We start from the raw sequence: 112,402 nt of genomic DNA, 5'->3' as shown, positions 1-112,402 counted from the left end.
TGGAAAAACTGCGCCCGGTCCTGCAAAAGCATGCGCGTGAGCAGGGCATGGACTGGTTGAACCTGGCGGCGCTGGCGTTCAAGGAGTCGGCGCTGCAACCCACTGCCAGAAGCGGCAGCGGTCCCAGTGGCTTGATGCAGATCACGCCGTCGGCGGCGCAACGGGTCGGCGTCAACAATATCCAGTCGCTGGACAGCAATGTGCAGGCCGGGGCCAAGTACCTGGCGCTGATCCGCCGCAAGTTTTTCGCCAGCCCCAAGCTCAACGAGCGTGAGCGCATGGCGTTTGTCCTGGCCGCTTACAACATGGGGCCCGAGCGGGTGCAGGGGATGCGCACCGAAGCCAGGCGACGTGGCTTGAACCCCAATCAATGGTTCTTCCAGGTCGAGCGAATTGCCATGGAGCAGGTCGGGATGGGGGCCGTCAGCTATGTTAATAGTGTGAACAAATACTATTTGGCATTCGACCGGGAACGGGAGTCGTTGGAGCCATCGACGCCGAAGGTTGTCTCACGCAAATGATCGATTAAGTTGATTGTTATGGCGGGGTTTTTGCGCTTTAAACATGATATTTATTGATTAATATAGCGACCAATCCCCACACACTTTCAACGGACGACACGGCATGAACACTCTGATCAACAAAGTACTTTTCACTCGCGCCGGTTACGGCCTGACGGTTTTGCGGATTTTTGTCGGCCTCATCTTCGCGGCCCACGGTTCGCAGAAGCTCTTCGGTCTGTTCGGTGGTTACGGGTTGGCTGGCACGGCTCAATACATGGAAAGTATTGGTCTGGCACCGGGTCACCTGATGGCCATGCTGGCCGGTGGCACTGAGTTCTTCGGCGGTCTGGCGCTGATCATCGGCCTGCTGGTGCGCCCGGCGGCACTGGGGCTGGCCTTCCTTTCCCTGGTCGCAATCTTCTCGGTGCACATCGGCAACGGTCTGTTCATGGCCAACAACGGTTATGAATTCGCCCTGGCCTTGCTCGGCGGTACGGTGGCCGTACTGATCGAGGGGGCCGGCAAATTGTCGGCGGATCGGGCCATCGCCGGTTAAGCGCTCTGGATCAAGCCAAAGGCCCGCATTGTGCGGGCCTTTTTCGTTGCGCGAGATTCTTGACACTGCCCTGTCGGCTTCTCTAGGATGCTGCTCATGCGCCGATTTAAACAGCTACTTGCGGGGCGCCAGGTGACTCATCGAGTTGCCGATAGAAGCCTGAAACAGGCTTCGAAATACCGCTAAAGCGCTGGTTCGGTGTTGCCTCTCACCTGCCATGCAGACTTTTGAGGCAGAGACACGACACGATGAATGCACTACGCCCCCCAGTACGCCCGGCGCCGATCACGGCCCACCTCACCCAGCGCAATCCAAAAATCCTGCTTGGCGGTAAACATCAGCCGACGCTTCTGCGTTACCTCGATGGCTGGCCACGTCGCACAGGCGGCCCCGCAGCTTTCCTGATTCAGTTTGTCGAAGATGGCGAATCACTGGCGCGCTTTGCCAGCGACAGTTTCGATCTGGCGGTCATTCAGGCGCCCAGCGCCGAGGACGCGGTCGAGGTCATCCGGCAACTTACCCGTGTTGCTCGCCAAGGCTTGATTACCCGCCGCTGAGGCTTGGCCGAGGCTCAGGGATAGTCGATTGCGACGATGTACACGAACTGTTCGCCGGTGGGCGTCTGGACCCGAACTTCGGCGTCCAGCGTCTTGCCGATGAGGGCGCGGGCGAGCGGTGAGTCGATGCTGATCAGGCCCAGCTTGAGGTCCAGTTCATCCGGGCCGACGATGCGATAGCGTGACTCTTTGCCATCCTCGTCTTCAATCGTCACCCAGGCACCGAAGTAGACCTTGTTCGGGTCGCTGGGTTTTTCGCTGACGACCTTCAGTGCTTCCAGCCGTTTGGTCAGGAACCGCACGCGGCTGTCGATCTCGCGCAGCATCTTTTTGCCGTAGGTGTACTCGGCGTTTTCCGAGCGGTCGCCCTGCGCCGCAGCTTCGCTGACCGACTGTGTGACTTGCGGGCGGCGCACATGCCAGAGTTCATGGAACTCGGCACGCATCCGCGCTTCGCCTTCAGGCGTGATGAGGGCGGTGCCAGCGGTGCGGGGAGGGCGATAGCGGCTCATTGCTGCTTCTTCTGGTTGAGAGAATGTGAGTCTATCAACCCTCGCGCAACACTGTCAGTGGGCTGGCATTCAGCGCCCGGCGAGTGCCGAACACACCGGCGCCACCAATCAGCAGCGCACCGATGACCGGCAGCACCAGCAGCCACGGATGTGGGTGCCAGGTCAGGTCGAATGCGTAGCGGTAAAGCACCAGGCTGATCAGCTCCGTCCCGAGGGCCGCGAGGAGGCCGCTGACAGCACCCAGCAAACCGAATTCGATCCTTCGTGCCTTCACCAGCAATCGCCGTTCCGCGCCCAGGGCCCGCAGCAATGCCCCTTGGCGAATCCGCTCGTCCAGGGTGGCCTGCAAGCCGGAAAACAACACCGCCATGCCGGCGGCCAAAACAAACAACAACACATACTCCACGGCCAGGGTGACCTGGGCGAGGATGCTGCGCAGTTGCTCCAGCAAGGCGTCGATCTGCAGGATGGTCACTGCCGGGAATGCCCGGGACAACTCGACAATCTGCTGATCGTGACCGGCCGCCAGATAGAAGCTGGTCAGGTACGTCGCCGGCAGGTCCTTGAGGGTGCCGGGCTGGAAAATCATGAAGAAGTTTGGCTGGAAGTTATCCCAGTTGATGTCCCGCAGGCTGGTGACTCGTGCTTCACGGTTGGCACCGCCGACAGTGAAGACCAAGTGATCGCCGAGCTTGAGTTTCAGGCTTTGCGCAACCTTGGCTTCAACCGAAACCCCTGGAATGTCGCCGCTTGGCTGCTGCGTCCACCAGGCACCCGCCGTGAGTGTATTGCCGGACGGCAAGTCGGCGGCCCAGGTCAGGCTCAAGTCGCGCTGAACCGCGCGATCACCGCTGGAGTCCTTGCTGACGATACCTTGCACCGGTTCGCCATTGATGCTGACCAGCCGTCCCGGTACGACCGGGTACAAGGGCGCCGATTGGGCGGAGAGGCTGATCAGGTGATCAGTGAAGGCTTGTTTGTCGGCTGGCAGGATGTTGAGCGCGAAGTAATTGGGTGCATCTTTCGGTAACTGGTTTTTCCAGGTGTCGAGCAACTCGCCGCGCAGCAGGGCGATCAGGGCCATCGACAGCAGAATCAACCCGAACGCCAGGGACTGGCCCGCCGCAGCCAGCGGGTGGCGCAACAGTTGGCCCAGGCCCAGGCGCCATGGCAACGAGGCGCGTGCCAATAAGCGACGCAGGCTTTGCAGCGCCAGCAGCAACAGGCCGCCAAGGACCACGGCGGCAATCACACCGCCGCCGAGCAGGGCGAAGGTCAGCACCAGGTCCAGGCTCAAGCGCCACATGATCAGCCCGAGTGCGGCCAACGCGGCGCCATAGATCAGCCAACTGCTGGACGGGATGGGCAGCATGTCACGACGCAGCACGCGCAGGGGCGGAACCCGCCCCAGAGCAGCCAGCGGCGGCAGGGCGAAACCTGCCAGTGCGACCAGCCCGGTGCCGATCCCGGCGATGGCAGGCAGCAGGCCACCGGGTGGCACCGCAGTCGGCAGCAGGTCGTGCAGCAGGGCAAACAATCCAAGCTGCGCCAGCCAGCCGAGAAGGGCGCCGCTTAAACTCGCCATCAGGCCCAGCGCGGCAAGTTGCAGACTGAACAGCAGCATGGTTTCCCGTCGGGACAAACCCAGGCAGCGCAACAGGGCGCTGGCGTCGAAGCGTCGCGTTGCAAAGCGGTTGGCCGAGAGTGCCACTGCCACGCCGCTCAACAGCACGGCGACCAGGCTGGCCATGTTCAGGTAGCGCTCGGCCTTGCCCAGTGCGCCACCGATCTGTCGGTTGCCGTCGCGCGAGTCTTGCAGTCGCTGGTTGGCCGCGAGGCCCGGCTTGATCAGCTCGCGATAGGTTTCCAGCGCAGGGGCTGCGCCGCGCCACAGTTCGCGGTAGCTGACCCGGCTGCCGGGCTGCACGACGCCTGTCGCTGAAAGGTCTGACAGGTTGATCAGTACCCGGGGTGTGAGGCTGTAGAAGTTGCCGGCGCGATCCGGTTCATAGGTCAGCACCCGTGCCAGTCGCAAGGTTTTCATGCCGACGTCGATGCTGTCGCCGATCTTCAGGTTCAGCGCCGTCAGCAGACGCGCCTCGGCCCAGGCTTCGCCGGGCTGGGGGCCGCCGCCGGATACTTCTGGCGCAAAGGGTGCGGCGGCGCTTTTCAATTCGCCGCGCAGTGGATACACCTCGTCAGCGGCCTTGATGCTCGACAACTGGATACCGTTGTCGGTGGCAATGACGCTGGAGAATTCGACGACCTGGGCATGTTCAAGCCCCAGTTCGGTGCCGCTTCTGATCTGCTCCGGGCGTGCGGGTGAGCTGCCTTCGAGTTGCAGGTCGGCGCCGAGAAACTCGGTGGCGCGCAACAGCATGGCGCCATTGAGGCGGGCACCGAAGTAGCCGATGGCGGTGCTTGCCGCCACCGCCACCAGCAAGGCGAAGAACAACACCCGCAACTCACCGGCGCGGGCATCGCGCAGCAATTGACGCAGGGCAAGACTGAACAGACGCAACAGCGGCAACCGTGCCATCAAGGCTCCAGGGGGGCGACCAACAGGCCGGCTTCAAGGCGGATCAGGCGCCGGCAGCGATGTGCCAGGCGTTCGTCGTGAGTGACCAGCACCAGGGTCGTGCCGCTTTCCTGATTGAGTTCGAACAGCAGGTCGCTGATGTGCTCGCCGGTATGGGTGTCGAGGTTGCCGGTGGGTTCGTCGGCAAACAGCACATCGGGTTCGGCGGCAAAGGCCCGGGCAATTGCGACCCGCTGTTGTTCACCGCCAGAGAGCTGGCGCGGTGAGTGGCTCAGGCGTTGGCCCAGGCCGACGCGGCGCAGCAATTCAGTGGCACGTTCGCGGGCGTCTTTGCGGCCATCGAGTTCCAGCGGCAGCATGACGTTTTCCAGTGCATTGAGGCTGTCCAGCAATTGGAAAGACTGAAAGACAAAGCCGACATGCTCGGCGCGGATGCGCGCCCGCTGGTCTTCATCCAGTGTGCTCAGGGCCTGGCCCGCGAGGACGACTTCGCCGCTGCTCGGCAGGTCGAGACCGGCCAACAGGCCCAGCAAGGTGGATTTGCCGGAACCGGAAGCGCCAATAATGGCCAGGCTGTCGCCCTTGTTCAGTTCCAGGCTGAGTTGGTGCAGGATGGTCAGTTCACCTTCCGCGCTGGGAACCACTTTGCTAAGGTTCCGCGCAGTGAGAATGCTTGCGCCCATGGAGAGTCCGATGCGTGTGTGGTTTTTGAGTGCTGGCCTGGCCTTGATGTGTATGGCCCAGAGCGCAGCGGCGGGTACAGTCCTGATCGTTGGCGATAGTATCAGCGCGGGTTTCGGGCTGGATACCCGCTTGGGGTGGGTATCGTTGCTTGAGCAACGGCTCAAGCACGAGGGATTCACCGATCAGGTGGTCAACGCGTCCATCAGCGGCGACACCAGCGCAGGCGGTCAGGCGCGGCTGCCGGCGCTGCTTGTGGAGCATAAGCCAGCGCTGGTTATCCTTGAGCTGGGAGGCAACGACGGGTTGCGCGGTCAGTTGCCAACGCAATTGCAACAAAATCTTGCATCGATGATCGACAACTCCCGCGCCAGTGGGGCGAAGGTGCTGTTGCTGGGCATGCAGTTGCCGCCCAACTACGGGGTTCGTTACACCAAGGCATTTGCCGAGGTTTACAGCACTCTGGCCGAGCAGAAAAACGTGCCGCTGGTGCCGTTTTTTCTTGAGGGTATTGGCGGCCATCCCGAGTTGATGCAGGCCGACGGGCTGCACCCGACCGCTGCCGCTCAGGGCCAGTTGCTGGAAAATGTCTGGCCGACACTAAAACCGCTGCTTTGACGCTTTTCTAGTGGCAGTCTTTCGGCTAAGGTGGCGCCCCCCCGATTTGGAGCCCCCGATGCCGCGTTCTGCCTGGTCCCTGTTTGCCTATCAACTGATCGAGCCTGACGAGCAGCTGGATCTGTTCGCCTGCCAGGAAGTCCGGGTGCATCTGGTGACGCGTCAACTGGAGCTCGGCGGTTCGGCCGACCGTACGTTGTGTGGCACCTTGCTGCCGGCTCAGCCGCGCTGGTCGAGTGTCGACCGGACGATCTTCCAGGACCAACGCCTGTGTTCGCTGTGTCGTGCGATCCTTGAATCGCAAAAGCGCGGCACCTCGCCGATCTGGCCGGAACTGCGCTTCGAGCTTTGACAGCGGGCGCGCGCGTCCATCTGCTGCCTCCCCGATTCCGCAGGCGGCGGTGTACAATCGCGTTTTTTACCCGTTAATCATGCGAAGGATTTTCCGGATGTTGCCGCGTTTTCCTGCCGTCACCCGCTGCCTGTCTCTTGCTGCCTTGTGCGTGGCAGGTCCCGTTGCCGCACTGGAGTTGCCTCTACCGCCACCAGGCGAAGACATTGTCGGTCAGGTGCAAGTGATCAAAGCCAAGTACGAAGACACCTTCGCTGACCTGGGCACCACTTACGATCTGGGCTATCTGGAAATGGTCGCGGCCAACCCCGGTGTCGATCCGTGGCTGCCGGGTGCTGGCACTGAAGTGGTGTTGCCGACCCGCTTCATTCTGCCGCCGGGCCCGCGCGAAGGCATCGTGATCAACCTGGCCGAGTATCGTTTGTATTACTACCCAAAAGGCCGGAGCGTGGTGTACACCTTCCCGCTGGGTATCGGTCGTGAGGGCTGGGGGTCGCCCATTGCGCACACCAGCATCGTCGCCAAAACCCCGAACCCGACGTGGACGCCTCCGGCTTCGATCAAGGCCGAGCACGCCGCCGATGGCGATCCGCTGCCGAACGTTGTGCCGGCAGGCCCGGACAATCCCCTGGGGCCGTTCAAGTTCACCCTGGGGACGCCGGGTTACCTGATACACGGTTCGAACAAAAAATTTGGCATCGGCATGCGCACCAGCCATGGCTGCTTCCGTATGTTCAACAACAACGTGCTGGAAATGGCGGGCATGGTGCCGGTGGGCACGTCGGTGCGCATCCTTAACGACCCGTACAAATTCGGCGTCAGCGGTGGCAAGGTTTACCTTGAGGCGCATACGCCGCTGGACGACAAGGGCAACCCGTCGGTGGTCGACAAACACACTGCTGTCATCAACGCCATGCTCAAGCGCGAAGACATCACCAGCAACTTGCGCATGAACTGGGATGTGGTGCGCGATGTGGTCGCCGCAGAAGATGGCCTGCCGGTAGAAATCGCCGTGCCGGGTACGGCGCCAGTGGTTTCGGCGGCACCCGTAGAACTGCAGTAGTCACCGCTCAAAAAATACCGCCGAGGCAGTCATGCCCCGGCGGTTTTTTTTGACCGACAGAAACGCCGGGCAAAAAAAAGCCGACCCAAGTAATGGATCGGCTTGATAACAATCCCGAAGGACTATTACTTGCGGCTAGCTTTTTCCAGCATGCGCAGAGCACGCTCGTTAGCTTCGTCAGCAGTCTGCTGTGCTTTTTGAGCAGCAGCCAGAGCTTCATCAGCTTTACGGTACGCTTCGTCTGCACGAGCTTGGGAGCGAGCTGCTGCGTCTTCAGTTGCAGTCAGACGAGCTTCGGTTTCTTTGGAGGCGCTGCTGCAACCGGTAGCCAGAACTGCGGCCAAGGCCAGAGCAGAGAATTTCAGAACGTTGTTCATCGTGTTCCCCTTCAAGGACTTTCTATTAATGGCTATCTCTTCAGAGTGAGGAAATAGCCGGCGTACATACTACCCATTACTTGTAGTAAGTAAACTGACGTAGCGCAAGATGCAAAAAAAATTGTAGGCGTTGAATCTTTTCCGGGCAACTTTTCAGTGTGCTGTCTAAAAAATATTCAGTTGTGAACCCCGTTCTGAGTGCGCTGCCGGATACCCGAGGCTAGTTGCTGATAGTGCCTGAAGTCGATCTATATTGATTCGTCTACACTTTTGTTCAGATTCTGCGTAGCGCTTCACGTATCTTTGTCGAAGCAGAGGTGACTTTAACAAAGGGCGCTCGTCTTAAGTCTCAACATCCGGCAATGTTCAGGCTATCGACCGAGGGGAAAGTTCGGTCGGGCCACCTCCGTGTGACCCCGGGCTGCATCGGCATGACGAGCGCGTCTTGAGCATTTGCGCCAATGGCGCCTACTATTTGATACGTGCTCGGGTTACGCGAGATCAGTGCGGCTCTTCTCGGTGTCCAGTCAGGCACGGGGTGGCGTAGAGGTTCCTTCGCCGGAAAAACATCGGTAAGGTAGGGGTCAATTCAAGACCCGCGAGGAGTAGTGATGAGCGAGGCGTTGTCCATCCACCATGACCAGGCTGGTCATCAGTTCGAGACCAATGTGGACGGTCATCGTGCCTACCTGACCTATATGGACCTGGGTAAGCAAACCCTGGACATCTATCGCACGTTCGTGCCCAACGCGTTGCGTGGTCGAGGCATTGCCGCTGCGTTGACCGAGCAGGCGCTCGAGTACGCGGAGCAGATGGGGTACACCGTCATCCCTTCATGTTCCTACGTGGAGCGTTACATGGAGCGCCATCAGCGCCACGCCGCAAAGCTCTGATCAGGGTTACCGAACACAGTAAAACGCCGGGCTAAGCCCGGCGTTTTTGTGTGCGCTGAATGCGATCAGGTGCGATCACGTTTAGGCAGCACATCCTTGAGCTTGGCATGCATGCTGCGCAAGGTATTTTCAGTCGCCGACCAGTCGATGCAGGCATCCGTGATCGATACGCCGTATTGCAGCTCGGCGAGGTCTTTGGGGATGGCCTGGCAGCCCCAGTTCAGATGACTTTCGACCATCAGGCCGATGATCGACTGATTGCCTTCGAGGATCTGGTTGGCAACGTTCTCCATCACCAGCGGTTGCAGTGCCGGGTCCTTGTTGGAGTTGGCGTGGCTGCAATCGACCATGATGTTGGGCTTGATCTTCGCCTTGTTCAGCGCTTGCTCGCAGAGCGCGACGCTGACCGAATCGTAGTTCGGCTTGCCGTTGCCACCGCGCAGCACCACGTGACCGTAAGCGTTGCCCTTGGTGGTGACGATCGAGACGCCACCTTCCTGGTTGATGCCCAGAAAACGGTGAGGGCTGGAAACCGATTGCAGGGCGTTGATGGCAACCGTCAGGCCACCGTCGGTGCCGTTCTTGAAGCCGACGGCCGAGGACAGGCCCGAAGCCATTTCACGGTGGGTCTGGGATTCGGTGGTGCGTGCGCCAATGGCCGACCAGCTGATCAGGTCCTGCAAGTATTGCGGGGAGATCGGGTCCAGCGCTTCGGTGGCGGTTGGCAGGCCCATTTCCGCCAGGTCCAGCAGCAACTGACGACCGATGTGCAGACCGTCCTGGATCTTGAAGGAGTCGTCCAGGTACGGGTCGTTGATCAGGCCTTTCCAGCCGACGGTGGTACGCGGCTTCTCGAAATACACCCGCATGACCAGGTACAAGGTGTCGGACACTTCAGCGGCGAGGACCTTGAGGCGCTCGGCATATTCGTGTGCGGCCTTGATGTCGTGGATCGAGCAGGGCCCGATAACGACGAACAGGCGGTGGTCGGTGCCGTCCAGAATATTGCGAATCACTTCGCGACCCTTGGTCACGGTGCGCAGGGCGGCATCGCTCAGGGGAATATCACGCTTGAGCTGATCGGGAGTGATCAGGGTTTCGTTGGAGGCGACGTTTAGGTCATTGATCGGTAAATCAGCCATCGTGTTACTCGTCAGGTCACGGGTGCCGGCCGCCAGCGATCCCCGCGCGGCGGAGCACAGCAGATTTTAAGCGCGTCGGGGAGCAGAACCTTAGCGCGTTACCCTGTTGCTCGACAATGGGCAGGCGCGGGTTTAATCCAGCATGGGCTGCGTAAAAGCCTTGCTGACTGTGTCGTGGGAGAATTCGTCGGCGTGCTGCTGGACCCATTCGAGGGCCAGGACCTGGGCATCTTGCTGTTCAGCCTGGGGCTCGTGCAGGCGGCAGTAACGTTCGATCTGGCAGACCTGCTCGCCCATCCGGGCACTGAACAGGGTTTGCTCATCGATGAACGCGATGCCGACCAGATAGCTGTGCTTTCGTCGCAGGCACCAGGCCACATAGCCCAGATAACACACCGTTTCACTGAGGGTCGGCATGCGCACTTCCAGTGCCGTTCCCCTTCGCCAGGCGCGGTGGTAATTGCATGCCACGCCGCCGAGGCTGATAGTGTGCAGCCGTTGTCGAGAAATACATTGATGCTTGAGCAGCGTTAACTCGACGGGCACATCGTCAGGATGAGGAAGAAAGCGTCCCATGAATGCGGACTCCGGGTGTCGGTCAATCGACATTGTTTCCCCCAGTATAGTGGCCGAAATGCAACTGACCGATTTCGACGCCGATCAACGGTTGTTGGCGATGAGCGGTGTGTCACTGGTGATCTTCACGGGTGACGGTTGCGCCAGTTGCCGTTGGGCGCACCAGCACTTGCCGGGGCTGGACCTGGCAGTCGACCGTTTGTGCTGGATCGATGCCGGGCACAACGGTGGCGTGGTTGCGCGTTATGACGTGTTCCACTTGCCGGCACTGTTCGTGGTGCGCGACGGCGAATTTTATGGCGCCCTGCAAACACGCCTGACTCAATCCCGACTTAATGAAGCCGTCGCGCAAGCGCTTGCCCGACCCGCAGAGGAGTTGCCATGAACGATGCCGTTGTTTCCAGACCCACCATTGGCATGATCGGCACCGGGGCCATCGGCGGCTTTTACGGTGTGATGTTGGCGCGTGCCGGATTCGATGTGCACTTTCTGTTGCGCAGCGAGTTTTCTGCGGTCGCCGAGCGCGGCCTGAAACTCGAGAGTGCCGTGCACGGCTCGTTGAACCTGAACCCGGTGCAGGCGTACGCGTCGGCCCAGGACATGCCGCCCTGCGATTGGCTGCTGGTGGGCGCCAAAACCACCAGCAATGCCGAACTGGCACCGGCCATCATTCAGACAGCGGCCCGGGGCGCCAAAGTGCTGGTGCTGCAAAACGGCCTGGATGTCGAAGACAGCCTGCGCGCCTTGCTCCCCGACTCGCTGCACCTGCTGGGTGGCTTGTGTTTTATCTGTGTGCATCGCGCCGGTCCCGGCGTGATCGAGCACCAGGCATTGGGGGCGGTGAACGTCGGTTATCACAGTGGCCCGGCCCAGCATGATGAGTCGGCACGTCAGGCAATTGTCGAAGAAGGCGCGCAGTTGTTTCGCACCGCTGGTCTGGAGTCCCAGGCCATGGCCAACCTGCAGCAGGCGCGCTGGCAAAAACTGGTCTGGAATGTTCCCTACAACGGGTTGTCGGTGTTGCTCGGTGCGAGTACCACGCCGTTGATGGCAGATACCGACAGCCGCGCGTTGATTCAGGCGTTGATGGCTGAAGTGGTGCAGGGCGCTCAGGCCTGTGGTTATGAGTTACCCGTCGGGTACGCCGAGCACCTGTTCAAGATGACCGAACGCATGCCCGATTACTGGCCGAGCATGTACCACGACTTCGTGCACAAACGGCCGCTGGAACTGACGGCGATCTACGCCCGTCCCCTGGCTGCGGCCAAGACCCACGGTTGCGAGTTACCAAAAATTGAAGCTTTGTATCAGGCGTTGAGCTTTATTGATCGGCGCAACGCCTGAGTCGATCTGTCGAGGGAGTATGAAATGGCAAAGGCGTTGACCGACAAACTGGTGCTGGCGATTTCGTCGCGGGCGCTGTTTGATTTGAGCGAGAGCCACAAGGTGTATCTGGCGAGCGGTGTCGAAGCCTATCGGCAGTATCAGATCGAACACGAGGACGAGGTTCTTGCGCCGGGTGACGCGTTTCCCTTGGTGCAAAAACTCCTGAACCTGAATGCCAGCCTCGGGCGAGCGAGGGTTGAAGTGGTGCTGGTTTCGCGCAACAGCGCCGACACCGGCCTGCGGGTTTTCAACTCGATTCACCATTATGGGCTGGCTATTTCCCGGGCGGCGTTTGTGGGTGGGCGCAGTCCGTATCCGTATCTGAAAGCCTTCGATTGTGACCTGTTTCTCTCCACTCACGCCGACGATGTGCGCAGTGCACTGGACGCAGGGTTTGCGGCCGCGACCATTTTGTCGGGGGGCGCGAGCCGTGCGGCCAGCGAAGAGTTGCGCATTGCCTTCGACGGTGACGCGGTGCTGTTCTCCGATGAGTCGGAGCGCATTTATCAGTCGGGAGGCCTTGAGGCTTTTCAGGCCAGTGAACGTGAGTCGGCCCGTGAGCCGTTGCGCGGCGGACCGTTCAGGGGCTTTCTGGAAGCCCTCAATTTGTTGCAACGCGAGTTCCCCGAGGATGCCTGTCCCATCCGCACGGCCCTGGTGACGGCCCGTTCGGCGCCGGCACATGAGCGGGTCATTCGCACATTGCGCAAGTGGGATATTCGTCTGGACGAGTCTCTTTTTCTCGGTGGTCTGCAGAAGTCGGCGTTCCTCGAAGCTTTCGCGGCCGACGTGTTTTTCGACGACCAGACCGGGCACTGCGAGCTCGCTCGCGAGGTGGTCGCGACCGGCCACGTCCCCCATGGCATCAGCAATGAACTGAAGGTTTAAGCCCCGTGGCGCGGGACGCCGAACTCGTCACGGCACTGCTAAGCTGAATCAATCTCCGCCATCTTGGCACCCGAGGAGGTCACATGATTCGTTCGATGTTGTACGCCACTGACCTCGGCCTGTACGCGCCTTATGTGATGCAGCATGCCTTGGCATTGGCGCGAACGTTCAAAGCCGACTTGTATGTGGTGCATGCCGTCGAACCCATGGGCTTGTTTGCCGAGTCGGTGCTGCAAAGCTACCTCGACGAACAAGCCTTGAGCGAGTTTCACAGTGAGGGGTTGAACACCGTGATGGCCAATATCGAGCAGCGGGTGCTCGACAGTTTTCGTGAAGAGTTGGGGGAGGGGCAGCAGGACCTGGCGCTGATTCAGTCGGTGAGGGTGTTCCAGGGCGATCCCTCGCAAGTGATTCTCGAGCAGGCGCAGAAACTCTCGGTGGATTTGTTGATCGTAGGAAGTCACAGCCATGGGGTGGGTGGGGAAACCCCGTTGGGGCGTACCGCGTCGCGGGTGCTGCAATTGGCCCAGGTACCGGTCTATCTGGTCCCGTTGGTGCAGCGTCGGCGTTACGGAGACAGTTGATGCATGAATACTGGCCTTTTGACAAAAAAGTTCTAGATTTATTATTCAAACCATTAATATAGTTATATACCGTCGCTGATGCCCGTGGCGTCTATCTGCTTTGAGGGATTCATATGAAGCTTCAACAATTGCGCTACATCTGGGAAGTGGCGCACCACGACCTCAACGTTTCGGCTACAGCCCAAAGCCTGTACACCTCGCAGCCGGGCATCAGCAAACAGATCCGTCTGCTGGAAGACGAGTTGGGGGTCGAGGTTTTTGCGCGCAGCGGCAAGCACCTGACCCGTGTTACCCCGGCCGGTGAGCGCATCATCACCACCGCGGGCGAGATTCTGCGCAAGGTTGAAAGCATCAAGCAAATCGCACAGGAATTCTCCAACGAGAAAAAAGGCACCCTGTCGATTGCCACCACGCACACCCAGGCACGTTATGCATTGCCGCCGGTGATCAGCAGCTTCATCAAGCAATACCCGGACGTTGCCTTGCACATGCACCAAGGCTCGCCGATGCAGATCGCCGAAATGGCCGCTGACGGCACCGTGGATTTCGCCATCGCCACCGAAGCGCTGGAACTGTTTGGCGACCTGGTGATGATGCCGTGCTATCGCTGGAACCGCTGCGTGGTCGTGCCTCAAGGTCACCCACTGACCAAGCTGCCGAAGCTGACCCTTGAAGCGCTCGCGGAATACCCGATCGTGACATACGTGTTCGGTTTTACCGGGCGTTCAAAACTCGACGAAGCGTTCAGCCACCGTGGCCTGACCCCGAAAGTGGTGTTCACCGCGGCCGACGCCGACGTCATCAAGACCTACGTGCGCTTGGGCCTGGGCGTGGGCATCGTGGCGAAAATGGCGGTGGACACCAAGCTCGATAACGACCTGGTGGTGCTCGACGCCAGTGAATTGTTCGAGTCCAGCGTGACCAAGATCGGTTTCCGTCGCGGCACTTTCCTGCGTGGCTTCATGTGCGACTTCATTGAGAAGTTTGCGCCGCACCTGACTCGCGAAGTCATGGCCAAAGCCATCCAGTGCCACAACAAGCAAGAGCTGGAAGAACTGTTCGACGGCGTTGAACTACCGGTTCACTAAACCACCTCGGTGACAGCGAACTGTTGCCGGGTGCCTGCCACGACAATCTCTACCTCGTCCCCCTCGAACTTGCCCAGCAGGCTTTTGCCCAGCGGAGAGCGAGGGGTGATGACGGTAATCAGTTGCCCCACCAGATACACCTTCAGCCCGGCCGCATCCGGCCCTAGAAACAGCCACTGCTGACGACCTTCATCGTCTTCCAGGCCCAGCAGCGTGCCGACCTGAATTCCCTGTTGCTCGTCGTAAGGTCGCAGGCTGAGGTTCTGGCACAGCGCCAGCGCTTGCCTGATTTCCTCCACGCGTTTGGCCTGGCCGGCCGCCAGGTACGAGGCCTCGAGGCCCAGGGTGTCGTACTTGTTTTCGGCGATGTTTTCTTCGTGGGTCGCGGTTTCGTAAGCGGTTTGGGCCGCTCGCTGAGCGACCTCCAGATCGGCCTGGAGTTTTTCGAGAATCAGTTGGTGGACGCTGTGCTTGTTCATGATCAATCGCAAAATTGCAGGACGTTGGCGCGGGATTTTTCGCTGGGGGCGGTCTGGTCCTGTTGCAGCCAGAACTGGCACTTGGCGTTGGACAGATTGCGCGGGTTGCTACGAGCCTGATCGAGGGTTTGCTGCTGCTCGTTCTTGCGCAGGTTTTCCTGGTACTGCTCGAACATCGGGTTGGGCACGACGGGCTCCACGACCGGGGGCTTGGCCAACTGCTGAACGGCTTCGGCTACGGGCGCCAGTTGCGGGGCGAACACAAAGCGGGCAGCCAGCCAGCAGGTCAGGGCGATGGCCAGGAATCCCAACCACAAACCCAAGGCAATGCTGACAGTCAACTGGACGGCATTGACGTTGATACGCAACGGGCGGCGTGGAGTCGAGCGGTACGGCATGGCGGCATCCTGCTGGAATGTGGGCAAGCGGCGATTGTCGCATGAAGATTAATCGGCGTCGGCCCTTCTGCACGCAACGATTTATGCGGACAATTGCAGCCTTTGTCTCATGGAGCCCGGAATGAAAGTCACCTGGGATATTTTCTGCACGGTTGTCGACAACTATGGCGACATCGGCGTGACGTGGCGCCTGGCCCGCCAATTGGTGGCCGAGCACTCGTATGGGGTTCGGTTGTGGGTCGACGATTTGCGGGCGTTCGAACGTCTGTGCCCTGAAATCGACATCGCGGCCAGCCAGCAATGGCAGCAGGGCGTTGAAGTACGTCAATGGCCGGCCGACTGGCAGCCGACGCCTGCGGCCGATGTGGTGATTGCGGCGTTCGCCTGCCAATTGCCCGCCGCCTATATGGAGGCGATGGCCGAACGCCCATGCGTTCCGCTGTGGCTGAACCTTGACTACCTGAGCGCCGAAGACTGGATCGTCGGCTGTCATGGCCTGCCCTCGGTGAAGTACAAACAGGTCCAGAAGTACTTTTTCTTCCCAGGCTTTCAGGCCGGTACCGGCGGCTTGTTGCGTGAGGGCGGATTGCTGGAACAGCGTAAGGCGTTTCAGCAGAGCCCTGCGCAGCAACAGGCGTTCCTGCAAGGGTTGGGGGTTGCTCCGGTAGCGGGCGCGCGGCTGATCTCGCTGTTTGCCTACGAGAATGCCGGGCTGGCCAGTTGGCTGGAGGTGCTGGCCGCAGAAGCGCGACCCACGCATTTGTTGGTGCCGGAGGGCAGGGTGTTGGGTGATGTCCAGGCCTGGCTCGGGTCCGAACCCTTGACCGTCGGCACCGTGCATGTGCGTAACAGCCTGACCGTGCAAGTGCTGCCGTTCGTCCGGCAAGACCAGTACGACCGCTTGTTGTGGTGCTGCGATTTCAACGCGGTACGCGGCGAAGACTCGTTCGTCCGGGCGCAATGGGCCGCTCGCCCCTTGCTGTGGCATATTTATCAGCAGGACGATGACGTCCATCTGGAGAAGCTCGACGCCTTTCTCGTGCTCTACACCCAAGGGCTTTCAGCTGCGGCCAGCGAGGCGTTGTGCGGTCTGTGGCGAGCGTGGAATACCGGCGGCGACATGGCCGAACACTGGCTGGAGGCGCAGGAACATTGGCCGGAACTGCAAAAACACGCCCAGGCATGGTGTCTGGAACAAGCCTTGCAGGCGGATCTTGCCGCAGCGCTGGTGCAGTTTTACCTAAATTGGATATGATACGCGGCCTAGATTTTTGTAAATCCCATCCAAATTCGGATATTCGCAATGAAAACTGGTAAAGAACTGAAACCCGGTACGGTGATCCGTCTCGAAAACGACCCTTGGCTGGTTCAGAAAGCTGAATTCACCAAGTCCGGTCGTAACAGCGCGATCATGAAGACCAAGCTGAAAAACCTGCTGACCGGTTACAAGACCGAGATCGTTTACAGCGCCGACGACAAACTGGACGACGTAATCCTCGACCGCAAAGAAGCGACCCTGTCCTTCATCAGCGGCGACACCTACACGTTCATGGACACCACTGACTACACCATGTACGAGCTGAACGCTGAGGACATCGAGTCTGTTCTGCCTTTCGTTGAAGAAGGCATGACCGATGTGTGCGAAGCGATCTTCTTCGAAGAGCGTCTGGTTTCCGTAGAACTGCCGACCACCATTGTGCGTCAGGTTGACTACACCGAAGGTTCCGCTCGCGGTGACACTTCCGGCAAGGTGATGAAGCCTGCCAAACTGAAGAACGGTACCGAGCTGTCGGTTGCTGACTTCATCGAAATCGGCGACATGATCGAGATCGATACCCGCGAAGGCGGCTCTTACAAAGGCCGTGCTAAATAAGCGCAGTTTTTGCAGGAAAGAGAAAGCCCGACCTTTGAGTCGGGCTTTTTTATGCGCGTCTGGAAAGTGCGGGCACTCAGACGGTGACGTGCAGGCGAACGTCCACGTTGCCGCGTGTGGCGTTGGAGTACGGGCAGACCTGGTGCGCGGCGTCGACCAGGGTTTGTGCGTCGTCCTGTTCCAGGCCTGGCAAGCTGACGTGCAGGTCGATGTCCAGACCAAAGCCGCCAGGAACCTGACCGATGCCGACATGGGCAGTGATCGCGGCGTCATCCGGGATTTTGCGTTTGGTCTGGCTGGCGACGAATTTCAGTGCGCCGATGAAGCAGGCCGAATAACCGGCTGCGAACAATTGCTCGGGATTGGTCGCAGCGCCGCCCGCACCGCCCAGTTCTTTGGGGGTAGCGAGTTTGACGTCGAGGATGTTGTCACTGGAAACGGCGCGGCCATCGCGGCCACCGGTGGCGGTTGCAACAGCGGTATAGAGAGTTTGCATGGTGTGAGCCTCATTCGCGGTTTATTTTTGCGCTAAAAGTTTGCGCGCTAAGTAAGTGCGAAATAAATGTAGTCTCGTAATATATTGCGCGCAAGATAAATTTTGAAAAAATTGGCGAAAGGCCGGCTGTCTGGTGAACACATGTGGCTGCAAGTACTGATCTAGAGCTGTTGCAGTGGGGGGTAATGGCAACAGATTTTTCGAGGCGGTGGAACTGACAAGCAAACAGGATCAGGGCACACATAGAAAATGTGGGAGCAAGCTCCCACGGGGGATTTCTGAGGGGGGCGATTAGAGGCTGTCTTGCAGGTGGCTGCGCAACACCAGCAGATCGGCTTGCAGCTTTTGCAGTTGCTCCAGGGTTTGGCCGCTGGCGCCGAGGATGCACTGCGGAATGTCACGGGCCTGGTCACGCAGGGCGCGGCCCTGTTCGGTGAGTTCGACGATGACCACGCGTTCGTCTTCACGGCTACGGGTGCGACTCAACAGGCCTTCGGCTTCCAGGCGTTTGAGCAGCGGCGTCAGAGAACCGGGATCAGTCAGCAGGCGCGTGCTGATTTCACCGACGGTCAACCCGTCCCGCTCCCACAGCACCATCATCGCCAGGTACTGCGGATACGTCAGGCCCAGCGCTTGCAATAGCGGTTTATAGACCTTGGTCATCAGCAGCGAGGTGGAGTGCAGGGCAAAGCACACCTGGTTGTCCAGCAGCAGGTGGTCGCAGGTGTCCGGGGGAGTGCTTTGGGTGGTCATATTCAGGCCTTGAACGGTGATCGTCATGAATCTAGGTTCTGTACGAAAACTGCCTGCGTGTCGATCATGCTGCGTTAAAAACAGGCTCGGAATGCTCATTTACAACCCGTAAACTCCGCTTCCTCGCCTGTTTTTGCCTTGCCTGATCGCCACTCGGCGACTTTTCGTACAGACCCTAGCGGGCGAGTGTTTAATGCGCCAGATAATTTTCGGTTATTGCCGAGCCAGGTCGCTTTGCAGCGCCAGGTCCCAGGGCGGTATCGGGCTGAAGCGGCTCTTGAGGTACTCCAGCAGCAAACGGCTGCGCGAGTTGATCTGTTGTTCGAGGCGCAGGGCGTAGATGCCGGTGGTTTCCGGTTTGGGCAGGCCGTTGTCGCAAAACAAGGGCAACAACTCGCCGCGCAGCAGGTATTCGCTGCACAGCCAGGTCGGCAGGTGGGCGATGCCCAGGCCGGCGAGGGCGCCGTAGAGCAAGGCTTCGGCATTGTTGGCGCTGAGGCGGATCCGTTGGGGGCGATGCAACTGCATCTGGCCGTCCAGCTCGAAACGCCAGGCGAAGGGCGGGGCCAGGCCATCCCAGTCGAGGCCGTCATGATGGTTCAGTTCGCTCGGTTGGCTCGGCACCCCTCGGCGCTTGAGGTAGGCGGGGCTGGCACACGCAATGCGCACCATGCTGGCCAGCGGCGTGGCCACCAGCCGGGTGTCGGCCATTTGCCCGGCGCGCAGTACCAGGTCGACCTTGCCCAGGTTCGACCCCTGCATGTCGACAAAACTGTCGATCAGGTGCAATTGCACGTCCAACCCTGGATAGGCCACCAGAAAGTCGGCAATCACCGGCGCCAGATGTCGCCGGCCGAACGCGGCCGGGGCGTCGATGCGAATCAGCCCTTCCGGGGCGCTGCTCAGGGACACGGCTTCGGCACGGGCCAGGCGCAACTCGGCAACGATGCGCCGCGCCCGTTCGGCAAATGCCAGGCCGGCCGGCGTGGCGCGCACTGCGTGAGTGCTGCGGATAAACAACTGGCTGCCGACAGCGCCTTCCAGGCTGTCGATGCGCCGGGCAACGGCCGAAGGCGTCAGCGGATGACGGCGGGAGGTCGCCGAGAAGCTACCGGTTTCCAGGACATCGAGGAACAGCCCCAACTGATCAGTGAGTACGTCTGGGTTCATGAGTGTCTGCTTATGCGAAAGGCGCACAGCCATTGTGCGGTGCTGTGCGTTTCCCCGCCAGTGTCGACTGCGTAGGATGCGGGGCTTGGCTGATGAGGAAATGTCTGTGATTGAGTTAGTCATGTATCTGGCGCTGGGCGCTGCGTTGGGCACGGTCGGTGGGTTGTTCGGGATTGGCGGCGGCTTGATCGCGATTCCGGTGCTCGGCGTGTTGTTCGGTCTGGATCAGCAAATCGCCCAAGGCACTGCATTGGTGATGGTGGTGCCGAACGTGATGCTGGCGCTGTGGCGTTATCACCAGCGCAACCGCATTGAACTGCGACACGCCTTGCCGCTGGCTTCGATGGGGTTCTGTTTTGCGTGGATCGGTTCGATCTGGGCGGTGGGCATTGATGCACGGGTGATGCGCATCGGCTTCGTGGCATTTTTGATCGCCTTGTCGGCCTACAACCTGGTGCGGATGTTCATGGCCAGTGCACCGGCTTCGGCGCAGATGCGTTATTCCTGGCCGTGGCTGGGTGTGCTCGGCGCGGCATCGGGCGCCATGGGCGGGCTGTTTGGTGTGGGCGGCGCGGTGGTTGCGACGCCGGTGCTGACCAGTTTGTTCGGCACCACGCAGGTGGTCGCTCAAGGCTTGTCGCTGGCGCTGGCGCTGCCGAGTACGGGCGTCACCCTGGTGACTTACGCGGCGCACCAGCAAGTGAGCTGGGGCATCGCACTGCCCCTGGCACTGGGTGGGCTGCTGAGTATCAGCTGGGGCGTGAAGATTGCCCACGCCCTGCCGGAACGCCTGCTGCGCGGTTTGTTCTGTGGTTTTCTGGTGCTTTGCGCAGTGATGCTCGCCTTTAAAGTTTGAAGCCGTCGACGATGTGCTCGGCCAGACACTCGGTGATCGGCGACGGGGCGTTCACGTTACGCACCAGCATGATGCTGGCTTCGGGCAGCACGGGCAGGCCCTCGGCTTCGCCCAGAATGCGCATGTCCGCAGGGATCAGGCTTTCCAGCTGTGCGGTGACGGCCAACCCGGCGCTGACCACGGCCATCAGTGCCGACAAACTCGAACTGTTGTAGGCAATGCGGTAGTCGCGGCCCAAGGCGTCCAGTGCGTTGCAGGCCCAGATCCGGCAGAAGCAATCGCCGTTGAACATCGCCAGGGGGATCGGCGATTGTTCAATTGGATTGAAGCACTGAGCCTGAGCCCAGACAAAACGCTCTTTGCGCAGCAACTGGCCGACTTCGCTGCCGGGTTCCCGGGTGACGATGGACAGGTCCAGGTCGCGGCGCAGTAGCAGTTGCTTTGATGGCTCGCAATGAACCTCGATCTGGATCAACGGGTACGCCTGAGCGAAGCGCGAGAGGATGCCCGGCAGGAAGCGCATCACGTAATCATCCGGTGTGCCGATGCGCACGATGCCGACCATGTGTGGCTCGCGCAGGGTGTTGAACACCTCGCTGTGCAGTTTCAGAATTCGCCGGGCATAACCGAGCAGCACCTGGCCCTCGGCGGTCAGCCGAACCTGGCGACCGTCTCGCTGAAACAGCTGGCGTTGCAGCACGTCTTCTTCCAGGCGTTTCATCTGCATGCTCACCGCCGACTGAGTGCGGTTCACCAGTTCGCCTGCACGGGTAAACCCGCCCTGGTCCGCGATAGCGACGAAGGTACGCAGCACTTCGGTATCGATACTCGGGTAGCTGCTCAATTCATCAATCTCCGAGATGTATTGCATAAGAAACATTCGTTGGATTGATCTTAGTCCCCGCGTGAGACTTGAGCCATCCACAACGGAGGGCAAGACGATGAAAGGTCAAAAAGGTTATGCACTGGCGCCCCGGTTTTTGTTTCGCGGTTTCTCACTGCGTCACGGGTGGGAGAAAATCAGCGGCTGGTACGAGGTTCATCGTGAGCGTGAGCTGCTGGCCAGTCTGAGCGACGAAGCCCTGAAGGACATGGGACTGAGCCGTGCCGATGTCGAGCATGAAGTCGTGCGCCCCTTCTGGGATGACCCGATGCACAAATGAGTACCGAGCCGCTACACAAGACGCTTCACACTGAGGTAGTTTGCGAGCAGACAAGGAGAAGCTCATGCCCGCACAACTGTCCTTATCCCTCAAACAGGCTCGGCGTCTGGCGCTGGCGGCCCAGGGTTTTTCCGGGCGCCAGCCGCCAGCGATGATCAAGCCCGCTCAGCTCAACCGCTTGATTGAACGCCTGGGCATTCTGCAAATCGATTCGGTCAACGCTCTGGTGCGCTCGCACTATTTGCCGTTGTTCTCTCGCCTCGGTCACTACTCCGCCGGTTTGCTCGATCAGGCCGCCTGGAGCCAGGGCCGGCAGCGCACGTTGTTCGAATATTGGGGGCATGAGGCGTCGCTGTTACCGTTGTCGATGTACCCGTTGATGCGCTGGCGCATGCAGCGAGCGGCGCAGGGCGACGGGATTTATCAGCAGTTGGCACGCTTCGGTCGTGAGCAGCCGGACACGATCCGTCGCGTATTGTCTTCGGTCGAGGAGCTAGGTGCGCTGGGCGCTGGCAGTTTATCGACCCGCCAGGAGCGTGCCGGCCCCTGGTGGGACTGGAGCGCGGAAAAGCATGCGCTGGAATGGTTATTCGCCGCGGGTGAAGTGACAGTGGCGGGGCGGCGCGGTTTCGAGCGTCTGTATGACTTGCCGGAGCGGGTGATTCCCGAATCGATTCTCCAGCAACCGCTGCTCGACGAGGCTGAGGCGCAACGCGGTTTACTGTTGCATACGGCGGGTGCGCTGGGCGTTGCTACCGAAAAGGATTTGCGCGACTACTTTCGTTTGAGCCTGGCGGAGTGCCGCAACGGACTGGCCGGGCTGGTGGAAAATGGCCAGTTGCTGACGTGCGAGGTGCAGGGCTGGAAATCGCCTGCGTACTGCCTGCCAAACCCCAAAGTGCCGCGCAAGGTCGAGGCCAGCGCGTTGCTGTCACCGTTTGATTCATTGATCTGGGAGCGCAGTCGGACCGAGCGGTTGTTCGACTTTCGCTATCGACTGGAAATCTACACGCCGCCCGACAAGCGGGTGTACGGCTATTACGTGTTGCCATTTTTGCACCACGAGCGAATTGCCGCGCGTGTTGATCTGCGGGCAGAGCGGGCGCTGGGAAGGTTGGCGGTGCATGCAGTGCATGAAGAAGAGCCGGGGCTGGATGAGGCGGGAATGATGGCCTTGGCAGTGAATTTGCGGCAGATGGCAGATTGGCTGGGGCTGGAACAGATTCAGCTCAATTGCCCAAGGGCCAGTGCGGCGCGGTTGCGGGTGGCATTGACGCAGATTGGCGGTGCCTGATCTGACGCCATCGCGAGCAAGCTCGCGATGGCGGTGTGTCAGTCAATCAAAGATTTAATGACTCAGCGCCGAACCTGCTTCAGGGTTTCAGCAATCAAAAACGCCAGTTCCAGCGACTGATCGGCATTCATCCGTGGGTCGCAGTGCGTGTGATAACGATCCGACAAGCCGTCTTCGGTAATCGGTCGTGCGCCGCCAATGCATTCAGTGACGTTCTGCCCGGTCATCTCGATGTGAATACCACCGGCATACGTGCCTTCGGCTTCGTGGACCTGGAAGAACTGCTTTACCTCGCCGAGGATCTGCGCAAAGTCGCGGGTCTTGTAGCCGCTGCTGGCCTTGATGGTGTTGCCGTGCATCGGGTCGGAACTCCAGAGCACCTTCTTGCCTTCGCGCTCCACGGCGCGGATCAGTTGCGGCAAATGGTCGCCGACCTTGTTGGCGCCCATGCGCGCGATCAGGTTCAGGCGGCCCGGGTCGTTGTCCGGGTTGAGCACGTCGATCAGGCGGATCAGGTCGTCGGGGTTCATGGTCGGGCCGACCTTGACCCCGATCGGGTTGTTCACCCCGCGCAGGAACTCGACGTGAGCCCCGTCCAGTTGACGGGTTCGGTCGCCGATCCACAGCATGTGGGCCGAGCAATCGTAGTAATCGTTGGTCAGGCTGTCGCGGCGCACGAAGGCTTCTTCGTAATTGAGCAGCAGCGCTTCGTGGGCGGTAAAGAATGTGGTTTCGCGCAATTGCGGCGAACTGTCCATGCCGCAGGCACGCATGAACGCCAGGGTTTCATCGATACGGTTGGCCAGGTGGCTGTACTTCTCGGCCAGGGCCGAGTTGGCGATGAAGTCCAGGTTCCACTTGTGCACTTGGTGCAGGTCGGCAAAGCCGCCCTGGGCAAAGGCGCGCAACAGGTTCAGGGTGGCGGTGGACTGGTGGTAGGACTGGAGCAGGCGTTCCGGGTCCGGTACGCGGCTCTTTTCGTCGAAGCCGATGCCGTTGACGATGTCGCCACGGTAGGCCGGCAGCGTCACGCCGTTGATGGTTTCGTCATTGGACGAGCGCGGCTTGGCGAATTGCCCGGCCATGCGCCCGACTTTGACCACCGGGCAAGCAGCGGCGAAGGTCATCACGATTGCCATTTGCAGCAGCACCTTGAAGGTGTCACGGATTTTCGCTGCCGAGAACTCGGCGAAGCTTTCCGCGCAATCGCCGCCCTGAAGCAAAAATGCCCGGCCCTGAGTCACCTCGGCAAACTGACGACGCAACTCCCGGGCTTCACCGGCAAATACCAGCGGCGGATAACTGGCCAGGCTTTGCTCGACAGCGTGCAGATGCGCCGCGTCAGGGTAGTGGGGTTGTTGCTGGATCGGCAGGGCGCGCCAGCTGTCAGGGCTCCAGGGTTGGTTCATCATGGACTCTAGTGTTTAACGGTCGGATAGGCATGTTAGCAGTAATTAATGCGTGACCTGTTCCCGTCGCTTCGCGGACAATCGCGCCTTTGCCGCACTGAGCGCCACGAATGATTGCGTTGCCGGGGATCGGCCCGACAACGACCAGGAGACGAAATGACTGAGGAGCGCGTCGAGCATCTGCTCGCCGAGGTGCACGATGAATTCGGCATGATTCGGGTGTTTGAAGTGGCGGATTACCGCTTTCTCGAATTTGGCGACGCCATCGAGCAAAGTTGCGTGTTCACCGCCGACCCGAGCTGGCTGGAGTACGACTACACCCGGGCCATGCTGATTGGCGCGCTGTGCCATGAGCAGCCTGAAAGTGCGCTGTTCCTCGGGCTGGGTGCCGGCACCCTGACCCAGGCGTGCCTCAAGTTCCTGCCGCTGGAAGACGTCGAAGCCATTGAGCTGCGCCCGGACGTTCCGCGCCTGGCCATCGAGTACCTGGGGCTGGACGACGATCCGCGTTTGTACATCCGCGTCGGCGATGCCCTGGAGTTGCTGGAGACAGCCGAACCGGCGGACCTGATCTTTGTCGACCTCTATACTGATGTGGGGCCGGGTGTAGGGCATCTGGCTTGGGGTTTCCTGGAAAACTGTCAGAAGCGCCTGAATCCGGGTGGCTGGCTGGTGATCAACCAGTGGGCGACCGATGATGGCAAGCCGCTGGGGGCAGCGTTGTTGCGCGGTCTTTACCACCGGCATTACTGGGAGCTGCCGGTGAAGGAGGGCAACGTGATTCTGATCGTGCCTTCCGAGCTCGATCAGGAACTGGACATGCAGGCATTGACTGCGCGAGCCGAAGCGTTGGCGCCGCGATTGGGTTACTCGTTGCAAGCGCTGATCAAGGCGATTCGCCCGGCGACATAAAGTCTGGCGGGCTTCTGTGGCGAGGGCGCTTGCTCCCGCTTGAGTGCTAAGCACTCACAAAATCTGCATGGATTGCCTGGATTTTGGGGTTGCTGCGCAGCCCAGCGGGAGCAAGCTCCCTCGCCACAAAAGCACAGCGGTCAGCAGCCTTTAAAGATTCCGGGGCGTTTCTCGATCATCGACCGCACGCCTTCCTTGGCATCTTCACTGGCCAGCAATTTCTTCACCAGCGGCGGCAGCTCTTGCGCTGCCACTGTTTCACCTTCAAGCCGCGCCTGGCGAGCGGACTGCAACGTCGCCTGAACCCCCAGCGGCGCCTGTTGGGCAATGCGCTCGGCCAGTTCGATTGCTCGCGGCAACAGGTCTTCACTGGCCATGACTTCCTGCACCAGCCCCAGGCGTAACGCTTCATGGGCGTCGAACTCATCACCGGTCAGCAACCAGCGCATGGCATTGCCCCAACCGGCAATCTGATGCAGACGCAGGGTGGCGCCGCCGAACGGAAAGATCCCGCGCTGGACTTCCATCTGGGCGAAGCGGGTGTTGCTGGCGCACAGGTTGATGTCGGCGGCGAGCATCAGTTCGATGCCGATGGTCAGGCAATAGCCCTGAGCCGCGACAATCACCGGTTTACTCACCCTGGGGCCGGCAAAGACACCCCACGGGTCGCAACCGCCAATCGGGGCTTGCCAGCCCTCGGCCAATGCGTCACTTACGTTCAACAGGTCCAGCCCGGCGGTGAAATGCTCACCATGGCCGAATACCACGGCCACACGGGCCTCGCTGTCGGCTTCGAATTCGCCATACGCCAGGCTCAGTTGATTGAGCAGGTCAAGGTCGAAAGCGTTGCGCTTGGCCACCCGGTCCAGGCCAATCAACAGGACATGTCCGCGCCGTTCGCGGCTGACTCGGCTGGAATCTGGCTGATTCATGGGGCATTTCCTCGTGGGCAAAGGAAGTCTCGGACCGAAGGTCGGCGCCTGAAAGGTGAACCGTTTAAGCCTGATGACCAACAGGGCCGGGCTTTTGAAAAATAGACGGCCGCACGATTATCCGCAAAACCTGTGACGCTCCTGTGTACACAGGTGTTTTCCGATAAAAAAAGCTCCCTTTTTTGGCGAATTCCGGTATAGTGCGCGCCGGTCTTTAGCCAGGCCGCGTTCAGGTAGCGCAATTCCCCGAAGTCAGCTTCGGCTGCACGTCCGCACAGCGGGCTCTTCCTAGACGATTCTTTTCATTCATTCGTTTTCGCAAATCCCCGCCGACAAAGCAGCCAGGGCGACTCTTGAGTCTTACACGGCATGCGCAGCTTTGGAGCATGGGTCTTTGCGGATGCACTTAGAGGCAGACCCATGACCCAGGAAACCGGCGGCTTCGCCGCTTTTAATCTTAATCCGAATATTCTTGCAGCCGTCATTGCGACTGGCTACGAAGAGCCTTCGGCTATTCAGCAGCAATCGATCCCGATCATTATGGCCGGTCACGACATGATTGGTCAGGCGCAAACCGGTACGGGTAAAACCGCTGCGTTCGCCCTGCCGATCCTGCATCGCATCGATCCTGCTAAGCGCGAACCGCAAGCCCTGATCCTGGCGCCAACCCGTGAGTTGGCGCTGCAAGTAGCAACCGCTTTTGAAACCTACGCCAAGCAAATGCCGGGCGTTACCGTTGTGGCCGTTTACGGCGGCGCGCCTATGGGCCCACAACTGAAAGCAATCCGTAATGGCGCACAGATCGTTGTCGCCACTCCGGGCCGTCTGTGCGACCACCTGCGTCGTGACGAAAAAGTATTGGCGACCGTGAACCACCTGGTTCTCGACGAAGCTGACGAAATGCTCAAGCTGGGCTTCATGGACGACCTGGAAGTTATCTTCAAGGCTCTGCCAGCAACCCGTCAGACCGTATTGTTCTCGGCGACCCTGCCGCAGTCGATCCGTGCCATTGCCGAGCGCCATCTGCGCGATCCGCAACACGTGAAGATCCAGACCAAGACTCAGACCGTTACCGCGATCGAACAGGCTCACCTGTTGGTTCACGCTGACCAGAAGACCTCGGCTGTATTGAGCCTGCTGGAAGTTGAAGATTTCGACGCCCTGATCATGTTCGTGCGCACCAAGCAAGCGACCCTGGACCTGGCCAGTGCCCTGGAAGCCAAAGGCTACAAAGCCGCTGCGCTGAACGGTGACATTGCCCAGAACCAGCGCGAGCGCGTGATCGACTCCCTCAAGGATGGCCGTCTGGACATCGTTGTGGCGACCGACGTTGCTGCTCGTGGTCTGGACGTTCCGCGCATCACTCACGTGTTCAACGTTGATATGCCGTACGATCCGGAATCCTACGTTCACCGTATCGGCCGTACTGGCCGTGCCGGTCGCGAAGGTCGTGCACTGCTGCTGGTGACTCCACGTGAGCGCCGCATGCTGCAAGTGATCGAGCGTGTAACCGGTCAGAAAGTCGCTGAAGTTCGCCTGCCGGACGCTCAAGCTGTTCTCGATGCGCGCATCAAGAAACTGACCAACAGCCTGTCGCCGCTGGTGGCTGATGCCGAATCGACTCACGGTGATCTGCTGGACCGCCTGACTGCCGACATCGGTTGCACCCCGCGTGCACTGGCTGCTGCGCTGCTGCGCAAAGCAACCAACGGTCAGGCACTGACCCTGGCTGCGATCGAGAAAGAACGTCCACTGGTGCCGAACAACGCTCCGCGCGGTGATCGTCCAGAGCGTTCCGGTGATCGTCCGGACCGTGGTGATCGTGAGCGTCGTGCGCCGATCCCATTGGCCGAAGGCCGTGCTCGTTGCCGTACCGCGCTGGGTGCGCGTGATGGTATCGCGGCCAAGAACCTGCTGGGCGCTATCCTCAATGAGGGTGGCCTGGCGCGTGAAGCGATCGGTCGTATCCAGGTGCGTGACAGCTTCAGCCTGGTCGAGTTGCCGGAAGATGGTCTTGAGAAACTGCTGACCAAACTGAAGGACACTCGTGTTGCCGGTAAGCAGCTGAAACTGCGTCGCTATCGCGAAGATTGATCCGCCCTTGGGCTGATTGATCGCACATAAAAAATCCCCGACTGGTTCGGGGATTTTTTTTGCCTGCGGTTTGTGCCTGACTGGAGATCGGTGTCGCGCCCTTCGCGAGCAAGCCCGTTCCCACACTGGGATGCGCGTTTCCCCTGTGGGAGCGGGCTTGCTCGCGAAGGGCGCGGCTCGGTCTATCTGTCAGCCGAAACGATAAATATCCATCCCCAGCGCACCCATGGTGAACCCCTGATGGGCGATGCTGAACTCACCCCCGGCGCCCCGCGCAAAGTACAGCGGCAACAAATGCTCATCGCTGGGATGGCTGCGCACGGCGTTTGGGGCTTGTTGGCGGTAGTCGTGCAAGGCGGCTTCGTCGTTTGCGGCGAGTTTCCCGATCATCCAGTCGCGAAACGCCTTGGCCCAGGGCTCGACGCTTTCCGGGCCGGCATGCCAGTCCAGTTCGCGCAGGTTGTGGGTGATGCTGCCGGAACCGATCAGCAACACGCCTTGCTCACGCAAGCTGCTCAAGGCATGGCCGACACGGGTCTGCAGCGCCGGGCCGAAGCGGCTGGGCAGCGAAACCTGGATCACCGCAATGTTGGCCTGCGGGTACATCAACGACAAGGGCACCCAGACGCCGTGATCGAATGGCCGTTGGTCATCGATGCGTGCGCTCAGGTCATCGGCTTGCAGTAACCCGACTACCTTGGCAGCGAGTTGGGGATCGCCGGGGGCCGGGTACTGCACAGCGAATAGCGCCGCGGGGAAGCCGCCAAAGTCATGCCAGGTATCGGGATGGGCGTTGCCACTGACCAGCAGTTCCTGGCTTTCCCAGTGCGCCGACACCACGACAATGGCTTTGGGTGTTGGCAGCTCGGATGCCAGGCGTGCCAGCGCCGGTCCGCTGGCACCCGGTTCCAGTGCGAGCATGGGTGAGCCGTGAGAAATGAACAGGCTAGGGAGCATGAAGAAGGTCCTGAGCGTTAAGATGGCCCCATCTTCAGTCAGATCAATGATCTAAATCTAATATAAGTTTTAGCCCATATTGATCGAATTTTCAGGGTGAATCATGCAGCCGGAATTTTGGGAAAAACGCTGGGAGCTAAACCAGATCGGGTTTCATCAGTCCCAGGTGAACCCTTATCTGCTGCGGTACTGGCCCGCGCTGGGTTTTTCGAACGGCGCGCGGGTGCTGGTGCCGTTGTGCGGCAAAAGCCTGGACCTCGTATGGTTGGCCGGGCAGGGGCATCAGGTGCTGGGCGTTGAGTTGTCCGAGAAAGCTGTGGAGGACTTCTTCCATGAACAACAGCTCACGCCGCATGTGAGTGAGCAAGGGGCCTTCAAGGTCTATCAGGCTGGCCCAATCGCGTTGTGGTGTGGTGATTTCTTTGCCTTGAGCGCCGCGGACGTCGTCGATTGCGTGGCGCTCTATGATCGAGCGGCGCTGATTGCCTTGCCGCCCTCGATGCGCGAGCAGTATGCCGCGCATCTGCTGCAGATCCTGCCCGAGCCGTGTGAGGGATTGCTGATTACCATGGACTACGATCAGTCGCAGTTGCCGGGGCCGCCGTTTGCCGTGCCGGATGATCAAGTCCAGGCGCTACTGGGGGCTCGCTGGCGACTGGAAGTCCAGGAGGCGCGGGATATTCTGGGTGAAAGCTGGAAGTTCCTTCAGGGCGGCGTTACGCGTCTTGATGAGCGTGTGTATCGTCTGCGCAAACGCTGATCGATTTTCTTGCGGATGCAAAAAGGGCGACTTGCGTCGCCCTTTTTGGGTGTTTCATCGAGTGTTACTGGCCGAGGCGGCGCAGCGCATCGATACGTTCTTCCAGGGGTGGGTGGCTCATGAACAGGCGAGCCAGCCCTTGTTTCATACCGCCGTTGATGCCGAAGGCGCTCAGCGTGCTCGGCATGTGCACCGGCAAGCCCTGCTCCGAGCGCAGGCGCTGCAGGGCGCCAATCATTGCGCTGGTGCCTGCCAGGCGTGCGCCGGCTTCATCGGCACGGAATTCGCGTTTGCGCGAGAACCACATGACGATCGCACTGGCCAGGAACCCCAGCACCAGTTCCGCGAAAATGGTCGCCACGTAGTAGGCGATGCCCCGGCCTTCTTCGTTCTTGAAGATCACCTTGTCGACAAAGTTGCCGATGATCCGTGCAAAGAACATCACGAAGGTGTTCACCACGCCTTGTACCAAGGCCAGGGTGACCATGTCGCCATTGGCCACGTGGCCGATTTCGTGAGCGAGCACGGCTTTTACTTCATCGGGCGAAAAACGTTCCAGCAAGCCCTGGCTGACTGCAACCAATGCGTCGTTCTTGTTCCAGCCGGTGGCGAATGCGTTGGCCTCGTATGCCGGGAAAATCCCGACTTCAGGCATTTTGATCCCGGCTTCGCGGGACAGTTGCTCGACGGTCTGCATCAACCATTGCTCATGGCGAGTGCGCGGCTGGCTGATGATCTGGGTGCCGGTGCTCATCTTCGCCATCCACTTGGAGATGAACAGCGAGAACAGCGAACCGACGAAACCGAACACCGCACAGAAAATCAGCAGCTGCTTGAGGTCAAGGTCAACCCCGTTGGCCGCCATGAACCCGTCGACGCCAAAAAGGCTCAGGGTGATGCTGGCAATCAGCACGACCGCCAGGTTAGTGGCCAAAAACAGCAGGATGCGCATCATGGTGGTAGAAGTCTCCTCAAGCTAAATATGTAGCGTACTGCGGGGTATATAAGGTGCGGCACCGGGCTATTCAACCGGGTGACTATTTCAAACTGTGTCCTACAGCGGGTTTTCAGGTGCTTGCAGGGGATTTCCGACAATTGTCAGGCTGATTCTGGGCAGGCCTGGCAGCGTATGGCCCCCGCGAACATTGGCTGAGCCGATCAATGGCCGACACAAATGAGCGCTGAGAGCCTGAGCACAGGTGAGGGGAGAAGATGTGTTGCTGAATTGATCGCTGTGGGATTCTTTGCGAATCCCACAGGGTTCGGTGCTTACTGCCGATAGGATTTCAGGAAGTTACCGATGCGGCCGATGGCCATGTCCAGTTCGTCGACGCGTGGCAGCGTCACGACACGGAAATGGTCAGGCCATGGCCAGTTGAAGGCCGTGCCTTGTACCACCAGCAGTTTTTCCGAGAGCAGCAGGTCGAGTACGAACTTCTCATCGTTGTGGATCGGGCAGATTTTCGGGTCGATCTTCGGGAAGGCGTACAGCGCGCCCATCGGTTTGACGCAGCTGACGCCCGGGATGTCGTTGAGCAGTTCCCAGGTGCGGTTGCGCTGTTCCAGCAGGCGACCTTGCGGCAGCACCAGGTCATTGATGCTCTGGTAGCCACCGAGTGCGGTCTGGATGGCGTGCTGGCTCGGCACGTTGGCGCACAGGCGCATATTGGCCAGCATGTCGATGCCTTCGATGTAGCTTTGGGCGTGATGCTTGGGGCCGGAAATGGCGATCCAGCCGGAGCGGAAACCTGCCACTCGGTAGGACTTGGACAGGCCGTTGAAGGTCAGGCACAGCAGGTCCGGTGCCAGCGAGGCGGTGCAAATGTGCACGGCATCGTCGTACAGAATCTTGTCGTAGATCTCATCGGAAAACACCACCAGATTGTGCTGGCGCGCCAGTTCGAGCATGCCCAGCAGCACTTCACGCGAATACACCGCGCCCGTCGGGTTGTTCGGGTTGATGATCACCAGGGCCTTGGTGTTCGGGGTGATCTTGGCCTTGATGTCGGCCAGGTCCGGGAACCAGTTGGCTTGCTCGTCGCACAGGTAATGCACCGGATTACCGCCGGCCAGGCTGACGGCGGCCGTCCACAGCGGGTAGTCAGGGGCCGGGACCAGCACTTCATCGCCGTTGTTGAGCAGGGCCTGCATGGACATCACGATCAGTTCGGAAACGCCGTTGCCCAGGTAGATGTCTTCGATGCCGACGCCTTCGACCTGTTTCTGCTGGTAGTACTGCATCACGGCCTTGCGGGCGCTGAACAGACCTTTGGAGTCGCTGTAGCCTTGCGCGGTCGGCAGGTTGCGGATCACGTCCTGGAGGATTTCATCGGGTGCCTCGAAACCAAACGGTGCCGGGTTGCCGATGTTCAGCTTGAGGATGCGATGACCTTCCTCTTCCAGGCGTTTGGCGTGCTTGAGCACTGGGCCGCGAATGTCGTAGCAGACGTTGGCGAGCTTGTTCGATTTGCTGACCTGCATGGCGATGTGTTCCCGAAAATGAACGATCCAGACGGCGCATGAACTACCGTACTGGGAATCCTGCGTTCTCACGTCGGCCTGAAGCTTGGGTCACAGCGCTGAAAATCCGTTTGAATGCGTGTAACGCGGCTGCCAGACTGGCGTCTAACGAGGCGCAATCATACGTGCCGCCTGATCCGTGGAAAAGGTACAGATCGGGCTTTTTCAGTTGCAGAGGTATGACGATGGAAAAGTTGGAAAAAACCCTGGAAGAATGGCGGGCCATGCTCGACCCGGAGCAGTACAACGTTTGCCGCCTCAAGGGCACCGAGCGGCCGTTCTCGGGCAAGTACAACGGCACCAAGACCGATGGCGTCTATCACTGTATCTGCTGCAACGAGCCGCTGTTTGATTCAAAGGCCAAGTTTGATTCCGGTTGCGGCTGGCCGAGCTTCTACGAACCGATTGGCGAGAGTGCGATGGTCGAGATCCGTGATGTCAGCCACGGCATGATTCGCACCGAAGTGGTTTGCGCCAAGTGCGACGCGCATCTGGGCCACGTGTTCCCGGACGGCCCGCCACCTACTGGCCTGCGTTATTGCATCAACTCGGTGTGCCTGGACCTGGTGCCGCGCGACTGAGCAACGAATGAGCGACCTGCGAACGGGTCGCTTTTTTTCGGTTGTTAAATTGCGTGCAATTCAATTGCGCACTATGTTTAGTCATTCCCGACCCTTCGAATGGAGTTCGCCTCATGACCGATAACCTGCTGAGTATTCCCTGCACCACCATCAAGGGTGAGCAAAAGACCCTGGCCGATTTCGCCGGTAAAGCGGTGCTGGTGGTCAATACCGCGAGCAAGTGCGGCTTCACCCCGCAATACAAGGGGCTTGAGGAGCTGTGGCAGAGCTACAAGGATCGGGGGTTGGTGGTGCTGGGCTTTCCTTGCAACCAGTTTGGCAAGCAGGAGCCGGGTAACGAGGAAGCAATCTCCGAGTTTTGCGAATTGAATTTCGGCGTCAGCTTCCCGTTGTTCAAGAAAATCGACGTGAATGGCAGTGATGCCCATCCGTTGTTTGTTCAACTGAAAAAGCGCGCACCGGGTGTGCTGGGGTCCCAGGGCATCAAGTGGAACTTCACCAAGTTCCTGATCGGCAAGGACGGCAAAGTGGTCAAGCGCTTTGCACCCGCGACCAAGCCGCAAGACTTGACCCGTGAGATCGAAGCGTTGCTGAAATGACGCTGTCGTCAGCCGATTCCCTGAGGCTCGACAGTCAGCTTTGCTTCAAGCTGTACGCCACCTCCCGGGCGGTGATCCGCGCCTACAAGCCGATGCTCGATCAGTTGGGCCTGACTTACCCGCAATACCTGGCCATGCTGGTGTTGTGGGAGTGGCAGGACTGCTTGCCTGAGCAGCCAACCGTCAAAGCGCTGGGTGAACGCCTGTCCCTGGATTCAGGGACGCTCACGCCGCTGCTCAAACGTCTGGAGCAAATGCAATTGGTGCAGCGCCAGCGTTCTATGCGTGACGAGCGGGAGGTGCACCTGTGCGTTTCCCCGGCCGGGTTGGCGCTGCGTGAGCAGGTGGTGCCGCTCAAGGCGAGCCTGTTATGCGACAGCGGTGTCGACCTGGATCGCCTGGATGTCCTGCGTCAGGGACTTGATCAACTGCTCGGACACATCAAAGCACAGTTGTAGTCGGCACCCACTGGTCGAGCAGGGCAGCCAGCTCTTCGCGGCGAAACGGCTTGGCCAGGTAATCGCTCATGCCCGCTGCGCGGCAACGCTCGCGCTCTTCGGGCATGGCATTAGCGGTCAGGGCGACGATGGGCAAGTCTGGCCAACGGCCGCTGCGGCGGATTTGCCGGCTCGCTTCGTAGCCATCCATGACCGGCATGTTGCAGTCCATCAGCACCAGGTCGAAGGTGCTGTGTTCCAGCTGATCCAGCGCCTCGCCACCATGGGACGCCACGCGCACGTCACAGCCCAGTTTGCCGAGCATGCCTTTGGCCACCAGTTGGTTGACCGGATTGTCCTCGACCAGCAGGATCCGTCCGCGACGCACTGGCGCGATGCTTTCCAGTTGGGCGTTGTTGATCGTGGTCACTTCCGCCTGCAAGGCGCGACGCAAGGTCTGGTACAACGCGTTGCGGGCCAGCGGGCGTGCCTGTTGCTGCAACGGCGCCAAGGCGCTGGCTTGCTCGCTGGGCATGAAGCTGCCGTAAGCGGTGACCAGCAGAATCGGTGCGTCCAGCGTCGGGCGCAGAGCAAACAGGCACTCTGGACAGTCAGTGATCAGCACATCGGGATTGAGGCCAAGCAACGACTCATCGACGCTTCGCTGTTGATAATCCAGCCCCCAGCCAGGCAATACGGTGCTCAAAAGTTCGGCCAGACCGCTGCTGGCACCGGTGATCGCCAGGACCTTGCCGCGCAGCGGTGCCGGTGCAATGGCGGGCGTGTGGCACGGCAGCGGGAGGTCGGCGCAGAACTGGCTGCCGAAACCGGCCTCGGAGCTGATGGTCAGGCGCCCTTGCATGGCTTCACAGAGGTTGTAGGTCAAGGCCAAGCCCAGCCCGGTGCCGCCGAATTGACGGGTAATACCGGCACCTGCCTGGGTAAATGGCTGGAAGATTTTGACCTGGGCGTCTTGTGCGATGCCGATGCCGGTGTCGCAGACTTCGATTCTGACTCCGTCCTCGTGGGTGTGCAGGCGAACGTCAACCCGCCCGAAACGGGTGAATTTGAGCGCGTTGGACAGCAAGTTGCTGACAATCTGCCGGACTCGTGTCGGATCGCCCAGCACCAGCGCCGGGAACTGTGGATCGATCAGGCAGGCCAGTTCAACGCTCGGTGCGGCGTTCTGCGACAGCAGGTTGGCGGTGTCTTCGATCAGTGAACCGAGATCAAAGGGAATGCGTTCGAGCTCCAACTGGCCGGCGTCGAACTTCGACAGGTCGAGAATATCGTTGAGCAGTTCCACCAGCACCTTGCCCGAGTCATGGGCAATCGACAGTTGTTGCTGCTGTTCGGCGTTCAGCGGGCCGTCCAGTGACAGCGCGATCATCCCCAGCAAGCCGTTGAGCGGGGTGCGGATCTCATGGCTCATGTTGGCCAGAAACACCGAACGTGCCTGGGCCATGTCGAGGGCGGTCTGGCGGGCGACTTCCAGCTCTTCGTTGGATTGGGTCAAGCGGTTGTTGATCGCCTTGAGTTCGGCGGTGCGGGCCGAAACGATGTTTTCCAGCTGCCCGAGGTAGTCAGTCAGGCGGTTTTCGGCATTGCGCCGCTGCTGGATTTCGGTGGCCATGTTTTCGAACTGCTGGTTGGCGACCTTCACCAGTACACCGATCTCGTCGTGTTCATGCCCGGCAGGAAACTCCAGGGGCGCCTGCTCGGCGCTGCGTGGGTCGCGGCTGCTGAGTTCGCGGATCACCCGCACCAGCGGCTTGGTCAGCATCACGTAAAACAGTGCCAGCAGAATCCCGGTCAGGATCAGGCTGCGGGCGAAGCCGTTGAGCAGCGTGACTTCGGCCCGGCGCAGGAAGCGGCTGCCGAACGCATAGGTGTCGACATCCAGTATCAGGGTCCCCAGGGACTCTTCGGGCAGGTGGTCGAGGTAGAGCCGGTCCTTGAACTGGCGGTTGGAGCCAAACAGAAAGTCACTGATGATCCGGTAGCCGCTTTGCAGTTCCGGGCGCTTGACGCTGGCCAGGACCGAATTGTTGTTGTCGATCAGTTGGGCACTGATCACGACGGGCGAACGCAGCAGGCCGAGCGTCAGCTCCTGGGCGAGTTCGGCATCGATGTTGTAGGCGATGCGTGAAGCGGGGTTGTGGCTGATTTCCAGCAGCGAGAGTATTTCCCGGTTGATGGAGGCGTCTTCGCTGGCATAATCGATGCCGATTTGCAGGAGGCTGAGCAGGGTTCCCAGAATGAAACCGACCAGCACAGTAAGCCTGGCTTGTTTGTAAGACAGGCGATTGGTGAACTTGATATCCATGAGGTGCTGAACCACTTCCGTTTCCCTTCCCGGCGAAGCATAGCTGAACATGAGTGGATTTCGGCACGTTCTGGTGGCCGTCCTGGGGTGGGCTCACCGAGTATGGCGTCCTGCGTTCTGTCGTTTACCCTCCCATCATTACCGTGAACCTGCCTGAGGAGAAGTCGTGGATTCTCGATTGAATGCTTTTCTTGAACGTGCCGATGCTGTTCTGGCACGTATCGAGCCTCTTTTGCCGGCCCCGCGCCAGGTTATCGACTGGACGCAATGCCTGGCGGCACGCTGGCAGCGTGAGGGGCGCAGCGGTTTTCTCCTGCCGCTGGAGGTCAACCTCAGCATGCGCCTGAGCGACCTGATCGGGGTCGATCGGCAACTTGAGCAACTGGGCCGTAACACCCGACAGTTTCTGGATGGCATGCCGGCCAACCATGCCTTGCTCTGGGGCTCGCGCGGCACCGGCAAGTCATCGCTGGTGCGGGCATTGCTGGCCGAACATGCCAAGGGCGGTTTGCGACTGATCGAAATCGAGCGCGATCACCTCGCGGACCTGCCGCGAGTCGTCGAACAGATCGCGAAGTTGCCGCAGCGCTTTGTACTGTTCTGCGACGACCTGTCGTTCGAGGCGGGCGAGGGCGACTACCGGGTGCTTAAAAGCGTGCTTGACGGCTCGCTGGAACAGGCGCCGGACAACGTGCTGTTGTACGCGACCTCCAACCGGCGTCACCTGGTCCCGGAAAAAGAGAGCGACAACGAAAACTGGAAACGGGTCGATGGCGAACTTCATCCAAGCGAAGCGGTGGAAGACAAGATTGCGCTGTCGGACCGCTTCGGGCTGTGGTTGTCGTTCTATCCGTTCACTCAGGAACACTTTCTCGATGTGGTCGAGCATTGGGTAGGCCAGCTCGCGGGCAAGGCCGGTCTTCAATGGCAGCGTGACGAAGCGCTGGAGATCCAGGCAGTACGCTGGGCCACCGGACGCGGGAACCGCAACGGCCGTTGCGCGTATCAATTCGCCCGTTATTGGGTAGGACTTAAATTGCTGGAGCACAAGGCATGATCGATTTGAAGATGAGCGGCACAGGCCTGGACGGTTACGGCTTGCTCTGTGCGCAACTGGAGTCGCTGCTGGCCGATGAGCGTGATTTCATCGCCAACGCGGCGCAGTTTTCAGCCTTTGTGTTCAGCCAGTTGGACGATTTGAACTGGGCGGGCTTCTACCTCAATCGTAATGAGGAACTGGTCCTTGGGCCGTTCCAGGGGCAGATCGCCTGTGTGCGAATTCCGTTCGGGCGCGGCGTGTGCGGTGCGGCGGCGGCGAGCCGGCAAACCCTGCGGGTTGAGGATGTGCATGCGTTCGCCGGGCATATCGCCTGCGACAGTGCTTCCAACAGCGAGCTGGTGGTGCCCTTGATCAAGGACGGCCGATTGATTGGCGTGCTGGACCTGGACAGCCCGTCGCTGGCGCGCTTTAGTGCAGAGGATCAGGCCGGGATCGAACAGTTGGCGGCGATTTTCCTGCGTTTGAGCGATTGCTGATCAGTCCCTTGATCCGGCTTTTTCAAATCGGGTGTCAGGGGGCCGTCAGTTGCTTTTGCCTGGTGTGCAGGCGCTGGCTTTCGATGCACAGCGCCGCCGCGCCGCAAACAGCCTGGATGAAGGCGATCCGGTCGGGTCGCAGCTTTTCAAGGTCTGCCAGGTTGCCACTGTCGGCCAGCAGCAAGGTGAGGATGCCGACGGTTTCGTTGTGGCGATTGCGCAGGCGAATGCCGATCAGGTGCACGCTGGGGCACTTCAGCGCGAGCAATACGCTTTGCAGGTCTGCCGTTTGTTCGAAGCCCAGGGTGGTCACGACGCTGTCGCCGTTTGCCACTTGCTGAAGCCATTGCGGGCTTTGGACGCCTTCGGGGTCATGGGGCTGAATGTGGAAGGACGACAAGGCCTGAGATTGACCGTTGATGATCAACCCGTGAGGTATGAGGTGGCTGCTGTCGGTGTCGTGCAGGTAAATCAGCCCGGCCTCGGCCTGGCCGATCTTGACGGTTTCGAACAGCACACGCTGCAGCAAGGACTCGAATCGGGTCTCGGCAGAGAGGCTGGCGCTGATCTCGAAAAAGCTCGCCAGGGTGTCTTTCATGCGTGCCATGGAAACGCTTAACTGGTCGACTTCAAGCACCTGGGAGCGGCGCGTGACCGGGTAGCAGAAGTCGAAGCTGCGTATTGCATCGGCTTCCTGCACCAGCGCGCGCAAGGGCCTGACCAGAATGCGTGATGTGAGCCAGCCAAGGGGCAAGCACAGCAACAGTGTGGTCAAGGTGATCAGCGCACCCTGCCAGCGCATTCGATAGGCATCCACCAATAACTCGTCCTCAGGCACCAGCAGTGCCAACTGCAAGCCCCGTGGGCCACCCTCCTGAATACTGCTCTGGGCGACGATCCACTGGCGGTTGCCCACTTGCAGGCGATTGCCGCCCGAGGGGCGCTTGAGCAGGGCATCGAAGGCGGGGTTCAAGTCCCTGGCCTTGATCAGGCGTGCGGTCTGGTCATCGACGATCAGCCGGTTGTTGTCAGGGTAGGCCACCGCATTGCCGTCGCCATCCATCAGCGCGATTTCAGTGCCGGGTGTGACTAGGTGCTTGGCCAGGGTCGCGGACAATTCGGCCAGGGTCAGGTCTGCTCCCAGGATGGCGTCATGGCTGCTGCGCCGCGCCAGTGTGGTGCCGACGTTGTGGGTGGAGAAGAAGATGTAAGGTTCGGTGGTGATCTGGCCTGCGTTGTTGCGAGCGGCTTGGTACCAGGGGCGCGCGCGTGGGTCGTAAGCCTCACCAGGGAGGTCCGCGCGGCTGACAAGCGTCAGGGTCGGGTCGTAAAACAGTGATTGGGAGTGCGTTTGCAGGGCGTTGCTGTCGCGCTCGATGCTCCAGACCTGATAGGCCGCGTTGTCGGGGGCGCCGAGGGCGTGTTTCAGGGCCGCGGTGCGCAACGGCCGGACCATGAAAAAATCACCGTCGGGGTAACCCAGGTACAGCGAGGCGAGGTTGGGGTTGTCTTGAAGCGACTGGCTAAACGGCTTGAGCAACGCCAGTCGATGTTCAAGGTCTGGTGCCTGGGTGGCCGGGTTGTCCACCAAGAGGTTGAGCAGGTGTCGTATCGGTTCATAGGTGGTGTGCAGGTCGAGCCGTACGTCCTGCTCGATCCGCTCGAACAGTTTTTCGCTGCTGGAGAAAATGATCTGAGTGGTTTGCCGATAATTGAAAATGCCCAGCACCACGCCGGTCAGCAGCAGCAAGAAGGTAAACATCACGCTGATGTGGACGTGCAGCGCAAACCGACGTTTGTCCTGGCGCAGTGGGCTGGGCATGGCAGGTCACTCCTTGGTTGCGTACGCACTGCTCGGCGATCAAGCATAGCTAAGGCTTGATCGGGCTGCCTCGGATCATCGGCGGACGTGCGGATTGACCTTCAAAGGGTCGCATTGTTTTTGTGTTGTCCAATGATGGCCCTTTGATGTGAATGTGTCAGCCAGGTTGATGTGAATGTTGTCTGCCGTTACCGTCATACCTCCAAAGTCGTGTGCTGCGGCTCGATGACGTATCGGCTCAGCGCCTGTTCCAGTTCGAGCAGGGCACTCTCGATTTCCAGGCAGCAGGCCTCGATGTCTTTCTTGGCAAAACCTTCATGACTCGCACGCTCAAGGGTTTCACAACTTTCAATCAGCCGGGATGCCTGAGCGATTCGGGCTGCGCCCTTGATCTTGTGTGCGACATCGATAAACTCCTGGCGTCCGTGGTCGTGCGACAGGGCGAGCAGTTCCTGGCGGTCCAACCGATTGCTGCTCAGTAACTGCGCGTACAAGCGCTGGATCAACAGCGGGTCACCGCCCGTCAACATCGCCAGGCCCTCCAGGTTGAAGACCTCCCTGCGAGGTGTAGGCACCAACGCCTCCAGGCGTTGATTCAATGCACCGAGGCTGAGGGGTTTGAACAGGCAGTCGTCCATGCCGGCCTGTTTGCAGCGCGTCTTCTCTTCGGGTTGAGCATTGGCGGTAAACCCGATGATTGTGCAGGGTGTCAGTTGTGCCAGTTGTTCATGGTCGCGGATAGCACGGGTCAATTCGTAGCCATTCATGACCGGCATGTTGCAGTCGGCGAGCACCACGTCGAACGAATTGCTTTTCCAGGCCTTCAAGCCTTCCTCACCGTTGTTGGCGGTGACGAATGAGTGCCCGAGATAACTCAACTGCTGGCACATCAGCATGCGGTTGGCGGGGTGATCGTCAACGACCAATACGTTCAAGCGCACCGATGCCACGGGCAGCGTGGTCTCTGCGATGCTGGTGGTCGGGGCTTGAGGGAGAGAGGGTATCGGCAAGGATACGTTGACTTGAGTGCCGATCCCCGGCTTGCTGCTGAGCGTGAGCTGGCCGCCCATCATTTCACACAAGCTGCGGCTGATGACCAGCCCCAGCCCAGCGCCACTTCTGGCCAGTTGCCCTGAATTGTCGGCTTGCGCAAAAGGCTGGAACAGTCGTTGCAAATCCACCTCACTGATGCCGACACCGCTGTCATGGACCTGGACTTCCATCCGCAACTTGTTGGGTTCGTCCGTCGGGGTCAGGCGGGCCTTGATGTGGATCTGGCCATGTTCGGTGAACTTGATGGCGTTGCTGATCAGGTTCGAGAAGATCTGTTTGAAGCGCAGCGGGTCTGTCAGTACATCGGTGTGAGGGCTGTCAGGGCTGAACTCGAGCGTCAGGTCGAGGTTTTTTTGCCGGGCCAGCCCCTCGAAAACGCGAACCACGGTCTGCAGGGTCTCGCGCAGGTTGACGCGCTCAGGAGCCAGGCTCATGTGACCGGACTCGATCCGGGCAATGTCGAGGATGTCGCCAATCAGCCCCAGCATGTCCTTGGCCGAGTGATACGCGACTTCGATGGCAGGGCGATCCAGAAGCCCCTGGTCAGCCCCGATGAGTGACAGCTCAAGCATGCCGATCACCGCGTTCATGGGGGTGCGGATTTCATGGCTCATGGTGGCCAGGAACGTACTCTTGGCACGGTTGGCATCGTCGGCTCGTTCTTTGGCCGTTCGCAGTTCATCGAACAATCGTCGTCGTTCGCTGATATCGATCCACCCGCCGATGATGCCTTGCACCTCGCCGGTGGAGTCCCGGTAAGGGAGGATCCAGTGGTAGATCGTCAGTGCCTTGCCGGCAATGTGCAGCGGCCGATCCACAATCAGTGGCGTACCTTCTGCCATCACGCGTTGATAATCGGCCTGATAATCCAGGGCTTCGGATTCATTGTTCATGGCACCTTGCACGACGGTTTTGCCAATGACGTTTTCGCGTTCGGTCGAGAAGGCTTGCAGGTAGCTGTCGTTACAGCTTTGCAGCAACCCCTCACGGTTACGCACGTAAATGGGGTGAGGGGTGCCATTGACCAGCGCACGCATGAATTCGAACTGATCGTTCAGCGCACGTTCGGCCATCTGGCGCTGCTTGATCTGCCGGCGCATGTAGGTGTTCCAGCTCAACAACACCGCCAGTATCAGCGTCGCGCCGATCACGATCTGGTAAATCAGGCGACGGTAGTTGCGCCACGGGCTGTCGGATACGGCGCTGTAGCCTCGCCAGCGGCTGTTGATAATGCCCAGTTCGTCCGGCGCAATGCTTAACAACGCCTTGTCGAGGATCGAGTTCAACTCCGTTGCACTACGGGAGGTGGCCAGGGAAAACGCAGCCTGGCGGGTGCCGATGGTCGCGCTGATCTGCAACTTGTCCCGGAACACTTGGGAGGCCGTGAAATAGTTGGCGATCACCAGTGAGTTCACAGCACCTTCTGCTTCGCCCTGGGCCAGGAGTTCCACTGCACTGAACGTATCGGCGGTTTCAATCAGGCGAATCCCTGGATACTCGGTGCGCAAGAAGGGTACCAGCGGATTGCCTTGGGCTATTGCGAGGCGTTGGTCTTGAAGCTGTTCAAGGCTGGTCGCGCTGGCCGGGGATTTGCGCGTCAGCAGGACGTAGGAGTTCTCAAGGTAAGGGCGACTGAAGTTCAGTTGAGCTTCACGTTCCGTACTGGGCAGCATCGCGGCGATGATATCGGCCTGGTGTTGCGTCACCTGATCAATCATCTTGCTGTCGTTGCGGCTGCGCTGAATCTCGAAGCGCAAGCCCGTACGCAGACGGATCAGCTCCAGCAAATCTGCTGTAATGCCTCGGAAGTTGTCATCGGCATCGAAGAATGTCAGTGGCGCATAGGCTTCGTTGACGATCACGCGCACCACTGGGTGTTGTGCCAACCAGCGTTCTTCGCGCGTGCTCAATTGCAGTTTGTGATCGGTGAGCAGGATGTCGCTGCCGGCACTCCAGCGCTTGGCAATCTTTTCCTTTTCGAGGCTGCTCACCCGTTTCAGGGTGGCATTGATGATGTCCAGCAACTGTGGGTTGTCCTTGCTGACCGCGAAGCTGAATCCGTAGGCTTCGTGCTTGCCAAAGTTGGCCATGCGTATGTTGTTCAGGTAACCCTTGTTGATCATGTAGTGGGTGGAAATGGTGTCGCCGAGGAACACATCGGCCTGATCGAAGGCCACCGCGTTGAGTGCGTTTTGATAGGAGGGGTAGGACGTGATGATTGCCTTGGGGTAAAGCGTCTTGACTTCGTCCAGTGGCAGGTAGTGATACACCATGCTCAAGCGCAGCCCCGCAAGCCCGTCGCTCAAGGACCGGGTTTCTCCTTCACGCGTGACCAGCACCGGCTGGTCTACCGCGTAAGGCGTGGAAAGCAGAATGTGGGGGTTGCGTGCTTCAAAACCGTTGGCAGTCCCCAGCAGGTCGACATCGCCGTTTTCCAGTGCCTGTATGGCTGTATCGCGGGTCGCGAAGCGTTGGACCTTGATCGGCAGGCCGATCCTTTGTGCGAGGATGCCGGCGTAATCGGCGGTCAGCCCTTCGTAGTCCCGACCGCTGAGGGTCAAGTCGAACGGTGGATAATCCGGGGCGGAGGTGCCCAGTTTCAACACCTGTTGGGTATCGACCCACTGTTGTTGACTCGGGTCCAGGTGAGTGTCCATGGGGCCTGGGGCGGAACGGCTAAGCAGGGAGTAGTTCTCGATTCCGGATTCTGCTGCGTTCAGGGCGGTGCTCAGGCATAAACCTGCGCTCAAAATTATCAGATAGTCCTTTAAACGCCTGGGCATCCTGTCTCTCACACTAGCGCGTTGCGTTTGGCCATCTCGATAAGTTCTACCAGGGATTGGGCCTTGAGTTTCTGCATGAGTCTTTTTTTGTAGGTGCTCACGGTTTTGTTGCTCAGAAACATGCCTTTGGCAATTTCCTTGTTGGTGCGACCCTGGGCAAATAGTTGCAATACCATCAGCTCTCTGTCATTCACCGATTTGAACAGGTCCAGTTCAATAGAGCGTTCATCATCCCCACGTACCGGGTTCAATGCTTCGCTCGGGAAATAGTTGTAACCAGACAGTACGGCTTTAATGGCGCTGATCAACTCGCTGAGGTCTTCCTGTTTGCAGACATACCCCGAGGCACCGGATTGCATGCAGCGAATACCAAACAGTGTCGGACACTGAGCGGTTAACACCAGTGTTTTGAGTGGGGCGTTCATGGCGTTGAAACGGGCGAGAACCTCCAGCCCGTCCAGCTTGGGAATGCTGATGTCGAGAATGATCAGGTCGGGCATGCATTCGCGGACCATCTGCATTGCATCGACCCCGTTATCGGTTTCGCCAACAACTTTATACCCTTCATGTTCTAACAACATGCGGACTGCCAGGCGGATGACGGGGTGATCGTCGACAATAAAAACTGAGTTCATAATCAAATCCCATGCGTGTGCAAATAAAGCGCGCACCTTAGCTCAGTTAGGTGGGGTGGGCATGGACTGACCGGGCGATAGCTGCAATATAGGATTGTTCCTACAATTAATAAGGCAGTGGATTACGTTTGAATCAGGTTTGTGTAAAGAAAGTTAGTGAGTTTAGGGGGGTGTTTTGGATGGGAAGTTTATGTTTTTTGGCTTGTTTGTGCGCGAGGTTTTTAAAGGGGTGACTGTTTAAGGTGTTTTGTAGTGTGTGCGGTGTTGGCCTGTTTAAAGAGTGTCTTTCTGGTAGCGGGTCAACAGGTTTTTGAGCTCTAATTGTTTCGGAGGTTTGGCCAGGTAGCCCAGTAGTGGTAATCGAAGTTTGGTTGCGGCCACTTTCAACGTATCCAGTTCGACCGTCGTAAGGCTGCTCAATATAATGGCTTGTTTGATTAACCCCTGCCGGGCGGCGAGCCCGATCAATTCAAGACCGTGTAGATCAGGCAGGCATTGATCGCATAATAATATATCGAAAGGTTGACGCGCCTGGGTCATCAGTTGCAGCGCGTTTTCAGCATTGTTTGTGGTTGTCAGTTGGCCGAACCCAAAGCTCTCAAGCAGGTATTGCGTGGCTATTAGCTGAAAAGGGTGGTCTTCCACCAACAAAATGCGCAGGTCGTGTTCGTGCATAGGGGCCTTCCATATAAACCGGGTGTCCAGGCCCAGATTATTTCGTGTGATTGCAGCGCCGACGATCAGTCTGCTCTGTGAGGGATGTAGGGGGATTCTGCGGGCGTCAAACAGACCCGAGTATTGAGGTTTTTCGACCCGCCACAGCAGAGCTTGTTGCCGTGGCGGGTCTGCTTTCGCTACCGGCTGGAGCGTCCGGTCAATTCCAGCGCCATTTCACTGGCATAGCTGTCGGTCATGCCGGCGATAAAGTCGATCATCCGTAAAAACGAGTTGTGTAACGAACCTTGTGGGTCGGGTGCGTTGTTGCCCAACAGGTCCAGGATACGTCGGTTCTTGAACGATGGCGTTGCACCGCCGTGTTGCTCCAGCGCTGCGCCGCAGAAGGCATTCAGGAGGATTTCCAGGGTGGTATAAGCGCCGATTTCATGCAGCGTCTTGCGCTTGTCCTGGAAGATTTTCTTGCGGGCAATGTCCTTGGCGTTCAGCACGCAGCGCTTGGCCGGACCGTGCATATGTTCGACCAGGTCGCCTTGCAGGGTCCCGGCCAGCAGTGCGTCCTGCTGTTCGACGAAGGCACGGGCAGCGGCGTTGGTCAGGTGCTCGATGGCTTTGCCTCGCAGGATCGCCAGTTTGCGTCGCCGTGAATCACTTGGGCCCAGCAAGCGATAGGTTTCCGGGAGATCATCGCCTACCAGCCCCAGCAACAACGACTCCACTTCGGCGTAGTCGAGCAGGTCCATTTCCAGGCCGTCTTCGAGGTCGATCAGCGCATAGCAGATGTCGTCGGCGGCTTCCATCAGGTAGACCAGTGGATGACGCGCCCAGCGCTGTTCCTCAAGCTGGGGAAGACCCAGTTTGTGGGCGATTTGCTCCAGCAGCGGCAGCTCGCTTTGATAGCAGCCGAACTTGTGCTTTTTGTAACCCAGCGAGTCCGCGTGGCGTGCTGTCCATGGGTACTTCAAATACGTGCCCAGGGTCGCGTAGGTCAGGCGGGTGCCGCCGTCGAACTGGTGATATTCCAGTTGCGTGAGGACCCGGAAACCCTGCGCATTGCCTTCGAAGTTCAGAAAGTCATGACGCTCGACGTCACTCATCCCGTCCAGCCAGCCGCGGCCGGCAGCCTGCTGGAACCAGTGGCGAATGGCGTCTTCACCCGAGTGGCCAAACGGTGGGTTACCAATGTCGTGGGCCAGGCAGGCCGATTGCACGACCATGCCCAGATCGCTCGGTTCACACCAGTCGGGCAGGGCGCTGCGAATGGTTTCGCCCACGCGCATGCCCAGCGAGCGGCCCACACAACTGACTTCCAGCGAGTGGGTCAGCCGGGTGTGAATATGGTCGTTGCTGGTGACTGGATGCACTTGGGTTTTACGCCCCAGGCGGCGGAAGGCACCGGAAAAAATGATGCGGTCATGATCTTTGTGGAAAGGGCTGCGGCCAAGTTCTTGTGGGCTGTGCAGCGCTTTTCCAAGGCGTTCGCGAGTAAGCAGGGTTTGCCAATCCAAGGCTGGTTCCTCTCCGTCAGGTGACTGATGCCCTAGCTTCCCGGTTCGCGCCACCGGCTGCAAGCTTCACCACAACCCTGGTGCATCAATATCGATCAGCAGCCGGTTCAACTGTCCGGCAGCCAGGCAATACTGGCTGCCGGGCAAGATCGAACCCCTCGATAAAGAGGTTCGTTGCTTGAGGCTCAGCAAGCATGCATCCCGTTCGACGTCGGTCAGTCCTTGCGCGATGAGCCTTGCATCGCCAGCTTGATCAGTGGCAACAGGCTGGTGCCCAGGCGAATCAGGCGAGAAAGGCCGCTGATGCCGCCGCCCTTGGCGCCCTTGCCGGTGAGAAAGCCCAGCAAGGTTACTGCGGCGACACCCCAGAGCGGCGCGTGCTTGATGCCGAAACCTTCCTGCCAGCTTTGGCCCAGGCCACGCACGCGTTCCAGCGGTTGCAGCAGTTGTCGGGACTCATGACGAATTTCCTGGCGGTGCATCTCCATGCGCAAGCGAATCAACGCCTTGCGCATGTCCCGTCGGGAGCTGTTTGGGGGGATCTCGGGCAGGTTCATGGCAGCAGGCGCTCCCGATCGTTGGCCAGCTCTTGCAGGGTGCCATGGAAGGGCGATGAGTCATCGAAGATCGCGGCCTTCAAGCGCAGGGCGCAGAACAACGCCGCCAGGGCATAGAAGGCGCACAAGCCAACAATGCCCGCCAGCCGATAGGTGTCCCACAGCAGAATCAACACCAGCGCCGACAAACCCACCAGCAACAGCAGGGCAAACACCAGCGCCAGGCCTGCAAACAGCAACAGGCTTACGGTGCGGGCCTTTTGCTCCTGCAATTCGATACCGAACAATTCCACATGGCTGTGCAGCAAGCCCAGGAAAGCAGCCCCCAGACGCCGCGCCGATGCGCTTGAACCGCCGGCTTCGGATTCACCGATCGCCATATTAGCGCCGCGTCGCCAGCAGGCCGATCAAAAAGCCGACGCCAGCTGCGATCCCGACAGACTGCCAAGGATTGGCCTGGACATAGTCTTCGGTGGCGGTGACGGCCGCCTTCCCGCGTTCGCGCAGGGAGTCTTCGGTCAGTCGCAGGGTCTCGCGGGCGCGCACCAGGCTTTCGTGGATCTCGTTGCGCAACTCATCGGCCTGATCACCCGCCAGTGTGGCGGTGTGTTCCAGCAGCCGTTCGGTGTCACTGACCAGTGTCTGAAAATCTTCCATCAGGATTTCTTGAGCAGTCTTTGCCGTTTTGCTGGCCATGGTGATCTCCGTATTGGCTAGGTGAAACGTTCGAGTATGAGCCTTGCGCGAAGGTTCAGTGAAATTGACTGGTACAGCTTTTGCTATGCCGTGGTGCGTCCGTGAATGTGGTTGCGCTGAAGTCGGGCGTGTAGCGCGAAACCTTAACCCAAAACCCTCAAACCTGCGGAATTCTGCGTGCGGTTATTTGCCTCGCAGCGGGTTCTGCGCCAAAGCGGTTCATCGACAGGCAGGCCGTTGATGCGGCGGGCGCCAAGCTGGTGCGCCCATAAGGCTTGCGAACTGCTTTGGTGCTTTTTACTGCCATAAGGGCTGCCCTCTCCATGGAAAATTTGCAAAGTGCTGTGGACACACTGGTTCATGGTTCCAACACCCTGTTTATTCTTATCGGTGCCGTCATGGTGTTGGCCATGCACGCCGGTTTTGCCTTTCTGGAGGTGGGAACCGTCCGACAAAAAAATCAGGTCAACGCCTTGTCGAAAATCCTCAGCGACTTCGCTGTTTCGACCCTGGCCTATTTCTTTATAGGCTATTGGATTTCCTATGGGGTGAGCTTTCTGCAACCCGCGGCGGTCATCAGCGCCGACCATGGTTATGGGCTGGTCAAATTCTTCTTCTTGCTGACCTTCGCCGCGGCCATTCCGGCCATCATTTCCGGCGGTATCGCCGAGCGCGCCCGCTTTGTGCCCCAGCTGTGCGCGACGGTGTTGATTGTGGCGTTCATCTACCCGTTTTTTGAAGGGATGATCTGGAACGGCAACTTCGGCCTGCAAGCCTGGCTTCTGGCCAGTTTTGGCGCCGGTTTCCATGACTTTGCAGGTTCTGTGGTGGTGCATGCCATGGGCGGTTGGCTGGCGTTGGCGGCGGTGCTGTTGCTTGGCCCGCGCAATGGTCGTTATCGAGAGGGGCGGCTGGTGGCGTTTGCGCCTTCGAGCATTCCGTTTCTGGCGCTGGGGTCATGGATCCTGATCGTCGGCTGGTTTGGCTTCAACGTGATGAGCGCGCAAACGCTGCAAGGCGTCAGCGGGCTGGTAGCGGTCAACTCGTTGATGGCAATGGTGGGTGGCACCGTGGCGGCGTTGATTGTCGGTCGCAACGATCCGGGTTTTCTGCATAACGGTCCGCTGGCCGGGTTGGTGGCGATCTGCGCGGGTTCCGATCTGATGCATCCGGTCGGCGCGCTGGTGACGGGGGCGATTGCCGGTGCCTTGTTCGTGTGGTGTTTTATTGCCGCCCAGAGCCAATGGAAGATCGACGATGTGCTGGGTGTCTGGCCGTTGCACGGCATTTGCGGTGTGTGGGGTGGGATTGCCTGCGGGATTTTCGGCCAGAGTGCATTGGGTGGGCTCGGTGGCGTCAGCCTGATCAGCCAGTTGATTGGCACGGCGCTGGGTGTCGTCGTGGCCCTGGCTGGCGGATTTGGGGTGTATGGCGCGATCAAGTACTTCCATGGCCTGCGCCTGAGCCAGGAAGAGGAGTATTACGGTGCCGACTTGTCCATTCACAAGATCGGTGCGGTCAGTCAGGATTGATGATCGGCGACCGTCGGCTCTCACAAGACATCGCCTTGGGAGCCTGCGGTCGCGATGGGGTTACTGCCCGGCCAGCAACCGTGCCTCGCAGGCCTCGATCGCGGACAGGGTGCCGGACATCAGCACCTTGTCGCCGACTTGCAACAGGCCGGGCTTGTCCATCGGCAGGTCGGTGCCGTTGCGCTGAATCGACTGAACGTCGCCACCCAGTTGCTCCAGCCCCAGATCACTGAGGTGCAGACCACAGGCATGGGCGTCTGCCGCCAGGTTGACGGCGTGCATCAGCACTTTCGGCTGACCCCGGTTGTCCAGCAAATTGGCTTGAGCGCCGTGATAAAAACCGTGCAGCAGGCGATAGCGATTGTGCCGGACTTCGTTGACGCGTTCCTGAACCTGGGGTTCAGGCAAGCCGAGCATGATCAGCGCATGGGAGGCGAGCATCAGGCTCGACTCCAGCAACTCGGGCACCACCTCATTGGCCCCGGCCGCTTTCAGTTCGGCCAATTGGCTGTCGTCGCGGGTGCGCACCAGAATCGGCACGTGAGGGTTGATCCGCCGTGCCTCCTTGAGCACGATCATGGCGATGTCGGTCTTGTCCACGGCGATGACCAGCAACCGCGCACGTTCAAGGCCTACGGCAGCAAGGAGTTCACCACGCCGGGAGTCACCGTAGTGCACGCAGCTCTCGCCAGCCGCCGCTTCCTGGACCCGCACCGGGTCGTCGTCCAGGGCAATGAAACCTTGTGCTTCGCGGCGCAAAAAACGCCCGATGGACTGACCCACCCGACCATAGCCACAGATCACCACATGCCCTTGCAACTCGGCATTTTGTGCAGTGATTTCGTCAAGTTTCGCCTCTTCGTTGGGTTTGCGATGCAGGTGTGCGGCAATGCGTGGCGCGGCGCGCAGCAACAACGGCGTCACCAGCATCGAGCAGAATGTTGCGGCCAGCAGCAGGCCGCTCAACTCGGTGGGCATCAACTGGCTCTGCTGCATCTGGGCCATCAGCGCGAAGCAGAATTCCCCGCCTTGAGCCAGTGCCAGGCCGCTGCGCCAGGCGGTTTCACCATCGCTGCCACGCCATTTGACCAGCGCCGCCACCACGCAGCCCTTGACCAGCAGCAGTGTCAGCGTCAAGCCGAGGATCAGCAGGCCGTGGCTGGCAAACAATTGCAGGTCGATCAACATGCCGATGCTGACGAAAAACAGCCCGAGCAGAATGTCGCGGAACGGGCGGATATCGGCTTCGATCTGATGCCGATAATGGCTTTCACCCAACAACATGCCCGCCAGGAATGCACCGAGTGCAGGAGAAAGCCCGAGCAGGTGAGTCAGCCACGCAGTCAGCAGGACAATCACCAGTGCCAGCAGGACAAACAATTCGGCGGAATGGGAAGCCGCGACTTCATGGAACAGTCGTGGCAACAACCAGCGACTGGCCAGCAGCAAGCCGACGAACAGCACCAGTGTCTTGCCCAGCGTGATGGGCAATGCCCAATACCAGGCCTGGTCGCTGTTGCCGGCGAACACCGGCACCAGGGTCAGCAGCAACACGGCAACGACGTCCTGGAACAACAGCACCCCAATCGCGTTCTGACCGTGGCTGCTGAAAATCTCGCCAAGGCTGGTCAGCTCCTTGCTGACAATCGCCGTGGACGACAACGCCAACCCCGCCCCGAGCAATAATGCAGCGGTGACCGGCATGCCAAACGCCATCAGCAGGCTGCCCAGCAACACACTGGAACACAACACTTGCAGGCTGCCGAGGCCGAACACGACACGGCGTAAGGCGAGCATCTTCGACAGGGAAAACTCCAGCCCCAGTGAAAACAGCAGGAACACCACGCCCAGTTCGGCGAGGTCCGGCAAGTCTTCGCTGTCGTTCACCCAGTCGAACGCGGTCGGCCCCACCAGCAGGCCGACACACAGATAGCCCAGCACGGGGGGTAATTTGAGGCGCCGAAACAGCGCAATCACCACCAGGGATGAGGCGAGGATGATCAACAGATTGGCAAACACGGAACACTCCATTTCGGGGTTTGAGACAAGCAAGCGTAGAGGCAAAAAAAGCCGCGAGCATCGCTCAAATGGCTCGTGTGCAGAATGATGTGCGTCAGGGTTTTGCGTAACAGGCTGGAATCGTCCTTTGCCATGGGCCTCAAGGGCTAACGGCCTTTGGCTCGACGGTTTTTCATGACGGGCCTAGAATAATCACCCCCTCTTTACTGGTTTGATTGTCATGCCTCCTGAATGCCAATTGTTCGGCACCCTTGGTTGCCACCTCTGTGAACTCGCCGAAGCGGAAGTCATGCCGCTGGTCGAGCACGGCTTGTTGGTGGAACTGGTCGACATTGCAGACAGTGAAGCGATGTTTGAGGCCTATGGCCTGCGCATTCCGGTCTTGCGCCGTGTCGATACCGGGGCGGAGCTAGGCTGGCCGTTTGATACCGAGCAGGTCGTGGCGTTCTTGCGCTGAGGGCTGCCGTTGCGCCCGTCGTGTTTCCCTTGTTCTGCGTTGGCGTGATTGCAATTATTCGGTTACTGTACGCATATACAGCTATTGCGTGCGTTTGCTTGGCCCTGAATGGAGGGCGACTTTTCAGGGCTGGACGTCCACCTGCTTTACTCATGCTGGCGATGAGCGTGAGTCGAGACGATCTGGACGTCGACAAGGCAGGTATTGCTGAAAGGCATCAAACGGACGATACAACGAGAGGGATGCAACATGGTCAATGTCGAACAACTGAAAAACAGCGTGAACCGGATGTCTATTGAGGTGGTGCGCGAGGCTGTCCTCGAGTTACGTCTCGATGGTCTGGTCACGGAAGGGAAAACGCCCTTCAACAAATTGCATTTCAATACCTGCTTTGCCGAAATCGAAGCGTTGTTCCAGCGCGCAGGCTATCACCGGCAACTGGACGTGGTGGGTTATCAGGGCTTGCTCTATGCGCTTTATGATCCGGGTCGCTGGGAGGCTGTCGATGTGCTGCGCTGGTTGAAAGAGTTTACCGAGGCCGCCTCGCAACGGGCGTTGGAGACGGCATGACTCGTGGGAATCTGTCCTAGGTTCACTTCGCCCCATGCGGGATAATGCGGGCCTGCTTTTTTCGTCAGAGTTTTCGTATGTCTTCTTCCCCTTTTTCTGCCGCACAGAACCAGGCCAGTACGCTTTATCTGCCGCCGGGTTCGTGGTCGACCGTGCTTGATTGCCTATGTGCCCACTTCAGTGCCATCAGCCGGGCACAATGGCTGGACCGTATCGCCAGGGGGCGCGTTCTTGATGGTCAAGGTCATGCCATAGCGCTTGATCTGCCTTACAAGGAAGGGCTGCGCATTCACTACTTTCGTGAAGTGCCCGACGAAAAAGCCATTCCCGTGCTCGAAACGATCCTCTACGCCGATGAACATCTGGTGGTGGCGGACAAACCCCATTTTCTGCCGGTCACACCCGCCGGTGAATATGTGGAGCAGACCTTACTGCGCCGCTTGATTCGGCGTCTGGACAACCCGCATCTGGTGCCTTTGCACCGTATTGACCGGCACACTGCAGGGCTTGTGTTGTTCTCTGCCAACCCGCAAAGCCGTTCGGCTTATCAGTCACTGTTCCCGACCCGGCAAATTGAAAAGCGCTATGAAGCCATCGCCCGCGCCTTGCCGCAGCTGTCCTTTCCTCTGGTGCATAAAAGCCGATTGATCGATGGCGAACCGTTTTTTCGCATGCAGGAAGGTCCTGGCGTCAGCAACACCGAGACCGCTGTCGAGGTCAGGGAAAAGAACGGTGACTTGTGGCGCTATGGGTTGTATCCCGTGACCGGGAAGAAGCATCAGTTGCGGGTGCACATGACGGCATTGGGGGCGAGTATCTGCAATGATCCGTTTTATCCCGAAGTTGTGAAGGACGCCGAGGATGATTACGCCAACCCTCTGAAGTTGCTGGCTCAGGGGTTGCGTTTTGTCGACCCGGTCACTGGGCAGGAACGCGAGTTCAAGAGTGAAATCACCTTGCAGTGGTGATCTAAACGATAAAGCCCGCACGAGGCGGGCTTTATATGTGTAGCCGTGGCTTACATATCTTTAACGGTACGAACCTGATCTTTGTTGATGCGGGTGTGTTTGCCATCCAACTGTTCGAATTCATAGAAACCCGACTCGGAATCGAATTTTGGGGTGTCGACAGACTGGATTTCGCGACCGTCATTCAGAGTGATCACCGTTGGCGAAGCGCAACCAGCGAGGGTGGCTAGGCCCAAGGCAAGCATGAAAGTGGCGAGGGTCCGTTGAGTCATGGTGTGTCTCCGAAAATGATTACTTTTGGTTACTGACCTTGAGACGTATACATCGCGTGCAAGTTCCTTGGCTAGTGTCAATCTGACACGCTGTTATGCAGGCGTAACAGTTCCGGGGTGTTCAGATTGGCCAGCCGGGGATCATTTTCGGGAAGTTGCAGGGCGCTAGCGCCAAGGTCTCGCATGACCCGTCCAGGGCTGCGCTCGCCCTCGGCCCAGGCTTTCTCAAAGGCACTGGCCAGTGCCACAGGGATGACACAGAGCAAAGGCTCCCAATGTTCACCGTGACGCAGCATGAGCGGTTTTTCCGGTTGTCGGTCAGCGGTCTCGCGCATGGCGGCGAGCAGGTCGGCATCTATGCGCGGAACGTCGCAGGGGAGCACCAGCAAATGCCCGTGCTGGGCGGCTTTCAGGCCTGCACGGATTCCGGCCAAAGGGCCCGGGAAATCACCGTCGTCATCGTGAACCAACTGGTCGGCATAGGGCGCGTAGCGTTCCGGGTTGCGGTTGCAGGAGATAATCAGGTCGTTGGTCAAGCCCCGGGTCAACCGATGCAGGTGTGCGATCAGTGGCAGGCCTTGCCACTCCAGCAGGCCTTTATCCTGACCGCCCATGCGTTGGCCGCGCCCGCCAGCCAGAAGCAGAATGGAACACGGTGCAAGAAGGGTGTCGCAGGTCATTAGGCTTCTCCCGGAGGGCGGCGAAAAAAGGGGGCGCTGTGATATAACACCGGGCTGTTTCCCCTACAACTGGACGAGCCTATGAAAGCCAAGGCTGATGTACCTTTCGCACCGCTCAATATTGCGGTTCTGACGGTCAGCGATACGCGCACGCTGGAAACCGATACCTCGGGGCAGGTATTCGTCGACCGCTTGAGCGCTGCTGGCCATAACCTGGCAGCTCGGGTGCTGCTTAAAGATGATCTCTACAAAATCCGGGCGCAAGTCGCGACCTGGATTGCCGATGATGTCGTGCAGGTTGTGTTGATTACCGGTGGCACAGGGTTTACCGGTCGGGACAGCACGCCAGAAGCGGTCAGTTGCCTGCTGGACAAGCAGGTCGACGGTTTTGGTGAGTTGTTCAGACAGATTTCAGTTGTGGATATCGGGACCTCGACCGTGCAGTCCAGAGCCTTGGCCGGGCTGGCCAATGGCACGCTGGTGTGCTGCCTGCCAGGTTCAACCAATGCCGTGCGCACCGGTTGGGACGGGATTCTGGCTGAACAACTGGATTCACGGCATCGTCCGTGCAATTTCGTGGCCCATCTGAAACAGGCGGCACTTTGTGAATCCCGCAGGTAAGCCAGGCAAAGCGGATGCGCTGATGCCGGTCGAGGCGGCCCTGCAACGGCTGCTGGAAATGGCCGAAGCCACGCCGATTGTCGAGCGCGAGTGCTTGCCGCTGGCTGCAACAGCCGGTCGGGTGCTGGCCGAGGACCTGGTATCAACCCTGGATCTACCGCCCTGGCCAAACAGTGCGATGGACGGTTATGCGTTGTGCCTGGCTGACTGGGCAGGTGAGCCGCTGGTGGTCAGTCAGAAAATTTTCGCCGGGCAAGCGCCCGAGCCGCTGACGCCAGGTACCTGCGCCAGGATCTTCACCGGTGCGCCAGTGCCTGCGGGTGCCGACTGTGTCCAAATGCAAGAAAACGCTGAGTTGCAGGCCGATCAGCGAGTGCGTTTCACCGAAGTGATGCACGCTGGGCAGAACATACGCCCTCAAGGCCAGGAAACGACCGTCGGTGAGACGGTATTATCGGCCGGTACGCGCCTGGGTCCCATTGAACAAGGGTTGGCGGCGTCTTTGGGCTGCGCAGACCTGACGGTGGTGCGCAGGGTGCGGGTGGCGGTGCTGTCGACTGGCGATGAGTTGATCGAGCCGGGTCAGGCGCTGGGCCCGGGCCAAATCTACAACAGCAATCGTGTCCTACTGTGTAGCTGGTTACAGCGTCTGGGGTGCGAAGTCATTGATGCTGGAATCTTGCCGGATGATTTACCGACGACTCGCAGCCGTCTAGCAGGGCTGGGGGATGTGGATCTGATTCTGTCCACGGGCGGTGTATCGGTCGGTGAGGCAGATTTTCTTGGCATCGCCTTGCGCGAAGAAGGTGAGCTGGCGCTCTGGAAATTGGCTATCAAACCTGGGAAACCTCTGACGTTTGGGCATTTTCGCGGTGTGCCGGTGATCGGTTTGCCGGGCAATCCTGCGTCAACGCTGGTGACGTTCGCGTTGCTGGCGCGCCCTTATCTGCTGCGGCGCCAAGGTGTGAAAGACGTCGAGCCGCTGAAGTTTCAGGTACCAGCAGGATTTGTCTGGTCCAAGGCGGGTAATCGCCGGGAATACTTGCGTGGGCGTCTGGATCAGGGGCGGGCAGTTATCTATAGGAACCAGAGTTCAGGCGTGCTGCGCAGCGCCGCCTGGGCCGAGGGGCTGGTTGAGGTGATGGAGGCGTGCACGCTGAGTGAGGGGGACTTGGTGAGTTTCATTCCGTTGAGCGAAGTCCTGGGCTAGGACCCATTCACGGTTGTGCCGGGCCCGGCGTCACCGTCGGGCTTGCGTGTTTGTTGATCGTGTTCAGCGAGTCAATAACTGCACCAGTTGGTCGAACCGACTGTTGGCGATCCAGCCCGCCACCCCGATGATCACCACCGCCGCGCCTGTTGAGTAGGCGTTCCTGTGTTTGATGGACTTGAGGTCATTGCGCACTTCGTCCATGTCTCTTCGCAGGTATTTGAGGTGGGTTTCCAGTTCAGAGACGTGATGTTCAATACCTCGTGCCCCACAGGGTTTTTCTCGTGGGTTGCGTTCGGCCTGATGAAGGGCGTCATCGCTAACCAGTCGTGTGGATGGCGCGGATGACAGCTTTAACTCAGGGCTGGGCATGATGTGTACCGCTTCTTTTTTTGATGCCGGTGGACAATGGCACCCCGATGCTGATCGTGCGTGATGAGGCAGTCCAGGTGTTTCCATACATGGGTTTGCACTTCCTTGTGTCGTGTGTGGTGACCGCGTTCACAAAGGTCTATGAATCACCCATACCCGTCAATTGAGGGGATTCGTCTTCACCTGTAAGAAAAGTAACCGTGCGTAAATCGTTTGTAGGATCTATGGCGCCTGGCTGTAATGAGTTCCACTGTGTTTGGCTCTTTCTGGTGCCTGTGAGGTCACATACCCCACAGGCATTCAAATGGACGGAGTGACACCATGAGCGAGCGCAAGGCACTGTTGATTTTGCACGGCAAGCAAGCACTCAACGAGGATGTACGGGCGGCTGTCGAGAGTCGACGTGAGCAAGGTTGGGAGTTGGCGGTTCGACTGACATGGGAGGCAGGCGATGCCCAGCGACTGGTCGGTGAAGCGCTGGCGGCGGGGTATACGCAACTGATTGCCGGAGGCGGCGACGGCACATTGCGTGACATCGCCGAGGCCATGGCGCGGTGCGCCACCGATGCCAGTCTGGTGCTCCTGCCGTTGGGCACGGCCAACGACTTTTCCCGTGCCGCGGGCATTCCGTTGACTGTGGCAGAGGCGTTAGACCTGCTGGACGCACCGGCTCATGCGATTGATCTTGGGGAAGTCGACGGCCAGATGTTCTTGAATATGGCCACGGGCGGGTTTGGTAGCCAGGTGACGGCCAACACCTCGGAAGACTTGAAGAAAGTGCTCGGCGGTGCGGCGTATTTGTTTACCGGGTTGTCACGTTTCAACGAGCTGCACGCCGCGTATGGGGAGTTGCAGGGGCCGGGCTTTCATTGGCGTGGCGAACTGCTCGCCCTGGGTATCGGCAATGGCCGGCAGGCCGGAGGAGGTCACGTGTTGTGCCCGCAGGCTCTGGCGGACGACGGTTTGCTGGACATCAGCATTTTGCCCGCGCCGCAGGAATTGGTCGGGACATTGAGGGACCTGTTGGCCGATGGTTGGGGCATCGACAACATGTTTGTGCGAGCACGCTTGCCGTGGGTCGAAATCAAGGTGTCGGAAGGTTTGTATATCAACCTGGATGGCGAGCCGCTGCAAGGTGAGAACTTGCGTTTTTCCATACGCCCGGCGGCGCTGCGGGTACACCTTCCGCAGGATTCACCCTTGCTGGGCGGCTCGATAAAACTCAGTCATCCAGGCTGATGATTTGCTCGCGCACGGCAAACAACACCAGGCCCGCGACGTCGTAGATCTGCAAGCGCTTCATGATTTGCGATCGATGGGTTTCAACGGTCTTGATACTCAAGCCCAGGCCGTTGGCAATTTCCCGCGTGGATTTGCCGCGTACGATCAGGCGCAGGATTTCCAGCTGACGTGCTGTCAGGTTGTGGGTGTCTGCCGGTTCCGGCTGGTTTTTCTGAGTGCGGGTCAAGGCCTGGTTGATCACCGTGTGGGCAATGGCCGGGCTCAGGTAACGCTCATTGTTGCGTAAGGCTTCGAGCGCGTGTTCAAGCTCGGTGGCGGTGGTGTCCTTCAGCAGGTAGCCATGGGCACCGGATTCGAGGGCCTGCATGATCAGCGCCGGGTCCGTGTGCATCGACAAGATCAGCACCTTGCTCTGCGGGCGGATGGCCTTGAGTTTTTCCAACGCCTCCAGGCCGCTGGTTTCCTTCATGGAAATATCCAGCAGCACAATGTCCGGGCTGAGCGCTTCGACCATGCCAAGCAGTTGGGAGCCGTCGTTGGCTTCACCGATCACGGCATAGCCTGGAATGTCCATGACCAGCGCACGTACGCCAGCCCTGATGAGGGAGTGGTCATCCACCAGAAGCAAATTACAAGTCAATGTAAAACCTTATTCGTACTGGCCCGCTCACGAGCCCGGGGCGCCCAGGGGAAGAGTGCTTCGATTTGTGTACCTTTGCCGGGTTCGCTGGTCACGGTCAAGGTCCCGCCCAGTTGATCGATCCGTTCTGACATGCCTGCCATGCCCCGTTGACCTTCCTGGCCGGGATTGGCCGCCGGGGAAAACCCCTGGCCGTCGTCGCTGATGAACAACGTCAATCCCTGAGGCAGGCGCTGGAGCTGGACCAGCAGATTCTGTGCCTGGGCGTGGCGAAGGATGTTGGTGATGGCTTCCTGCGTGATACGAAATGCCGCCACTGCCATCTCTTCGGGAATCCCGGCCAGCCGCTGCTTGCACTCCAGGCTCCAGTGCACCGGCGTATTGGCCAGCGTCTTGAGCATGTGCGCGCGCAAACTGGCTTCAAGCCCCAGGCTCGCCAACTGTCGGGGATTGAGAATGGCCGACACATCGCGAACTTTGGTGAGTGTTTCTTCGAGGGTTTCGCACAGAACGGAACACTGGCCCTGCAAGTCTTCGGGCAAGCGCCGTTTCAGCCATTCACTTTGAAGTTTGGCGGCGGTCAGCAGTTGACCGATGTCGTCGTGTAGCTCGCGGCTGAGGCGATGACGTTCGTTCTCCTGGACTTCAAGCAAACGATCGGCCAGTTCCTGAGGCTGGAACTTGATGGATTTGCCCGAGCGTAAATATTGAATCCAGACGCAGATCATTGCCGCCAGATTCACCAACACAAGCCCCAACGGTAATTGACGGGTCATGCAATAGGCCAGCAAGCAACCGAGTGCCGAAAGGGTGCACAGCAACAGCGTGAACTGACGTGCTTTTTTTCGGGAGGGTGGCCAGGTGGCGAAGGACTTGAGGCTGGCGTACATAGCGGATGGAGCCAATGGGTGTTCGCTGCGGGTAGACCGGTCTGGCAACTGACAGGTCTCTGTCTGGAAAACGGTTACTTGAATAGTTGGCCTGAGTCACGTGCAGATTTTTACCGGAATCGAATGCCTGGGATGTGCAATCTGAAATCACGGTGCCACTAAGTGCATCAACTAACAGGCGGCATACTACCACTTAAGATACCGTTGGTCGCGTTCGGTATATATGTCCTAAGCGTCAGGAAATGAGTAGCAGTTTGGACGATGGTTCCAGTTTTTCGGGTTCTATGTTTATCGTCATCATGCACAAAGTGTTTTTGGAAAATATCCCTTTTTTGCAATGCATCATTTGCCGGGCACTGAGGGGGAATTATTAGTTACCAGTTAATTCAAAGCTGTCGTTGTTGGATATGGGGTATTCAATTACGACCGATTTGATGCAAGGCCCATCGTCCTGATGATTGCATTCGATCTTGGCTGTCGAGTTGCACCACTCAAGCTTGTCGCAATGAGAAGCTATGCCGGGTGAATGATCTTGAGGGGGACGGCAGCCGGGGCTGGTTCAGCCCGACCTGAGAAGCAAAGGCTTCGATCAGCGAGGTTTGCTCGCTTTCGTCCAGGCTCAGTTGACCGGTAGTGGGGTCAATCAGCTCAAGTTGCCAGGCTATCAGTGTGAAGCAGTCTTTCAAGGCACCCAGCGCTTCTTCATGCAGATCCATCTGGGGCGGCGCATGGCTCAGCAGACCATGAATATGCCGCGAGAATTCGGATACGGCCCGCAATGCCAGTGCATCTGCCTTGCTGGCAAGTTTGAGTAACGTACTCAGCAGGCAATCGACGGCGTCCTTGTCGTTGCTGATGAGTTGCAGATGACACAGGCATTCCTCGGATTTGGCCAATAATGTTTCGGCCTCGAGCAGAAACCCGGGAAGTCTATGCTGCCAGTCATTACCGTCTTTCAGCATGCTTTTCTCCGCAACGTCATGTCGGGTGAGGGAATGTCGCGTGTGGCGAGTGACCCTGAGGCAGCGCCGAGGGTTGACCGGATGGAGTCGCAGGAATTCGCGAGGGTCAAAGAGGCGTGATGCAGTTTGTTTGCAGTGCGCGCAGGGCCGGAAGTGGCGAGCGAGTGTGCGCAGCCTGTATCGAGCAAGCCGTGAATGGCCAGCCGCAAGGCTTGAATTGCGGAGGCTGGTAGGCTTGATAAGGCGCCTGGCCACGATCCTGCGAGTACAAACAAAAGCCTGACTCCATTCATGCAATGAGAATGGCGTCACATTAATGGCTATTGGATATTGCGAACATCAGGTTAGACCTGATTGTGGGTAGGGGAATCCCTTACACAGAGGAACCTTGTGCAGCGACAGAGGTCGCGCAACGAGGGGATGCAGCTGATGAAATGGCGTGGCCAGTAAACCATGATGTTAATGTGACATCAATGCCTTTGCATGGCATTTTGTATCAGGGTCAAGGTCCGGCGATCACCGCCGATAACTTCTTTTAGTGAATTCATCAGAACAAGCCCAGGAGTCATTAATGGCCGGCATTCTCGACACGGTAGATCAACGCACGCAGCTGGTGGGTGAGAATCGCCTGGAAATTCTCATGTTTCGCCTGGCGGGACGGCAGCTGTTCGCGATCAACGTATTCAAGGTGCAGGAAGTCCTGCAACTGCCGAAGTTGACCCTGATGCCGCAGCGTCACCCGTTCGTGTGCGGCGTGGTGAACCTGCGCGGCCAGACCTTGCCGGTAATCGACCTGTCCCAGGCCATCGGCATGCGCCCGTTGGTGCCCAGCCCTACCAGTACCATCATCGTGACCGAGTACAACCGTTCGGTTCAGGCGTTCCTGGTGGGCGGCGTCGACCGCATCGTCAACATGAACTGGGAAGCGATTCTGCCGCCACCGACCAGCGCCGGTCGCCAGCATTACCTGACGGCTATCAGCAAGGTCGACGATCAACTGGTGGAAATCATCGACGTCGAGAAGGTCCTGGCCGAGATCGTTCCGTACAACGCCAAGGTGTCCCGCGACAAACTCGACGATCCGGTGCTGGAACGCGCCCGTGGTCGTGAAGTGCTGTTGGTGGATGACTCCAATGTGGCCCTGTCCCAACTGCGCGACACCCTGGGCCAGCTCGGGGTGAAAATGCACATCGCCAGTGACGGTTTGAAGGCACTGAACATGCTCAAGGCCTGGGCCGATACCGGCGTGGTGATGACCGACAAGCTGCTGATGATCTTCACCGATGCGGAAATGCCTGAGATGGACGGCTACCGCCTGACCACCGAAATCCGCAACGACCCACGCCTGCGCGGGCTGTATGTGGTGCTGCACACCTCGCTGTCCGGCAGCTTCAACGACTCGATGGTGAAGAAGGTCGGCTGTGACAACTTCCTCTCCAAATTCCAGCCGGACAAACTGGTGGACGTGGTACGCCAGCGTTTGATGCTCGACGAAGTCCCGGCCTGAGGGGGCGCCTGAGGCCGGTATCAGACCTGCCCATCAGGTGCTTCTTTGTTTCGTCGGCCGGCTCGTATATCGTGGCGTTTTTTGCCCACCAGGGAGCTGGCCATGTTGCGTCTGAGCGCGCTGTATCGATACCCGTTGAAGTCGGGCAAGGGTGAAACCTTGCAGCAGGTCAATCTTGACCGGCTGGGGCTGGACGGGGATCGACGCTGGATGCTGGTGGATGAGGCCAGCGGGCGTTTCCTGACGCAGCGTGCGGTGGCGCAGATGAGTCAATTGTCGGCGCTGTGGAACGCCGCAGGCGGCCTGACGCTCAGCGCGCCGGGCCACGGGCCGATTGACGTGGCGTTGCCCGCCGCCGATGCGCAACTGCGTGGCGTGACCATCTGGCGTGACACCTTGCGCGTACCCGACGCGGGCGACGCGGCCGGGGCGTGGGTCAGTCAGTTCATTGGCAAACCGACCCGTCTGGTGCAAGTGCCCGAGGCGCTGGCCCGCACCACTCAGGCCGGTTATGGAAAAGACGACGATAAAGTCGCGTTTGCCGACGGTTTTCCATTGCTGCTGATCGGTCAGGCGTCCCTTGAAGACTTGTCGCAGCGAGTGGGCCGTGAGTTGGAAATGCTGCGGTTTCGGCCCAATCTGGTCATTGAAGGCAGCGCTGCGTTTGCCGAGGATGGCTGGAAGCGGGTGCGGATCGGCGATGTCGAATTTCGCGTCGTCAAGCCGTGCTCACGCTGCATTCTGACCACCATCGACCCGCAGACCGGCGAACGCAGTGAAGACCGTGAGCCCTTGGCCACGTTGCAGCAATACCGAGCGCAAGAGGATGGCGCGATGTTTGGCCAGAACCTGGTCAACGACAGCAATGGCCGCCTCGAAGTCGGCATGCCGGTGACCGTTCTCGAATGACGGTGTTGTCGGCCTGAACGAAAAATGCCCGTGTCCATGGACACGGGCATTTTTTTGCATAGGTGAAACCCTTAGCCGCGGTACTCGCACAGGTAAGCGGTATCGACGGCAACCTTGAGCTGAAACTTGCTGTTGGCAGGCACATTGAACTGGCTACCGGCGGCGAATGTTTCCCAGTCGCTGCTGTCAGGCAGTTTGACGGTCAGGGCGCCGGAAACCACGTGCATGATTTCGCGCTGGCTGGTGCCGAATTCGTATTCGCCCGGTGCCATGACACCAATCGTGGCCGGACCTTCAGCGGTGCCGAAGGCAATCGATTTGACGGTGCCGTCGAAGTACTCGTTGACTTTAAACATGGGCGATTCCTCGAAATGGGCTAAAAAGGGCCGGCCAGTATGCACAAGGGTCTTTCAGTCGTCACCTCTGTGAGCCGGAAGAATCAGCGGCAACAGGCGCGCGGTATTGCGGGCGTCTTCGAGGGCCCGGTGCTGTTGGCCGTTGAACTGCATGCCAGCCAATTGCAGCGCGCCATTGAGCCCCAGCGGCCGCTCCAGTCGGCGGGCCTTGGCGAAGCGTTGCTTGAGGTTCATGTGCGGGACGTGGTTCAAGGCACTGTGCAGGGCATGACGTTGCCATTCCTGTTCCAGCTGCTTGCGGTCGTAATCTCCCCAGCTCGCCCAGCCTTCAAGGCGTGGCTGATGTTGCGCGAGCCAGCGCTCGAACGACGCCCAGACATCGGTCAACGGCTGGGCCGCGTCGATACTGGCCTGGGTAATACGCGTCAATTCCCGACAAAACGGTGTCAGCAGCGGCCGTCGCAGGGGCCGTACGAAGCGCTGAAAATGGTCCTGTTCGCGGCCTTCACGGTTGACCAGTGTGGCGCCGATTTCGATGATTTCCATCTCGGCCACTGGCCAGCCGCCTTCATCGGTTGTGGCTTCCAGATCAATTACCAGCCAGTGGGGCATCGCCGCTTTCCTGATTTACAGCTCTCAATGAGGCTGAGCGTAGCCAAACCCGGCGAATCCGCCTAGCGGCTTATTCAACCTCCAAGAGAATCTGGCGGTTTTTCACCTGATCGCCGGTGCCCACCTGCAACCGTTTGATCACGCCGTCGATACCGGCCTTGAGCGGATGCTCCATTTTCATCGCTTCGAGCACCACCAGCAGTTGGCCTTTACTGACCTGGCTGCCTTCGTGGATCAGTACCTGGACAATGGCGCCATCCATTGGCGCTTTGAGGGTGCCGCCGTGCAGGCTGGCCTGGGCGGCGACTGGCGCCTGGGTCTGGTCCTCCAGCAGCAGACCGCCGGGACGGGTGAACAGCCACAGTTGCCCGGCATTGAGGTGGTAGGCGTAACGTCGGCAGATACCGTTGATCTCCAGCGTGGCGTGGCGGTCGTCGAGTTGCAGTGGTTTGAGTTGCAGGGTTTGCCCGGCCACTTCAACCCGCAGGTGCCCATCGGGTTGGGCGGTCAGCTCGCTGGTCCAGCGGTCATCGCCTCGGCCAATACGCTGGCGCAGCGGCACGCTGGCGTTGTTACGCCAGCCGGCCAGCGTCGGCGGGTGGGCGTGGGCCGCCTGCTGATAGAAGAGGGTGGCGGCAATGGCCAGTTCGGTAGGCGTGGGTGTTTGCGGGTGCAGGCTGGGGTGATCGGCAAAGTACTGGGCAATGAACCCGGTGCTGAAATCGCCGGCCATGAATTGCGGGTGCTCAAGCAGGCCTGCCAGCAGCCGTTGATTGCTCTGCAAACCCAGCAACACGCTGTCTTCGACGGCTCGCAGTAACTTGCGCCGGGCCTCTTCGCGCGTGGCGCCGTGGGCAATGATTTTGCCGAGCATCGGGTCATAAAACGGGCTGACCGATTGGCCTTCCAGCAGTCCGTGGTCGATCCGCACACCGTCCTGCAAGGCCGGTTCCCAGCGAGTCACGCGGCCGGTCTGGGGCAAAAAGCCTTGCGCCGGGTCTTCGGCGTACAAACGCACTTCGATGGCATGCCCGTTGAGCTGGACCTGCTCCTGACGCAACGGCAGCGGCAACCCGGCCGCGACGTCCAGTTGCCAGGCCACCAGGTCCAGGCCAGTAATCAGTTCGGTGACCGGGTGCTCGACCTGCAAGCGGGTGTTCATCTCCAGAAAGTAGAATTGTCCCCGTGAATCGAGCAGGAACTCCACGGTCCCCGCACCCACATAGTTGACCGCACGACCCGCCTTCAAGGCCGCGTCACCCATGGCTTGGCGCAATTGGGCGGTCATCACCGGGCAGGGCGCTTCTTCGATGACTTTTTGGTGGCGACGCTGGATCGAACAGTCGCGCTCGCCGAGGTAGATCAGGTGGCCGTGCTGGTCGCCGAACAGCTGGATTTCGACGTGGCGCGGGTCGATCAGCGCTTGCTCGAGAATCAGCTCGTCGCTGCCAAAGGCGTGCAAGGCTTCGGAGCGGGCGGTGCGGAGCTGTTCAGGCAACTCGCCGGCGTTGTGCACCAGCCGCATGCCGCGTCCACCGCCACCGGCGCTGGCCTTGATCATCAGGGGATAGCCGAGGCGTTCGGCCTCGCGGCTCAGGGTGGCATCGTCCTGTTCGGCGCCCTGGTAACCGCCAATGCACGGCACACCGGCCGCGAGCATGGCGATTTTCGACAAGCGTTTGCTGCCCATCAATTCAATGGCTTCGGGGCTTGGGCCGATGAAGGTCAGGCCGGCCCGGGCGCAGGCTGTGGCGAATTCGGCGTTTTCCGAGAGAAAACCATAACCGGGATGGATGGCATCGGCCCCGGTGCGCAACGCTGCGTCGATGATTGCGGCGCTGTTGAGGTAGGACTGTTGAACCGCAGCCGGGCCGATGTTGACTGCCTCATCGGCCATGCGCACATGCAAGGCGCCGACGTCGGCGTCGCTGAACACCGCCACGGTGCGGTAGCCCAGGGCCTGAGCGGTACGCTGGATGCGGCAGGCGATTTCACCGCGGTTGGCGATGAGGATTTTGCGCAGGGTGGGCATGATGTGATCCTTTGTCTTGTGCGGTGTTTTTGAGGGCCTCTTCGCGAGCAAGCCCGCTCCCACATTGGATTGCATTTCAACTCTGGGGGAGGGCCGGTCGACGCTCGATTGCTCGCGATGCTTTTAAGGCGCCCATCCCGGTTTGCGTTTTTGCACAAAGGCCATTGTCCCTTCGACACCTTCGGCCCCTGTCACGGCTTCGCTGAACCATTCGGCTGCCTGGTCCAGCAGCGGTCCCAGAGGCTGTTCGGCACTGGCCAGCAACAAGGCTTTGGTCGCGGCATTGGCGCCGGGAGCGCAACACATGACATGGGCGAGCACTCCATCCAGGCGTTCGGCCAGGGCTTGTGGATCATGTTCGACAAAATGCACCAGCCCCAGGCGCCGCGCTTCATGCCCGTCAAAACGCGCCGCAGTCAGGGCCAGGCGCCGGGCCTGAGTCAGGCCAATGCGCTGGACCACGAACGGCGCGATTTGCGCCGGCAACACGCCGAGGCTGGTTTCCGGCAAACCGAACTGAGCGTTGTGTTCTGCCAGGGCAATATCACTGACACAGGCCAAACCCAATCCGCCACCGAGCACCGCGCCTTGCAGCACCGTGATCAGTACTTGCGGTGCATGTTGGGCTTCTTCGAGCAGGGCGCCGAAGGTGCGGTTCAGTTCGCGGTAAGCCTCGGGTCCTTGAGCGCGGGCATTGGCCATGTCTTTCACATCACCGCCCGCGCAGAAATGCCCACCGGCACCGCCGAGTACCAACGCACGAATGCCCCGGTCATCGCGCACGGCCGCCAGCACGGCGCGCAACTCGGCAACCATCTGCAAACTCATGGCGTTGCGGCTGTCCGGACGGTTCAGGGTGATGTGCAATACGCCGTTGTGGGTTTCCAGCAACAGGGTTTCGCAAGTGGGCAGGGTGTTCATTTCTTTTTCCCCGGCAGGATGCCCATCAGTTTGCAGATGATCCCCAGCATGATTTCGTCGGCGCCGCCGCCAATCGACACCAGTCGCACATCGCGGTAGGCGCGGGCCACCGGGTTGTCCCACATGAAGCCCATGCCGCCCCAATATTGCAGGCAACTGTCGCTGACTTCCCGACCCAGCCGTCCGGCCTTGAGTTTGGCCATGGACGCCAGGCGCGTGACGTCCTGGCCTTTGACGTACTGCTCGGTGGCCTGGTAGACCAGCGCCCGCAGGCATTCGATCTCGGTGGCAAGCTCCGCGAGGCGGAAGTGGATCACCTGATTGTCGATCAGTGCGTTGCCGAAGGTCTGGCGCTCCTTGCAGTACTCGATGGTGCTGTCGACGCAGTACTCCAGGCCCTTGATCATGTTCGCCGCGCCGAACAACCGCTCTTCCTGAAATTGCAGCATTTGCATCATGAAACCGGCGCCTTCATGGCCGATGCGGTTGCGCTGCGGCACGCGTACGTTATCGAAAAATACCTGGGCGGTTTCCGAGCTGCGCATGCCGAGTTTGTCCAGGTGCGAGCCGAGGCTGATGCCGGGGCTGTTCATCGGCACGATGATCAGTGACTTGTTGATGTGCGCCTTGTCGTCCGAGGTGTTGGCCAGCAGGCAGATGAAGTCGGCGCTCGGTGAGTTGGTGATCCACATCTTGCTGCCGTTGATCACGTAGTCGTCGCCGTCCTTGCGCGCCGTGGTTTTCAGCCCGGCAACGTCGGAACCGGCGCCGACTTCCGAAACGCCGATACAGCCGACCTGTTCACCGCTGATCGCGGGCCGCAGGAACTCTTCACGCAGCTCGTCGGAGCCGAATCGCGCCAGCGCCGGGGTGCACATGTCGGTCTGGACGCCGATTGACATCGGGATGCCACCGCAGTGGATGGTGCCGAACTCTTCGGCGGCAACAATCGAATAGCTGTAGTCGAGGCCCATGCCGCCGAACTTTTCCGGTTTGGAAATGCCCAGCAGGCCCAGCTCACCGGCCTTGCGGAAGATCTCGTGAATGGGGAAACGCCCAGCCTTTTCCCACTCATCGACGTAGGGGTTGATTTCGCGGTCGACAAACTGGCGAACGGTGCGGCGCAGTGCTTCGTGTTCCTGGGTAAACATCATTTTTATTGTTCTCCCTAAACCTGGTGGTGATCAGAGCCTCAAAACCGTGCCACGCCAAAACTGTTGGGTTGTAGCTGACGAACCTCGGCCTCGCGACAAATGTCCAGCAAATAACCAAGCAGCGTGCGGGTATCCCGTGGGTCGATCAGCCCGTCGTCCCACAGGTTGGCGCTGCCGTACAGTGCGGTGGATTGGCTGTCGAGTTTCTGCGCGGTGACCTGTTCAAGCATGTCGAGCATCTTCGGGTCGGGCACCAGGCCGTCCTTGAGCTGTTTGGCTTCAGTGACGATACGCAGCACCTTGCCGGCCTGGGCGCCACCCATCACCGCGGTGCGGCTGTTGGGCCAGGCGAAGATGAAACGCGGGTCCAGGCCCCGGCCGCACATCGCGTAGTTACCGGCCCCGTACGAGCCCCCGACCACGATGGTCAGCTTCGGCACCCGTGCATTGGCCACGGCCTGGATCATCTTCGCGCCGTGTTTGATCACCCCGTGCTGTTCTGCTTCGGTGCCGACCATGAAACCGGTGGTGTTGTGGAAAAACAGCAGCGGGGTCTGGCTCTGATCGCAGAGCTGGATGAACTGCGCAGCCTTGCTTGCGCCTTGCGGGGTGATCGGGCCGTTGTTGCCGATGAATCCGCAGGGCTGACCCTGGATATGCAGATGGCCGCAGATCGTTTGTTGATCGAACTCGCCCTTGAACTCAAGAAAACGTGAGCCATCGGCGATGCGGGCGATGATCTCGCGCACGTCGTAGGGTTTTTTGGGGTCCGCAGGGATCAGCCCCAACAGTTCGTCGATGGGGTAGAGCGGCTCGTCCCAGGATTGCGGTGCGTGCTGCGCTAACCGCGCATTCCATGGCAACAGGCTGACGATTTCACGCACCAGTCGGATGCCGTCGGCATCGTTTTCGGCCAGGTACTCGGCGGTGCCGGCGACTTGAGCATGCATTTGCGCGCCCCCGAGCTGTTCATCCGTAGCGATTTCTCCGGTAGCCGCCTTGAGCAGCGGCGGGCCTGCGAGAAACAGCTTGGCCTTGCCACGCACCACCACCACGTAATCCGACAGCCCCGGCTGATAGGCGCCGCCCGCCGTGGCCGAACCGTGGACCACCGTAATCTGCGGCAGGCCCATGGCCGACATCCGCGCCTGATTGGCAAAGCTGCGGGCGCCCTCGATGAAAATCTCCGCGGCGTAGTTGAGGTTGGCGCCACCGCTTTCGGCGAGGGTGATCACCGGCAGTTTGTTTTCCACGGCGATCTGTTGCAGGCGCAGGGACTTTTTCAGGCCACTGGGGGAAATGGTCCCGCCCTTGATCGCGCTGTTGTTGGCCACCACCAACACCCGCACGCCGGACACGTAGCCAATGCCGGCAATCAGGCCGCCACCGGCCTGACTGCCGTCCTTGTCGTCGTGCAGTTTGTAGCCGGCCAGGCTCGCCAGTTCGAGAAACGGCGCGCCGGGGTCGAGCAGCAGGTTCAGGCGTTCGCGCGGCAACCACTGCCCGCGTTGCTCGAATTTGGCTTTGGCCTCTGCGGCCTTGGCCAATAGCTGCTGCTCTAACTGGCGCAGGTGTTCGACTGACGCGAGCATCGCCTCGCGGTTCAGGGCGAACTGCGGGTGGTGCGGGTCGAGTCCAGATTCAATCACCGGCATGGGTTACTCCTTGTCCTTGAGCACATCCGGCAGGTAAGCGCGGTGGAAACCATTGAAGGGTTCGCTGCGTTGTGCCTTGTGGATCGGCCATGCACGCCCGCCGAGGCTGGCCGCGCCGTCGATGCGCAAGGTGCTGCCGCTGATGAAGGCCGCCGCCGGGCTGAGCAGAAAAACAATGGCTGCGCTGACCTCCGACTCCGTGCCGATGCGCTTGAGCGGTACATGTTCGCGCAAGGTCGGGATCACGGCTTTGAATGCGCCTTCGTAAGTGTCCATGCCGCTGGAGGCGATCCAGCCGGGTGCCACCGCGTTGACCCGCACACCGGCGTAACCCCATTCGAAGGCGGCGGTCTTGGTGAAGTTGTCCATGCCCGAGCGTGCGGCGCCGGAGTGCCCCATGCCCGGCATGCCGCCCCACATGTCGGCGAGCATGTTGACGATGGCCCCGCCATGTTGGCTCATGGACTGGTTGAACACTTCCCGGGCCATCAGGAAACCGCCGACCAGATTGGTCCGCAGGATGGTTTCAAAGCCCTTCTGATTGATCGCCGACAGCGGTGACGGGTACTGGCCGCCAGCGTTGTTGACCAGGCCGTGGATGGGGCCGTGTTGGCTGATCAGTTGCCGGATCAGTGTGGTCACCGCATCTTCGTCGCGGATGTCGCAGGTCTGGTAACTGGCGGTGCCGCCGTCCTGACGGATTTCCGCGGTGACGGTTTTCAGTTTGTCGCCCCTGCGTCCGATCAACAGGACGTGGGCGCCAAGGGCGGCGAGTTCGTGGGCGGTGCAGCGACCGATGCCGCTGCCGCCACCGGTGACAATGATGGTCTGGCCGGCAAACAGGTCAGGCTTGAAAATGGAGTCATAGGCCATGGCGATACTCCTCTAGTTGAGGTGGTCGGCGATGCCTTGCGGCACCGGAATCTGGATCTCCAGCAACTGCTGGGCGAACGCCTTGCCTTGCGGGTCGATCCGCAGGCTCGCCACGCCGCCGCCCCCCAGGGCATTCTCCAGCAGAAAGTTCAGGCTGTGGCTGCCCGGTAGATACCAACGCTCGACCCGCCCGTGAATCGGGTCCAGGACGTGGCTCATCCAGTCGACGATCACTTCGGGCGTCAAGGCTTCGGCGATCCACGGCAGGTACTCGGGCGCGCGGGCCATGACCCCGATGTTGCTGTGATTGCCCTTGTCGCCGGAGCGCGCCACTGCCAGTTTCACCAGCGCCACACTGGCGTCGGCACGGCCATGGGGTTTGGGCGGGTCATGAGGGAGGGGCAGGGTGGCGCTGTCGAGACGGTCGAGGGCCGGCAGGGCGCAGCGGTGGCGCTGGCCGAGCAGGTCGACCTCCAGGGTGCAGGCCGCTTTGTCGATCAGGAACGAAAACAGCCGGATCAGCGGGTACACCGTCGGGCGTCCGCCGACGATGCCGGTCAGGCCCGGCGCCATGCCGGTCGCGGCCTGGGCGATTTCACGGGAGAACAGCATCAGCGCCTGCTTGGCCGGATGTCGCACCGCCAGTTTGATGACCACTTCACGGCTGTCCTGGCGCTGACCGTGAGGGCCATACGTGGCCTCGCTGCCCAGCAGTTCGATGTTCACTTCGCTGTAAGGTGCCCAGCCGCGCTGGCTGAACATCTCTGAAGTTTTGTCGATGATCGCCTGGCTGACGCGCCGGGCCTTGGCCACCGCGTCAATGCCGGCGATCAGGCAACTGGCGGTGCAGCGAAAACCGTCCGGGTAGGTGGCGCTGACCTTGTAGTGGTCGGTGGGCGGCAGGCCTCTGGCGCCGTGGACTCGCACCGCATTTTTGCCCTGCTGCTGGAGTTTGACCTGGCTGAAATCGCAGACCACGTCGGGCAGCAGGTACGCGCGCGGGTCGCCGATTTCATAGAGCAGTTGTTCGCCGACCGTCAACGGCGTCACCAGCCCACCGCTGCCTTGTGGTTTGGTGACGATGAACTGGCCGTCGTCGCTGACCTCGACGATCGGGAAGCCGATGTGTTCGTAGTCCGGCACGTCGCGCCAATCGGTGAAGTTGCCGCCGGTGCACTGGGCGCCGCATTCGATAATGTGCCCGGCCAGTGCAGCCTGGGCCAGTTTGTCGTAGTCCTGCCACGACCAGCCGAATTCATGCACCAGTGCCGCGCTGACCACCGCACTGTCGACCACGCGCCCGGTGATAACGATGTCGGCGCCCAGGCGCAAGGCTTCGACGATACCCGGTGCGCCCAGATAGGCATTGGTCGACACGCACAGGGGCGGCAATGGCGCGCCGCTGAACATCTCGGTCACACCGGCGCTGCCCAGTTCCTTGAATCGCGGTTGCAGGTCATCGCCCAGCAACACGGCGATTTTCAGGGGCAGGGCGGCTTTGTCGCAGGCCGCTTGCAGGGCGGCGGCGCAGGCCAGCGGGTTGATGCCGCCCGCGTTGCTGATGACGCGTATTCGTTGTTCGGCGATTTTCCCCAGCAGCGGGCTGAGGGTTTCAACGAAATCGGTGGCGTAACCGGCCTGAGGGTCTTTCATGCGGGCGCCGGCCAGCAGGGACATGGTGATTTCGGCCAGGTAGTCGAACACCAGGTAATCCAGACGTGCGCCGTCTACCAACTGCGCGGCGGCGGTCGAGGTGTCGCCCCAGAATGCACTGGCGCAACCGATGCGCAGGGTTGTGTTCATGGCGGGCCTTTCTCCTGAAAGCACTGCGGCGAGACTACCAAGCAAGCGCTTGGTTTGTAAACGCTGCAAATACTTCCGTCCAAGCGCTTGCTTGGTTCACCCCACCAGCATAAATTGCGCGCGCAAGCACCCGGTTGCCGGGCGCCAGACGGTAATAGATTCAGGCAAGTGAAGGAGAGCGGCGTGGACGAGCAAAAAGCCCTGCAAGTGATGCGCGAGTTGGTGGACAGCGGGCGTATCACCGATCCCGACAGCGCCCGTGGCAAGTTGCTGCAAATGGCCGCTCACCTGTTTCGCAACAAGGGCTATGAGCGCACCACGGTGCGTGACCTGGCCAGTGCGGTAGGGATCCAGTCGGGGAGTATTTTTCATCACTTCAAGAGCAAGGATGAAATCCTGCGGGCGGTCATGGAGGAAACCATCCACTACAACACCGCACTGATGCAGGCGGCGCTGGCGGACGCTCATGATGTGCGCGAGCGGGTACTGGCGCTGATTCGCTGCGAATTGCAGTCGATCATGGGCGGCAGCGGCGAAGCGATGGCGGTGCTGGTTTACGAATGGCGCTCGCTGTCGGTGGAAGGGCAGGTCCAGGTATTGGCCCTGCGCGATGTGTATGAGCAGATCTGGTTGCAGGTATTGGGTGAAGCCAAGGAGGCCGGGCTTATCCGTGGCGATGTGTTTATCACCCGGCGTTTTCTGACGGGCGCCTTGTCCTGGACCACCACCTGGTTTCGTGCAGAAGGCAGCCTGAGCCTGGACCAGTTGGCGGATGAGGCCTTGATATTGGTCCTCGAAGAAAAATAGCGCGGGCGGCGCGATGGATTAAATAGCCAGTACCAAGTTGTCTAAGTGGGCGAAACCGCCTAGCTTAGAAGTAATGAATGTCTTTGCAGGGGTGGGTTTTGCTGATGGGTTCGCCAATTCGGACGATTTCGCGGGTATGGCTGATAGCGCTGGGAGCGTTGTTCGTATTACCCGTGTCGGCCGCGCAACGGGTACAGGTCGGTGCCGCGCATTTCCCACCCTATACCGTCCGCCCGGAATCCGGTGCCGACACCGGGCTGCTGCCGCAGTTGGTCGAGGCGCTGAACCAGCTCCAGACCGAGTATGAATTTGTACTGGTGCCGACTTCGCTGCCTCGGCGTTTCGGTGATTTCAAGGAAGGCCGGGTCGACATGGCGATCTTCGAGAACCCGGAGTGGGGCTGGAAGGACATTGCGCACACCACTGTCGACATGGGCCTGGAAGATGCGGAAATCTTTGTCGCGCAGAGCAAACCCGATCGCCAGCAAAGCTATTTTGCGGACTTGAAAGGCAAGCGCCTGGCACTGTACAGCGGTTATCACTATGAGTTTGCCAACTTCAATGCTGACCCGAAATTCCTCGCCGACAACTACAACGCCACGCTCACGTACTCCCACGACAGCAATATCCTGATGGTGCTGCGCGACCGTGCGGACATTGCCCTGGTAACCCGCTCTTACTTGAGTGATTACCTGCTGCGCAATGACAAGATCGGGGCGCAGTTGCTGGTGTCTCAGCGCATCGATCAGGTCTACCACCATTACGCATTGATCCGCCCGCAAGCGCCCATCAGCGGCGAGGCATTCGGCAAATTGCTGCAAGGCCTGCGGGACAATGGCCAGATGCTGAAGATCTTCGACCCGTACAAAATTGCCATCGTGCCGGTGCCCAAAGGCTGAAATCGGCTGATCCGCCACTGATTTCCATGCCGTGCCTAAATTTCCCGCCCCGGCTCACGTCACATCGTTGAACTGTCGACGATTACGTGAGCCCGCCCCATGTCCCATCTGAATGACCTGTCTTCCCTTGCGTTGCCGCAGGGACGCCTTCTTGCCGGCGATGAAACCGAGCGTTACCTGAGCCTGAGCCTGGAAGGCCAACCGCTGATTCGCCTGCGCCTGAGGCGTGAACCGGCGCTGAGCTTGCAAGTGGAAGCGTTTTATCGCCGTCCCGTTGGTCAGGCGCTATGGGCGGCGTGTTATTGGCTGTTTGCGCGAGATACCCACTGTCAGCGCCTGACCTGGCAGCTCGACGAGTCGCCGACCGAAGCCTTGCACAGCGGTTTACTGGTGGCGACGGAAGTGGCGGGGCAGTACGTCTGCGAACGCACGTTGTTCTGGCAGCAGCCGCAACCCTGGTTGGGCGAGTCGGTCGGCAATGTCTATGCGCAGCAGATGATCATCAGCGCCGGCAAGCGTCATCCACGGCGTCCGATCAAGCCACGCGGCGAAGTCTATCGGCGATTTGATGCGCGCCTCGGGGCGTGGATCTCGTTGCGCACGGTCGAAATCGATCATGACCTTGAGCGTTTCCATCGTTGGCAAAACAACCCGCGAGTGGCGGATTTCTGGGAAGAGAGCGGCAACCTCGACAAGCACCGCGCGTATTTGAATACCCTCCAGGCCGACCCCCACACCCTGACCCTGATCGGTTGCTTCGATGATCAGCCGTTCGCGTATTTCGAAGCCTATTGGGCCAAGGAAGACCGCATCGCACCGTTCTACGAGGCGGGCGATTACGACCGCGGGATTCACATGCTGGTGGGCGAAGAAGACCATCGCGGCCCGCACAAGGTCGCCAGTTGGTTATCGGCGCTGGTGCATTACCTGTTTCTGGACGATCCGCGTACTCAGCGGGTGGTGGCAGAGCCGCGTGCCGATAACGCGAAGATGATCGGCCATCTGCACAACCAGTGTTTCCACTGCGAGAAAGAGTTTGATTTTCCTCACAAGCGGGCGGCTTTGATGATCCTGGGGCGCGAGCGCTTTTTCGATCATTGCACCCTGGCTTGAGAGGGAGGTATCGGGCAGGGCGGGGTGATCCCCTGGCCTGCCGGATCGATGCATCGGGGATCAGCGGCGGGCGAAGGTATCGCTGCGGCTGCCCGAGACTTTTCGGCAGTGAATCAGGGCATCACGAATCATGAAATTCACCAGGGTTGGCGAGACGCCGAGTTCCTTGGCGATGTCCTTTTGCGGGACGCCGTGCAGGCGGTACATCTCGAACGCATAACGAGTCCGGCTCGGCAGCTCGGTCAGCGCGTCGGCGATGTTTTCCAGCGTCGAGAAGTTGATGTGCGAGGTTTCCGGGGAAGCGCCGTGGACAACCACGTTCAAACCCTCCTCTTCGGTGCCCGAGTACTTCTGTTCCAGCGCCTGCTTGCGGTAGTGGTCGATCGCCAGGTTGCGCACGATCTGGAACAGGTAACTGAGTTGAGCCTTGAACGAGGACGTGATCTGCGGCGCCGATTGCAGCCGGAAGAATGCATCCTGAACCACGTCTTCGGCGCGTGACCGGCAACCGGTGATGCGGGCGGCAATCTTGACCAGAATCAGCCGGTTGTCGACGAAGGCCTGGAGTAACGGTGAATCGCACCTGCTTGTGGACACTTGTTCCGTCATGGAAGTCACCTTGCTACAAAAAGTTAGTCGGACGGCCGGTGGTTCGCAGCGATCCAACACATCGAGCGACAAATTAGGTTGAATGATAATGATTGTCAATTGAGAAAGAGAATTAATGACCCAAAAGGGTGCGGTTTGCGAACGACGCCACACCGGGCGTCCAGAGCGGCTGCGGGGCGGGGTGGCAGAGGACTAATTATTTTCAGGCGTCATCCGTTCTCATTGGTGAATGGTTGCGGGTGACAGCCCTCGCCAACCCAGCATTCCCAATGCCTTGCGCGGTCGGCCAAGACCGTGTCCAGCACGCGGCGTGACGCGTGTGACGTTTGAAAAACCGATTCCATTTGCAAGCCGAACTCAGGCAGGAAACCTCATGATCGACGCGTTCGAACTCCCCAGCACCTTGGTCCAAGCCCTCCAGCGCCGTGCGGCCCTGACGCCGGATCGGGTCGCCTTGCGCTTTCTTGCCGAAACCCAGGAACAGGGTTGCGTGCTGAGTTATCGCGACCTGGACCTTCGAGCGCGCACCATCGCCGCAGCCTTGCAAGCCGAGGCGGGGCTGGGTGATCGCGCGGTGTTGCTGTTTCCCAGTGGTCCGGATTACGTCGCGGCGTTTTTTGGTTGCCTGTATGCGGGCGTCATTGCGGTGCCGGCCTACCCGCCAGAGTCGACGCGTCGGCATCACCAGGAACGGCTACTGTCGATCATTGCCGATGCCGAGCCACGGCTGCTGCTGACCAGTGCCGGCCTGCGCGACGCGCTGCTGCAAATGAGCGAACTCAGCGCCGAACAGGCGCCGCAACTGCTGTGTGTCGACGGTCTGGAGAGTGCCCTCGCCGAGCGTTGGGTTGCGCCGGATCTGCGTGACGACGACATCGCGTTCCTGCAATACACCTCCGGCTCCACTGCGTTGCCCAAAGGCGTGCAAGTCAGCCACGGCAACCTGGTGGCCAATGAGTTACTGATCCGTCGCGGTTTTGGCATCGACCTCAACCCCGACGACGTGATCGTCAGTTGGTTGCCGCTGTACCATGACATGGGCCTGATCGGCGGCCTGCTGCAACCGATTTTCAGTGGTGTGCCGTGTGTGCTGATGTCGCCGGCGTACTTCCTCGGTCGACCATTGCGCTGGCTGGAAGCGATCAGTGAGTACGGCGGCACCATCAGCGGCGGGCCGGATTTTGCCTATCGCCTGTGCAGTGAGCGCGTGAGCGAAACCGCCATGGAGCGCATCGACTTGAGCGGCTGGCGCGTGGCGTATTCCGGTTCCGAGCCGATTCGTCTGGATACCCTGGAGCGCTTCGCCGACAAATTCGCGAGTTGCGGTTTCAGCGCGAGCAGCTTCATGGCCTCCTATGGTTTGGCCGAGGCCACATTGTTTGTCGCCGGCACCCCGCGAGGTCAGGGCATCCCGGCCTTGCAGCTGGACGAACAGGCGTTGATGCAAAACCGTGCCGAGCCGGGCGAGGGCAGCTCGATCATGAGCTGTGGCATCAGCCAGCCGGAACACGCGGTGCTGATGGTCGACCCGCAGACACTTACACCAGTGGCCGACAATCAGGTCGGCGAAGTCTGGGCCGCCGGGCCGAGTATCGCCCACGGCTACTGGCGCAACCCCGAAGCCACGGCCAAGACCTTTGTCGAGCACGCTGGCCGCACCTGGCTGCGTACCGGCGACCTGGGCTTTGTGCGCGACGGTGAACTGTTCATCACCGGGCGCCTGAAAGACATGCTGATCGTGCGCGGGCACAACCTCTACCCGCAGGACATCGAGCAAACCATCGAGCGCGAAGTGGAAGTGGTGCGCAAGGGGCGGGTGGCGGCGTTCGCGGTGACCGATCAGGGCCAGGAAGGTATCGGCATCGCGGCGGAAATCAGCCGCAGCGTGCAGAAAATCCTTGCGCCCGAAGCGCTGATCAAGGCCATCCGCCAAGCGGTAGCCGAGGCCTGTCAGGAAGCGCCGAGCGTGGTGGTGTTGCTCAACCCCGGCGCGTTGCCGAAGACTTCCAGCGGCAAATTGCAGCGTTCGGCGTGCCGCAGTCGTCTGGCCGACGGCAGCCTCGACTGCTACGCGATGTTCCCGAGCGAAGCTGAATCGTCGCAAGACAGCGCAGCATCGGCCTGCGAACTTGAGCGCCTGATCGCGGGCGTCTGGTGCGAGCTGCTTGAGGTCAAGCACGTGGCGGCAGACGATCACTTCTTCCTGCTGGGCGGTAACTCGATTGCGGCCACCCAAGTGGTGGCGCGCCTGCGCGAAACACTGGGCCTGGAGCTGAACCTGCGGCTGCTGTTCGAAGCCCCGACCCTCGGTGCATTCGCTGCTGCGGTGGCCCTGCAACAACAGGATGGCGGTTTGGCCCAAGGCGCGATCAGTGCGTTGTCGCGCAGTGAAGCGTTGCCGCAGTCGCTGGCGCAGAACCGTTTGTGGATCACCTGGCAACTGGACCCGCACAGCAGCGCCTACACCATTCCCGGTGCGTTGCGCTTGCGTGGTGAGCTGGATGAAGACGCCTTGCGCGCCAGTTTCCAGCACCTGATCGAACGCCATGAATCCCTGCGCACGCGGTTCTTCGAGCGCGACGGCCAGGCCTTGCAACAGGTCGACAACGCAGGTGAATTCAACCTGCAACTGATCGACATCAGCGACCTGCCGCTGGCCGAGCGTGAAGCCCGTGCGGCGCAGATTCGCGAAGACGAAGCGCGCACCCAGTTTGACCTCAAGAAAGGTCCGCTGCTGTGGGTGACGCTGGTGCGGCTGGATGACGAAGACCATCAACTGCTGGTGACAATGCACCACATCATCGCTGACGGCTGGTCGCTGAATGTGTTGATCGACGAGTTTTCGCGGCTGTACGCGGCGGCGTCCCAGGGACAAGTCGCTGCGTTGCCGCCGCTGGCATTGCAATACGCCGACTACGGCAGCTGGCAGCGCCAATGGCTGGCGCAGGGTGAGAGTGAGCGACAACTGGCCTACTGGAAAGACCGCTTGGGCGATGAACACCCGAGCCTGGAACTGGCCACCGATCACCCGCGTTCGGCGCAGCAACAGCGCAGCGCGGCCCGGCATACCCTGCGTCTGGAAACGAGCCTGAGCGAAGCGATTCGCCAGACCGCCCAGGCCCATGATGCGACCACGTTCATGCTGTTGCTGACGGCGTTCCAATGCCTGCTGCATCGCTACAGCGGTCAGCGCGACATCCGCATCGGCGTGCCTAACGCCAACCGTCCGCGCCTGGAAACCCAAGGCCTGATCGGCTTCTTCATCAACACCCAGGTGCTGCGTGCGCAAGTCGACTCGCGTCAGTCCTTCGTTGAATTGTTGGCCCACACCCGCGAAGCGGCACTCGGCGCCCAAGCCCATCAGGACCTGCCGTTCGAGCAACTGCTCGAAGCTTTCCCGCAAGCGCGTGAACAGGGCTTGTTCCAGGTGATGTTCAACCACCAGCAACGCGACCTCAGTGCCTTGCGTCGTCTGCCGGGGCTGCTCGCCGAGGAGCTGCCATGGCACAGCCGCGAGGCCAAGTTCGACCTGCAATTGCACAGTGAAGAAGACCGCAACGGTCGCCTGAGCCTGTCGTTCGACTACGCCGATGAGCTGTTTGACGTGGCCACCGTCGAGCGACTGGCGGAACATTTTGTCAACCTGCTGCGGGCCATTTGCGAGCGTCCGCAGCGCGCTATCGCGGACCTGCCGCTGCTCAGCGTCAACGAGCACAACGTGCAGCAGGCATGGAGCGTTGCACCGTGCGTAGCGGCCAGCCAATGGTTGCCGGAACAGCTTGACCAGCAGGCACGCCTGACCCCGGAGCGGACCGCGCTGATTTGGGAAGGGGGTCAACTCGACTACGCCGAACTGCACGCCCAGGCCAACCGTTTGGCGCATTACCTGCGTGATAAAGGCGTCGGCCCGGACGTGTGCGTGGCGATTGCCGCCGAGCGTTCGCCGCAATTGCTGATCGGTCTGCTGGCGATCATCAAGGCTGGTGGTGCCTATGTACCGCTGGACCCGGACTACCCGGCCGATCGTCTGGCCTACATGCTCAGCGACAGCAGCGTTGAACTGCTGCTGACCCAGAGCCATTTGCTGGAGCGCTTGCCTGCGGCCGAGGGCGTCAGCGCCGTTGCCATGGACACCCTCAACCTCGACAACTGGTCGAGCCATGCGCCGGGCCTGCACCTGCACGGCGATAACCTCGCGTATGTGATTTACACCTCCGGTTCCACCGGCCAGCCCAAAGGCGTTGGCAACACCCACGCCGCGTTGAGCGAGCGCCTGCAATGGATGCAGGCGACCTATCGTCTCGACGAAAGCGATGTGCTGATGCAGAAAGCCCCGATCAGTTTCGACGTGTCGGTCTGGGAGTGTTTCTGGCCGCTGATCACCGGTTGCCGGTTGTTGATCGCAGGCCCCGGCGAGCACCGCGATCCCCATCGCATCGCTCAACTGGTGCAAGCGTTTGGAGTGACCACGCTGCACTTTGTGCCACCGTTGCTGCAATTGTTTATCGACGAACCGTTGGCGGCCGAATGCACCAGCCTGCGTCGCCTGTTCTGCGGCGGTGAAGCCTTGCCCGCCGAGTTGCGCAGTCGCGTGCTGGAGCAACTGCCAGCGGTGCAACTGCATAACCGTTATGGCCCGACCGAAACCGCGATCAACGTCACCCACTGGCAGTGCAGCCTCGGTGACGGTGAACGTTCGCCGATTGGCCGCCCCTTGGGCAACGTGGTTTGCCGGGTGCTGGACAGCGAATTGAATCCGCTGCCGGCCGGTGTGCCGGGTGAACTGTGCATCAGCGGCATCGGCCTGGCCCGAGGCTACCTCGGACGTCCGGCGCTGACGGCGGAGCGTTTTGTCGTCGACCCACTGGGTGAGAACGGCGCGCGTTTGTACCGCACCGGCGACCGCGTTCGCTGGGCCGCCGACGGCGTGCTTGAGTTTCTCGGGCGCCTCGACCAGCAAGTGAAGTTGCGCGGCTTTCGAGTTGAACCCGAGGAAATCGAAGCGCGCCTGTTGGCGCAGGACGGCGTCGCCCAAGCGGTGGTGCTGGTGCGCGAGACGGCGGCCGGTGCGCAGTTGATCGGCTACTACACCGCCCCCCAAACCAATGAAGACCAAGACGCCCAGGCCGCGCGCCTGAAAACTGCGCTGGCGGCCGAGTTGCCGGAATACATGGTTCCGGCGCAGTTGATGCGCCTGGACGAAATGCCCCTGAGCCCGAGCGGTAAACTCGACCGTCGTGCCTTGCCTGAGCCGCACTGGCAGGTGCGTGAACACGTCGAGCCGGTCACCGCGCTGGAGCAGCAGATCGCCGGTATCTGGCGCGATGTGCTGGGCCAGGTGCGTATCGGTCTGCGCGACGACTTCTTCGCCCTCGGCGGGCACTCGTTGCTGGCCACTCAAATTATCTCCCGCACCCGCCAGGCCTGCGACGTCGATCTGCCGCTGCGAGCGCTGTTCGAAGCCAGCGAGTTGGGCGCGTTTGCCGAGCAAGTGCGGTTGATTCAGGTCAGCGGCAACACCAACAAGCAGCCGCCGATCGAGAAGGTCGACCGCCGCCAACCGGTGCCGTTGTCCTACTCTCAGCAGCGTATGTGGTTCTTGTGGCAGATGGAGCCGGACAGCCCGGCCTACAACGTGGGCGGCATGGCGCGGTTGCGCGGCTTGCTGGATGTCGGGCGTTTCGAAGCGGCGCTGCAAGCGTTGATCCTGCGCCACGAAACCTTGCGCACTACGTTCCCGAGCGTCGACGGCGTGGCCCGGCAACAGGTTCACTCGGAAACAGGCCTGCGCATGGCCTGGAAAGATTTTTCTGCGCTGGGCTCCGATGTCCGTGAACAGCAGGTCCAGCAGTTGGCCGATAGGGAAGCCCATACGCCATTCGACCTGGAAACCGGTCCGCTGCTGCGGGCATGCCTGGTCAAGACGGCCGAACACGAACACTACCTGGTGCTGACCTTGCACCACATCGTCACCGAAGGCTGGGCGATGGACATCTTCGCCCGTGAGTTGGGCGCGTTGTACGAGGCCTTCCTCGACGACCGCGAGTCACCGCTCGAACCGTTGCCGGTGCAGTACCTGGATTACAGCGTCTGGCAGCGCCAATGGCTGGAGTCCGGCGAGCGTCAGCGCCAGCTCGACTACTGGACCGCGCAACTGGGTCGCGAACATCCGCTGCTGGAGCTGCCGGGCGACCGTCCGCGGCCATCGGTGCAGAGCCATCAGGGTGAGTTGTTCCGTTTTGACCTGAGTGATGAGCTCGCCGCACAGGTGCGTGCCTTCAACGCGCAACACGGTCTGACCCTGTTCATGACCATGACCGCCGCACTGGCCGTACTGCTTTACCGCTACAGCGGCCAGACCGACCTGCGTATTGGCGCGCCGGTGGCCAACCGGATTCGCCCGGAAAGTGAAGGGCTGATCGGTGCATTCCTCAACACCCAGGTGCTGCGTTGCCAGCTCGATGGGCAGATGAGCGTGGGCGAGTTGTTCGAGCAGGTGCGCCATACCGTGATCGAAGGCCAGTCCCATCAGGACCTGCCGTTCGATCACTTGGTGGAAGCCTTGCAACCACCGCGCAGCGCGGCTTACAACCCACTGTTCCAGGTGATGTGCAACGTCCAGCGCTGGGAGTTCCAGCAAAGCCGTGAACTGGCCGGCATGACCGTCGAGTACCTGGCCAACGATGCGCGGGCCACCAAGTTCGACCTGAACCTGGAAGTCACCGACCTCGATCACCGACTGGGCTGCTGCCTGACGTACAGCACCGACCTGTTCGACGAACCGCGCATTGCGCGCATGGCCGGTCACTGGCGCAACCTGCTGCAAGCCTTGCTCGCCGATCCGCAACAACGCTTGAGCGAATTGCCGCTGCTGGACACCACCGAGCAGCAAACCCTGCTCGACAGCCTGGGCGTCGAGCCCGGCGAGCATCGCCTCGACCAGTGCATTCATCACCTGTTCAGCGAACAGGCGTTGGCCCGCCCTGATGCGCCGGCCCTGACTTTTGCTGGCCAGACGTTGACCTACGCCGAACTCGACAGCCGCGCCAATCGCCTGGCCTGGATGCTCCGTGAGCGTGGGGTTGGCCCGCAGGTGCGGGTCGGCCTGGCGCTGGAGCGTTCGCTGGAAATGGTCGTCGGCCTGCTGGCGATTCTCAAGGCCGGTGGTGCCTACGTGCCGCTGGACCCGGAATACCCGCTGGACCGTTTGCACTACATGATCGAAGACAGCGCCATCGGTTTGCTGCTCAGTGACGCCGCGATGTTTGAGGCGCTGGGTGAGTTGCCCGCCGACGTGGCCCGCTGGTGCCTGGAAGATGACGCCGCGGCAATGGCTCATTATCCGGTGGACGAGTTGCCGTTCATCAGTCTGCCCCAGCATCAGGCGTACCTGATTTACACCTCGGGCTCCACCGGCAAGCCCAAAGGGGTGGTGGTGTCCCACGGCGAAATCGCCATGCACTGCCGCGCGGTGATCGAGCGGTTTGGCATGCGCCCCGACGACTGTGAACTGCACTTCTACTCCATCAACTTCGACGCTGCCACCGAGCGTCTGCTGGTGCCGTTGCTCAGCGGTGCGCAGGTTGTGTTGCGTGCTCAGGGCCAGTGGGACGCCGAAGAGATCTGCCAACTGATTCGTCAGCACCGGATCAACATTCTCGGTTTCACCCCAAGCTACGGCAGCCAGTTGGCGCAGTGGCTCGCGACCCAGGGCGAAACCTTGCCGGTGCGCATGTGCATTACCGGCGGCGAAGCGTTGACCGGTGAGCACCTGCAACGGATTCGCGCAGCGTTCACCCCGAGCCTGTTCTTCAACGCTTATGGCCCGACCGAAACCGTGGTCATGCCGTTGGCGAGTCTTGCTCCGGAGCATCTGGAGGAGGGTGCCAGCAGTGTGCCGATCGGCAGTGTGATCGGTGCACGCGTGGCCTACATCCTAGACGCCGATCTGGCGCTGGTGCCACAAGGAGCGACCGGTGAACTGTACGTCGGCGGCGCGGGCCTGGCGCAGGGTTACCATCAGCGTCCGGGCATGACCGCCGAACGGTTTGTCGCGGACCCGTTCGCCACTCACGGCGGGCGCTTGTACCGCACCGGCGACCTGGTGCGCCAACGCGCCGATGGTCTTGTGGAGTACCTGGGCCGGATCGACCATCAGGTGAAAATTCGCGGTTTCCGCATCGAACTCGGTGAAATCGAAACCCGCCTGCTGGAACACCCGTCGGTGCGCGAAGCCGTGGTGCTGGCCCTCGATATGCCGGGTGGCAAGCAACTGGCGGCGTACCTCGCCAGCGACGTGGCCGAGCAGGACGACGCCCAACAAGCGACCCTGCGCGAAGCACTCAAGGCTCACCTGAAAGCCCAACTGCCGGACTACATGGTGCCGACGCACCTGATCCTGCTGGCAAGCATGCCATTGACCGCCAATGGCAAGCTCGACCGCCGTGCGCTGCCGGCACCGGACCCCGAGCTCAATCGCCAGCAGTACATCGCCCCGCGCAATGAACTGGAACTGGCCCTGGCCGGCATCTGGTGCGAGGTGTTGAACGTCACACAGGTCGGCCTCAACGACAACTTTTTCGAACTGGGCGGTGACTCGATCCTGTCGATCCAGGTGGTCAGCCGCGCCCGGCAGCAGGGTATTCACTTCAGCCCGCGCGATTTGTTCCAGCATCAGACGGTGCAGACGCTGGCCACCGTGGCCACGCGCACGGAACAGGTCACGGCCGAGCAGGGCTTGCTCACGGGTGAGTCGGCCCTGACGCCGATCCAGCACTGGTTCTTCGACACCGAGATTCCTGAACGTCAGCATTGGAACCAGGCGTTGTTGCTGGAACCGACCATGACCCTGGACCCGCATCGTCTGGAACAGGCGTTGCTGGCAGTCATGGAGCAGCACGACGCCCTGCGCTTGAACTTCACGATGCACGACTGCCAGTGGCGCGCCGAGCACCTGCCGGTGTCGGATGTCGCATTGCTCTGGCAAGTGCGCGTGCCGTCGATGGACGCCTGCGCTGCGTTGTTCGCCGATGCCCAGCGCAGCTTCGACCTGCGTCAGGGGCCGCTGATGCGCGCCTTGCTGGTCGACGGTCCGCAGGGCCAGCAACGGCTGTTTATCGCCATTCACCACCTGGTGGTCGACGGAGTGTCGTGGCGCGTACTGCTGGATGACCTGCAAACCGTTTACCGTCAACTCGACACGGAGCAGGCCGTGCGCCTGCCGGCGAAAACCAGTGCGTTCCGTGACTGGGCGGCGCGTTTGCAGGCTTATGCCGGCAGCGAGTCCCTGCGTGAAGAACTGAGTTGGTGGCAGACCCAACTGGCTGGCCCGAGCGGCGATCTGCCGTGCGAGTGTCCGCAGGGCGGGCAACAGAATCGGCATGCTGAAACCGTCAGCGTGCGCCTCAACACCGAACACACCCGCCAACTGCTGCAACAGGCGCCGAGTGCTTATCGCACCCAGGTCAACGACTTGCTGCTGACGGCGCTGGCCCGTGTGATGTGCCGCTGGAGCGGTCACGAATCCGCGTTGATCCAGCTTGAAGGCCACGGTCGCGAAACCCTGTTCGAGGAGATCGACCTGACCCGCACTGTCGGCTGGTTCACCAGCACTTACCCGCTGCGCCTGACCCCGCTGAACATCGAGGAAGCGGCCGGGCAGGGTGCCTCGATCAAGGCGATCAAGGAGCAACTGCGCGCCGTGCCTCATAAAGGTCTGGGTTATGGCGTGCTGCGCTACCTGGCCGACGACCTGAGTCGTCAGCGCATGGCTGCCTTGCCGGTGGCACCGATCACCTTCAACTACCTGGGACAGTTCGATCAGAGCTTCGGCGCGCAGGCGCTGTTCCGTCCACTGGATGAGCCGGTGGGCGCGGCCCACGACCCTGATGCGCCGCTGCCCAATGAGCTGAGCATCGACAGTCAGGTCTACGGCGGTGAGCTGGTGTTGCGCTGGACATTCAGCCGCGAACGCCACGACCCGCAGACCATCGCCGAACTGGCGGATGCCTACCTCGGTGAGTTGCAGAGCCTGATCGCGCATTGCCTGCGTGACGAGGCGGGCGGCCTGACGCCGTCGGACTTCCCGCTGGCACGCTTGACGCAACCCCAGCTCGACGCGCTACCGGTGCCAGCGGCGGCTATCGAAGACGTGTTTGCGCTGACGCCGATGCAAGAGGGCATGTTGCTGCATACCCTGCTGGAACCGGGCACTGGCCTGTATTACATGCAGGACCGCTACCGCATCAACAGCGAACTCGACCCGCAGCGATTCGCCCAGGCCTGGCAAGCGGTGGTGGCCCGTCATGAAGCCCTGCGTGCCTCGTTCTGCTGGAACGTCGGCGAAGACATGCTGCAAATCATTCACAAACCGGGCAGCACGCCCATCGAGTTCCTCGACTGGAGCGCGGTGGCCGAGCCCGAGCAAGAACCCAAGCTGCAAGCGTTGCTCAAAAGCGAGCGAGAGGCCGGGTTCGATCTGTTGAATCAGGCACCGTTCCATTTGCGCCTGATCCGGGTTGGCGCGGCGCGTTACTGGTTCATGATGAGCAACCACCACATCCTGATCGATGCCTGGTGCCGTTCGTTGCTGATGAATGACTTCTTCGAAATCTACACCGCCCTCGGTGAAGGCCGCGAGGCGCAACTGGCGGTGCCGAGCCGCTATCGCGACTACATTAGCTGGCTGCAACGCCAGAGCCTGACCGAGGCACGCCAGTGGTGGAAAAACAATCTGCAGGGCTTTGAGCGGACCACGCCGATCCCCAGCGATCGTCCGTTCCTGCGTGAGCACGCCGGTGCCAGCGGCGGGATGATCGTGGGCGACCGTTACACCCGCCTCGATGCTCGCGACGGTGCGCAACTGCGTGAACTGGCGCAGGCCCATCAACTGACCATCAACACCTTCGCCCAGGCGGCGTGGGCCCTGGTACTGCGCCGTTTGAGCGGTGATCGCGACGTGCTGTTCGGGGTCACCGTGGCTGGGCGTCCGGTGGAGATGCCCGAGATGCAGCGCACGGTGGGGCTGTTCATCAACAGCATCGCCTTGCGGGTGAAACTGCCGGAAGACGATCAGCCGTGCAGCGTGCGCCAGTGGCTCAGTGAACTGCTGGACAGCAACATGCAACTGCGCGAGTACGAATACCTGCCGCTGGTGACGATCCAGGAAAACAGCGAACTGCCTAAAGGTCAGCCGTTGTTCGACAGCCTCTTCGTGTTCGAAAACGCCCCGGTGGAAGTCTCGGTACTGGACCGTGCGCAAAGCCTTAATGCCACCTCGGACTCGGGCCGTACCCACACCAACTTCCCGCTGACGGCAGTCTGCTATCCGGGTGATGACCTCGGTTTGCACCTGTCCTATGACCAGCGTTACTTCGACGAGTCGACGGTGGAGCGCATGCTGGCCGAGTTCAAGCGGCTGTTGCTGGCGCTGGTTGAGGGCTTCCACGGCAACATGGCGGACCTGCCGCTGCTGGGTGAGCCGGAACAGGACTTCCTGATTCATGGCTGCAACCAGAGCGAGCACGAGTATCCGCTGGAGCAAAGCTACGTTGCGCTGTTCGAAGCCCAGGTGGCCGCACATCCGCAGCGGATCGCCGCCAGTTGTCTGGATCAACAGCACAGCTATGCCGAGTTGAACCAGTGCAGTAACCGTCTCGGTCATGCGTTGATCGCGGCCGGTGTCGGGTTGGACCAGCCGGTGGCGCTATTGGCCGAACGCAACCTGGACTTGCTCGGGATGATCATCGGCAGCTTCAAGGCCGGTGCCGGTTACCTGCCGCTGGACCCGGGCCTGCCGAGCCAGCGCCTGAGCCGGATCATCGACCTGAGCCGCACGCCATTGCTGGTGTGCAGCGAGGCCAGTCGCGATCAGGCGCTGGCGTTGCTGGATGAATTTGCCTGTGCCAACCGCCCACGATTGCTGGTGTGGGAAGAGGTCCAGGCCAGTGCGGTGTCGGTTGAAAACCCGGGCATTTACAGCGGCCCCGATAACCTTGCCTACGTGATCTACACCTCGGGCTCCACCGGTTTGCCGAAAGGTGTGATGGTCGAGCAACGCGGCATGCTCAATAACCAGTTGAGCAAGGTGCCGTACCTGAGCCTCGGCGACACCGACGTGATCGCGCAAACGGCTTCGCAAAGCTTCGATATTTCGGTCTGGCAGTTCCTCGCCGCACCGCTGTTCGGGGCGCGGGTGGACATCGTGCCGAACACTATCGCTCACGATCCGCAAGGCTTGCTTGAGCACGTCCAGGCGCAAGGCATTACGGTGCTGGAGAGCGTGCCGTCGTTGATTCAGGGCATGCTTGCCCAGGAGCGCATTGGTCTGGACGGCTTGCGCTGGATGCTGCCGACCGGTGAAGCCATGCCACCGGAACTGGCTCAGCAATGGTTGCTGCGCTACCCGGATATCGGCCTGGTGAATGCCTACGGCCCGGCCGAGTGCTCCGACGATGTGGCGTTCTTCCGTGTCGACCTGGCGTCGACCCGTGGCAGTTACCTGCCGATTGGTACGCCGACCGACAACAATCGTTTGTACCTGCTCGACGGCGCGCTGGAACTGGTGCCGCTGGGGGCGGTGGGTGAGTTGTGCGTGGCCGGGACCGGTGTGGGGCGCGGTTATGTCAGTGATCCGTTGCGCACCGCCCAGGTGTTTGTGCCGAACCCGTTCGGGGTTCCGGGCGATCGTTTGTACCGTACTGGCGACCTGGCGCGCCGCCGTAGCGACGGCGTGCTGGAGTACGTCGGCCGAATCGATCATCAGGTGAAAATCCGTGGTTACCGGATCGAACTGGGTGAAATCGAAGCACGCTTGCATGAGCAACCGCAGGTCCGCGACGCGGCGGTCGGGGTGCAGGAAGGTGTCAACGGCAAGCACTTGGTCGGGTATCTGGTGGCCAGTGACCCGGCGCTGAGTCCGGGCGAGGCATTGGACCTGATCAAGCAGCGCCTGCGTGCCGAGCTGCCGGAATACATGGTGCCGCTGCATTGGTTGTGGCTGGAACGGATGCCGCTCAACGCCAACGGCAAACTCGATCGCAAGGCGCTGCCCGCGCTGGAAATCGGGCAGTTGCAGAGTCAGGACTATCAGGCGCCGCGTTCGGCGCTTGAGCAGACCCTGGCCGATATCTGGGCCGAGGTGCTGAAGGTCGAGAAGGTGGGTATCCGCGACAACTTCTTCGAACTGGGCGGTCACTCGCTGCTGGCCACGCAAATTGCCTCGCGGGTGCAAACAGCCCTGCAACGCAACGTACCGCTGCGGGCGATGTTTGAGTGCAGCACCGTTGAGGAGCTGGCCGAGTACATCGAGGGCCTGGCGGCGACTGACATCACGGAGGAAAAAGTCGATCGCCTGAATGACTTGATGGCCGAGCTGGAGGGCTTCTGAACAGGGCGCTGGGCAGTCTGTTGCCCGGAATGCCTCTGGTATAGTCATGCCGGATTAACCGAGGCCCGACAACGCGGTTGACACGCGTTGTCGGGCCTCGCGGTTTACGGCATGAATCAAGGGACTATCGTGGAACAATTCTTCTGGCGCGATCTTGAGGATCGACAGGGACAGTGGGGAGGCTTGGGCATCGACGTCAGCCGCCCGAGGCAGGGCAAGCCGCCGCTGCATTTGCTGACCGGCAACAACAGCCGGCTGAAGTTGATGCTCAATGACGTCCCGTTGCTCTGGGGGACCATCGCCACCTCGTATTACGGTGCCTGGCTGGTGCGAAACCATCAGCCTGCGCAACGGGATTTTCTGCCGGTGCCGGCGATTGGCTCAGCGGATGTCGAACACCACGCCAGCTTGCCGTCCGAGCAACGCATCAAGGCCTGGAGCCGGTACTTCATCCAGCAGTTGATGGAGCACCAGCCGGATTTTCTCTATCCCGGGTACTGGGTGGCGCGGCCGATGCTGTCTACCGCGACACGCTGGAAACGTGACGAGGGCGTGAGCGGTTGGTATTTCTCGACGCAAGAGGAAATCGCCAGTCATTTGCCGCAATGGTCGCTGTATAGCGAAGGCATTCTCGATAACGTGCAGCCGCAACCGGTGCAGTGGCTCGATTGGAGCCTGGGGCCGGTGATCGGCCTGCATTCGGTAGACCCGTTAGCCGGGCGCCTGAAGTGGTGGCGCAAGAAAGCGCGCGAAGGCAGCTTGCCGCCGATCCTGCTGTGGTACGTCGGTGGGTTGTGTTCCTGCGTGATTATCGACGGGCACTACCGGTTGCAAGCCGCCATGGCCGAGAACGTCCGGCCGTCGTTCATTGTCTTGAGTTCCACCAAGGCCCAGCAGGTGCGGCGCAACGGCGATGCGCAGCAGAAGGTGTTCAGCTCATTGATGGTGCAAAGCGACAAGAACCCGAACTTTGATGTGAAAGTGCTGAATCAGGCGCTGATCAACACTTTCGACGATCGCCCGTATCACTGGGCCGGCACCCACACCTGGGCCGGCATTGCGTCGGACCGCGAGTGGCGCGACGAAGTCTCCCGGTTCTTGCACGAGCGGGGTGCGACGGACGATCTGCAAGACATCCTCGAGCGCTGTGAGCCGTGTGAATACTGAGCACTCTCCAACACTCCAACACTCCCGCGCACCCGCACGGGAGCATCGGGCTGAGGGTCAGATCGGCCCGAGAATCTTCGCCAGGGCTTGGGGCGACGGCGCACCTTGCTGCTGTTGCAGTTCGCCTTTGTCGTCCATGTAGAAGATCGCCGGGGTGGCGGACAGCTCGAGCTCTTCCATCAACTTCCTGTTGGCGTTGAGCTTGGCCTGGACGTCGGCGGGAATGGTTTTCAGGGGCTTGAGCGAGCTACCCTTGCCGGCCTGTTCGTGTTCCTGAAGGGCTTTTTGCGGGTCTTTGCTGGCCAGCAGGGCGGCTGATTTACCGGGGCTGTCTTCCCGGATGATGCCGACCATGATGTGCCGCAACTGCACTTTGCCAGCCTTGACCCATGGCCGCGCTTGTTCCCAGAACATGTTGCAGTAAGGGCAGTTCGGGTCGCTGAACAGGTACACCACCCGTGGCGCATCCTTGTTGCCGTCTGCGATCCAGTTGCTCGCTTCCATCTTCGACCAGACTTCCTTGGCCATCGGTGCGTACACCAGTTTTTGCAGCGGCTCGGCGCTCAGGTCCTTGCCGTCGGCGTCGTACAGGTTACCGAGCAGCACGTGCTTGCCGTCGGGTGTCAGGTACAGGGCCATGCCTCGGTTCTGGTACTGCGCCGCATAACCGCGCAGGCCATCCGGGGCATCGAAGCGGCCGATGATTTTTGCGCCCTTGGCTTCGATTTTACGGATGGCGGCCGGCAGTTCTTCGGCCTGCACCATGGGGATTTGCAGCAGTGCAGCGCCGAGCGCAAGGCTCAGCAGGTGGCGGATGAAGGGCATGGCTGTTTCCTTGAAGGGGCGGCCTGCGTGGCCGAGGTCGGGGTGTCAAAGTTTTCCAGGGCGCGGGCCAGGCTGGCTTCCGACAACTCGCCCAAGTGGCTGCCGAGCAGACGACCCTCGGCGCTGTAGAACAGCGTAGTCGGTAATGCCATGGAGCCAACAGCCTGACCCAATCGGCCGCCGCCATCGAACAGTACGTTGGAAAGGCTCAGGCCCTGGGTGGCGAGGAACGTGCTGACGCTTTGCATGCTTTCGGCCTGGTTGACGAACAGGAAGGTCAGGTCCGGGCGTTCTTGCTGGGCGTTTTCCAGCACCGGCATTTCCCGTCGGCACGGCGGACACCAGGTGGCCCACAGGTTGATGACCAACGGCCCGCCCTGATAGTCGGCCAGTTGCACGGTTTCACCGGCCGCATTGCGCAGGGCAATCTCCGGCAGGCGCGTGCCTTTTTCGTAGACACTCAGCGACAGGCTGGCCAGCAGCCAGAACAGCAGGCCGCTGGCGACCCCGAACCCCAGCGGCTTGCGCACCGCCGGGCGGCGCCAGCCCCAGAGCACGGTACCGAGCAGCAATACGATGACCCCCGCCCAAGGCAGGAAACCGCCGTCGCGCAGGTCGATGATTTGCCACGGATCATCGCGGTAGTGGGTCCAGTAGGCGAACACAAACCCGATCCGCGCAGCGAGCATGCCCAGCAGGAACAGGCCGAACAGCACCGATTCAGGATTCTCGCCACCGCGCTTGGCAACCCGCCAGCCGACAAACGTCGCCAACGCCAGCGCACTGATCAGCAGCAAGTGATTCAACGCGATGGCAAAGGTGCCGAGGGTAAAGGTCAGCATTAACGGGCATCCCGGGTGACGGTCCAGCGTTGGAGGAAAGTCTTGGCATCCACCTCGCCGGTGATGCGTTGACTGCGGCGCTCGATGCCGTCGGTACCAATCCACAACAGACTCGGTGGCCCCGGCACTTGATAGCGCCCGAGCAGCTCACGGCTGGCGGCATTGTCGGCGGTGACGTCCAGGCGCAGCAAGCGCACATCGCTTAATGCCGCCAAAACCTGAGCGTTGCCGAACACCTGTTTCTCCATGATCTTGCACGACACGCACCAGTCGGCGTAGTAGTCCAGCAGCACCCACTGGCCCTGGGCGCGGGCGGCGTCGAGTTCACGTTGCAGCGCGGCCGGGTCCTTGACGGTGATAAAGGCATCGTGCGCGGTCGGGGCGGCGGCATTCACCGAACCGGTTGCGCGGTACACCTGCAACGGTTTGAACAGGTCATCGCTGCCCCCCGCTGCGCCGATGACCAACAGGCTGCCCCACAGTCCGGATAGCAACGCCGTGGCGCCGAACAGATGGGCCGCGCGGCCGAAACCGGCGGTCTGGCGCCAGGCGCTGTAGGCGATGATCAGCAACAGCGCGCCCCACAAACCGACCCACAACGACTCGTCGAGCACCGGCCGCACCATCACCAGTGCCGTGCCGAGGAAGAGGAAGCCGAACACGCCCTTGAGCAGGTTCATCCACGTTCCCGGCTTGGGCAGGAAGCGGTTACCGACCGTCACCAGCAACAACAAGGGCAAGCCGATGCCGATGCCCATGGCGAACAGGATCAAGCCGCCATGCAGCGCATTGCCGCTTTGGGCGATGTAGAGCAAGGCACCGGCCAGCGGGGCGGTCATGCACGGGCCGACCAGCAACCCGGACAAGGCCCCGAGTGCGCCGGCCCCCAGCAGGCTGCCACCGCGCTGCTGGCGGCTGACGTTTTCCAGCCGATCACGTAGCGCAACCGGCAATTGCATTTCGAAGAAACCGAACATCGGCAACGACAACAGCACAAACACCAGGGCGAAACTGCCGAGCAGCCAGGCGTTTTGCAGCAACGCCGCCAGGTTGGCCCCGAGCAGCGCGGCCAGCACACCCAGCGCCGCATACACCAGCGCCATGCTCACCACATAGCTGCCGGCCAAGGCAAAGCCACGCCTTGGGCTGGCGCCGCTGCCGACGATCAAGCCGCCGAGAATCGGCAACATGGGCAAGGAGCAGGGAGCAAAGGCCAGCAACAGCCCCAGGCCAAAGAACACCAGCAGGCTCCAGCCCAGCGCCCGTTGTTGCAAGCCGCTGGCCAATGCCTGATCGGGTGCTTCATCAGCACTGGACGCTGTCGTTATACCTCCCAGATCGATGACCTGGGTTTGCGGCGGGTAACATAAACCGGCGTCGGCGCAGCCCTGGAAGCCCACCTTGATCTGACCGTTGGCACCGGCCGGAATCTTCAGTTCCAGGCCCTGACGATAGACCTGTTGCTCACCGAAAAACTCGTCACTGTGGGCTTCGCCGTCAGGCAGCGGCGGAGTGTGGGGCTGGCTCAGACCGTCGAATTTCAGCCGTTGCTGGTACAGGTAATAACCGTCGGCAATCTGCCAGAAGAGCTGGTGTTCACCTGACGCCAGGCGTTCGGACGTCAACACGAACGCTTTGCCGACCGGCAGAAACTCGGGTTTGGATTCGAACGGATTGGACCCCGCCTGGGCCGCGCTGGCGATGAAAAATACAAACAGCAGAAACAGTCGACGCATGGGGGGAGCCTTATCCCGGTGCAAGTGAGGTGCACAATGGCGGGCGGCGATTAACCGATGATTAACCACCGCCTGGCTATACGATTGAGCGTTTTGGATCCGGCTCTTCAGAGGCGGACACCCACGAAGGCTTAGTCGCGCAACAATCCAGGCCAAGTGGTGTTGTTGATTTTTAATGGGCCGTATTCGATCCGTTTTTCCGGGAGATTGTAGGTGATGTATTCGTTATCGGTGAGAAAAATGTACCAGTAGTTATCATTCAAAACTCGATCGTTTTGTACGGCTGTGATGATTCGGTTTTTGTAAGGCGTCATGCCCGGCCAAGTAGTCTCTGTAATGGGGTCGATCCGTATTTTTGTCTCTCCGGTATATGTTCTTACACTTTGCTGGCCTGACTCGACAGGTATTGTTTTCCACTGCAAGTCAAGTAATTTTCCATCATTTAAAATAAAGCTGAATCGCCTGTCGGCCAAGTCTTCCCGCCATGTTCCCGCGACGATGCGGTCGTAGTATGGCGCTATTGATTTCCATATCGAACTCTCAACGGAGGTGTATGAAATCGGCTTGTCATTATCTTGGTCGTACGCGCAAACAGAGGGTGTGCCGTCCTTGTCATAGAACAGCCAAAGAACATCCAGTTCAAAGTCAGAATTTCCATCTGTACCCATGCCCGTGGTGGTGAACCCAAAGCGCAGGTTTTTTGCATGCTCGTGAAAGCCTTTCCAGTTGCTATTGGTTACAGCGGTCGGATATCCCGTGGGAACGTCATTGTCACTGATGTTGAAGCGGGAAAATCTGTTGGAGTCTTTGAAAAAGAAGTAAAAGCGGTCTTTTTTTGAGCGCCAGTCGACAGCGACAAAATTGTTCATTGCAGGCATTAGCTAATTCCTTTTGGCTTAATGGGTGTTGTCCGAGAGTCAGGTGTGTGTTCTGACCAAGGTGGTCAGCTCGTCTTCAGCGTGCTGAGTGGTCAAGATCTGTGTGAGTGGATAAATTGATGGTGCAAACACAGAGTAGGGAGGAGCGCGGAGCGCTGTGCGGTGCATATGTACACGGGCACAAATACTCGCGCAGGGAATAATCCTGTGTTAATCAGGGATCGGTTTAATTCACATTTTTGCGAAGGTCCCCCCATGCACGTACTGGTTTGTGAAGACGATGAGCTGATCGCCAGCGGTATTGTCGCCGGTCTCACGGCCCAGGGCCTGACGGTGGAGCATGTCGCCACGGCGTCGGCTGCACGGGCGATGCTCAAGGTTGCCGAGTTCGATGTGATGGTGCTCGACCTGGGGTTGCCCGACGAGGACGGTCTGAAGCTGCTTCAGCAGTTGCGCCATCATGGCCTGGAGATTCCGGTGCTGATCCTCACGGCGCGGGACTCGGTGACTGACCGGGTCGACGGCCTGCAATCCGGCGCCGACGATTACCTGCTCAAGCCCTTCGACCTGCGCGAACTGGCGGCGCGTCTGCATACTCTTCTGCGGCGGGTTGCGGGGCGCAGCGTGAACCTGATCGAGCACGGCGCGCTGACTTACGACCCCAGCAGCCGGGAAACTTTACTCGGTGGCCAGCCGGTCGATCTGTCGCGGCGTGAGCAATCGCTGTTGCAGGCGTTGTTGCATAACCGTGGCCGGGTGTTGTCGACCGAACAACTGAAGGACAGTGTCTACGGTTTCAACGATGAACTGGAGAGCAACGCCCTCAACGTCCACATCCATCACCTGCGCCGTAAACTCGGCAACGGCATTGTCGAAACGGTGCGCGGCCTGGGTTACCGTCTCGGTCCGGCTGACGATGGAGAACACTCCAAGTGATGAGTTTGCGTTTGCGCCTGAGCCTGACGCTGGGCGCCGCGTTTGCGCTGATCTGGGCGCTGGCGGCGGCCTGGATGCTCAGCGACTTGCGCAACCAGATGATGTTTTCCCTCGACCAGCGGCTGGTGGCATCGGCACGGATGGTCGCCGGGTTGCTGGAGCAATTGCCGGCGCTGCCGAGCAAGGGCGAGGGCACGCATTTCAGTGCCGAACAACTGAATATCCCAGGGGGCATGGCCTGTCAGGTCAGTTCCTTGCGTGGCGAGATTCTGGCGCGCAGCCACAGCACGCCCGAACAAACCCTGGAAGCCGAAAAAATGGGCTTCCACGACCAGATGATCGACGGCGCGCGCTGGCGCAGTTTCACCCTGGCGCGTGGGGATCTGCGCATTACCACCGCTGACCGGCAAGTGGAGCGTGAGGCCTTGAACATGTCGGTGTTACTGGCCGCCTCGGTGCCGGTGGGGGTGGCGCTGCTTGGTTGCCTGTGGCTGTTGTGGCTGGGTATCGGCCAAGGGCTGGCGCCGCTCAATCGCATGCGTGACGCCCTGATGCGCCGCAGCGCCGACTCCCTTGAGCCGCTGCAGATCCAGCCGCTGCCGAGTGAGTTGAAACCATTGCTGGAAACCCAGAATCAACTGTTCCAGCGAATTGGCCGGACTATCGAGCGCGAACGGCGTCTGACCGGTGACGCTGCCCATGAGCTGCGCAGCCCGTTGACGGCGATCAAGACCCACTTGCAAGTGGCCCGCATGACCGAAGGCGCGGCACGTGATCAATCGCTGGCGCGGGCCGAGGAGGGCGCCGACCGCATGCACCGCACGCTGGAGCAATTGCTGTTGCTGGCGCGGGTCGAGGGCAGCCTGTCGTTCGACGACGGCGTGCAATGCAGTGCCGAGCAAGTGGCGCGGCTGGCGATTCAGGATGCCGCCAGTGGCGACCGCCAGCGAATCAAGTTGTACCTGCCGGCGAATTTTTCCCAGGCGCCAGTGCAGATGCCTGCCGTGTTGTCGATTGCCGCGTTGCGCAACCTGCTGGACAACGCCTTGCGCCATACACCAGCGGATGCGGCGGTCGAGTTGACGCTGGAAACCGTCGGCAATCGGGTGCGTTTCGAGGTTCGCGACCACGGGCCGGGCATTCCTGAAAGTGACCTGCAACACCTGACCCAGCGTTTCTGGCGCAATGGCTCCAGCACCGGTTGTGGTTTGGGCCTGGCGATTGTGCAGGCGATTGTTCAGCGTTGCGGCTGCGCACTGTATTTCGACAGTCGGGCCGATGGCTTGCGAGTTGAGTTGAGCATGCCGTTGCAGCCGGTTTAAACCGGCGCACCGCTGCGTGTTGCACACCAAATGTAACGTCTGTGCATTGGCTATCTCCGCCCGCGGAAGGCTATTGTCCGTGCGGGCTGACTCAATGGATTGAGGTGATAGCGCAATGGACTCATCGATACACACCTGCAAGGCCGGGCCAGCGGACGCCGGGATCATCAGCCGGATCGTCGAGCGTTCGATCAGGCTCGGTTGTGCGGCCGAACACCGCAATAATCTGACAGTCGTGACCGCCTGGACTCACAACAAAACCGTTGATCGTGTACAGCCCTGGCTGTCGGATTCACGCTTCTACCTGAACCTGGCGTTACTGCACGACAAACCCGTGGGCGTTGCCATGGCGGCGACTTCGGGCAAGATTGCCTTTTGCTACGTCCAGCCAGAATGGTTTCGTCGCGGTGCCGGGCAGGCACTGGTTCGCGACCTTGAAGCCTGGTTGAAAGGCCAGGGCTTGAACCATTCACGACTCAACAGCACCGGGACCAGCGAAGATTTTTTCCAGCGCCTGGGTTATCTGCGATGCGCTGAAACCTTCAGCGTGGCCGGGCTTACGGCAATCCCCATGAACAAATCGTTGAGCCTTGCCCCTTAGAAAGCCGCGCCAGGGTGTAAATCCTTGCCCCGCTGGTGCGTTTCCAGAACAGGAAAACCTGCATGTGCGCGCCGTGACCGGAATGCGCATCTGCCCGGTGTGCAGTGTTGGTCAATATCTTCAGCGTATTGAGGGGTCGAGAGATGTCAGTTGCTAGCAGTCTTGTCGAAGATCAGGCAGTTCGGGGCAGCCCCGCACCTGCGGAAACACTTTATCAGTTCAACGAATCGCCGCTGCTGGCCCGCCAGAGCCGCCAGGAATCCAACGCCCGCAGCTATCCGCGACGCATTCCCCTGGCACTCAAGCGTGCACGCGGGATTTACGTCGAGGATGTCGAAGGTCGCAGTTTCATTGACTGCCTGGCCGGTGCCGGCACGCTGGCCCTGGGGCATAACCATCCGGTGGTGATCGAGGCGATTCAGCAGGTGCTTATTGATGAGCTGCCGCTGCACACCCTCGACCTGACTACGCCGGTCAAGGATAAGTTCGTCCAGGACCTGTTCGGTTTGCTGCCGCCAGCCATGGCCTGCGAAGCAAAAATCCAGTTCTGCGGCCCGACGGGCACCGATGCGGTCGAAGCCGCGTTGAAACTGGTTCGCACGGCCACGGGACGCAGCACAGTGCTGTCGTTCCAGGGCGGTTACCACGGCATGAGCCAGGGCGCGCTGAGCCTGATGGGCAGCCTGGGTCCGAAAAAGCCGTTGGGTGCGTTGCTCGGCAGCGGCGTGCAGTTCATGCCGTACCCGTACGACTACCGTTGCCCGTTTGGGCTGGGTGGCGCCGAAGGTGTGAAGGTCAACCTGCATTATCTGGAAAACCTGCTCAACGATCCGGAAGCGGGCGTGCAGTTGCCAGCGGCGGTGATCGTCGAGGTGGTTCAGGGCGAAGGCGGGGTGATCCCGGCCGACCTCGACTGGTTGCGCGGCTTGCGTCGCATCACCGAGAAGGCGGGCGTGGCGTTGATCGTCGACGAAATCCAGAGTGGATTTGGCCGCACCGGCAAAATGTTTGCCTTTGAACACGCCGGCATCATCCCGGACGTAGTGGTGTTGTCCAAAGCCATCGGTGGCAGCCTGCCGTTGGCGGTGGTGGTTTACCGCGACTGGCTCGACAGCTGGCTGCCGGGGGCCCACGCCGGCACCTTCCGTGGCAACCAGATGGCCATGGCCGCAGGTTCCGCCGTGATGCGTTACCTGGTGGAGCACAAGGTGCCCGAACATGCCGCCGCCATGGGCGAGCGCCTGGGCGAGCACCTGCGAATCCTGCAACGTGACTTCCCGCAGTTGGGCGATATTCGCGGTCGCGGGCTGATGCTAGGCGTCGAACTGGTCGACCCGGCCGGCATTCCGGACGTGCAGGGGCATCCGCCGGCCTTTGGCAAACTGGCGCCGCTGGTACAGCGCGAATGCCTCAAGCGCGGGTTGATTCTGGAACTGGGCGGCCGTCACGGTTGTGTGGTGCGCTTCCTGCCACCACTGGTGATTACCGCCGCCGAGGTCGACCGTGTCGCCGAGATTTTCGGCCGCGCGTTGGCGGCCGCCGTCGCCAGCGTCTAATTTTTTCAGGCCCCGGTACGTTCCTTCTACACAACGGCTGTGCGTGCAGCGCAGCCTGACTTATAGCGACGGAGAGACACCATGACTTCAGTTTTCGACCGCGAGGACATCCTCTTCCAGGTCGTGGTCAACCACGAAGAGCAGTACTCGATCTGGCCCGACTACAAAGCCGTACCGCAAGGCTGGCGCGCTGTCGGCAAAAGCGGCTTGAAGAAAGACTGCCTGGCCTACATCGAAGAAACCTGGACGGACATGCGTCCGTTGAGCCTGCGTCAGAAGATGGAAGAGCAGGCGGCCGTGGCTCACTAAGCCACCGTCCCAAAAAGAAACCCGCTGAACCGATAACGGTCAGCGGGTTTCTTTTTGGGCTGGAATTTGTGTTGTCTGTCAGATTGCCATCGCGAGTGGGCTACCTCCCACAATGGATTTGGATACGCCGCATAGCCACTGTGGGAGCGAGCCTGCTCGCGATGAACGATGACGCGGATTAACTGACCTTACGCACCCGCCAACGCCTTGAGCACCTGATCAATATTCCCTTCAAGCTCGGCCACCGGGTCGGCAGCTTCGGTGCTCAATACGATCAACTGGCTGCCCGACTCGGCTATCACGGCTTTGAGCGCTTCCGAGGGCTGGCGATGGTGCAGTACCACCGCGACATCGTTGCTTTTGAGGGTCTGACCCAACTGCTTGAGCGCTTGCGGCGTCCATTCGTTGTCGGCACGGGCGTCGAGGCCCACCAGCTCCAGGTTGAGGCCGCTGACCAGATAAGCGAAGTGATCGCTCAGGCTGACCACGCTGAGGTTGTCGGCCTCGGCCAGGCGCGCCTCGCTGCTGGCGGTGAGTTTGAGCAGGCGTTGTTTGAGCGCGGCCAGGTTGGTGTCGATTTTCGGCTTGTCCGCAGGGGCCAGTCGCGCGAGATCGGCGGCCATCACGTCGGCCATGCGCCCCATGTTGTTGCTGGCCATCCACGGCTGGCTGTTGAGGCCGTCGACTTTGCCGGGTTGGGTGGCGATGCCTGGCAGGCCGCCGTCCACCGGGCGTGCGGCGTCGACTTCGATGATGCGGATGTTGCTGCGACGGGCCACCGGGTACAGCGGGTCGTCCGGCCACAGCGAGCGCAGGCCGATCACGGCGTCCGCGTTGAGGGCGAGCTTTTGCAGCGCCTCGGCGCCGCGACCGGTGAAGTAGGCTGTCTGGCGAGAGCCGGGCAGGTTGGCCGGCGCAGCACGCTCAAGCGTGATCGACGTGCCGTCGAGCAGCATCTGGGCCAGGCCGTAGGTAATTGGCAGCGCGGCCAGGACGCGCAACGGCGGCTGCGACTTGGCGGCAAACAACGCGGTATTGCCGACGCCGTGATTGGCCACTAGCCGCATCGGTTCGAAGCGATCGGTGGCAAACGCTGCCGGGGTGCCGAGGCCACACAGCGCGAGGGCGAGGGTCAGTTGACGCAAGGAGGGAGACATTTATCCGAGATTCCCTTTCAGACTGGGGACGATGCCGCGCGCGATGGCGGCCAGGGCGAAGGCCATACCGGCCACCAGGATGATCGCGGCACCGGAGGGGATCGGCAAGTCGAAGACGATGGGGGCGAGGATCCCACACAGGGTGCTGACCGTGGCGATCAATACCGAGATCCAGAAGAAACCCTTCAACGACTGGCTCAGCAAGCGCGCCGCCGCTGCCGGAATCACCAGCAAGGCCCCGACCAGAATCGCGCCGATGACTTTGACGGCGGCCACGGTGATCAGCGTCACCAGCACCACGAACAGGTAGTCGAGGGTTTTCACCGCGACCCCACGCACCGCCGCCAGTTGCGGGTTGAAACTGGCCAGCATGATGCGGTTGTACAGCGGCAGGCTCAGGCCCATCACCAGCGATCCGACGATGGCCAGCACCAGCAGGTCGTTACCGTTGACGGTCAGGACCGAGCCGAACAGCACGTTTTCGAGGATGTGCACGTTGATCTTGCCCGCCAAAATCAACAGCAGGCTGGCGCCCAGGGCCAGCGACACCGAGAGGAACACACCGATCAGGGTGTCCGGCGCCAGGCCAGTGCGGTTACGCAGGTAATTGAGCAGGATGCCGAACAGCAGGCAGTAACCGAACAGGCTGCCGTAAGGGCCGGTGTAGGGTTCGCCGAGCAGAATGCCGATGGCCACCCCGGTCAGGGCGGCGTGGCCGACCGCTTCGGAGAAGAACGCAAAGCGCTTGACCACCACCAGTGTGCCGAGGCCACCCAATACCGGGCCGATCAACAACCCGGCCAGCAGCGCGTTGACCACAAAGCCGTAGGCCAGTGCTTCCGGCAGGTAGCCGGAGGATGCCCAGCCCTGAACCATCAAACGAAAGGCTTCGTAACTCATCAAGCGGCACTCCCGTGGGTCCGTGGGTGAGTGGAAAACAGTGTCAGCAAGCGCTCCGGGGTCAGGGCCTGTTTCGGTGTGGCGTCAAACAGCACCCGGCGATTGAGGCCGGTGACGCGGTCCGCAAGACGGCCGACAGCTTCCAGGTCGTGCTCGATCCACAGCACGGTGATCCCGGCGGTACGCCAGTCGCCCAGCAGCCGTTCGAACACCTGAATGCCAGCCTCGTCGAGGGCCGACATCGGTTCATCGAGCACCAGCAATTGCGGCGCGGGGATCAGCCCTTGGGCCAGTAGCACGCGCTGGCGCTCACCACCGGACAACGCGCCCATGCGTCGCTTGCGTTTGTCCTGCATGCCGACGCGCTCCAGCGCCTCGCCAATCGCCGCGGCGTAATGCCGGCTCAGGCCGAGAAACGCCGGGCGGCGCTGACACATGGCGGCCATGAAATCGTCGACAGTCATCGGCAACCCACGGTCGAACTCCAGGGCCTGCGGCACGTAACCGATGGTCCCGGCCTCGCCCGGCCATTGCAGGCTCAGGCGCCCCTGATGGGGCATTTGCCCGAGCAGGGTTTTGATCAGCGAACTTTTGCCGCCGCCATTGGGGCCGACCAGTGCGTGCACGCTGCCGGGCTGGACCTGGAAAGTCACCGTGTCGAGTATCGTCGTGCGTCCCAGCGTCAGGCTGACCTCGGCGAAATCCAGCGTCGGGCCGCAAGGTTTCACCGTCAGGGATTCGTGGGCGGTCATGCTCCCGCCTCCTGAATGGCCCGGACTACGGTGTTCAGGTTGCCGGTCATTTCCTTTTCGTACTTCTCGGCGCTGTAGTCGCCGTAGGAAATGTGCGACAGCGGGTAGAGTTTTACCCCTGACTCGCGCTGGATGGTTTCGACGTAGGTCGAGGGAAAGTCCATTTCCGAGAAGATCACTTTCACGTCCAATTCGCGCAACTGATCGATGGTTTTCTTCAACTGGCTTGGGCTGGGCTCGATGCCGTGAGCCGGTTCGACCACGGCCGTGACTTCCAGGCCGAACTCGCGCAGCAGGTAGTCATACGCGGCGTGGACGGTGGCCACTCGCAGGTCGGCATTCGGCGCGCTGGTCAGTTTGGCCAGCGCATCGGCACGCATCTGCCGCAGGCGTTTGCCGTAGGCGCGGGCGTTCTGGGTGTAGGTTTTGGCATTGTCCGGGTCGAGCTTGCCCAGTTCCCGGGCGATGTTGTTGACCTGGGCGATGGAGGCGCTGATGGACAGGAACGTGTGCGGGTTCACCACTTTGCCGGCCCCGCGCGCCGCCACACCGGTGGCGGCCAGCAGCGGCACGTTCTCGTTGGCTTCGATGACCTTGATATTCGGGGTCTCGCTGGCGGCGATCATACGGTCGGCAAAGTCGTCATGGCCGACGCCGTTGAGCACGATCACGTCCAGCCCGCCAATGCGCTTGATGTCTTCGGCGCGAGGCTCGTAGGCGTGGGGGTTGAAGCCGGCCGGGATCAGCGGCACCACCTCGGCCTTGTCGCCGACGATGTTCGCCACATAGCTGTAATACGGGTGCAGGGTGATACCGATGCGCAGGCGCTTGGCCTGATCGGCGCTGGCCATTGGCGCGAGGAGGCTGGTCAGCAGGCCGATGAGCAGCAGCCGCAGGAAGGGCCGGCGTTGAGATGAAATAGGCATGGGCAAGCGGTCTTCTCTCAGAGGTATACGAAGGTTCAGTGCCGATGCTGGCGGGTCACTCCGGCATCGAATTGCGCGATGACCTGTTTCCAACCGGCGCTAGTCAGTGCGGCGTCGCTCAGGTCGGTCGGTGTGGCGAGCGCGGCGCTGCGGTTGAGCCAGATGTCCGGAGCGCTGTCGTCTTTCGCGCCCAGGCGCATCAGAAACGAGCCGGCGACATTCGGCACCTGGCTGTGGCCGAAGTAGGCCGGCGCTGTCAGCAACTGCCAGGCATGACGACCGCGGCTGACGGAACTGGCGTCCTGGGCGAACGGCGCAAAGCCTTCATCAGCCAGGGTTTGCGGGGCAGGCAGGGCCTGTTGTTCCTCGCGCAGCAGGTGAATCTCGTCCAGTGTCACCCGCAGGTCGGCGTAGATGCCTTGTTCGGCGGCGCTGAGGTCCCGTCGCGCATCCAGTTGATGGCTCGGCACGCTGGTAATGTCCTTGGGCTCGCCGCGCCAGGCGACGACAGAGCCGGCCACCGCGAGAATGGCCAGGCACAACAGCAGCACGTAGAGGGTTTCATGACCGGCGCCGGCCGGGCGGACAACCTGAGTGGTAGGCGTGCTCATGGGGCCTCGATATCCGCTTGGTCGATCTCGACCACGTGACCTGGGCCTGCGTCGAACAGCACGTAGAACTCGGCGCCGGGCTTTTTGAAGGTCAGTGTCGAATCGGCGCCGAGCTTGCCCGGCACCAAAATGGTCTCGTCGTAACCGATTACGTCCAGGGTTACGCCTGGTGCGCCGCTGCCATCGGAGAAGCCACCGGTGCAACGGATTTGCTCGGCATCGATGGCCTTGCATTCGCACATCGGGTTGTGGGCCAGCGCGGGGGCACTGAACCCCACGCACAAGGCCAGGCCAACGAGCGCGCGACTCAGGCGCGCACGGGTAAAGCGGTGGGCAACGGTCATGGTTTGCCTCCTTGTTTATGCAGCCAGGCGAGGGTGGCGGGGGATGCGCTGCTCAGGGGGATGGCGGCTTGGTGCATGGCGCCGTCCCAGCCCTCCATGGTGATCCACAGTTCGGCGTCGTCCTTGGTCTTTTCCGGAATCGGCACGGTGGCGCCCATGCGATACGGCGTGCCGAAGAAAATCACCCCGGCGGCGCGCAGGCTGCGGGGCTTGCCGATGCGCAGGTACGTGGCTTTGACTTGGCCGATGCAGGCCTCGCACAGCGCGGCGTTGAAGCTTTTCATATGGCCGGCCGGGCCGTCGCGGCGCGGTGCTTCGTTGCGCAGCTCGGCGAGGCGCAGGCTCCAGGGGCCGACCTGAACCTCGCCGATCTCCCGCTCGCCCAGGCCGCTGTCGCCACGGAACAATGCGGCGTCGGCAAAATACTTGGGCATGAAACCCAGCGGAATCAGCAGCAACAGAATATTCAGGTGGAAGCGCCATTTATGCCAAAAGCGGCTCAGCGGTGAAGGTGTGACGGTGGCCTGGCTCATCGCGAACCCTCCGAGGCTTCAGACTGCAGCACCGCTGTCGGCGTATGGGTGGCGACCGTGCGTGGTTTTTTCTGGCTGCGCTTGAGGGCATTGGCCGTGGCCAGTGCGGTGCGTTTGGTCCAGATCAGCAGACCGCTGAGTACCATCATGCTCAGCAGCAACCCGAAGAAGAACCAGATCAGTTTGATCCACAACCCACCAAAGTCGCCGGTGTGCAGCGGACGCATGGATTCGGTCACAAACTCCAGGGTCGAACGATCGGCCAGCAGGCGCGAGGCGGCGATGTCGCCGTTGTACGGGTTGATGTCGGCCGTCTGGTACATCAACGGATACCATCCACGCCCGCCAATGCCCAAGTGGCTGTAGGCATTACTCGGCAGGCTGACGAAACTGGCGTCGAAACCGGGAATTTTCTGGGTCGCGATCTTCACCGCTTCGTCCAGGCCGATCATCGGCGCCGGGGTGGCATCTGCGCTCACCGGCACATTTTCGCGGGCAACCACCGGTAGGACAGGGGCGGTGGAAATGGTGATCTGATTATCCGACAGCGTGGCCTCGATCAAAAACCAGGTGCCGGTGACTGAAATCACCGCGATGAACCAGATCGACCAGATGCCGCTCAGGCGATGGAAGTCGCCCCAGAAAATGCGTGCGCCGTGCTTGAAGCGCAGGGTCGGCTTGAGAAATCCTTTCCAGAAGCGCTTGTACACCACCAGCCCGGTGACCAGGGAGGCGAGCAACGGCAAACCGAGGAACGACACCAGGTACCAACCCCAGCTGTAGCCGTTAGTGAAGGGCACTAGCCACCAGCCATGCAGGGCGCGGGTGAACGCCTGGAAGTTGAACGCCGGGCTGATCCCCTGGATCGCCCCGGTGTACGGATTGACGTAGACCGTGACCGAGCGCCCGTCGGGATAGGCGACGCCAACATCCAGGGCAAAGTGCGATTCATCGGGACGTGCGATCTGCTCGACGATGAGCTGCGGTTGTGCCTGCTTGATGGCTGCCACCACCTGGTCATAACTGAGCAGTGGAGCTTCGTCCGACGGTTTGCTCGCCCGTATTTCGGGGTTGACCAGCCAGACGATCTCCTGGCTGACCACCGCCAGTGTGCCGGTGACGCACACAATCAGTACAAAGAACCAAATGGGCAATGCCAACCAGCTGTGGACCAGAAACCAGAGTTTTGAACGGGATTTCTTCGACATGGATAAAGGTCTTGAACTCAAGGAGTGAAGCGCCAGGACGGGGAGTGCCGCGTCGTGATCGATAAAAAGCCGGCCGTGGCTTTTGCCTACGCGGCCTGCTGCATCTAATTAAGACGAATGAGAATCGTAAATCCCGAATGGCGATATGAAAGTAAATGTTTCTGCGGGCAAGTCATTGCAGCCAGAACAGGCTGGGGAGGGTGCAAGCGGGTGCATATCAGCGGAGTGAAGCGAGCCCGTGGACAGCGGGCCCGCTCACGTTCAACGGTTTATCCCTCGTGGGTCATTTCCCGGGCGCGTTTTTCGATCTGCTCCTGGGTCAGGTCTTCCTTGCGGCTGGCCAGGAACCACACATGACCGTACGGGTCTTTCAAGGTGCCCGAGCGGTCGCCGTAGAACTGATCCTTGGGTTCGGAAACCACCGTGGCGCCAGCCTTGATCGCCTGGGCATACTGCGCGTCGACATCCTTCACATACAGATGCAGGCCGACGGCAGGTGATTTGTCCGGATTGCTCAACGGGCCTTGATCGCACGGCGTGCCCAGCATGAGGGTGCAGTCGCCGATCCGCAGCTCGGCGTGGCCGATGCTGCCGTCGGGCATTGCCAGGCGCATGGTTTCAATGGCGCCAAAGGCCTTTTTATAGAACTCGATGGCCTCGGCGGCTTTCTGGATGCCCAGGTAAGGCGTGATGCTGTGGTAACCCTCGGGGATGGGCTTGACGCTCATGACCGTGCTCCTTGTTTTGGGTGGGGAAAACGCGAATCCTGCGCCGGTTGGCGGTCGGTTCACTATAGGTCACGGAGTCAAAACCGCTTGAAGTGCCGACGGGCAGCACGTTTGCTGTGAGCCCTGCCCCGGCAGGTCAAGGCTCAGGACCGAGTTGAATTGGGCTCCAGCAACTGCGGCCCCGGCCCTTGCTCACCGAGTACATCGCCATAATTGCGCAACGGGCAGGCCTCCATCGACAAACACCCACAACCAATGCAGCCATTGAGTTTGTCGCGCAGCCGGGTCAACTGATTGATCCGCTCGTCCAGGTCCCGACTCCATTGCGCAGACAGGTGCTTCCAGTCTGCGGCGGTGGGGGCGCGATGGTCCGGCAGCGACTTGAGCGCCTCGCCGATCTCTGCCAGCGGAATGCCCAGCCGCTGAGCCACCTTGATCAACGCCACCCGCCGCAGGACTTCGCGCGGGTAACGCCGCTGGTTGCCCTGATTACGGTTGCTTTTGATCAACTCCTTGGACTCATAGAAGTGCAGGGCGGTGACGGCCACGCCGCTGCGCTGGGCGAGTTGGCCGACGGTCAGTTCTTTGGTGACCTGCTCTTGATCGATCATGGAAAGTATCGCTTGACCTAAAGTTAACTCGAGGTTTTACCCTGCACCTCTTCGGATCGCAAGACGCGACTTACACATGAGGGGAGTTTTTCATGCAGTCGGACGAGAAAAATCGCAGCTTCACCCAATTGATCGAGTTCGAGATCGAGCCCCATCAGCAGCAGGGGCTGGTGTCGGCGTTATCCGCGCAGACCGAGCGCCTGGCCCAAGGCTACACCGGTTTTCTCAGCGCCAGCGTACAGGTCAGTGATGATGGCCGACGTGTCCTCAACTATCTGCAATGGCAAACGCGGGAGGCTGGGGAGGCGGCGTTTCAGGATTTCGAGAACGGCAAGGAGGACTTTTGGACGCTGATTCGCGCCTATCAGGCCAAAGGTGTCACGTTTGGTTCCTTCCAGGTGCTGCGCAGCATCGAGCGCAGTCCTGACAATGCGTTGCAGTGCGCTCTGGTAGGCCCGGCTCGGTAATGGTTGTCGGTTGTTGCCGGGGTCGATAGCCACTATCGAGCGCGATGATTTTTGTCGTTTCAGGTGCGCGCGTAGCCTGTGTCCATTGCCCAGGTACAGGACTGCGGGAGCCGCCCATGAATCACTTGCTCGTCACTTCGCTGCTGTTGGTCGCCTCGGTGCTGGCCGGTTGCGCGAACCGGCCATCGCCCGAATTGCGCCCCTACACCGCCGAAGAGTCCCGGGAGTTGGCGCTGGAGGCATTGAACCGTCGCGGCCTGTCGTTCGATGAGTACCAACACAAAAAGGCCGAATTGCTTAGCCAGCCGAAGAAAACCTTCGCGTTTGACCAGTACGGTGAAATGAACGCCGAGCGAGGGGTGATCCAACACGGTCACTCCAGTTAAGCGACTGTACTGCTCGAAGTTTCATTCAACTGTCCGTGGGTTTCAGCGAGGCGCTGGGATAGGGTCAACACCTGACCGAACCTGATGGAAATTGCCCATGACCCTCTCGCTGGATTTGCTGTTGGGCTTTGCCCTGTTTGCCCTTGTCACCTCGATTACACCGGGGCCCAATAACACCATGTTGCTGGCCTCTGGCGTGAACTTCGGTTTTAACCGCTCCATCCCCCATATGCTGGGCATCAGCTGCGGCTTTTTTATCCTGGTGGTCGCGGTCGGGTTTGGCCTGGGCGCGGTATTTCAAACCTATCCGTTGCTCTACACCGTGCTGCGTTATGTCGGTGCGACGTACTTGCTGTACCTGGCGTGGAAAATCGCCCACTCCGGCCCCGTCTCGGAAGCTGAACAAGGCCAGGCCAAACCCATCAGCTACCTGGGCGCGGCGGCGTTCCAATGGGTCAACCCCAAGGCCTGGATCATGGCCATCGGCGCCATCAGTACCTACACACCGCTGCAGGGCTATTTCACCAATGTGATTGTCATCGCCGCAGTCTTTGCCGTGATCAACCTGCCGAGCGTCGGCGTGTGGGTGGTTTGCGGCAGTCTGTTGCGCAATGTCCTGCGTGATCGGCGCTGGTTGCGGGTGTTCAACTGGGGCATGGCGCTGCTGCTGGTGGCTTCGATGTATCCGATGTTGCACGAAAGCTTCAGCTGACCGGCTTCAACCCGGCGCCCGATGCCTGTTAAGCTCACTTCCAGGAGCGTTCCTACGCACTTTTAATGAAGTGGTACTTCTTTAACGGCATCCGATCAGGTATTGCTGACCTGCGCTGTTGGCGTGCTGCCCGTAAGGCGGCGTTGCCCAGAGGGTTTATTGTGCGTACCTGATCCCGGAACAAGCTCTGCGGGTTTTTTATGAATAAACGTCCTTTGTATTTCGACTACGCCGCCACCACGCCGGTGGATGAGCGGGTCATCCAGGTAATGATCGAGTGTCTGGGGTTTGACGGTAACTTCGGTAACCCGGCTTCCAGCTCCCACGCTTTCGGCCAGCAGGCCAGGCTTTCGGTCGAGCAGGCCCGCCAGCAGGTTGCAGACCTGGTCGGTGCCCACGCCGAGCAAATCGTCTGGACCTCTGGCGCTACCGAATCCAACAACCTTGCCCTCAAGGGCGTCGCCCAGGCGCGCGGTATGACCGGTGGGCACATCATCACCAGTCAGATCGAGCACAAGGCGATCCTGGATACCGCCAAACAGTTACAGGACGCGGGCGTTGCCGTGACCTGGCTGGTGCCGGATGCCGAAGGCCTGATCAGCGCGCAAGCCGTCAGTGAAGCGTTGCGTGAAGATACATTCCTGGTGTCGCTGATGCTGGTCAACAACGAACTGGGCACGGTCAACGACATCCCGGCCATCGGCCAGCGGGTGCGTGAGCATGGCGCGCTGTTTCATGTCGACGCCGCGCAAGGCGCAGGCAAAGTGGCGATAGACCTGGCGCAATGGCCGGTCGACCTGATGTCCTTCTCTGCGCACAAAATCTATGGCCCCAAAGGCATCGGCGCGCTCTACGTAGGCCCTCGTGCCCGGCAGCATGTGCAGGCGCAGATTCATGGCGGTGGTCATGAAGGCGGGTTGCGTTCGGGCACCCTGGCCACGCACCAGATTGCCGCCATGGGTGCCGCGTTTGCGCTGGCAGCGGAACATTTTGATGAAGAGGCTGCCACCATCCTGCGTTTGCGCGAGCGCTTGCTCCGCCAGCTCGAGGGTATTGCAGGCCTCAGGTTGAACGGCAGCGCAACCCGGCGCATTCCTCACACCTTGAGCCTGACCTTCAACGAAGGTGAGTTCAATTCGTCGGCCTTGAGCGCGTCTATCGCATTCTCGGCCACATCGGCCTGTAACTCTGCGAGCAATGCGCCGTCCCATGTATTGCTGGCGCTGGGGCATGATACTCGCAGTGCGAGTCGGACGATTCGTCTGAGCCTGGGGCGTTTTACCACCGAGCAGGACATCGATCAGGCCGCACAATTGATCAAAGCAACATGTGCCAGCGCTCCGGCGTTCTGGGCAGTGACACCGTCTTAAACGCTGAGCGACATCAGCACCCAATAACAATGATGAGTGGTTAGCAGGAGATTCGATGAGTACGCAGCCTTCGACCAATGGAATGGTCCCCCAGCGCCTGGCGCAAACCCGTGAACGGATGAGCCGCGAGGGCATTCATGCCTTGTTGGTGCCGTCGGCCGACCCTCACCTGTCGGAGTATCTGCCGGGTTACTGGCAGGGGCGTCAATGGCTGTCGGGCTTTCATGGCTCGGTCGGCACGTTGATCGTCACCCGGGATTTTGCCGGTGTCTGGGCTGACAGTCGTTATTGGGAGCAGGCAACCAAGGAGCTCAAAGGCAGCGGCATCGAGTTGGTGAAGCTTCAGCCTGGGCAACCCGGGCCACTGGAGTGGCTGGCCGAGCAAACCCCGGAAGGTGGCGTGGTCGCGGTTGATGGCGCGGTAATGGCGGTGGCCTCGGCACGGACTTTGGGCAGCAAGCTTGCGGACCGTGGCGCACGCTTGCGGACCGATATCGATGTATTGAATGAAGTCTGGAAGGACCGCCCAAGCCTGCCGGATCAACCGATCTACCCGCACTTGCCGCCGCAAGCCACTGTCAGCCGTGGCGAGAAACTGGCCAAGTTGCGCGAAACGCTCAAGGCGCGTGGCGCCGACTGGCACTTCATCGCAACCCTGGACGATATCGCCTGGCTGTTCAACCTGCGTGGCGGCGACGTGTCGTTCAACCCGGTGTTCGTCTCCTTTGCCCTGGTCAGTCAGCAACAGGCCACGTTGTTCGTTGCGCTGAGCAAGGTTAATGCGCAGCTGCGTGCGACGCTTGAACAGGACGGCGTGACCCTGCGCGACTACAGCGAAGTCGCCGCTGCACTGGCGGCCATACCCAATGGAGCGAGCCTGCAAATCGACCCGGCACGTGTTACGGCCGGCTTGCTCGATAACGTGGGAAGCGGGGTGAAACTGGTTGAAGGTTTGAACCCGACCACCCTGGCCAAGTCGCAAAAAAGCCTGGCCGACGCCGAACACATTCGTCAGGCCATGGAGCAGGACGGCGCGGCGCTGTGCGAGTTCTTCGCCTGGCTGGATACCGCGCTGGGGCGTGAACGCGTCACCGAACTGACCATCGACGAACACCTGACGGCTGCGCGGACTCGTCGCCCCGGTTATGTTTCGCTGAGTTTCAACACCATCGCAGCGTTCAACGCCAACGGAGCGATGCCGCACTATCACGCCACCGAAGCAGAACACGCGGTGATCGAAGGCGACGGTCTGTTACTGATCGACTCCGGTGGTCAGTACCTCGGTGGTACCACCGACATTACGCGGATGGTACCGGTGGGCACGCCGACAGCAGAGCAGAAGCGTGACTGCACGCGGGTACTCAAAGGTGTGATTGCGCTGTCACGGGCGCAGTTTCCGAAGGGCATTCTGTCGCCTTTGCTGGACGCCATCGCACGGGCACCAATCTGGGCGGAAAGCGTCGATTACGGTCACGGCACCGGCCACGGTGTGGGTTACTTCCTGAATGTCCACGAAGGCCCGCAGGTCATTGCCTATCAGGCAGCGGCTGCACCGCAGACCGCCATGCAGCCGGGGATGATCACCTCCATCGAGCCCGGCACTTATCGCCCTGGGCGCTGGGGGGTACGGATCGAGAACCTGGTGTTGAACCGCGAAGCGGGCAGTAGCGAGTTTGGCGAGTTCCTCAAGTTTGAAACCCTGACGCTGTGCCCGATCGATACCCGTTGCCTCGAGTCATCGCTGCTGACCCAGGACGAGCGTGAGTGGTTCAACGGTTATCACGCCGAGGTGCGTGCACGGCTGAGCCCACTGCTTGAGGGCGTGGTGCTTGAGTGGTTGCACACCCGCACTGCCGCTATTTGAGTCATGGTGCGCCGTCAGCTCTGGCTGGCGGCGCACGCGTGCAGCAGCGCTGGGGGCTAGCTCAATGCTTCCACGACAAAGTCCAGCCGATCCTGGCCGAAGAACAGCTGTTCATCGACAAACATACTCGGTGCGCCAAACACACCGCGTTGGATGGCCTGCTCGGTTTTTTCCTTGAGGGCATTTTTCACGGCTTCATCCCCCGTCAATGCCAACACCTCATTGGGGTCAAAGCCTTCTTGCGTCAGCACCTGCGCAACGGTCGCCGGATCGCTCAGGTTTTGGCCGTCGACCCAAAGTGCCCGAAACAGGCAATCGACAAAATCCACAAAGCGTTCAGGGTGACGCAATTGCATGCCGGTGACGGCGCGCATGAGCATCAGCGTGTTGATCGGGAAGTGTGGGTTGAGCTTGAACGGAACCCCGTAGCGTTTTGCGTAGCGGTTCAGGTCCTGGAACATGTAGCGTCCCTTGGCCGCAATAGTGATGGGTGAGGCGTTGCCGGTGGCTTTGAAGACCCCGCCCAGCAGCATCGGTTGATAGATCAATTCACTGCCGGTTTGCTCGCAGATTTTCGGCAGTTGGGTGTACGCCAGGTAAGTGGTGGGGCTGCCGAGGTCGAAGAAAAACTCTACACGCTTGCTCATGGTCGATGCGCTCTGCTTATTGTTGGTAAAAAGGGGAGGGCTTACCAGCGTTCGCTCCAGGGGCGCAGGTCCAGCTCGAACGTCCAGGCATCCCGTGGCTGGCTGTGCAGGTACCAGTAGTTCTCGGCGATGTGTTCCGGGTTGAGGATGCCGTCCTGATCCTTTTGAGCGTATTTTTCCGGGAAGTTGTCACGGATAAAATCGGTATCGATGGCGCCGTCGACCACAACATGGGCGACATGGATGTTCATCGGGCCGAGTTCGCGGGCCATGCTTTGGGCCAGCGCCCGAATCCCGTGCTTGGCACCGGCAAAGGCAGCGAATCCGGCTGCGCCACGCATGCCGGCGGTGGC

The 112,402-nt window shown here is 60.6% G+C and carries 106 protein-coding genes and 1 pseudogene (2 of these 107 cut by a window edge); 49 read left to right on the top strand and 58 right to left on the bottom strand.

The features are described from left to right. The 3 genes from AC1Z1G_RS18420 to AC1Z1G_RS18410 form a co-directional block, all read left to right on the top strand. On the top strand, window positions 1-521 hold the end of the coding sequence (locus tag AC1Z1G_RS18420) for an MltF family protein (RefSeq protein ID WP_483621570.1). Its footprint begins 901 nt before the window's first position; only the last 521 of its 1,422 coding nucleotides appear in the window; the start codon falls outside the window, past its left edge; the stop codon is at window positions 519-521. A 103-nt stretch (window positions 522-624) separates the two neighbouring features. Continuing rightward, window positions 625-1,059: a DoxX family protein gene (locus AC1Z1G_RS18415; RefSeq protein ID WP_483621568.1), complete on the top strand. Its 435-nt coding sequence runs from the start codon at window positions 625-627 to the stop codon at window positions 1,057-1,059. 248 nt (window positions 1,060-1,307) lie between these two features. Next, window positions 1,308-1,616, top strand: a complete 309-nt coding sequence (locus tag AC1Z1G_RS18410; protein ID WP_347901319.1) for a class I SAM-dependent methyltransferase — start codon at window positions 1,308-1,310, stop codon at window positions 1,614-1,616. A gap of 14 nt (window positions 1,617-1,630) precedes the next feature. On the opposite strand, the gene greB is transcribed toward AC1Z1G_RS18410, so the two are convergent. Genes greB through AC1Z1G_RS18395 form a run of 3 tightly spaced genes read right to left on the bottom strand, consistent with a single transcriptional unit; the run spans window position 1,631 to window position 5,350 of the window. Next, on the bottom strand, window positions 1,631-2,128 hold the full coding sequence (gene greB, locus AC1Z1G_RS18405) for a transcription elongation factor GreB (RefSeq protein ID WP_347901317.1): 498 nt from the start codon (window positions 2,126-2,128) through the stop codon (window positions 1,631-1,633). Window positions 2,129-2,162: 34 nt separating this feature from the next. Continuing rightward, window positions 2,163-4,667 carry an ABC transporter permease gene (locus AC1Z1G_RS18400; RefSeq protein ID WP_483621565.1) on the bottom strand — a complete coding sequence of 835 codons (2,505 nt, stop codon included), beginning with the start codon at window positions 4,665-4,667 and terminating at the stop codon, window positions 2,163-2,165. Beyond that, entirely contained in the window at window positions 4,667-5,350 is a 684-nt protein-coding gene (locus tag AC1Z1G_RS18395) for an ABC transporter ATP-binding protein (protein WP_483621563.1), read from the bottom strand. The genes AC1Z1G_RS18400 and AC1Z1G_RS18395 overlap by 1 nt, the downstream gene beginning before the upstream one ends. A 10-nt stretch (window positions 5,351-5,360) precedes the next feature. On the opposite strand from AC1Z1G_RS18395, the gene AC1Z1G_RS18390 reads away from it, so the two are divergent. From AC1Z1G_RS18390 to AC1Z1G_RS18380, 3 genes are all read left to right on the top strand, one after another. After that, a complete protein-coding gene (locus AC1Z1G_RS18390; protein ID WP_483621561.1) occupies window positions 5,361-5,966 on the top strand; it encodes an arylesterase in 606 nt (201 codons plus the stop codon). Between the two features lie 58 nt (window positions 5,967-6,024). Next, window positions 6,025-6,318, top strand: coding sequence for a hypothetical protein (locus AC1Z1G_RS18385; protein WP_347901311.1), 294 nt, complete (start codon window positions 6,025-6,027; stop codon window positions 6,316-6,318). 97 nt (window positions 6,319-6,415) lie between these two features. After that, on the top strand, window positions 6,416-7,381 hold the full coding sequence (locus AC1Z1G_RS18380) for a L,D-transpeptidase family protein (protein WP_483621559.1): 966 nt from the start codon (window positions 6,416-6,418) through the stop codon (window positions 7,379-7,381). A 125-nt stretch (window positions 7,382-7,506) separates the two neighbouring features. On the opposite strand, the gene oprI is transcribed toward AC1Z1G_RS18380, so the two are convergent. Continuing rightward, window positions 7,507-7,758 carry an outer membrane lipoprotei OprI gene (oprI, locus tag AC1Z1G_RS18375; RefSeq protein ID WP_003183784.1) on the bottom strand — a complete coding sequence of 84 codons (252 nt, stop codon included), beginning with the start codon at window positions 7,756-7,758 and terminating at the stop codon, window positions 7,507-7,509. 611 nt (window positions 7,759-8,369) lie between these two features. Between oprI and AC1Z1G_RS18370 the strand changes: the two genes are divergently transcribed. Then, window positions 8,370-8,651, top strand: coding sequence for a GNAT family N-acetyltransferase (locus AC1Z1G_RS18370; RefSeq protein WP_093422070.1), 282 nt, complete (start codon window positions 8,370-8,372; stop codon window positions 8,649-8,651). Between the two features lie 65 nt (window positions 8,652-8,716). Here AC1Z1G_RS18370 and AC1Z1G_RS18365 read toward each other — a convergent pair whose 3' ends face one another. Both AC1Z1G_RS18365 and AC1Z1G_RS18360 read right to left on the bottom strand, forming a co-directional pair. After that, window positions 8,717-9,793 carry a 3-deoxy-7-phosphoheptulonate synthase gene (locus tag AC1Z1G_RS18365; protein ID WP_483621557.1) on the bottom strand — a complete coding sequence of 359 codons (1,077 nt, stop codon included), beginning with the start codon at window positions 9,791-9,793 and terminating at the stop codon, window positions 8,717-8,719. Between the two features lie 132 nt (window positions 9,794-9,925). Next, window positions 9,926-10,369 carry a PilZ domain-containing protein gene (locus AC1Z1G_RS18360; protein ID WP_483621555.1) on the bottom strand — a complete coding sequence of 148 codons (444 nt, stop codon included), beginning with the start codon at window positions 10,367-10,369 and terminating at the stop codon, window positions 9,926-9,928. On the opposite strand from AC1Z1G_RS18360, the gene AC1Z1G_RS18355 reads away from it, so the two are divergent. The 5 genes from AC1Z1G_RS18355 (at window position 10,368) to cysB (ending at window position 14,315) form a co-directional block, all read left to right on the top strand. Next, window positions 10,368-10,754: a thioredoxin family protein gene (locus AC1Z1G_RS18355; protein ID WP_483621553.1), complete on the top strand. Its 387-nt coding sequence runs from the start codon at window positions 10,368-10,370 to the stop codon at window positions 10,752-10,754. The genes AC1Z1G_RS18360 and AC1Z1G_RS18355 overlap by 2 nt on opposite strands. After that, window positions 10,751-11,713, top strand: a complete 963-nt coding sequence (locus tag AC1Z1G_RS18350) for a putative 2-dehydropantoate 2-reductase (RefSeq protein ID WP_483621551.1) — start codon at window positions 10,751-10,753, stop codon at window positions 11,711-11,713. The genes AC1Z1G_RS18355 and AC1Z1G_RS18350 overlap by 4 nt, the downstream gene beginning before the upstream one ends. A 24-nt stretch (window positions 11,714-11,737) precedes the next feature. Then, entirely contained in the window at window positions 11,738-12,643 is a 906-nt protein-coding gene (locus AC1Z1G_RS18345; protein ID WP_483621549.1) for a 5'-nucleotidase, read from the top strand. 83 nt (window positions 12,644-12,726) lie between these two features. Continuing rightward, the gene (locus AC1Z1G_RS18340) at window positions 12,727-13,227 is read left to right on the top strand and encodes a universal stress protein (RefSeq protein WP_483621547.1); all 501 of its coding nucleotides are present in this window, start codon (window positions 12,727-12,729) and stop codon (window positions 13,225-13,227) included. A gap of 113 nt (window positions 13,228-13,340) precedes the next feature. After that, window positions 13,341-14,315, top strand: a complete 975-nt coding sequence (gene cysB / locus AC1Z1G_RS18335) for an HTH-type transcriptional regulator CysB (RefSeq protein ID WP_123342067.1) — start codon at window positions 13,341-13,343, stop codon at window positions 14,313-14,315. Here cysB and AC1Z1G_RS18330 read toward each other — a convergent pair. Together AC1Z1G_RS18330 and AC1Z1G_RS18325 are read right to left on the bottom strand one after the other, a co-directional pair. Further along, on the bottom strand, window positions 14,312-14,794 hold the full coding sequence (locus AC1Z1G_RS18330) for a GreA/GreB family elongation factor (RefSeq protein WP_483621545.1): 483 nt from the start codon (window positions 14,792-14,794) through the stop codon (window positions 14,312-14,314). The two genes, cysB and AC1Z1G_RS18330, sit on opposite strands and share 4 nt — an antisense overlap. Window positions 14,795-14,796: 2 nt before the next feature. Next, window positions 14,797-15,192, bottom strand: a complete 396-nt coding sequence (locus AC1Z1G_RS18325) for a hypothetical protein (RefSeq protein ID WP_483621544.1) — start codon at window positions 15,190-15,192, stop codon at window positions 14,797-14,799. A 121-nt stretch (window positions 15,193-15,313) separates the two neighbouring features. On the opposite strand from AC1Z1G_RS18325, the gene earP reads away from it, so the two are divergent. Both earP and AC1Z1G_RS18315 read left to right on the top strand, forming a co-directional pair. After that, window positions 15,314-16,447, top strand: coding sequence for an elongation factor P maturation arginine rhamnosyltransferase EarP (gene earP / locus AC1Z1G_RS18320; protein ID WP_483621543.1), 1,134 nt, complete (start codon window positions 15,314-15,316; stop codon window positions 16,445-16,447). A gap of 48 nt (window positions 16,448-16,495) precedes the next feature. After that, window positions 16,496-17,065: an elongation factor P gene (locus tag AC1Z1G_RS18315; protein ID WP_160388943.1), complete on the top strand. Its 570-nt coding sequence runs from the start codon at window positions 16,496-16,498 to the stop codon at window positions 17,063-17,065. A gap of 76 nt (window positions 17,066-17,141) precedes the next feature. On the opposite strand, the gene AC1Z1G_RS18310 is transcribed toward AC1Z1G_RS18315, so the two are convergent. The 3 genes from AC1Z1G_RS18310 to AC1Z1G_RS18300 form a co-directional block, all read right to left on the bottom strand. After that, complete coding sequence (locus tag AC1Z1G_RS18310; protein ID WP_483621542.1) at window positions 17,142-17,561, bottom strand: organic hydroperoxide resistance protein; 420 nt, start codon at window positions 17,559-17,561, stop codon at window positions 17,142-17,144. A gap of 291 nt (window positions 17,562-17,852) precedes the next feature. After that, on the bottom strand, window positions 17,853-18,341 hold the full coding sequence (locus AC1Z1G_RS18305; RefSeq protein ID WP_483621540.1) for a MarR family winged helix-turn-helix transcriptional regulator: 489 nt from the start codon (window positions 18,339-18,341) through the stop codon (window positions 17,853-17,855). A 186-nt stretch (window positions 18,342-18,527) separates the two neighbouring features. Continuing rightward, on the bottom strand, window positions 18,528-19,484 hold the full coding sequence (locus tag AC1Z1G_RS18300) for a LysR family transcriptional regulator (RefSeq protein WP_483621539.1): 957 nt from the start codon (window positions 19,482-19,484) through the stop codon (window positions 18,528-18,530). Between the two features lie 106 nt (window positions 19,485-19,590). On the opposite strand from AC1Z1G_RS18300, the gene AC1Z1G_RS18295 reads away from it, so the two are divergent. Continuing rightward, window positions 19,591-20,340, top strand: coding sequence for a sulfite exporter TauE/SafE family protein (locus tag AC1Z1G_RS18295; RefSeq protein WP_483621538.1), 750 nt, complete (start codon window positions 19,591-19,593; stop codon window positions 20,338-20,340). Here AC1Z1G_RS18295 and AC1Z1G_RS18290 read toward each other — a convergent pair. Further along, window positions 20,330-21,184 carry a LysR family transcriptional regulator gene (locus tag AC1Z1G_RS18290; RefSeq protein ID WP_483627907.1) on the bottom strand — a complete coding sequence of 285 codons (855 nt, stop codon included), beginning with the start codon at window positions 21,182-21,184 and terminating at the stop codon, window positions 20,330-20,332. The genes AC1Z1G_RS18295 and AC1Z1G_RS18290 overlap by 11 nt on opposite strands. A 97-nt stretch (window positions 21,185-21,281) precedes the next feature. On the opposite strand from AC1Z1G_RS18290, the gene AC1Z1G_RS18285 reads away from it, so the two are divergent. Beyond that, a complete protein-coding gene (locus tag AC1Z1G_RS18285; protein ID WP_483621536.1) occupies window positions 21,282-21,503 on the top strand; it encodes a DUF1127 domain-containing protein in 222 nt (73 codons plus the stop codon). A gap of 64 nt (window positions 21,504-21,567) precedes the next feature. After that, a complete protein-coding gene (locus AC1Z1G_RS18280) occupies window positions 21,568-22,797 on the top strand; it encodes a winged helix-turn-helix domain-containing protein (protein ID WP_483621534.1) in 1,230 nt (409 codons plus the stop codon). A 62-nt stretch (window positions 22,798-22,859) separates the two neighbouring features. Here the strand turns inward: AC1Z1G_RS18280 and AC1Z1G_RS18275 are convergent, their stop codons facing one another. Continuing rightward, entirely contained in the window at window positions 22,860-24,206 is a 1,347-nt protein-coding gene (locus AC1Z1G_RS18275; RefSeq protein WP_483621532.1) for a class II 3-deoxy-7-phosphoheptulonate synthase, read from the bottom strand. A 156-nt stretch (window positions 24,207-24,362) separates the two neighbouring features. Between AC1Z1G_RS18275 and AC1Z1G_RS18270 the strand changes: the two genes are divergently transcribed. Further along, window positions 24,363-25,118: a spermidine synthase gene (locus AC1Z1G_RS18270; RefSeq protein ID WP_483621531.1), complete on the top strand. Its 756-nt coding sequence runs from the start codon at window positions 24,363-24,365 to the stop codon at window positions 25,116-25,118. 140 nt (window positions 25,119-25,258) lie between these two features. Here the strand turns inward: AC1Z1G_RS18270 and AC1Z1G_RS18265 are convergent, their stop codons facing one another. Beyond that, window positions 25,259-26,050 (bottom strand): crotonase/enoyl-CoA hydratase family protein, encoded by a 792-nt coding sequence (locus AC1Z1G_RS18265; protein ID WP_483621529.1) that lies wholly within the window; start codon window positions 26,048-26,050, stop codon window positions 25,259-25,261. Between the two features lie 420 nt (window positions 26,051-26,470). Here AC1Z1G_RS18265 and AC1Z1G_RS18260 point away from each other — a divergent pair, with 420 nt between their 5' ends. Next, window positions 26,471-28,144 carry a DEAD/DEAH box helicase gene (locus AC1Z1G_RS18260; RefSeq protein ID WP_483621527.1) on the top strand — a complete coding sequence of 558 codons (1,674 nt, stop codon included), beginning with the start codon at window positions 26,471-26,473 and terminating at the stop codon, window positions 28,142-28,144. Between the two features lie 189 nt (window positions 28,145-28,333). Here the strand turns inward: AC1Z1G_RS18260 and AC1Z1G_RS18255 are convergent, their stop codons facing one another. Beyond that, on the bottom strand, window positions 28,334-29,101 hold the full coding sequence (locus AC1Z1G_RS18255; protein ID WP_483621526.1) for a DODA-type extradiol aromatic ring-opening family dioxygenase: 768 nt from the start codon (window positions 29,099-29,101) through the stop codon (window positions 28,334-28,336). A gap of 103 nt (window positions 29,102-29,204) precedes the next feature. Between AC1Z1G_RS18255 and AC1Z1G_RS18250 the strand changes: the two genes are divergently transcribed. Then, window positions 29,205-29,861, top strand: a complete 657-nt coding sequence (locus tag AC1Z1G_RS18250) for a thiopurine S-methyltransferase (protein ID WP_483621524.1) — start codon at window positions 29,205-29,207, stop codon at window positions 29,859-29,861. 64 nt (window positions 29,862-29,925) lie between these two features. Here AC1Z1G_RS18250 and htpX read toward each other — a convergent pair whose 3' ends face one another. Together htpX and AC1Z1G_RS18240 are read right to left on the bottom strand one after the other, a co-directional pair. Then, on the bottom strand, window positions 29,926-30,816 hold the full coding sequence (htpX, locus tag AC1Z1G_RS18245) for a protease HtpX (RefSeq protein ID WP_483621522.1): 891 nt from the start codon (window positions 30,814-30,816) through the stop codon (window positions 29,926-29,928). Window positions 30,817-31,130: 314 nt separating this feature from the next. Continuing rightward, on the bottom strand, window positions 31,131-32,342 hold the full coding sequence (locus AC1Z1G_RS18240) for a pyridoxal phosphate-dependent aminotransferase (protein ID WP_483621520.1): 1,212 nt from the start codon (window positions 32,340-32,342) through the stop codon (window positions 31,131-31,133). Between the two features lie 224 nt (window positions 32,343-32,566). Here AC1Z1G_RS18240 and msrB point away from each other — a divergent pair, with 224 nt between their 5' ends. The 3 genes from msrB to AC1Z1G_RS18225 all read left to right on the top strand — a co-directional run bounded on the left by msrB (window position 32,567) and on the right by AC1Z1G_RS18225 (window position 34,019). Continuing rightward, entirely contained in the window at window positions 32,567-32,962 is a 396-nt protein-coding gene (gene msrB / locus AC1Z1G_RS18235) for a peptide-methionine (R)-S-oxide reductase MsrB (protein WP_483621518.1), read from the top strand. Between the two features lie 113 nt (window positions 32,963-33,075). Continuing rightward, window positions 33,076-33,561, top strand: coding sequence for a glutathione peroxidase (locus AC1Z1G_RS18230; protein WP_483621516.1), 486 nt, complete (start codon window positions 33,076-33,078; stop codon window positions 33,559-33,561). Next, complete coding sequence (locus AC1Z1G_RS18225) at window positions 33,558-34,019, top strand: MarR family winged helix-turn-helix transcriptional regulator (protein ID WP_483621514.1); 462 nt, start codon at window positions 33,558-33,560, stop codon at window positions 34,017-34,019. The genes AC1Z1G_RS18230 and AC1Z1G_RS18225 overlap by 4 nt, the downstream gene beginning before the upstream one ends. Here the strand turns inward: AC1Z1G_RS18225 and AC1Z1G_RS18220 are convergent. After that, the gene (locus AC1Z1G_RS18220; RefSeq protein ID WP_483621512.1) at window positions 34,003-36,324 is read right to left on the bottom strand and encodes a hybrid sensor histidine kinase/response regulator; all 2,322 of its coding nucleotides are present in this window, start codon (window positions 36,322-36,324) and stop codon (window positions 34,003-34,005) included. The two genes, AC1Z1G_RS18225 and AC1Z1G_RS18220, sit on opposite strands and share 17 nt — an antisense overlap. 166 nt (window positions 36,325-36,490) lie before the next feature. Between AC1Z1G_RS18220 and AC1Z1G_RS18215 the strand changes: the two genes are divergently transcribed. Both AC1Z1G_RS18215 and AC1Z1G_RS18210 read left to right on the top strand, forming a co-directional pair. Beyond that, entirely contained in the window at window positions 36,491-37,381 is an 891-nt protein-coding gene (locus AC1Z1G_RS18215) for an ATP-binding protein (protein WP_483621510.1), read from the top strand. Beyond that, window positions 37,378-37,860, top strand: coding sequence for a GAF domain-containing protein (locus AC1Z1G_RS18210; RefSeq protein WP_483621508.1), 483 nt, complete (start codon window positions 37,378-37,380; stop codon window positions 37,858-37,860). The genes AC1Z1G_RS18215 and AC1Z1G_RS18210 overlap by 4 nt, the downstream gene beginning before the upstream one ends. Window positions 37,861-37,906: 46 nt before the next feature. On the opposite strand, the pseudogene AC1Z1G_RS18205 reads toward AC1Z1G_RS18210, so the two are convergent. The 8 genes and pseudogenes from AC1Z1G_RS18205 to AC1Z1G_RS18170 all read right to left on the bottom strand — a co-directional run. Further along, window positions 37,907-39,682 (bottom strand): annotated as a pseudogene (locus AC1Z1G_RS18205) (HD domain-containing phosphohydrolase); the annotation flags it as partial. Between the two features lie 194 nt (window positions 39,683-39,876). Further along, a complete protein-coding gene (locus AC1Z1G_RS18200; protein ID WP_483621506.1) occupies window positions 39,877-43,518 on the bottom strand; it encodes a transporter substrate-binding domain-containing protein in 3,642 nt (1,213 codons plus the stop codon). Between the two features lie 8 nt (window positions 43,519-43,526). Further along, window positions 43,527-44,153: a response regulator gene (locus tag AC1Z1G_RS18195; RefSeq protein ID WP_483621504.1), complete on the bottom strand. Its 627-nt coding sequence runs from the start codon at window positions 44,151-44,153 to the stop codon at window positions 43,527-43,529. 273 nt (window positions 44,154-44,426) lie between these two features. Further along, entirely contained in the window at window positions 44,427-44,828 is a 402-nt protein-coding gene (locus AC1Z1G_RS18190; RefSeq protein ID WP_483621502.1) for a response regulator, read from the bottom strand. Between the two features lie 179 nt (window positions 44,829-45,007). Next, window positions 45,008-46,336 (bottom strand): deoxyguanosinetriphosphate triphosphohydrolase, encoded by a 1,329-nt coding sequence (locus AC1Z1G_RS18185; RefSeq protein ID WP_483621501.1) that lies wholly within the window; start codon window positions 46,334-46,336, stop codon window positions 45,008-45,010. 215 nt (window positions 46,337-46,551) lie between these two features. After that, window positions 46,552-46,893 carry a hypothetical protein gene (locus AC1Z1G_RS18180; protein WP_483621500.1) on the bottom strand — a complete coding sequence of 114 codons (342 nt, stop codon included), beginning with the start codon at window positions 46,891-46,893 and terminating at the stop codon, window positions 46,552-46,554. After that, the gene (locus tag AC1Z1G_RS18175; protein WP_483621498.1) at window positions 46,890-47,273 is read right to left on the bottom strand and encodes a phage holin family protein; all 384 of its coding nucleotides are present in this window, start codon (window positions 47,271-47,273) and stop codon (window positions 46,890-46,892) included. Before AC1Z1G_RS18175 ends, AC1Z1G_RS18180 begins: the two co-directional genes overlap by 4 nt. A 1-nt stretch (window position 47,274) precedes the next feature. Then, complete coding sequence (locus tag AC1Z1G_RS18170) at window positions 47,275-47,589, bottom strand: ElaB/YgaM/YqjD family protein (RefSeq protein ID WP_483621496.1); 315 nt, start codon at window positions 47,587-47,589, stop codon at window positions 47,275-47,277. Between the two features lie 323 nt (window positions 47,590-47,912). Here AC1Z1G_RS18170 and AC1Z1G_RS18165 point away from each other — a divergent pair, with 323 nt between their 5' ends. Next, window positions 47,913-49,121 (top strand): ammonium transporter, encoded by a 1,209-nt coding sequence (locus tag AC1Z1G_RS18165; protein WP_483621495.1) that lies wholly within the window; start codon window positions 47,913-47,915, stop codon window positions 49,119-49,121. Window positions 49,122-49,181: 60 nt separating this feature from the next. On the opposite strand, the gene AC1Z1G_RS18160 is transcribed toward AC1Z1G_RS18165, so the two are convergent. Further along, window positions 49,182-51,140, bottom strand: coding sequence for a cation:proton antiporter (locus AC1Z1G_RS18160; RefSeq protein WP_483621493.1), 1,959 nt, complete (start codon window positions 51,138-51,140; stop codon window positions 49,182-49,184). A gap of 220 nt (window positions 51,141-51,360) precedes the next feature. On the opposite strand from AC1Z1G_RS18160, the gene AC1Z1G_RS18155 reads away from it, so the two are divergent. From AC1Z1G_RS18155 to AC1Z1G_RS18145, 3 genes are all read left to right on the top strand, one after another. Beyond that, window positions 51,361-51,597, top strand: coding sequence for a glutaredoxin family protein (locus tag AC1Z1G_RS18155; RefSeq protein ID WP_347901261.1), 237 nt, complete (start codon window positions 51,361-51,363; stop codon window positions 51,595-51,597). Window positions 51,598-51,846: 249 nt separating this feature from the next. Further along, entirely contained in the window at window positions 51,847-52,167 is a 321-nt protein-coding gene (locus AC1Z1G_RS18150) for a transcriptional regulator (RefSeq protein ID WP_483621491.1), read from the top strand. 77 nt (window positions 52,168-52,244) lie between these two features. Continuing rightward, window positions 52,245-53,135, top strand: a complete 891-nt coding sequence (locus AC1Z1G_RS18145) for a pseudouridine synthase (protein ID WP_483621489.1) — start codon at window positions 52,245-52,247, stop codon at window positions 53,133-53,135. A gap of 50 nt (window positions 53,136-53,185) precedes the next feature. On the opposite strand, the gene AC1Z1G_RS18140 is transcribed toward AC1Z1G_RS18145, so the two are convergent. Continuing rightward, complete coding sequence (locus AC1Z1G_RS18140; protein ID WP_483621488.1) at window positions 53,186-53,407, bottom strand: YgdI/YgdR family lipoprotein; 222 nt, start codon at window positions 53,405-53,407, stop codon at window positions 53,186-53,188. A gap of 77 nt (window positions 53,408-53,484) precedes the next feature. Then, window positions 53,485-54,087, bottom strand: coding sequence for a molybdenum cofactor guanylyltransferase MobA (gene mobA / locus AC1Z1G_RS18135; RefSeq protein ID WP_483621487.1), 603 nt, complete (start codon window positions 54,085-54,087; stop codon window positions 53,485-53,487). An 81-nt stretch (window positions 54,088-54,168) separates the two neighbouring features. Between mobA and moaB the strand changes: the two genes are divergently transcribed. Continuing rightward, window positions 54,169-54,708 carry a molybdenum cofactor biosynthesis protein B gene (gene moaB / locus AC1Z1G_RS18130; protein WP_483621485.1) on the top strand — a complete coding sequence of 180 codons (540 nt, stop codon included), beginning with the start codon at window positions 54,169-54,171 and terminating at the stop codon, window positions 54,706-54,708. Further along, on the top strand, window positions 54,692-55,918 hold the full coding sequence (locus tag AC1Z1G_RS18125) for a molybdopterin molybdotransferase MoeA (RefSeq protein ID WP_483621483.1): 1,227 nt from the start codon (window positions 54,692-54,694) through the stop codon (window positions 55,916-55,918). The genes moaB and AC1Z1G_RS18125 overlap by 17 nt, the downstream gene beginning before the upstream one ends. Window positions 55,919-55,981: 63 nt before the next feature. Here AC1Z1G_RS18125 and AC1Z1G_RS18120 read toward each other — a convergent pair whose 3' ends face one another. Further along, complete coding sequence (locus AC1Z1G_RS18120) at window positions 55,982-56,290, bottom strand: hypothetical protein (RefSeq protein WP_483621481.1); 309 nt, start codon at window positions 56,288-56,290, stop codon at window positions 55,982-55,984. A gap of 321 nt (window positions 56,291-56,611) precedes the next feature. On the opposite strand from AC1Z1G_RS18120, the gene yegS reads away from it, so the two are divergent. Continuing rightward, window positions 56,612-57,529, top strand: coding sequence for a lipid kinase YegS (yegS, locus tag AC1Z1G_RS18115; RefSeq protein ID WP_483621479.1), 918 nt, complete (start codon window positions 56,612-56,614; stop codon window positions 57,527-57,529). Here the strand turns inward: yegS and AC1Z1G_RS18110 are convergent. The 3 genes from AC1Z1G_RS18110 to AC1Z1G_RS18100 form a co-directional block, all read right to left on the bottom strand. Then, complete coding sequence (locus tag AC1Z1G_RS18110) at window positions 57,513-58,172, bottom strand: response regulator transcription factor (protein WP_483621477.1); 660 nt, start codon at window positions 58,170-58,172, stop codon at window positions 57,513-57,515. The two genes, yegS and AC1Z1G_RS18110, sit on opposite strands and share 17 nt — an antisense overlap. Then, window positions 58,169-59,062 (bottom strand): sensor histidine kinase, encoded by an 894-nt coding sequence (locus tag AC1Z1G_RS18105; protein ID WP_483627905.1) that lies wholly within the window; start codon window positions 59,060-59,062, stop codon window positions 58,169-58,171. The genes AC1Z1G_RS18110 and AC1Z1G_RS18105 overlap by 4 nt, the downstream gene beginning before the upstream one ends. Window positions 59,063-59,553: 491 nt before the next feature. Further along, window positions 59,554-60,024 (bottom strand): hypothetical protein, encoded by a 471-nt coding sequence (locus AC1Z1G_RS18100; protein ID WP_483621475.1) that lies wholly within the window; start codon window positions 60,022-60,024, stop codon window positions 59,554-59,556. Window positions 60,025-60,595: 571 nt separating this feature from the next. Here AC1Z1G_RS18100 and AC1Z1G_RS18095 point away from each other — a divergent pair. Next, window positions 60,596-61,531: a chemotaxis protein CheV gene (locus tag AC1Z1G_RS18095; protein WP_347901251.1), complete on the top strand. Its 936-nt coding sequence runs from the start codon at window positions 60,596-60,598 to the stop codon at window positions 61,529-61,531. Window positions 61,532-61,633: 102 nt separating this feature from the next. After that, window positions 61,634-62,440 carry an MOSC domain-containing protein gene (locus AC1Z1G_RS18090; protein WP_483621471.1) on the top strand — a complete coding sequence of 269 codons (807 nt, stop codon included), beginning with the start codon at window positions 61,634-61,636 and terminating at the stop codon, window positions 62,438-62,440. 71 nt (window positions 62,441-62,511) lie between these two features. On the opposite strand, the gene ppnP is transcribed toward AC1Z1G_RS18090, so the two are convergent. From ppnP to AC1Z1G_RS18050, 8 genes are all read right to left on the bottom strand, one after another. Next, entirely contained in the window at window positions 62,512-62,796 is a 285-nt protein-coding gene (gene ppnP / locus AC1Z1G_RS18085; RefSeq protein ID WP_007940055.1) for a pyrimidine/purine nucleoside phosphorylase, read from the bottom strand. Between the two features lie 54 nt (window positions 62,797-62,850). Beyond that, on the bottom strand, window positions 62,851-63,408 hold the full coding sequence (locus tag AC1Z1G_RS18080) for a 3'-5' exonuclease (RefSeq protein WP_483621469.1): 558 nt from the start codon (window positions 63,406-63,408) through the stop codon (window positions 62,851-62,853). A 70-nt stretch (window positions 63,409-63,478) separates the two neighbouring features. After that, a complete protein-coding gene (locus AC1Z1G_RS18075) occupies window positions 63,479-65,440 on the bottom strand; it encodes an acetyl/propionyl/methylcrotonyl-CoA carboxylase subunit alpha (RefSeq protein WP_483621467.1) in 1,962 nt (653 codons plus the stop codon). A gap of 123 nt (window positions 65,441-65,563) precedes the next feature. Then, the gene (locus tag AC1Z1G_RS18070) at window positions 65,564-66,361 is read right to left on the bottom strand and encodes an enoyl-CoA hydratase/isomerase family protein (protein WP_483621465.1); all 798 of its coding nucleotides are present in this window, start codon (window positions 66,359-66,361) and stop codon (window positions 65,564-65,566) included. Next, window positions 66,358-67,515 (bottom strand): citronellyl-CoA dehydrogenase, encoded by a 1,158-nt coding sequence (atuD, locus tag AC1Z1G_RS18065; protein ID WP_483621463.1) that lies wholly within the window; start codon window positions 67,513-67,515, stop codon window positions 66,358-66,360. Before atuD ends, AC1Z1G_RS18070 begins: the two co-directional genes overlap by 4 nt. A gap of 38 nt (window positions 67,516-67,553) precedes the next feature. Next, a complete protein-coding gene (gene atuC, locus AC1Z1G_RS18060) occupies window positions 67,554-69,170 on the bottom strand; it encodes a geranyl-CoA carboxylase subunit beta (RefSeq protein ID WP_483621462.1) in 1,617 nt (538 codons plus the stop codon). Between the two features lie 3 nt (window positions 69,171-69,173). After that, window positions 69,174-70,043, bottom strand: a complete 870-nt coding sequence (locus tag AC1Z1G_RS18055; RefSeq protein ID WP_483621460.1) for an SDR family oxidoreductase — start codon at window positions 70,041-70,043, stop codon at window positions 69,174-69,176. A gap of 12 nt (window positions 70,044-70,055) precedes the next feature. Further along, window positions 70,056-71,846: an acyclic terpene utilization AtuA family protein gene (locus AC1Z1G_RS18050; protein WP_483621458.1), complete on the bottom strand. Its 1,791-nt coding sequence runs from the start codon at window positions 71,844-71,846 to the stop codon at window positions 70,056-70,058. Window positions 71,847-72,029: 183 nt separating this feature from the next. On the opposite strand from AC1Z1G_RS18050, the gene AC1Z1G_RS18045 reads away from it, so the two are divergent. From AC1Z1G_RS18045 to AC1Z1G_RS18035, 3 genes are all read left to right on the top strand, one after another. Then, window positions 72,030-72,653 (top strand): TetR/AcrR family transcriptional regulator, encoded by a 624-nt coding sequence (locus AC1Z1G_RS18045; protein WP_483621456.1) that lies wholly within the window; start codon window positions 72,030-72,032, stop codon window positions 72,651-72,653. Between the two features lie 104 nt (window positions 72,654-72,757). Further along, window positions 72,758-73,552, top strand: a complete 795-nt coding sequence (locus tag AC1Z1G_RS18040) for a substrate-binding periplasmic protein (protein ID WP_483621455.1) — start codon at window positions 72,758-72,760, stop codon at window positions 73,550-73,552. Window positions 73,553-73,651: 99 nt separating this feature from the next. Next, window positions 73,652-74,665 carry a GNAT family N-acetyltransferase gene (locus AC1Z1G_RS18035; RefSeq protein ID WP_483621453.1) on the top strand — a complete coding sequence of 338 codons (1,014 nt, stop codon included), beginning with the start codon at window positions 73,652-73,654 and terminating at the stop codon, window positions 74,663-74,665. 60 nt (window positions 74,666-74,725) lie between these two features. On the opposite strand, the gene AC1Z1G_RS18030 is transcribed toward AC1Z1G_RS18035, so the two are convergent. Further along, complete coding sequence (locus AC1Z1G_RS18030) at window positions 74,726-75,274, bottom strand: RNA polymerase factor sigma-70 (RefSeq protein ID WP_483621451.1); 549 nt, start codon at window positions 75,272-75,274, stop codon at window positions 74,726-74,728. A 373-nt stretch (window positions 75,275-75,647) separates the two neighbouring features. Here AC1Z1G_RS18030 and AC1Z1G_RS18025 point away from each other — a divergent pair, with 373 nt between their 5' ends. Both AC1Z1G_RS18025 and AC1Z1G_RS18020 read left to right on the top strand, forming a co-directional pair. Further along, window positions 75,648-88,661: a non-ribosomal peptide synthetase gene (locus AC1Z1G_RS18025; protein ID WP_483621450.1), complete on the top strand. Its 13,014-nt coding sequence runs from the start codon at window positions 75,648-75,650 to the stop codon at window positions 88,659-88,661. Between the two features lie 111 nt (window positions 88,662-88,772). Beyond that, complete coding sequence (locus AC1Z1G_RS18020; protein ID WP_483621449.1) at window positions 88,773-89,828, top strand: hypothetical protein; 1,056 nt, start codon at window positions 88,773-88,775, stop codon at window positions 89,826-89,828. Window positions 89,829-89,885: 57 nt separating this feature from the next. On the opposite strand, the gene dsbG is transcribed toward AC1Z1G_RS18020, so the two are convergent. The 4 genes from dsbG to AC1Z1G_RS18000 all read right to left on the bottom strand — a co-directional run bounded on the left by dsbG (window position 89,886) and on the right by AC1Z1G_RS18000 (window position 94,109). After that, a complete protein-coding gene (gene dsbG / locus AC1Z1G_RS18015) occupies window positions 89,886-90,653 on the bottom strand; it encodes a thiol:disulfide interchange protein DsbG (protein ID WP_483621448.1) in 768 nt (255 codons plus the stop codon). Then, a complete protein-coding gene (locus tag AC1Z1G_RS18010; protein WP_483621446.1) occupies window positions 90,629-91,495 on the bottom strand; it encodes a TlpA family protein disulfide reductase in 867 nt (288 codons plus the stop codon). Before AC1Z1G_RS18010 ends, dsbG begins: the two co-directional genes overlap by 25 nt. After that, on the bottom strand, window positions 91,495-93,231 hold the full coding sequence (gene dsbD / locus AC1Z1G_RS18005) for a protein-disulfide reductase DsbD (RefSeq protein WP_483621445.1): 1,737 nt from the start codon (window positions 93,229-93,231) through the stop codon (window positions 91,495-91,497). Before dsbD ends, AC1Z1G_RS18010 begins: the two co-directional genes overlap by 1 nt. Window positions 93,232-93,362: 131 nt before the next feature. Next, the gene (locus AC1Z1G_RS18000; protein ID WP_483621443.1) at window positions 93,363-94,109 is read right to left on the bottom strand and encodes a hypothetical protein; all 747 of its coding nucleotides are present in this window, start codon (window positions 94,107-94,109) and stop codon (window positions 93,363-93,365) included. A 255-nt stretch (window positions 94,110-94,364) separates the two neighbouring features. Between AC1Z1G_RS18000 and AC1Z1G_RS17995 the strand changes: the two genes are divergently transcribed. The 5 genes from AC1Z1G_RS17995 to AC1Z1G_RS17975 all read left to right on the top strand — a co-directional run bounded on the left by AC1Z1G_RS17995 (window position 94,365) and on the right by AC1Z1G_RS17975 (window position 98,833). Next, window positions 94,365-95,045, top strand: coding sequence for a response regulator (locus AC1Z1G_RS17995; RefSeq protein WP_347901232.1), 681 nt, complete (start codon window positions 94,365-94,367; stop codon window positions 95,043-95,045). Further along, window positions 95,042-96,367 carry an ATP-binding protein gene (locus AC1Z1G_RS17990; RefSeq protein ID WP_483621442.1) on the top strand — a complete coding sequence of 442 codons (1,326 nt, stop codon included), beginning with the start codon at window positions 95,042-95,044 and terminating at the stop codon, window positions 96,365-96,367. The genes AC1Z1G_RS17995 and AC1Z1G_RS17990 overlap by 4 nt, the downstream gene beginning before the upstream one ends. A gap of 115 nt (window positions 96,368-96,482) precedes the next feature. Then, window positions 96,483-96,968, top strand: a complete 486-nt coding sequence (locus AC1Z1G_RS17985; RefSeq protein WP_483621440.1) for a GNAT family N-acetyltransferase — start codon at window positions 96,483-96,485, stop codon at window positions 96,966-96,968. A 143-nt stretch (window positions 96,969-97,111) separates the two neighbouring features. Next, on the top strand, window positions 97,112-98,524 hold the full coding sequence (locus AC1Z1G_RS17980; protein ID WP_483621439.1) for a diaminobutyrate--2-oxoglutarate transaminase: 1,413 nt from the start codon (window positions 97,112-97,114) through the stop codon (window positions 98,522-98,524). Window positions 98,525-98,605: 81 nt separating this feature from the next. Beyond that, window positions 98,606-98,833 (top strand): MbtH family protein, encoded by a 228-nt coding sequence (locus AC1Z1G_RS17975; protein ID WP_483621437.1) that lies wholly within the window; start codon window positions 98,606-98,608, stop codon window positions 98,831-98,833. A gap of 188 nt (window positions 98,834-99,021) precedes the next feature. On the opposite strand, the gene AC1Z1G_RS17970 is transcribed toward AC1Z1G_RS17975, so the two are convergent. The 10 genes from AC1Z1G_RS17970 to soxR all read right to left on the bottom strand — a co-directional run bounded on the left by AC1Z1G_RS17970 (window position 99,022) and on the right by soxR (window position 106,603). Continuing rightward, window positions 99,022-99,990 (bottom strand): metal ABC transporter solute-binding protein, Zn/Mn family, encoded by a 969-nt coding sequence (locus tag AC1Z1G_RS17970; RefSeq protein WP_483621435.1) that lies wholly within the window; start codon window positions 99,988-99,990, stop codon window positions 99,022-99,024. After that, window positions 99,991-100,890, bottom strand: coding sequence for a metal ABC transporter permease (locus tag AC1Z1G_RS17965; protein WP_483621433.1), 900 nt, complete (start codon window positions 100,888-100,890; stop codon window positions 99,991-99,993). Beyond that, window positions 100,890-101,642, bottom strand: a complete 753-nt coding sequence (locus AC1Z1G_RS17960; RefSeq protein ID WP_483621431.1) for a metal ABC transporter ATP-binding protein — start codon at window positions 101,640-101,642, stop codon at window positions 100,890-100,892. The genes AC1Z1G_RS17965 and AC1Z1G_RS17960 overlap by 1 nt, the downstream gene beginning before the upstream one ends. Next, a complete protein-coding gene (locus AC1Z1G_RS17955) occupies window positions 101,639-102,568 on the bottom strand; it encodes a metal ABC transporter substrate-binding protein (protein WP_483621430.1) in 930 nt (309 codons plus the stop codon). The genes AC1Z1G_RS17960 and AC1Z1G_RS17955 overlap by 4 nt, the downstream gene beginning before the upstream one ends. 35 nt (window positions 102,569-102,603) lie before the next feature. After that, window positions 102,604-103,179: a DUF6162 family protein gene (locus AC1Z1G_RS17950; RefSeq protein WP_483621428.1), complete on the bottom strand. Its 576-nt coding sequence runs from the start codon at window positions 103,177-103,179 to the stop codon at window positions 102,604-102,606. Further along, window positions 103,176-103,523: a hypothetical protein gene (locus AC1Z1G_RS17945; protein WP_483621426.1), complete on the bottom strand. Its 348-nt coding sequence runs from the start codon at window positions 103,521-103,523 to the stop codon at window positions 103,176-103,178. The genes AC1Z1G_RS17950 and AC1Z1G_RS17945 overlap by 4 nt, the downstream gene beginning before the upstream one ends. Further along, window positions 103,520-104,056, bottom strand: a complete 537-nt coding sequence (locus AC1Z1G_RS17940; protein WP_483621424.1) for a thiamine pyrophosphate-binding protein — start codon at window positions 104,054-104,056, stop codon at window positions 103,520-103,522. Before AC1Z1G_RS17940 ends, AC1Z1G_RS17945 begins: the two co-directional genes overlap by 4 nt. Next, the gene (locus tag AC1Z1G_RS17935) at window positions 104,053-105,264 is read right to left on the bottom strand and encodes a PepSY-associated TM helix domain-containing protein (protein WP_483621422.1); all 1,212 of its coding nucleotides are present in this window, start codon (window positions 105,262-105,264) and stop codon (window positions 104,053-104,055) included. Before AC1Z1G_RS17935 ends, AC1Z1G_RS17940 begins: the two co-directional genes overlap by 4 nt. A gap of 269 nt (window positions 105,265-105,533) precedes the next feature. After that, a complete protein-coding gene (locus tag AC1Z1G_RS17930; RefSeq protein WP_483621420.1) occupies window positions 105,534-105,992 on the bottom strand; it encodes a VOC family protein in 459 nt (152 codons plus the stop codon). 143 nt (window positions 105,993-106,135) lie between these two features. Further along, complete coding sequence (gene soxR, locus AC1Z1G_RS17925) at window positions 106,136-106,603, bottom strand: redox-sensitive transcriptional activator SoxR (RefSeq protein ID WP_483621418.1); 468 nt, start codon at window positions 106,601-106,603, stop codon at window positions 106,136-106,138. Window positions 106,604-106,695: 92 nt separating this feature from the next. On the opposite strand from soxR, the gene AC1Z1G_RS17920 reads away from it, so the two are divergent. From AC1Z1G_RS17920 to AC1Z1G_RS17900, 5 genes are all read left to right on the top strand, one after another. After that, the gene (locus tag AC1Z1G_RS17920) at window positions 106,696-107,070 is read left to right on the top strand and encodes an antibiotic biosynthesis monooxygenase (RefSeq protein WP_483621416.1); all 375 of its coding nucleotides are present in this window, start codon (window positions 106,696-106,698) and stop codon (window positions 107,068-107,070) included. 116 nt (window positions 107,071-107,186) lie between these two features. Beyond that, on the top strand, window positions 107,187-107,456 hold the full coding sequence (locus AC1Z1G_RS17915) for a hypothetical protein (RefSeq protein ID WP_483621414.1): 270 nt from the start codon (window positions 107,187-107,189) through the stop codon (window positions 107,454-107,456). 97 nt (window positions 107,457-107,553) lie between these two features. Further along, entirely contained in the window at window positions 107,554-108,168 is a 615-nt protein-coding gene (locus AC1Z1G_RS17910) for a LysE family translocator (protein WP_483621412.1), read from the top strand. A 200-nt stretch (window positions 108,169-108,368) separates the two neighbouring features. Beyond that, window positions 108,369-109,538 carry a cysteine desulfurase family protein gene (locus AC1Z1G_RS17905; RefSeq protein ID WP_483621410.1) on the top strand — a complete coding sequence of 390 codons (1,170 nt, stop codon included), beginning with the start codon at window positions 108,369-108,371 and terminating at the stop codon, window positions 109,536-109,538. Window positions 109,539-109,593: 55 nt separating this feature from the next. Then, complete coding sequence (locus AC1Z1G_RS17900; protein ID WP_483621408.1) at window positions 109,594-111,402, top strand: aminopeptidase P family protein; 1,809 nt, start codon at window positions 109,594-109,596, stop codon at window positions 111,400-111,402. Window positions 111,403-111,458: 56 nt separating this feature from the next. Here the strand turns inward: AC1Z1G_RS17900 and AC1Z1G_RS17895 are convergent, their stop codons facing one another. Beyond that, entirely contained in the window at window positions 111,459-112,049 is a 591-nt protein-coding gene (locus AC1Z1G_RS17895; protein WP_483621406.1) for a 2-hydroxychromene-2-carboxylate isomerase, read from the bottom strand. A 41-nt stretch (window positions 112,050-112,090) separates the two neighbouring features. Beyond that, on the bottom strand, window positions 112,091-112,402 hold the end of the coding sequence (locus AC1Z1G_RS17890) for an SDR family oxidoreductase (RefSeq protein WP_483621404.1). Its footprint extends 429 nt past the window's final position; 312 of the gene's 741 nt are visible here — the last part of the coding sequence; its start codon lies off the right edge, out of view; its stop codon occupies window positions 112,091-112,093.

The organism is Pseudomonas sp. JL27(2026), assembly GCF_056933555.1.
This window is presented reverse-complemented; position numbering and strand designations above follow the sequence as displayed.

Coding starts and splice junctions, on each gene's coding strand:
- atuC (WP_483621462.1), bottom strand. CDS start 69,170: ATGCCGGTGATTGAATCTGGACTCGACCCGCACCACCCGCAGTTCGCC.
- AC1Z1G_RS18285 (WP_483621536.1), top strand. CDS start 21,282: ATGAAAGGTCAAAAAGGTTATGCACTGGCGCCCCGGTTTTTGTTTCGC.
- AC1Z1G_RS18055 (WP_483621460.1), bottom strand. CDS start 70,043: ATGGCCTATGACTCCATTTTCAAGCCTGACCTGTTTGCCGGCCAGACC.
- AC1Z1G_RS18280 (WP_483621534.1), top strand. CDS start 21,568: ATGCCCGCACAACTGTCCTTATCCCTCAAACAGGCTCGGCGTCTGGCG.
- AC1Z1G_RS18170 (WP_483621496.1), bottom strand. CDS start 47,589: ATGGCCAGCAAAACGGCAAAGACTGCTCAAGAAATCCTGATGGAAGAT.
- AC1Z1G_RS17960 (WP_483621431.1), bottom strand. CDS start 101,642: ATGACCGCCCACGAATCCCTGACGGTGAAACCTTGCGGCCCGACGCTG.
- AC1Z1G_RS17920 (WP_483621416.1), top strand. CDS start 106,696: ATGCAGTCGGACGAGAAAAATCGCAGCTTCACCCAATTGATCGAGTTC.
- ppnP (WP_007940055.1), bottom strand. CDS start 62,796: ATGTTTAAAGTCAACGAGTACTTCGACGGCACCGTCAAATCGATTGCC.
- AC1Z1G_RS17950 (WP_483621428.1), bottom strand. CDS start 103,179: ATGAGCACGCCTACCACTCAGGTTGTCCGCCCGGCCGGCGCCGGTCAT.
- moaB (WP_483621485.1), top strand. CDS start 54,169: ATGAAAGCCAAGGCTGATGTACCTTTCGCACCGCTCAATATTGCGGTT.
- AC1Z1G_RS18180 (WP_483621500.1), bottom strand. CDS start 46,893: ATGAACCTGCCCGAGATCCCCCCAAACAGCTCCCGACGGGACATGCGC.
- AC1Z1G_RS18265 (WP_483621529.1), bottom strand. CDS start 26,050: ATGAATCAGCCAGATTCCAGCCGAGTCAGCCGCGAACGGCGCGGACAT.
- AC1Z1G_RS17985 (WP_483621440.1), top strand. CDS start 96,483: ATGGACTCATCGATACACACCTGCAAGGCCGGGCCAGCGGACGCCGGG.
- AC1Z1G_RS18175 (WP_483621498.1), bottom strand. CDS start 47,273: ATGGCGATCGGTGAATCCGAAGCCGGCGGTTCAAGCGCATCGGCGCGG.
- dsbD (WP_483621445.1), bottom strand. CDS start 93,231: ATGCGTCGACTGTTTCTGCTGTTTGTATTTTTCATCGCCAGCGCGGCC.
- AC1Z1G_RS18250 (WP_483621524.1), top strand. CDS start 29,205: ATGCAGCCGGAATTTTGGGAAAAACGCTGGGAGCTAAACCAGATCGGG.
- AC1Z1G_RS18000 (WP_483621443.1), bottom strand. CDS start 94,109: ATGCCTGCAATGAACAATTTTGTCGCTGTCGACTGGCGCTCAAAAAAA.
- AC1Z1G_RS18020 (WP_483621449.1), top strand. CDS start 88,773: ATGAATCAAGGGACTATCGTGGAACAATTCTTCTGGCGCGATCTTGAG.
- AC1Z1G_RS18090 (WP_483621471.1), top strand. CDS start 61,634: ATGTTGCGTCTGAGCGCGCTGTATCGATACCCGTTGAAGTCGGGCAAG.
- AC1Z1G_RS18030 (WP_483621451.1), bottom strand. CDS start 75,274: ATGACGGAACAAGTGTCCACAAGCAGGTGCGATTCACCGTTACTCCAG.
- msrB (WP_483621518.1), top strand. CDS start 32,567: ATGGAAAAGTTGGAAAAAACCCTGGAAGAATGGCGGGCCATGCTCGAC.
- AC1Z1G_RS17940 (WP_483621424.1), bottom strand. CDS start 104,056: ATGAGCCAGGCCACCGTCACACCTTCACCGCTGAGCCGCTTTTGGCAT.
- AC1Z1G_RS18150 (WP_483621491.1), top strand. CDS start 51,847: ATGGTCAATGTCGAACAACTGAAAAACAGCGTGAACCGGATGTCTATT.
- AC1Z1G_RS18080 (WP_483621469.1), bottom strand. CDS start 63,408: ATGCCCCACTGGCTGGTAATTGATCTGGAAGCCACAACCGATGAAGGC.
- AC1Z1G_RS18350 (WP_483621551.1), top strand. CDS start 10,751: ATGAACGATGCCGTTGTTTCCAGACCCACCATTGGCATGATCGGCACC.
- AC1Z1G_RS18050 (WP_483621458.1), bottom strand. CDS start 71,846: ATGAACACAACCCTGCGCATCGGTTGCGCCAGTGCATTCTGGGGCGAC.
- AC1Z1G_RS18145 (WP_483621489.1), top strand. CDS start 52,245: ATGTCTTCTTCCCCTTTTTCTGCCGCACAGAACCAGGCCAGTACGCTT.
- AC1Z1G_RS17935 (WP_483621422.1), bottom strand. CDS start 105,264: ATGTCGAAGAAATCCCGTTCAAAACTCTGGTTTCTGGTCCACAGCTGG.
- AC1Z1G_RS18370 (WP_093422070.1), top strand. CDS start 8,370: ATGAGCGAGGCGTTGTCCATCCACCATGACCAGGCTGGTCATCAGTTC.
- AC1Z1G_RS18260 (WP_483621527.1), top strand. CDS start 26,471: ATGACCCAGGAAACCGGCGGCTTCGCCGCTTTTAATCTTAATCCGAAT.
- greB (WP_347901317.1), bottom strand. CDS start 2,128: ATGAGCCGCTATCGCCCTCCCCGCACCGCTGGCACCGCCCTCATCACG.
- AC1Z1G_RS18075 (WP_483621467.1), bottom strand. CDS start 65,440: ATGCCCACCCTGCGCAAAATCCTCATCGCCAACCGCGGTGAAATCGCC.
- AC1Z1G_RS18225 (WP_483621514.1), top strand. CDS start 33,558: ATGACGCTGTCGTCAGCCGATTCCCTGAGGCTCGACAGTCAGCTTTGC.
- AC1Z1G_RS18340 (WP_483621547.1), top strand. CDS start 12,727: ATGATTCGTTCGATGTTGTACGCCACTGACCTCGGCCTGTACGCGCCT.
- dsbG (WP_483621448.1), bottom strand. CDS start 90,653: ATGCCCTTCATCCGCCACCTGCTGAGCCTTGCGCTCGGCGCTGCACTG.
- htpX (WP_483621522.1), bottom strand. CDS start 30,816: ATGATGCGCATCCTGCTGTTTTTGGCCACTAACCTGGCGGTCGTGCTG.
- AC1Z1G_RS18410 (WP_347901319.1), top strand. CDS start 1,308: ATGAATGCACTACGCCCCCCAGTACGCCCGGCGCCGATCACGGCCCAC.
- AC1Z1G_RS18040 (WP_483621455.1), top strand. CDS start 72,758: ATGGGTTCGCCAATTCGGACGATTTCGCGGGTATGGCTGATAGCGCTG.
- earP (WP_483621543.1), top strand. CDS start 15,314: ATGAAAGTCACCTGGGATATTTTCTGCACGGTTGTCGACAACTATGGC.
- atuD (WP_483621463.1), bottom strand. CDS start 67,515: ATGATGTTTACCCAGGAACACGAAGCACTGCGCCGCACCGTTCGCCAG.
- AC1Z1G_RS17975 (WP_483621437.1), top strand. CDS start 98,606: ATGACTTCAGTTTTCGACCGCGAGGACATCCTCTTCCAGGTCGTGGTC.
- mobA (WP_483621487.1), bottom strand. CDS start 54,087: ATGACCTGCGACACCCTTCTTGCACCGTGTTCCATTCTGCTTCTGGCT.
- AC1Z1G_RS17905 (WP_483621410.1), top strand. CDS start 108,369: ATGAATAAACGTCCTTTGTATTTCGACTACGCCGCCACCACGCCGGTG.
- AC1Z1G_RS18155 (WP_347901261.1), top strand. CDS start 51,361: ATGCCTCCTGAATGCCAATTGTTCGGCACCCTTGGTTGCCACCTCTGT.
- AC1Z1G_RS17910 (WP_483621412.1), top strand. CDS start 107,554: ATGACCCTCTCGCTGGATTTGCTGTTGGGCTTTGCCCTGTTTGCCCTT.
- AC1Z1G_RS17900 (WP_483621408.1), top strand. CDS start 109,594: ATGAGTACGCAGCCTTCGACCAATGGAATGGTCCCCCAGCGCCTGGCG.
- AC1Z1G_RS18415 (WP_483621568.1), top strand. CDS start 625: ATGAACACTCTGATCAACAAAGTACTTTTCACTCGCGCCGGTTACGGC.
- AC1Z1G_RS18240 (WP_483621520.1), bottom strand. CDS start 32,342: ATGCAGGTCAGCAAATCGAACAAGCTCGCCAACGTCTGCTACGACATT.
- AC1Z1G_RS18095 (WP_347901251.1), top strand. CDS start 60,596: ATGGCCGGCATTCTCGACACGGTAGATCAACGCACGCAGCTGGTGGGT.
- AC1Z1G_RS18390 (WP_483621561.1), top strand. CDS start 5,361: ATGCGTGTGTGGTTTTTGAGTGCTGGCCTGGCCTTGATGTGTATGGCC.
- AC1Z1G_RS18195 (WP_483621504.1), bottom strand. CDS start 44,153: ATGAACTCAGTTTTTATTGTCGACGATCACCCCGTCATCCGCCTGGCA.
- AC1Z1G_RS18165 (WP_483621495.1), top strand. CDS start 47,913: ATGGAAAATTTGCAAAGTGCTGTGGACACACTGGTTCATGGTTCCAAC.
- AC1Z1G_RS18210 (WP_483621508.1), top strand. CDS start 37,378: ATGATCGATTTGAAGATGAGCGGCACAGGCCTGGACGGTTACGGCTTG.
- AC1Z1G_RS18220 (WP_483621512.1), bottom strand. CDS start 36,324: ATGGATATCAAGTTCACCAATCGCCTGTCTTACAAACAAGCCAGGCTT.
- AC1Z1G_RS18230 (WP_483621516.1), top strand. CDS start 33,076: ATGACCGATAACCTGCTGAGTATTCCCTGCACCACCATCAAGGGTGAG.
- AC1Z1G_RS17945 (WP_483621426.1), bottom strand. CDS start 103,523: ATGACCGTTGCCCACCGCTTTACCCGTGCGCGCCTGAGTCGCGCGCTC.
- AC1Z1G_RS17895 (WP_483621406.1), bottom strand. CDS start 112,049: ATGAGCAAGCGTGTAGAGTTTTTCTTCGACCTCGGCAGCCCCACCACT.
- AC1Z1G_RS18275 (WP_483621532.1), bottom strand. CDS start 24,206: ATGAACCAACCCTGGAGCCCTGACAGCTGGCGCGCCCTGCCGATCCAG.
- AC1Z1G_RS17980 (WP_483621439.1), top strand. CDS start 97,112: ATGTCAGTTGCTAGCAGTCTTGTCGAAGATCAGGCAGTTCGGGGCAGC.
- AC1Z1G_RS18035 (WP_483621453.1), top strand. CDS start 73,652: ATGTCCCATCTGAATGACCTGTCTTCCCTTGCGTTGCCGCAGGGACGC.
- AC1Z1G_RS18345 (WP_483621549.1), top strand. CDS start 11,738: ATGGCAAAGGCGTTGACCGACAAACTGGTGCTGGCGATTTCGTCGCGG.
- AC1Z1G_RS18385 (WP_347901311.1), top strand. CDS start 6,025: ATGCCGCGTTCTGCCTGGTCCCTGTTTGCCTATCAACTGATCGAGCCT.
- AC1Z1G_RS18010 (WP_483621446.1), bottom strand. CDS start 91,495: ATGCTGACCTTTACCCTCGGCACCTTTGCCATCGCGTTGAATCACTTG.
- AC1Z1G_RS17930 (WP_483621420.1), bottom strand. CDS start 105,992: ATGAGCGTCAAGCCCATCCCCGAGGGTTACCACAGCATCACGCCTTAC.
- AC1Z1G_RS18270 (WP_483621531.1), top strand. CDS start 24,363: ATGACTGAGGAGCGCGTCGAGCATCTGCTCGCCGAGGTGCACGATGAA.
- cysB (WP_123342067.1), top strand. CDS start 13,341: ATGAAGCTTCAACAATTGCGCTACATCTGGGAAGTGGCGCACCACGAC.
- AC1Z1G_RS18120 (WP_483621481.1), bottom strand. CDS start 56,290: ATGCCCAGCCCTGAGTTAAAGCTGTCATCCGCGCCATCCACACGACTG.
- AC1Z1G_RS18025 (WP_483621450.1), top strand. CDS start 75,648: ATGATCGACGCGTTCGAACTCCCCAGCACCTTGGTCCAAGCCCTCCAG.
- AC1Z1G_RS18355 (WP_483621553.1), top strand. CDS start 10,368: ATGAATGCGGACTCCGGGTGTCGGTCAATCGACATTGTTTCCCCCAGT.
- AC1Z1G_RS17965 (WP_483621433.1), bottom strand. CDS start 100,890: ATGAGTTACGAAGCCTTTCGTTTGATGGTTCAGGGCTGGGCATCCTCC.
- AC1Z1G_RS18400 (WP_483621565.1), bottom strand. CDS start 4,667: ATGGCACGGTTGCCGCTGTTGCGTCTGTTCAGTCTTGCCCTGCGTCAA.
- AC1Z1G_RS18255 (WP_483621526.1), bottom strand. CDS start 29,101: ATGCTCCCTAGCCTGTTCATTTCTCACGGCTCACCCATGCTCGCACTG.
- AC1Z1G_RS18140 (WP_483621488.1), bottom strand. CDS start 53,407: ATGACTCAACGGACCCTCGCCACTTTCATGCTTGCCTTGGGCCTAGCC.
- oprI (WP_003183784.1), bottom strand. CDS start 7,758: ATGAACAACGTTCTGAAATTCTCTGCTCTGGCCTTGGCCGCAGTTCTG.
- AC1Z1G_RS18305 (WP_483621540.1), bottom strand. CDS start 18,341: ATGACGATCACCGTTCAAGGCCTGAATATGACCACCCAAAGCACTCCC.
- AC1Z1G_RS18070 (WP_483621465.1), bottom strand. CDS start 66,361: ATGAACACCCTGCCCACTTGCGAAACCCTGTTGCTGGAAACCCACAAC.
- AC1Z1G_RS18105 (WP_483627905.1), bottom strand. CDS start 59,062: ATGTACGCCAGCCTCAAGTCCTTCGCCACCTGGCCACCCTCCCGAAAA.
- AC1Z1G_RS18395 (WP_483621563.1), bottom strand. CDS start 5,350: ATGGGCGCAAGCATTCTCACTGCGCGGAACCTTAGCAAAGTGGTTCCC.
- AC1Z1G_RS18100 (WP_483621475.1), bottom strand. CDS start 60,024: ATGCTGAAAGACGGTAATGACTGGCAGCATAGACTTCCCGGGTTTCTG.
- AC1Z1G_RS17955 (WP_483621430.1), bottom strand. CDS start 102,568: ATGCCTATTTCATCTCAACGCCGGCCCTTCCTGCGGCTGCTGCTCATC.
- AC1Z1G_RS17995 (WP_347901232.1), top strand. CDS start 94,365: ATGCACGTACTGGTTTGTGAAGACGATGAGCTGATCGCCAGCGGTATT.
- AC1Z1G_RS18190 (WP_483621502.1), bottom strand. CDS start 44,828: ATGCACGAACACGACCTGCGCATTTTGTTGGTGGAAGACCACCCTTTT.
- AC1Z1G_RS18380 (WP_483621559.1), top strand. CDS start 6,416: ATGTTGCCGCGTTTTCCTGCCGTCACCCGCTGCCTGTCTCTTGCTGCC.
- AC1Z1G_RS18325 (WP_483621544.1), bottom strand. CDS start 15,192: ATGCCGTACCGCTCGACTCCACGCCGCCCGTTGCGTATCAACGTCAAT.
- AC1Z1G_RS18315 (WP_160388943.1), top strand. CDS start 16,496: ATGAAAACTGGTAAAGAACTGAAACCCGGTACGGTGATCCGTCTCGAA.
- AC1Z1G_RS18360 (WP_483621555.1), bottom strand. CDS start 10,369: ATGGGACGCTTTCTTCCTCATCCTGACGATGTGCCCGTCGAGTTAACG.
- yegS (WP_483621479.1), top strand. CDS start 56,612: ATGAGCGAGCGCAAGGCACTGTTGATTTTGCACGGCAAGCAAGCACTC.
- AC1Z1G_RS17970 (WP_483621435.1), bottom strand. CDS start 99,990: ATGTCTCCCTCCTTGCGTCAACTGACCCTCGCCCTCGCGCTGTGTGGC.
- AC1Z1G_RS18330 (WP_483621545.1), bottom strand. CDS start 14,794: ATGAACAAGCACAGCGTCCACCAACTGATTCTCGAAAAACTCCAGGCC.
- AC1Z1G_RS17915 (WP_483621414.1), top strand. CDS start 107,187: ATGAATCACTTGCTCGTCACTTCGCTGCTGTTGGTCGCCTCGGTGCTG.
- AC1Z1G_RS18200 (WP_483621506.1), bottom strand. CDS start 43,518: ATGCCCAGGCGTTTAAAGGACTATCTGATAATTTTGAGCGCAGGTTTA.
- AC1Z1G_RS18300 (WP_483621539.1), bottom strand. CDS start 19,484: ATGAACCCAGACGTACTCACTGATCAGTTGGGGCTGTTCCTCGATGTC.
- soxR (WP_483621418.1), bottom strand. CDS start 106,603: ATGATCGATCAAGAGCAGGTCACCAAAGAACTGACCGTCGGCCAACTC.
- AC1Z1G_RS18365 (WP_483621557.1), bottom strand. CDS start 9,793: ATGGCTGATTTACCGATCAATGACCTAAACGTCGCCTCCAACGAAACC.
- AC1Z1G_RS18310 (WP_483621542.1), bottom strand. CDS start 17,561: ATGCAAACTCTCTATACCGCTGTTGCAACCGCCACCGGTGGCCGCGAT.